The organism is Micromonospora sp. WMMD1155, from assembly GCF_029581275.1.
Lineage (GTDB): Bacteria > Actinomycetota > Actinomycetes > Mycobacteriales > Micromonosporaceae > Micromonospora.
This window is the reverse complement of the sequence record NZ_CP120742.1, coordinates 2,960,001-3,075,343: the sequence shown is the minus strand read 5'-3', so window position 1 is coordinate 3,075,343 and position 115,343 is coordinate 2,960,001. Positions and strand designations below refer to the sequence as shown.

Here is a 115,343-nt window from a genome sequence, read left to right as displayed (position 1 = left end):
GGGCCGCCGGCTACTCCTTCCCCTCGGGGCACGCGCTGAACGCCACCCTGGCGGCGGGGGTGCTGCTGCTGGTGCTCCTGCCGTACGCGCGGCGGGGGGCGGCGCGGGTCGCGCTCTGGGTCGCGGCGGTGCTGCTCACCGTGCTCACCGGGCTGAGCCGGGTGGCGCTCGGCGTGCACTTCACCAGCGACGTGCTGGGTGGCTGGCTGCTCGGCGTGGCGGTGGTGGCGGCGACCACCGCCGCGTTCACCAGTTGGCGGGCGCACCAGGGCCTCCAGCCGGTCCGGCCCACCCGCGACGGCGTGGCCCCCGAGGTCGAGCGGCACCCCGGAGCGGCCTGAGGCGTGCCGTCGACGTCGGCCGGGTACTGGCCGACCCATGTCCGACACCGTGGTCCTGATCGTCCGGCGGGTTCTGCTGCCGGTGTCCCTTCTCCTCGGCCTCATGGTGCTGCTCGGGGTGTTGGTCACCCGGGTGTTCGCCCGGACCTGGCCGTTCACCGTGGAGGACGCGGTGAACCGGGAGTTGGCAGCCGACCGTACCGACGGCTGGAACGACGTCTCGCTGGTGTTCAGCACGCTGGCCAGCACCCAGATGATCGTCGTGGTCACCGTGTTGGTGGCGCTGGTGCTACGGCTCTGGCTGAAGCGCTGGCGGGAGCCGCTGTTCCTGTGCGCGGCGGTGACCGCCCAGGCCCTGGTGTTCCTGCTGACCACGCTGGCGATCGACCGGCGGCGGCCGGCGGTGGAGCACATGGACGTCTCGCCACCCACGTCGAGCTTCCCGTCCGGGCACACCTCGGCGGCGGTGGCGCTCTACGTCGGTATCGCCGTGCTGATGGCGCTGCGGGCGCGCAGCACAGGGGCGAAGGTCGCCTGGTGGACGTTGCTGCTGATGGTGCCGCTCGGGGTGGCGCTGACCCGGATGTACCGGGGGATGCACCACCCGAGCGACGTCGTGGCGTCCTTCCTCAACGGCGGCACCTGTGTGGCGATCATGGCTCGTGCCGTGCTGGACCGAGGGCTGCGGTGGGGCCGGGCGACGCTGCCGACCGGGCGTCGACCGGCGGTGCCGGCCGGGCGTTGACCCGCGCGGCGCTCAGGTGCACTCGCCGGTGGCCACCTGCCGGTTGCGTTCGGCGCCGGCCAACGCCACCGGGCGCGCCTCGGCCGCGGTCACCGCGAAACCGGTGTTCGGGTCGTCGGCAGCAGCCGCGAAGATCACGCCGAGCACGAGGCCGTTGGCGGACAGCAACGGACCGCCGGAGTTGCCGCTGCGCACCAGCGCTCGGATGGTGTAGATCTCCCGCGTGACGTCGCCGGAGGAGTAGATGTCCGGCCCCTTGATCTTGTCGACGTCGCGGATCCGCGCTGACTGCGCGTTGTAGGGGCCGTCCAGCGGGAAACCCAGCACGATCGCGTCCGAGCCACTGCCGGCGTTGCCGGCGGCGAACCGCAGGGACGGGCCGGGCAGCCCGGGCACCAGCAGCACGGCCAGGTCCCGGTCCGGGTCGTAGACCACCACCTTGCCGTCGTACCGTTCACCGCCCAACTCCACGGCGACCGAGCGGGTGCCGGCCACGACGTGCGCGTTCGTCATCACCCGGTCGTCGGCGTACACGAAGCCGGAGCCCTCGATGCGACGCGAACAGCCGGGCGCGGAGCCGAGCACCTTCACGACCGACCGCTGACCGTTGACCACCACCTGCGAGCCGGCCAGCGCCGGGTCGGGCGGGTCGACCTGCCGGGCCCGGGTGGGCGCGAGGTCACCGAAGACGTCCGGGAAGCCGTCCGTGTCGACGGTGTCCTCCAGCGCGGTGGACAACCGGTGGGCCTGTTCCGGCACGATCCGGTTGACCACGGTGATCAACGCGCTGTTGCGTACCGACGCGGCGAGCCAGGGCACCGAGGACGAGCCGAGCGGCACCGCGACCAGCCAGGCGAGCAGCAGCACGGCGAGCAACGAGACCAGTGCCCCACCCACGTCGTCGATCCGCTTGCCCACGTCGCTGGTGATCGTCTTACGCAGGTGCGAGCCGAGCCATCCGGCGAGCGCCTGCCCGACCACGGCCAGCCCGAAGATCGCCACGAGCGAGATCAGCACACGGGTGCCGGCGTCCACGAACTGTCTGGCGAACAGCGGCCCGAGCTGGAGGCCCAGCAGCAGACCGAGGAAGAAGCCGGACAGCGAGGTGATGCCGATGACGAAACCCTGGCGGTATCCGCTGATCGCGAACACGAGCATGAGCAGCAGCAGGACGAGATCCACGACGGACACGGGTCAAGCGTACGGGCAGTGCGCCCGCCAGATGACCATCGCTTGCCGAAGGTGACCGCGCGGTCAACGTAGGGCTGTCTCGTCAGCCTGGTCGGTGCCCGCCGACGGCGCCGGGGTGGCCCCGCTGGGCGGCAGGTCGACCACCCGGTCCCGCGGCCACGGACGCGCCCAACCGCCCATCTCCAACAGGGTGGCCAGCACCCCGGCGGTGAAGCCCCAGACGAGCATCCCGCGTGCCGAGAACGCCGGGCCGATCCAGCCGCTCGGGTGGCGGACCCGCATCCGGTTGGCCGGGTCGACCAGCTCGCTGACCGGCAACCGGGCGACGTGAGCCACCTCGGCCGGCTCGCAGGGGTACACCGGGTGCGGGTCGTGCCACCAGGCCAGCACCGGGGTGACCACGAAGTCGCTGACCGGGATCCACAGTTTCGGCAGCTCGGCGAGCACCGTCACGCTGCTCGGGTCGAGGCCGACCTCCTCGTTCGCCTCACGCAGCGCGGTGGCGCGCACGTCGGCGTCCTCCGGGTCGGCCGCACCGCCCGGAAAGGCCGGCTGGCCGGCGTGGGTACGCAGGGTGGCGGCCCGTTGCAGGACCAGCACGTCGGGCCCGGTGTCGGGCTGCTCACCGAGCAGCACCAGCACGGCGCTCTCCCGGCCACCCTCGGCCGGGGTGGTCAACCGGGTGAAGTCCTCGGCGCGGGCGGTGCCCAGCCGGGTCAGCAGCGGGTCGATCCATTCCGGTGGTCGACGGGTCACGCCGGCACCGTCAGGCCGAGGTGCTGGCGGACCAGCTTGACGAGCTGGGCGTCGTCGAGCGCGCCGGTGGCGTCGACGTGCCGGATCCGGCCGTCGGCGTCGACGAAGAGGGTCAGCGGGATGGCGTTGCGCTGCAACTCCCGCTGCAGCGCCTCGCCCTGGTCCACCAGGATCGGGAACCGGACGCCGAAGTCCTCACCGATGGACTGCGCGCCGCTGCGGCTGTCCCGGCTGTTGACCCCGACGACCTGGAGCCGACCGGCGGCCCGCTCGCTGAGCCGCTGGAAGGCGGGTAGCTCCTTGCGGCACGGCGGACACCAGGACGCCCAGACGTTGATCACCGCCGGCCCGGCGACGGACCGCAGCGCGATCGGAGCCCCGCCGGTGAAGCAGGACAGCGTCAGCTCCGGCAGCGCCTGCGCCCCGGAGCCGGGGGCCGCCGTGCCGGAGCCGGACGTGCCAGGGGTCGCCGTGCCGGAACCGGGGCCCGCCGTGCCGGAGCCGGGGGTCGCGGCCGTGGGCGCCGTGCCCAGCGTGGCGCAGTCCCGAAACGGTGACGGTCGCTCGGCGGCGGCGGGTCGGGGGGCCGGCTGCTCGTCGGCGGGGCCGCTGGTGCAGCCCGCGGCGGCCAGCAGCAGCGGCACGACGAGCAGGGCGAGGCGGCGATTCACGGCACCTCCGCGGCGACCGCCTGGGCGGGCACCAGATTCGGGTCGACCCCGGCGGCCACCGCGAGGTCGCGTGCCCGGGGACCCTTGAGCAGCTTGGCGGCGGCGGCCGGCTCGGTCGGCCCGGTGCCGTACGAGGGGCAGAGCTTCGCGAGCGTGCACGCCCCACAGGCCGGCTTGCGGGCGTGGCAGACCCGTCGCCCGTGGAAGATGATCCGGTGCGACAGCATGGTCCAGTCGCGCTTGGGGTACAGCGCCCCGACCGCGTGCTCGATCTTCACCGGGTCGGTCTCGGTGGTCAGCCGCCACCTGTGCACCAGCCGCTGGAAGTGCGTGTCGACGGTGATGCCCGGGACGTCGAAGGCGTTGCCGAGGATGACGTTGGCGGTCTTGCGGCCGATGCCGGGCAACGTCACCAGGTCGACGAGCCGACCGGGGACCTGCCCGTCGTACCTGTCGACGAGGGCCTGACCGAGTTTGAGCAACGAGTCGGTCTTGTTGCGGTAGAAGCCGGTGGGCCGGATCAGCTCCTCCATCTCGCCCCGGTCCGCGCCGGCGTAGGCGGCGGCGCTCGGGTAGCGGGCGAAGAGCTTGGGGGTGACCTCGTTGACCTTCTTGTCCGTGCACTGCGCGGAGAGGATGGTGGCGACGGCCAACTCCAGGGGGCTGGAGTGGTCCAGCTCACAGTGTGCGTCGGGGTGTGTCTCGGTCAGCACCCGGCCGATCTTGCGGGCACGACGTGTGCGCCCGAGGTCGGTCTCGCTGGCGGCGGGAGGACTACTGGTCACGACGGTCAGCCTACGTCGCGCCCCGGACGTTCCCGACGGGGTCAACCGGCGGTCGGCGGTGAGATCTTGCCCTGCCCGTCGAACCGGGCGCCGCCCTTCGGGAAGTCCGTACGGCTCAACTCGGTGACCAGGCCCAGGCCCCGTCTGTTCGAGTCCATCGTCGGCTTGCCGGCGTCGTTCATGTACGTCGAGGTGAACGAGCCGCCGGCCCAACTGCCGTCCGGCTTCAGCGAGACCTTCAGCACCCCGCCCCAACCGAGGCGTCCGTCGTTGTTCAGGGAGTTCCCGCCGCCGGCGAAGTTGCCCAGGCTGTACGCGATCAGACGGCCCTGGTAGAACTCCATCCCGCGCAGCACGTGCGGCCCGTGCCCGACGATCAGGTCGGCGCCGGCGTCGATCATGGCGTGGGAGAACTTGACCGGGTCGCCCCGGTTCTCGCCCAGGAACATCTCGGTGCCCGGCTTCACCCGGGTCTTCTCCGCTCCCTCACCGCCCATGTGCACCTGCACCACGACCAGGTCAGCCATGGTGGCGGCCTTGGCGACGACCGTCTTCGCCTTGGCGATGTCGACCAGGCTGTTGGACCAGACGTACGACGAGAAGCCGGCGATCGCCACCTTCACGCCCTTGACGTCGACGACGGTGATCTGGTCCGGGGCGCCGGTGTGCTTCAGGTCGTACTTCTCCAACGCCTTCTGGGTGTTCTGGTAGCCCTTCGGCCCGTAGTCGTACCCGTGGTTGTTGGCCTGGTTGAGCACGTCGAATCCGGCGTCGCGGAGGTGCGCGGCGTACTCCGGCGGGGCGCGGAACTGGAAGCAACGGGTGGAGTCGGCCCCGCACTTGCCGGTGCCGGTGTCCACCGTCAACGGCTCCTCCAGGTTGCCCATCACCAGGTCGGCCTTGAGCGCCTCGGTGACCGAGGTGAAGAAGCCCTTCCCGCCGCCGGCAGGCAGTCGGCTCGGCGCGTTGCCCATGATGATGTCGCCGGTGGCGGAGAGCGAGATCGTGCCGCCCGCACCGGAGGGCGCGGACCCGGTGGCGCCCGGTTCGGCGGTGGCCACCGGAGCGCCGGTGCCACCGCCGCCGGCACCGGGCTGCCAGACCGGAGCCTCCCCACCCGTGTCGGAGCAGCCGGCGACCAGCAGGGCGGCCAGGAGCGCGGCGAGGCCGAGAGCGACGCGGCGACGCGGGCGGGAGGACGCGAGGGGAGCGGGAGCATACATCGCCCGCGACCCTACCGGGCCATGAACGCGCCGACGACAGCCGATCGGCCGAATCTTCAGTCGCTGAGCTGCTCTGACCAGGGCACTACCGCCCGAGAGCCTCCGGCGAGCACCGCCGCGTGCACCGCTCGGGCCAGCGGGGCACCCCAACTGGAGCGCGGCCCCCCGTACGCGGCCTCCGGGCCGTCCACCGGGCAGAGCACGGTGACCGCGTCGGTCGGGGTGCCGGTCCCGAGGAGTCCCAGCTCGCTGATCGCCTGGGTCTTCGCCTCGGTCGCGGTGGCCACCGCGTTGACGAGCGCCGAGTCGGCGAGCCGGGCCGGCACGTACACCACGATGTTGACCGTGCCGACCCGCTGGGCGAGCCCGGCCGGCGTGGGCGCGGCCGCGGGCACCGGCGTGCCGAGCCCGACCGTCGCCCAGGCCCGGACCCCGGTGTCGGTTCGCGCGACCACCTCGCCGACGTGCACCCCGGTGAGCAGGCCGACCCCGGGTCCGTCGAGGGCCAGGTCGGCGGCGAGCGCCGCCAGGTGCGCGGCGGGGTCACCACGGTCGTACGACATGGGTACGGTCGCGTTCAGCACCCAGCGCCGGACCCCGATGCCACCGCCCAGCGGACCGCTGCTGACGGTCCGCAGGGGTGCGGCGGCGCGCCAGAAGAGCAGTGGGATGTCCCGCCCGTCCTCGGCGCGGCTGGTCAGAGTCGGCTCGCTCAGCACGTCGGGCAGGTTACGCCCACCGATCAAGATTCCAGGGGCGACCTCTGATTCATGCTCATGTGCGCCTAGACTTGGCGGCGCGCGAGGGGATCAGCGGACGGCGACCCCGGGCCGACGGACGGCACGCGCAACCGGAGGTGCGCGATGGATGAGGTACTGGCCCGCAGCGGGATCTTCCAGGGTGTCGACCCGGAAGCTGCCGAGGCGCTCGCCAAGGAGATGGAGACGATCGAGGTCCGCAAGGGCGAGATCGTCTTCAATGAGGGCGAGCCCGGCGACAGTCTCTATATCCTGCTGTCCGGGAAGATCAAGGTCGGTCGCCGCGCGGCGGATGGCCGGCAGAACCTGATCGCGGTGATGGGGCCGTCGGACATGGTGGGTGAGCTGTCGCTCTTCGACCCTGGTCCGCGTACGGCGACCGCTACCGCGGTGACTGACACCCGCCTGGTGCGGCTGCGTAAGCAGGCACTGCGGCCGTGGCTGAACAACCGTCCGGAGATCGCCGAGCAGTTGCTCCGGGTGCTCGCCCGGAGGCTGCGTCGGACCAACGACTCGCTCGCCGACCTGATCTTCACGGACGTGCCGGGTCGGGTCGCCAAGAACCTGCTCCAGATGGCCGGCCGGTTCGGCACTCGCGACGGCGGCGTCCTGCGGGTGACCCACGACCTCACCCAGGAGGAGATCGCCCAGCTCGTCGGCGCCTCCCGGGAGACGGTCAACAAGGCGCTGGCCGACTTCGCCTCACGCGGGTGGCTTCGGCTGGACGGCAAGAGCATCATCATCCTGGACCCGGAGCGCCTGGCCCGTCGCGCCCGCGTCTGACCTGATACGTCCCGTCCCCGTCTCCCGTCACCGACGGTAGGCGGGGACGGTTCGTCTGCCGGGCGCAGAAAGACTGGTTCGGCGTGGCCGGAGCGGTCAGGGTGGGGGCCATGGTGAACAGGGTTGCGGTGCTCTCCGACATCCACGGCGTACTCCCCGCGCTGGAGGCCGTGCTCGCCGAACCGGACGTCGCCGCCGCCGATCTGATCGTGTTGACCGGCGACATCGCGGCCGGCCCGCAGCCGGTCGAGGTGCTGGACGTGCTCGCCGACCTGGGTGACCGCGCCTGCTGGGTGGGCGGCAACGCCGACCGCGAACTGGTCGAGGCACGAGCCGGGAAGCCCGCGTCGATCGAGGTGTCGAACTGGGCCGCCGGGCAACTCCGCGACGACCAGGTGGCTCGTCTCGCGACAGTGCCCGCGACGGCGACGTTCGCGGTCGACGGGCTCGGGCCGACGTTGTTCTGTCACGCCACCCCTCGGGACGACGAGGAGGTGGTGCTCGTCGACTCCCGGATGCCGCGCTGGGCCGAGGTGTTCGCCGACCTCCCGGCCGAGATCACGACTGTGGTCTGCGGCCACACGCACATGCCCTTCACCCGACTGGTGGACCGACGCCTGGTGGTCAACCCGGGAAGCATCGGCATGCCGTACGGGGGCGCGGGCGCGTGGTGGGCACTGCTCGGGCCGGGCGTCCAGCTGCGTCGCACCGCCTTCGACGTTGACGCGGCGTGCGCCCGGGTGGCGGCGGAGTCGACCTTCCCGGACGCGGCGGCCTGGGCCGACGAGTACCTGCGCTCCCAGCACAGCGACGCCGACGCGCTGGCCGTCTTCGGCCCCCGGGACGGTCGCTGACCCGCGGCTGCACTCGCGCCGGCTCTCCGCGCCCCGGCTCTCCGCGCCCCGACTATCCGCGCCCCGACTCTCCGCGCCCCGACTCTCCGCGCCCCGGCTCTCCGCGCCCCGGCTGTCCCCGATCCCCGCGACACCGACCTCAGCAGTGCTGGCGACCTGGGGCAGCGTGCCTTTGGAGCTGAATCGTTTACGACATCGGCGCAAGCGGCCAGCGGAGGAGACCGCAGGTAGCCATCAGCAGAAGCGATCGGCGCATGTGGCCGCCGGAAGCGATCGGCGCATGTGGCCGCCGGAAGCGATCGACCGGCCCCGGGCCATTAGCTTGCCGGCCAATCGACCGGCAGGTGACTCGTTTGTGTTATCAGCTCCAAAGCGAGCCGACACACCGTCGCCCACTCACTCACTCACTCACCCACCCTGACCGCCCACCGCCGACCGCCGACCGCCCACCGCCGACCGCCGACCGCCGACCGCCGACCGCCGACCGACCGCGAGTTTGACCCATCGACAGCTAGGGCTAGAAAAAGTCAGTCTTGACTGTTTGTTTCTTTGCCAGCAGGCTGTTCGCGTGTCTCCCACATCGACGCGAGTCCCTCAGCAGGAACGCAGCCGCGCCACCCAGGCCCGGTTGCTGGAGGCGACAGTCGACTGCCTGATCGAGCACGGTTGGTCCGGCACCACGACGACTGTCGTCGCCGCCCGGGCCGGTGTCTCGCGGGGTGCCCAGCTACACCACTACCCGACGAAGGCCGCGCTGGTGACGGCCGCCGTCGCGCATCTCGCCGAGCGGCGGGCCGCCGAGTTGCGCACCGAGGCCGAGGCGATGCCGGCCGGTCCACAGCGCCTCGACCGGGTGATCGACCTGCTCGGCGCGGCGTTCACCGGGCCGCTGTTCGTGGCCGCTCTCGAACTCTGGGTCGCCGCCCGCACCGACCGGGAACTCCGGGACGCCCTGGTGCCGCTGGAGGCGACGGTCGGCCGGGAGATGCACCGACTCACCGTCGCCCTGCTCGGCGTCGACGAACGTCGACCCGGCGTCCGCGAGGCCGTGCAGGCCACCCTCGACCTGCTGCGCGGGCTCGGAGTGGCGAACCTGCTCAACGACGACTCCGCCCGTCGTACCGCCCTGTTGGCGACCTGGAAGCGCCAGCTCGCCACCCTGCTCACGCCCTGACCGCCGGCCGCACCGGCCACCACCGACCGGAGGCACCATGGTCGACCTCACCGACCTGCTCGCGGATCTGGCCGCCGAGTCCGCCCAACTGGACGCCCTGGTGGCTCCGCTGCCGGTCGCCGACTGGGCCCGGCCCACCCCCGCGCCCGGCTGGAGCGTCGCCCACCAGATCGCCCACCTGGCCTGGACCGACAACGTGGCGCTGCTGGCCGCCACCGATGCCGAGGCGTTCTACGCGACGGTGACGACCGCTCCGGACGCGACGCGCCTCGTCGACGCGGGCGCCGAGGAATTCCTCGCCCCGCCGGTGGAACTGCTCGACCGCTGGCGCAAGGGTCGGGCGGCGCTGGCCGACGCACTGGTCGCCGTCCCGGCCGGTGAGAAGCTGCCCTGGTACGGCACCCGGATGTCGGCCACCTCGATGGCCACCGCGCGGATCATGGAGACCTGGGCACACGGTGCGGACGTGGCGGACGCACTCGGCGTCGTCCGCCCCGACAGCGACCGGCTCCGGCACGTCGCGCACCTCGGTGTGCGTACCCTCGGGCACGGCTTCGCCGCCCACGGCCGGACGGCACCGACGACGCCGGTCCGGGTCGAGTTGGTCGGGCCCGGCGGCGACACGTGGAGTTGGGGCCCGGCGGACGCCGCCGACCGGTTGGCCGGCCCGGCTCGGGATTTCTGCCTGCTGGTGACCCAGCGCCGACACCGCGCGGACCTCGCCCTGGTCGCCACCGGCCCGGTCGCCGACGAGTGGCTCGACGTGGCACAAGCGTTCGCCGGGCCGCCGGGCGTCGGCCGTGAGCCGGCCGGCGGAGACGGGGTACGAGCGTGATCCGCATCGGCAACGCCTCGGGCTTCTACGGCGATCGGTTCACCGCCTGGCAGGAGATGCTCGACGGCGGCGAACTGGACGTGCTGACCGGTGACTACCTGGCCGAGTTGACCATGCTGATTCTCGCCCGGGACCGGCTGCGCGACCCCGATCTGGGCTACGCGAAGACGTTCCTGCGCCAACTGGAGACCTGCCTCGGCACCGCCCTGGACCGTGGGGTGCGGATCGTGACCAATGCCGGCGGGTTGAACCCGGCCGGCCTGGCCGCCGCCGTCGACGCCCTCGCCACCCGGCTGGGCCTGCCCGCGAAGGTGGGGTACGTCGAGGGCGACACGATCCAACGACCGGACGCGTTGAGCGCCAACGCCTACCTCGGCGCGTTCGGCATCGCCGCCTGCCTCGACGGCGGCGCGGACGTGGTGGTCACCGGCCGGGTCACCGACGCGTCGCTGGTGGTCGGCCCGGCCATCGCCCGGTACGGGTGGAGCCGCGACGATCTCGACCGGTTGGCCGGGGCGACAGTCGCGGGGCACCTCCTCGAATGCGGCGCGCAGGTAACCGGAGGGAACTTCAGCTTCTTCACCGAACTGCCCGACGGCGGGCACCGGCCCGGGTTCCCGGTCGCCGAGGTGCACGCCGACGGCTCGACGGTGCTCACCAAGCATGCCGGCACCGGTGGCGCGGTCACCGTGGAGACGGTCACCGCGCAACTGCTCTACGAGATCGGCGGGCCCGCGTACCTGGGGCCGGACGTGGTCACCCGACTGGACACGGTGGCGCTGAGCCCGGACGGGCCGGATCGGGTCCGGGTCTCCGGCGTCCGGGGCACCCCGCCGCCGCCCACCCTGAAGGTGGGCGTGAACAACCTCGGCGGCTTCCGCAACTCGATGACGTTCGTCCTCTGCGGCCTCGACGTCGAGGCGAAGGCGGCGCTGGTACGCGGGCAGGTCGAGGAGGCGGTCGGCGCGGACGGTTTGGAGTTCACGCTGGCCCGGACCGACCATCCGGACGCCGCCGACACCGAGTCGGCCAGCGCTCTGCTGCACGTACACCTGCGCCACGGCGACAAGGCGCGAGCCGGGCGGGCCTTCTCGGCCGCCGCGGTGGAGCTGGCCCTGGCCTCGTACCCGGGCTGCACGCTGACCACACTGCCCGGCGACGCGACACCGTACGGCGTCTTCACCGCCGACGAGGTGCCACAGGAGGCGGTGGCTCACGTCGCGGTGCTGCCCGGCGGCGAGCGCATGTCGATCGCCCCGCCGAGCCGTACCGCTCCCACGACGGAGGACGAGACGACAGCGGGCGGGGACGTGACGGCCGACGGCCCGACCCGGCGGGGGGTCCTCGGCGAGCTGGTGGGCGCGCGCTCCGGGGACAAGGGCGGGGATGCCAACCTGGGCGTCTGGGCGCGCAACGACGCCGCGTACGCGTGGCTGCGCGGCTGGTTGACCGTGGCGCGCCTGGCCGAGCTGCTGCCGGAGACCGCGCCGCTGTCGGTGCGGCGCTACGAGTTGCCGAACCTGCGCGCGGTCAACTTCGTGATCGAGGGCCTGCTCGGTGCGGGAGTGGCCGCGTCCACCCGGTTCGATCCGCAGGCCAAGGCGCTGGGGGAGCTGCTGCGCGCCCGGATCGTCGACCTACCGGCCGACGTGCCGACCGGGCCGACCGCAGCGACCGCGACCACCGGGGTGGCCCGATGAGCATCGTGGACACGCCGGAGCGGCGGCAGCTGCGGGAGCTGACCCGGGCCTTCGTGACCCGCGAGGTGGTGCCGCACCTGGACGACTGGGAGCGGGCCGGTGAGGTGCCCCGGGCGCTGCACGCCACCGCCGCGAAGCTCGGACTGCTCGGCATCGGCTTCCCCGAGTCGGTCGGCGGCAGTGGCGGTGACCTGCTCGACTCGATCATCGTGACCGAGGAGCTGATCCGCTCGGGTGGCTCGTCCGGGCTGGTGGCGGCCCTGTTCACGCACGGCATCGCGTTGCCGCACATGGTCGCGGCGGCCGGCGCTCACACCGGAGGGTCGCTGGGCGGCCGGCTCGGCGGCACCACGTCCCCGGGTGACGACGGCCTGATCGAGCGGTACGTCCGGCCGACCCTGGCCGGCACGATGATCGGCGCGCTGGCGATCACCGAACCGGACGGCGGTTCCGACGTGGCCGGCATCCGCACCACGGCCCGCCGGGACGGCGACCACTACGTGGTGAACGGGTCGAAGACGTACATCACCAGCGGGCACCGGGCCGACTTCGTGACCACCGCGGTCTGCACCGACTTTCCCGGCAGCGGCGAGCTGACCCTGCTGGTCATCGACAAGGGGCTGCCCGGGTTCACCGTGGGACGCCGGTTGGAGAAGTTGGGCTGGCACTGCTCGGACACGGCCGAGCTGTCGTTCGTCGACGTCCGGGTGCCGGTGACGAACCGGATCGGGGCGGAGAACACCGGCTTCCTGGCGATCATGCAGCACTTCGCCGCGGAGCGGTTGTCGCTGGCCACCCAGGCGTACGCGACCGCGCAGCGCTGCGTCGAGCTGGCGGTGCGCTGGTGCCGGGACCGGGAGACCTTCGGGCGTCCACTGGCCAGCCGGCAGTTGATCCGACACCGGTTGGCCGAGATGCACACGCGGGCCGAGGCCGCCCGGTCGTACGTGCACGAGGTGGCCAACCGGGTCGCCGTCGGCGAGCCGGTGGTGACCGAGGTGGCGATGGCGAAGAACGTGGCGGTGGCGGCCTGCGACTACGTCGTCGACCAGGCGTTGCAACTGCACGGCGGCTTCGGTTACCTGCGCGACGCGGAGGTGGAGCGGCACTACCGCGACTCGCGGATCCTCGGCATCGGCGGCGGCACCACCGAGATCATGAACGAGATCATCGCGAAGGGCATGGGCCTATGAGCATCCTGGACAGCGCGATCGACCCGACGGCGCCCGGGTACGCGGCGAACCGGGCTGCCCTGTCGGAGCGGTTGGCCGAACTGGATGCCGCGCTGGACCAGGCTCGGGCGGGCGGCGGCGAGAAGTACGTGTCCCGGCACCACGCACGCGGCAAGTTGCTGCCCCGGGAACGCATCGAGTTGTTGGTGGACGCGGACAGCCCGTTCCTGGAGTTGTCGCCGGTCGCCGCGTTCGGCACGGACTTCCCGGTCGGGGCCAGCGTGGTCACCGGGATCGGGGTGGTCGAGGGGGTCGAGTGCCTGATCGTCGCGAACGACCCGACGGTACGCGGCGGCGCGGTCAACCCGTGGTCGCTCGCGAAGACCCGGCGGGCCGGTGAGATCGCGCTGGCCAACCGGCTACCGATGGTCAACCTGGTCGAGTCGGCCGGGGCGGACCTGCCCACCCAGGCGGAGATCTTCATCCCCGGTGGCCGGGTGTTCCGTGACCTGACCCGGCTCTCGGCGGCGGGTATTCCCACGGTCAGCGTGGTCTTCGGCAACGCCACGGCCGGTGGCGCGTACGTGCCGGGGATGTCCGATCACGTGATCATGATTCGGGACCGGTCGCAGGTCTACCTGGCCGGACCGCCGCTGGTGAGGATGGCGACCGGCGAGGTCACCGACGACGAGTCGTTGGGTGGCGCGGAGATGCACGCCGGCACGTCCGGGCTGGCCGACCATCTCGCCGAGGACGAGCGGGACGGCATCCGGCTGGCCCGGCAGTGCGTACGCCGACTGAACTGGCGCAAGCAGGGTCCGTCGCCGCGTACGGCGGTGCCGCAGCCGCCGAAGTACGACCCGGAGGAGCTGCTCGGCATCACCAGCGCCGATCTGAAGGTGCCGTTCGACCCGCGTGAGGTGCTGGCCCGGATCCTCGACGGCAGTGAGTTCGACGAGTTCAAACCGGCGTACGGGGGCGCGTTGGTCACCGGCTGGGGCGAGCTGCACGGCTACCCGGTGGGCGTGCTGGCCAACGCCCGAGGGGTGCTGTTCAGCGAGGAGGCGCAGAAGGCGGCCCAGTTCATCCAGCTCGCGAACGCCTCCGACACTCCGTTGATCTTCCTGCAGAACACCACCGGCTACATGGTCGGCACCGAGTACGAGCAGCGCGGCATCATCAAACACGGCGCGCTGATGATCAATGCGGTGTCCAACTCGACGGTGCCCCACCTGACGGTCAACCTGGGCGCCTCGTACGGGGCCGGCAACTACGGCATGTGTGGCCGCGCGTACGAGCCGAGGTTCCTGTTCACCTGGCCGAACGCGAAGTCGGCGGTGATGGGCCCGGCGCAGCTCGCCGGGGTGCTCTCCATCGTGGCCCGGCAGGCGGCCGCCGCCCGGGGGCGCGACTACGACGAGGAGTCCGACGCGGCGATGCGGATGATGGTCGAGCAGCAGATCGAGTCGCAGTCCGGCGCGTTGTTCCTGTCCGGCCGGCTCTACGACGACGGGGTGATCGACCCCAGGGACACCCGGACCGTCCTCGGGCTCTGCCTCTCGGCGATCCACAGCGGACCCGTCAAGGGTGCCGACGGCTACGGCATCTTCCGGATGTGAGGGGTCAATCGATGATCGAACGCTTGCTCGTCGCCAACCGGGGGGAGATCGCGCGTCGGGTCTTCGCCACCTGTCGGGCGCTGGGTGTGGAGACGGTCGCCGTGCACTCGGACGCGGACGCGTCGGCACCGTTCGTCGCCGAGGCCGATCTGGCGGTCCGGCTGCCCGGGCACACTCCGGCCGAGACGTACCTGCGGGTCGACCTGATCCTGGACGCGGCCCGGCGCGCCGGCGCGGACGCGGTCCACCCCGGTTACGGGTTCCTCGCCGAGAACGCCGAGTTCGCGGCGGCGGTGACCGATGCCGGGCTGACCTGGGTCGGTCCACCGGCCAAGGTGATCGCCGCGATGGGCGACAAGCTGGCCGCGAAGTCGCTGCTGGCCGACGCGGGCGTGCCGATGCTGCCGAGCTGGACCGACGTCGACGAGGTCACCGACTTCCCGGTGTTGGTGAAGGCGTCCGCCGGTGGCGGTGGGCGGGGCATGCGGATCGTCCGGGACGCCGAGGAGCTGGCCGAGGCCGTCGCGTCCGCGCGCCGCGAGGCGGCTGCGGCGTTCGGCGACGGCACGGTCTTCATCGAGCGGTACGTCGAACGCGGCCGACACGTCGAGGTGCAGATCTTCGGCGACACGCACGGAACGGTGAACGTGCTCGGCGCCCGGGAGTGTTCGATCCAACGCCGACACCAGAAGATCATCGAGGAGGCACCGGGGGACCTCCCACCGGGGCTGCATGACCGGCTGTACGAGACGGCCATGGCGGCCGGACTGGCGGTCGGCTACGTGGGGGCCGGCACCATCGAGTTCCTGCTGGCACCGAGCGGCGAGTTCTTCTTCCTCGAGATGAACACCCGGCTCCAGGTGGAGCACCCGGTCACCGAACTGGTCACCCCGGGCGGGCTGGACCTGGTCCGGATGCAGTTGCTGGTGGCCGAGGGCGAGCCGCTGCCCGCACACCACCACTACCCCGCCAACCGCGGCTACGCGATCGAGGTGCGGCTGTGCGCCGAGGAGCCGGCGCAGGGTTGGCGACCGGCCACCGGCACCCTGCACCGCTTCGACGTGCCCGGGGTGCTTCGCGAGTTCGGCTGGTTCCAACGGGCGGGCCTGCGGCTCGACTCCGGTGTGGCGGCCGGCTCGGTGGTGGGCGTGCACTACGACTCGCTGCTCGCCAAGGTGATCGCCGTGGCACCGACCCGGTCGGAGGCTGCCCGGGCGTTGGCGGGCGCGCTGGCCCGGGCCGAGCTGCACGGGGTGGCCACCAACCGCGATCTGCTGGTCCGGGTGCTGCGCAGCCCCGAGTTCGCGGCCGGCGAGATCGACACCGGCTTCCTCGACCGGCACCCGGAGGTCTTCGCGCCGCTGCTCCCCGCCGACCAGCTCCCGGTCACCGCCCTCGCGGCGGCGCTCGCCTCGGCCGCCGGCCGTCGCGCCGCGTCCGGGGTGCTCGGCGGGCTGCCGTCAGGGTGGCGCAACGTGCCGGCAGTCCCGCAGGTCATCCGGTTCGGCGGGCCGGACGGCGAGATCGAGGTCCGCTACCGGCTGGACCGGACGGGCGGCCTCGCCGAATGGTCCACCGACCCGTCGGCCGCCGACGCCACTGTGGCACTCGTCGAGGCGACAGCGGATCGGGTGGTGCTCGACGTCGACGGGGTTCGGCGCCCGTACCGCGTACACCTCGTGGGGTCGACGGTCTTCGTGGACGGCCCGGACGGGGCGGCGAGCCTGACCGAGCTGCCGCGCCTCCCACCGCCCACCGCGGAGGTGGCGGCCGGGTCGCTGCTCGCGCCGCTGCCCGGCGCGGTGACCCGGGTGCACGTCCAGGTCGGCCAGCGGGTCGCGGCCGGCGAACCACTGCTCACGCTGGAAGCGATGAAGCTGGAACATCCCGTGCTCGCCCCGACCGACGGTGTCGTCGCCGAGCTTCCGGTGCCCGTCGGCGGTCAGGTCCGGACGGGCGCCGTGCTGGCTGTGGTCACCACCGAGGAGGACCCCCGATGACCTTCGACCTCACCCCCGAGCAGGACCAGCTACGCGACGCCGTGCGGGCGTTGGGCCGCCGCTACGGCCACGGTTACTTCGTCGAGAAGGCGAAGGCCGGCGAGCACACCACCGAACTCTGGGCCGAGGCCGGCCGGCTCGGCTACCTGGGGGTCAACATCCCCACCGAGTACGGCGGTGGGGGCGGCGGCATCACCGAGCTGGCGATCGTCTGCGAGGAGCTGGCGGCGGCCGGCTGCCCGCTGCTGCTGCTGGTGGTCTCCCCCGCCATCGCGGCGACGGTGCTGACCCGGCACGGCACCGAGGAGCAGCGCAAACGGCACCTGCCCGGTCTCGCGGACGGCTCTCAGAAAATCGTGTTCGCGATCACCGAGCCGGAGGCCGGTTCCAACTTCCACCGGCTCGGCACTGTCGCCCGCCGCGACGGTGACGGTTGGCTGCTCAACGGCCGCAAGTGCTACATCTCCGGTGTCGACGAGGCCGGTCACGTGCTGGTGGTGGCCCGCGTCGCCGTCGGTGACGGCCCAGCCGGCTCAGGGGACACGTCTCAGCAGAGACTGAAGCCGGCGCTCTTCCTGGTGCCCACCGACGTGGCCGGGTTGACCAGGTCCAAGCTGGACATGGAGATCGTGTCCCCGGAGAACCAGTTCCTGCTCTACCTGGACGACGTGCGGGTGCCTGCCGACGCGCTGCTCGGTGAGTCGCTGGACGCCGGGCTGCCGGCGCTCTTCGCCGGGCTCAACCCGGAGCGGATCACGGTGGCGGCGATGGGTGCCGGCACCGGCCGGTACGCCATCGAACGGGCCGGCGAGTACACCGCCACCCGGAAGGTCTGGGGTGGCCGGAGCATCGGCTCCCACCAGGGCGTGTCACACCCGCTCGCCCATGCCGCGGTGCAGGTGGAGCTGGCCCGCCTCATGATCCAGAAGGCGGCCACCCTCTACGACGCGGGCCGCGACCTGGAGGCCGGGGTGTCCGGCAACATGGCCAAGTACGCGGCCGGGGAGGCCGCCGCGCTCGCCGTGGACACCGCAGTCCAGGTGCTCGGCGGGGCCGGCATGACCACCGAGTACGGGGTGGCGACACTGCTCGGCGCGGTACGGGCCGGTCGAATCGCCCCGGTCAGTCGGGAGATGATCCTCAACTTCGTGGCCCAGCACGTGCTGGGCCAGGAGAAGTCCTACTGAGCCGTCGACGTCGGTGTGGTCAGGGCGCGGTGCGGCAGGCGGCGTCGATGCGGTGGACCGGGCGGACCCGTCGGCCCATGCCCTCCAGCAGGGAGTCCTCGACGTGGAAGTCGTGGATGCGCAGCTGGTGCCGGGGCAGCTCCTCCTCGCTCGGGCAGAGCACCTGCGCGCGCACCAGGTCGACCGGAACGTACCGGACCCCGCCCCGCTCCTGAAGGATCACCATGTTGACGTCGTCGGTGGTGACCACGTGCCCGCGTACGTCCTCGGTCGGGCCGCTCTCCGGACCTACGGTGGTGACCGTCAACGGCAACACCGGCGTGCTGATCACCGGCACCGCGGCCCAGACCAGCGTGGCCAGCACCGCCACCTCGGTCACCGACGCCAGGGGCCGGATCACCACGCCCGGCAGGGGCCCGGCGATGATCAGGGCCAACAGCGGAGGCACCACGATGAGCGCCAGCACCAGCCACTCGTCGCCTTGACGCATCGCGTCGCGCAGCGTGGGCAGCATCAGCCAGCCGTACCCGGCGAGCAGCGCGACGATGATCAGCAGCCGGGGCAGCACCCGCTCGTGCAGGCGCGCGGGGCTGAGTTGGAACGCGGCCACGAACGCCGGCAACAGCAACGGAAGGTAGAGCAGCGGCCAGGTGATCAGGGCGAGCAGGAAGCTCGCCAGGACCACCCAGGCCGGGGTGATGTCGGCCCAGCGGGCGAAGAGCGGACGACGACGGGTGCCCGGTGGTAGCCGGTCGGCGCTGACGGCCAGCACCGCGCCGAGCGCGAACACGGCGACCAGTCCGGTCGAGAGCAGCCGGGCCGCCGTGGTCAGGAAACCGGCGAGCAGGTTGACCGGCCCGACGTTCGCGACCAGCAACAGCGTGGTCTGGAGTTCGCCGCCGGCCTCCACACCGAGGCGGAGCACCGAGAAGATCGCCGGTACGCCCACCACGGCCGTCCAGAACGACTGGCTGGCGCGGGCCCGCCGCTCGGCCGGGTCCCACCGGACCCGCCCGGGCTCGACCTCGGCGACGACCGGCTCGGCCGGTTCGGCGACCGGCACACCGGCCGGCCACCCGACGGGGGCCGCCCCACCAGCCGCGGGCACCGGACCGTCGGTGGTCGGCGCGGCGTCGTCGTCCGGAACGGATGTGCGGGGCGGTGGGACCTGGCCGTCGCCGGCGGCGGTGGTCGCCGCGCTCACTTCGCGGGCGCCTTGTCGTCGAAGTCGACGAGCTTCGGCACCTCCAACGGTTGCGGCTGGCGTTTCTCGGCCTTCAACCACGGGCCCAGGGTCCGGTTGTACGCGGTCTGCCAGGGACTGGCCTCGCCGTCGCGCCCCTGTTCGTAACTCTTCTGCAGGAAGAACGCGACAAGGTCCCGCAGCGCGGGATCCCCGATCGGCACGCCGATGCCCAGCAACTCGCTGGTGCCGAACGGCATGTCCACGATCTCGAATTCCTTCGGGTAGCTGGCCAGGAAACCGGCGAGGATCGACTCGTCGGAGCTGACCGCGTCGTAGCGGCCCTTGCGGATGCCGTCGACGCAGTCGCCGACGTCCTTCACCACGAACGTCTTGACCTGGTGTTTCTCCAGCTCGGCCTCGGTGGTGGAGCCACCGCTGGTGCAGACCTTGTAGGCCGGGTCGCGCAGATCCTCGATGGTGCGGATGCTGTCCTTGAGGCGTACCGGCACCATCACCTCCTGGGTGGTGACGAAGTACGGCCCGGCGAAGCTGACCAGCTTCTTCCGCTCCTCGGTCATGGAGAAGCTGGAGACCACGAGGTCGACGGTGCCCCCTTGGAGCGAGGGGATCCGGTCCTCGGTGGCCACCGACACGAACTCCAGCCGTTGGTCCCCCTCGTAGCCCAGGGAGGCGGCGATGTACTTGGCGATCTCGACGTCGAAGCCGACGTGCAGGCCGTTCCGTAGGTCGCCCATCAACGGTTCGTTCGTGGCGACACCGATGCGCAGCTTGGACTGGCCGTAGATGTGCGTCTCGCGCATCTTCTCCTGCACCGAGGGCAGGTCGGGCTCCTGCCGGCTGTCACAGCCGGCGGCGGCGGCCAGGACGAGGGTGAGGGCGACGGCCAGCGTCGACGCGACCGAGCGGAGCCGGGACTGCGACCTGCCTGAGTTCATGAGCGACCTCGCTGCTGGAAGAGCCTGCGGGACACCGAGAGTAGCGGCTCTTGTCCATTGCGTGTGGACGCCGAGCGGCCATGTCGGACCGACCGGCCGATCGATGTCGATCGGCGCGGCGGTCGGCTCTGCGGTTGACAGCCGGGCTCGTCACGACATGCTGGACGGGTGAGCCGATTGCCCAGACCCGATGCGCGGACGGTGGCGGTGCTCGCGGCGCTGGGAGCTCTCGCGCCGCTGGTCATGCTGGTCATCTGGCGCCGCCAGGATCTCCTCGGCGTGGCCCTGGCACTACTCTGCGTCCTGTTGATCATGGTGGCCGGGGTCGCCGTCTCCGCCGCCCGGCAGGGCGACGCTCCGGAGCCGGTGGATCGTTCGGCGGCCGTCGGACCGCCCGAGTTGATGCCCTACGGGATCGACGCCGACACTCTCGACGCCCTCGACAGCCGGGACGCGTTGCGTGCGGTGCGTGACCGGCGACGCGGAACGAACGGGCTCAGCGGCGGCCGGTGAGCGTGGGCGCGGCGAGCGCGTCCACGCCCCGACCGGCCAGACACCGGTACGACCGGTCGACGCTGCCGTCGACCGGCGGTAGCACCTCCAGGTGCCAGCCGCTCGGCTCGGCGATCCCGGTGGTCAACCGGAACGTCGCGGCACTGCACACCTGCTGCACCGGGGCGGCGGCGATCACCTCGTCGTAGTCGGCACCGACCAGCGACACCGGCAGGATGCCCTCGGCGTACGTCTCCCAGGTGTGCCGGCCGGCGCAGGGCAGCCGGGCCGCCTCCGCGCGGTTGCCGCGGATCCGTACCGGGCCGAAGCACTCCAGCTCGGGCAGGCAGCGGGCGCCCTCGGGCAGGGCCGTCGGCGCACCGGAGCCGGTGGCGCAGCCGGGCAGGGGGCCGGTCGCCGGTGCGGCGACCTGGGTGACCGACGGGCTCGGGGTGGGCACCGCCGCCCGGTCGGCGACCCAGGCCCCGGCGGTGGCCGAGGCGGCGAGCGCGAGCACGCCCGCGCCGCCGAGGAACCAACGCCGCCAGCGCCGACCGCTGGGCACCGCCTGCTGGGTGTCCTCGATCGCCGGGCGGGGCACCGGCCGAGTGACCGCGTACGAGCCGGAGAGGGCCGCGCCGCCACTGACCGGGGCACCGCTGACGGGTGCCGACGGCGGCCCGAGGGGCAGGTTCGCGAGGAGGTCGTGCAACTCCACGGCGGAGGGACGCTCGGCGGGGTCGTTGGCCATGCCGAGGCGCAGGACCTCGATCAGCTCGTCCGGCACCCCGGGCAGCGAGGGGAGCGGCTGGTTGAACATCTCCAGCACGGTCACCAGGCTCGGGTTGCGCTCGGACTGCCAGCGGGGCGGCCGGCCGTGCATCACCGCGTAGAGGGTGGCGCAGAGCGCGTACACGTCGACGGCCGGTGACGGCGGGCTGTGGCTGAACATCTCCGGTGGCGCGTACGCCGGGGTGAGCACCTCCAGCGTGACCGAGGCGTCGCGGTGCTCGGCGAGCACCGCCAGCCCGAAGTCCGCGAGCACCGCCGAGTTGAAGTGCGAGTAGAGGATGTTGGCCGGCTTGACGTCGCGGTGCAGCACCCCGGCCGCGTGCGAGTGCGCCAACGCGTCGGCGATCTTCATGCCGAGGTCACGGGCCTCCACCGGGCCCAGCGGTGAGGTACGCATCCGTTCGGCGTACGAGCCGTCGCAGAGTTCCATGATCAGGTAGGGGTGCTGGTCGACGGTGACCCCGACGTCGAAGAGGTCGACCACGTGGGGGTGCGACGACATCCGGCCGGCTGCCCGCGCCTCGCGCAGGAAGCGGGCCTGATCCCGCTCGCTGTCCAGCGTCCGGTTCTCCACCTTGACGGCGACCTCACGACCCACCGAGATCTGGGTGGCCTGGTAGACGGTCGCGTAACCACCACGGGCAAAAACCCGCAAATCGGTCAGGCCGGGCACGATCGGAACCGGCAAGCCGCCTCTCGGGGTGTCCGTCACCGCTCGAAAATACCCAACCCGACCGATGGCTCAGCGCACCGCGTCCGCCGGAGCGGCACCGGCCGGACCGGTACCCTCCTCGGCGACCGCGGCCGACCCGGCACCGTCGGACGTGCCGACACCGCCCGCCGACCCGCCCCGGCGAGCGTCCAGGCGCAGGCCGACGGCTGTGGCGACGGCACCCAGCCCCTCCCACGCCGCCACGCCGAAGAACCGGTCCGGAGCGATGTCGGCCAGCACCGCGATGGTGAAGACGGTGAACGTGACCAGCCGGAAGACCACCGTGAACCGGTAGAACACCCGCCACTCGGTGACGGTGGCCAGCAGGTAGTAGACGCCCATGTTGAACGCCGCCATCGAGGACGCCAGCAGGAAGGTGCCGGTGTGATCGCCGACGGCACGCGTCTCCGGCACCTCGAACCCGAGCATGCGTAGCTGCGCCTCCGGCCAGAGCAGCCCGACCGTTCCCATCACCAGCGCCAACACGCCGAAGACCGCGATGGTCCAGCCCGCGATGGAACGCGGCAGCTTCATGAAGGGCCTCCCCAGGCACGGCGACGTCACCACTGTGGACCAGCAGACGGTGGTGACACGCTAGCGGCTCACCCCGATGACCACATCCCCAAAACCGGCAGAAACCCAGCCGACCCATTCGGGTTGATCAAGAGGTTTCCGTCACCGCACGGCCGTTTCCTGACGCAAACCTCTTGATCACCGGAGTCAGGGGGAGAGGCGGGCGTGCAGGGCGTCGGCGGCGGGGCGTTCGCTGCGCTGCTCGGTCGCGTACGCCAGGCGGACCGCCTCCTCCGCGCAGGACAGCGCCTCCGTCGGCTGGCCGCAGGCAGCCAGCGCCTCGGCCAGCACACTCGCCGCGATCACCTGACTGCGCACGTCCTCGGCCGGGGCGGTGACCGCCCGTCGGGCCCAGTCCAACGCCTGCTCCCGCTGACCGTGGGCGAGCAGCGCCGCCGCGTACTGGGCCATCGTCTGGCGGCGGGAGAACAGCAGCGAGGGCGCGTTCGCGGCGGCCGTGGCCACCGGGGCGAGCAGCCCCACCGCGGTCGCCGAGTCACCGGCGGCCAGGCGTGCCGTCGCCAGCAGCACCCGAGGCGCCACCTGCGCCGGGGCCTGCGGGTTGTGCGGCTCCACTGTGGTCAGCACCGAACGGGCCATCTGCTCGGCGGTCTCACAGTCGCCCAGGTCCAACGCCACGAACCCGCGAAGCGTGCCGGCCATCCCGGTGAGCAGCGGGTGCGAGGTGCGCTCGGCGTACGCCAGGGCGTCGGTGAGCAGGTCCGCCGCGTGCTCCGGCTCGCCCAGCCCTCGCGCCACCACAGCGCGGACCACCAGCGCGAACCCCCGCCCCCAGTCGTCGGACGCGGCGGCGAACTCCCGGTACGCCCGCCGGGCCTCCCGGTCCGCCTCGGCCAGGTCACCCAGCTCGGCGGTGGCGAACGCGGCCACCGCGCGCAGCGTGCCCACCGCCCACGCCTCGCCGACCCGCTCCCCGAAGGGCAGGAACACCTGCGCCATCCGGCACGCCTCGCGCAACCGACCGGCGAGCAGTCGGGCGAACGCCGTGGTGCCACGCAGCCACGCCCGCCCGTACGGGTCCTTCAGCTCGGCGAAGAGCCGGGCGGCCCGACCGAGCACGGCGTCGGTGCCGGCGAAGTCACCCCGGGTGGTGGTGACCCATGCCAGGTTCTGCAGCGACCACGCCTGCCCACGCCGGTCCTGCGCGCCGAGGCTGACCTGGTACGCGGCAGCCAACCGGCTGCTCGCCTGGCTCAGCCGTCCGGCCACGAAGTCGGCCATCCCGAGTCGACGCATCGCGGTGGCGCGTTGGACGGGCAGGCCGCCCGCGGTGGCCACCTGCAACGCCTCCTGCCAGGCGGTCATCGCCCGACCCTGATCCCCCAGGGTCTCCTGGGCCTGCCCCGCGAGCAGCAGGGCACCCACCCGGGTGGCCTCGTCGCCCGCGTTCGCGGCGATCTTCTCGGCGTACGCCAACGCGTCGGCGACCCGGCCGACCTGGAGCAGCGCTCGGGCGTGCACCACCCGATCGGCCGCCGGCACCCCGTCGCGGGCCAGCTCGGTGGCGCGCTCGGCGTACTCGACGGCCAGCACCGGCTCACCGGCGGACAGCGACCGGCGGGCGGCCCGGCCGAGCGCGGCGACGCCGAGCGGCACCACCGCGCGGGCCGGCGCGTCCGGGCGCAGCTTCACCGCGTCGGCGAGCGTCGCGGCCCGCTCGACGTGCGTCGCCACGAAGTCGTCCCGGGCCTCGTCGGTGAACCCGCCCGGCCCGGCGGGGGCGGCCTCGTCCGTCGGCGCCGCCCAGCGGGCCAGTGCGGCGTGCCGCTCGGCCAGCTCCGCCTTGCTCACCCCGGCGTACGCCGCCTCCCGCATCAGCGGGGTCGCGAACGAGTAGCCGCTGCGGGAGCGGTGCAGCATCCGGCGTTGCAGCAACTCCTCGACGGCCCGGTCGAGTTCCACGGCGACCACGGCCGACGGTCGACCGTCGCGGCCGGCACGCTGCTCGCGCATCGCCTCCAACGCGCCGTTCGGCACCGTGTCCCCGATCACCGCGGCGTCACGCAGCACCGAACGGGCATCCGGTGGCAGGGCGTCGATCCGGGCGGCGAGGACGGCGGCGAGGTCCCGGGAGAGCAGACGGCTACCCAGCGAACCGGGCACCAGCCGCCAACTGGCCGACGCGCTCTGATCGCCGGTGCCGGGGCGTTCCCCCGACCCGCGGACGCCCCGCCCGGACTCCGTGGTGAGCGCCCCCCGCTCGATCAGCAGGGTGACCAACTCGGCCAGGTAGAAGGGGTTGCCCTGCGCGGTGGCGAGCAGCCGGTCCGTGTCGGCCTGGGGCAGCTTGCCACCGGACAGGTAGCTGGTGAGCAGCCGTGCCGCGTCGGCACCGCGCAGCGGCGGCAGGGAGTGCACCTCGGCGTCCGCGACCCGGGTCAGCGCCCCGGCGGTACGCACCAGCTCCGGCCGACCGAGCAGCAGCACCAGGACCGGGCCGGTGAGCCGGGACAGGGTCATCCCGAGGGCACTGATCGTCTCGGCGGTGGCGTCGTGCAGGTCGTCCACCACGATCACCAGCGGCGCCTCCGAGGCGAGGCCGCTGAGCAGGTCGGCGACCGCGTTCGGCACCGTCTCCGCGTCCGCGGCCGGGACGCCCGACCCACCCCACTCCCCGGTGTCGGTGCCGGGGTGGGCGGGCAGTTCGCCGTAGCCGAGCAGGGCGAGCAGTTGCTCGGCGGCGATCGGCGCGGTCTCGCCGCCGGAGCGGGCGAGTCGCTGCCCGAGCCGCCGCAGTCGCTCCTCCACGGCCGGTCGGGTCAGCGCGGTGGCCGCGTCACTGGGCAGGCCGACGGCGGCACGCACCAGGTCGGCCAGGGGCGCGAGCCGACGTCGCTCACCGAACGCGGCGCACCGCACCGAGAGCACCCGAGCGCCGGTGTGCGCCGCGTACCGGCCGGGGCCGACGTCGTACCCGGCGGCGAGGCGCTCGACCTCCGCGGCGAACCGGGACTTGCCGATGCCCGCCTCGGCGGTCATCAGCAGCACCCGCGGGTCCCCCTGGTCGATCACCTCGGCGAGCCGACCGGCGACCCGACCGATCTCCGTCTCCCGGCCGACGTACGGTGCCTCGTCGCCGAGCCCCGACCGGGTGCCCGGCGCGTCCAGGAGACCGAGCAGCTCGTACGCCTCGACCGGTTCCCGCTTGCCCTTGAGCCGCAGCGGGCGCAGCGCCCGCCAGGACGACACGTGCCGGGTCGCGGCGGCGGTGCGCCCTCCGGCGTACACCGCGCCGACGGCGGCGGCGTCGGCCAGCCGGGCGGCGGTGTTCACGGTGTCGCCGATGACCGTGTACTCGATGGCGGCCTGGATGCCCGCGATGACGTCACCGGTGTTCAAGCCGACGCGCAGTCCGAGCGGCGCGCCGCCGCCCCGTTCGTCGTCGAGCACCCGGCGGACGGCCCGCTGCATGGACAGGGCGGCCCGAACCGCGCGTTCGGCGTCGTCCTCGTGCGCCACCGGAGCGCCGAAGACCGCCATGATCCCGTCGCCGGTGAGCTTGTCGACATGCCCGCCGAACGTCTTCACCGCACCGGCCAGCGCGGCGAGCACCCGGTCGGTGACCGCGCCGACCCGTTCCGGGTCGAGGTCCTCGGACCAGGAGGTGAACTCGGAGAGGTCACCGAAGAGCACGGTGACCACCCGGCGCTCGGCCGCCGGCAACGTGGCGGCGGCCGGCAACGCGGCACCGCAGTTGTGGCAGAACCGCGCGCCGGGAACGGCGACGGTTCCACACACGGGGCAGGTCACATGTGCTCCAACCCACTGACCCCGGGCGCGGATTCCCCGGGGTCGACACCCAGATATTCGAGTTGGGCGCGGACCGACCACTCGGCCGCCCACCAGAGCGAGCGGTCCACGTCCGCGTAGACCGCCGCCACCACGTCGGCGGGCGTGCTTGCTCCGGCGGCGACCGCGGCCCGGACCTGGTCGAGCCGCGCCCGGCGGTGCGCGAGGTAGAAGTCGGCGGCGGCGGCGCAGTCGGCGAGCGCGGGACCGTGGCCCGGCAGGGCCGGGATCCGCCGGTACGCGGACAGCAGCTCCAGGCTCTTCAGGTAGTCGCCGAGGTGCCCGTCGGGGTGGGCGACCACGGTGGTGCCCCGACCGAGGATGGTGTCACCGGTGAGCACCACCCGCTCGTCGCCGTGCTCGACCAGGAAGCAGACCGAGTCGGCGGTGTGCCCGGGGGTGCCCAGCAGGCGGATCTCCAGGCCGAAGCCGCCGAGGTCTTCATCCGGCTCGGTCAGCGGCTCGCCGCCGATGGTGTGCGCCGGGTCGGCCGCGAGGACGTGCACGCCGCCGAGTAGTCCGCTCAACCGTGCGGCACCCTCGGTGTGGTCCGGGTGGCCGTGGGTGATCAGGATCAGCCCGATGGGCCCGTGTTCGGCGATGCGGGTCAGGTGCCCCTCGTCCGCCGGCCCGGGGTCGACCACGATGGCCTGCTCGCCGGCCGGGGCGCGCAGCACCCAGGTGTTGGTGCCGTCGAGGGTCATCGGCCCGGGGTTCGGCGCACGCAGCAACGTCACCCAGGTCGGCAGCTCGTCGGCGAGCGCCGCCGCCGGCGCCGTCACGTGCCCGCTCATGGCTGCGATCGTACGACCCCGCCCGCCACACCCCACGATCTTGCCCGGCGAACCGGAAGGAAGGGCCGCGAAAAGGGCCCTTCCTTCCGACGGATCGCGGATGACGCCGACGCGTCAGGCGACCTCGACGATCAACTCGATCTCCACCGGGGCGTCGAGGGGCAGTTCGGCCACACCGACGGCGCTGCGGGCGTGGCGACCGGCCTCGCCGAAGACGGTGCCGAAGAGGTCGGAGGCACCGTTGATCACCGCGGGCTGACCGGTGAAGCCGGGCGCGGAGGCCACGAAACCGGTCACCTTGACCACCTTGACCACGTTCTCCAGGCCGACGAGGGAGTCGACAGCGGCCAACGCGTTGAGCCCGCAGCGCTGCGCCAGATCCTTCGCCTGCTCGGCGGAGATCCCGGCGCCGACCTTGCCGGTCGCGAGCAGTTTGCCCTCGGCGATCGGCAACTGGCCGGAGACGTAGACGTGCTGCCCGGACTGCACGGCCGGCACGTAGCTGGCCACCGGCGGCACGACCTCGGGCAGTTCGAAGCCCAGCTCGGCGAGCTTCGCGTGCGGACCGTTGCTCACCGCGTCACCTCGGGAATCCGTTGCGCCGCGCTCACGCCTTGGGCCGCTTCAGGTAGGCGACCAGCTGGTCCGGGTTGGGCCCGGGGACCACGGCGACGAGCTCCCACCCGTCCTCGCCCCAGTTGTCGAGGATCTGCTTGGTCGCGTGGACCAGCAGCGGGACCGTGGAGTATTCCCACTTCTGCATCGCTGAAGCGCTCCCTCTCGGTGCGGAATTGTTCGAGGGACAGCCTACGGTCCGCCGGCCGGGCGGGACGCGGGACGCTGCTCCGGCGCGGCCGGCACCTCCCCACAGAGGCCCTCGTGCTCGTACCCCTGGGGGCAGCGGGACCGGTCGGGCAGCAGCAGGTCGCAGAAGACCCGGTGCCTGTTGTTCTGGTCGTCGGCGTTGGACACGGTGGTCTCGCCGGCGTCCAGCTCGGGCAGGAAGCCCAGGGACACCGCGACCCGGCCGGCCAGCACGGTCGCCGCCGCCAGACTCGGCACGCGGATCGGCAGGTGGATGACGTACCCCGGCTCGTCGTCGTCGCGGGCCCGCTCGGCGGGGCGGCTCGGCGTCCGGGCGGTCTCCGTCTGCTCCGACATCCGGCGGTACGACCGTTCGTTGACCGGCTGACCGCCGACCGGCCCCCCGCCGGTCTCGACCACGGATCCGGGCCGTCGCGGCCGATCGTTGGTCGGGAACTGGGTGCGAGGGCTGTTGTCCGCGTCGCGCATGCAGTGCCTCCGGTCGTACCTCTCGGATCATGCTTCCGGCCCGGGCCCATTCGTCCGTTCCGGCCCCCGCACCGGGACGAAGGTAGGTCGATGGCCCCGGTCCCGCCAACAGGACGCGCACAACCAGTCATTAACAGTCACATATGCGACAGATCGCCAATGGGGGCAGTCGATGTCGCTGTCGGCCCATCCGACCGGACGCCCGCTCGGTATGGCAGGGCGACGCCGAATCGGTAATCGACAGTTACCCTTCCGGTCGGACGGTCGCGCAGCGCCCGGCCGCCCGCTCGATCACGCTCGACGCCCTGGGTGGCGGCGGGCGTCGCACCCCCGAGGGAACGACGATGACCCAACCGCCCAGCGGCGACCAGGCCGGCCCGACCGCCCACCCTTCGGCCCACCCGGAGCCCGCCGGCCAGTCGGGCCCTCCGGCCATCCCCGGCCAGACAGCCCCCGCCGCACCGTCCGGGCGACTCGCCCTCCCCGCGGCCTCCGCCCAGCCGGCGCTCCCCGCCGCCCCCGCCCAGGCAGGTGACGTCGGGCAACCGGAACGCCCGGTCGGACCGACCCCGGCTGCGGCTCCGCCCGGGTCGGGCACCGCGGAGATCCCACCACCCCCGCCGGGATATCCGCCGTACCAGGGCACCGGCGCGCCGAAGAAGAAGAACGGCCTGCTGATCGCGGCGATCGCACTGGTCGTGATCATGGTGCTCTGCGTGGGCGGTGGTGTGGTGGCGTTCCTGACCCTGCGCGACGCCGAGACCGGCGAAGGCGCCAAGGAGCCGGCGGTCGCGGTCGACGAGTTCCTCACCGCGGTCTACAAGGACCGTGACGCCACCAAGGCGGCCAGCCGGGTCTGCGCGGCCTCCCGCGACGACGAGAAGATCGCCGCGAAGGTCGCCGAGGTGCAGAAGTACGCCTCCGCGCACCAGAACCCCCGCTTCCGGTGGACCACCCCGAAGGTGGACAACCAGACCGGCGACCGGGCCACGGTCTCCACCCGGGTCACCATGACCACCTCCGATGAGAAGGTGGCTGACCAGGACCTACGTTTCACAGTGGTGCAGAAGACGGGTTGGTGGGTCTGCGAGGTCGCGTGACCGCCGACCCTGGATAGGCTCGACGGGTGTGTGCAGCTGAGCGGCCGACCGAACCGGCCGGTACGGGATGGTCCGCCCGCCTTCACGTGGTGACCGGCAAGGGCGGCACCGGCAAGACCAGCGTCGCGGCGGCCCTGGCCCTCGCGCTCGCCGCCGGTGGTCGGCGCACCCTGCTGGTCGAGGTCGAGGGGCGGCAGGGCATCGCCCAACTGTTCGGCATCGACCCGCTGCCCTACGAGGAGCGGCACCTCGCCGACGCACCGGACGGCGGTGAGGTGCGCGCCCTCGCGGTGGACGCCGAGGAGGCGTTGCTCGAGTACCTCGACATGTTCTACAAGCTGGGCGCGGCCGGCCGGGCGCTGCGCAAGCTCGGCGCCATCGACTTCGCCACCACCATCGCGCCGGGCCTCCGGGACGTGCTGCTCACCGGCAAGGTGAAGGAGGCGACCACCCGCACCTCCGGGCAGCGCCGCGCGTACGACGCGGTGGTGTTGGACGCCCCGCCGACCGGACGGATCGGCCGTTTCCTCAACGTGACGGCGGAGACCGCCCGGCTGGCCAAGGTGGGCCCGATCAAGACCCAGAGCGAGGGCGTCTCAGCGCTGCTGCGCTCCCCGATGACCGCGGTGCACGTCGTCACGCTGCTGGAGGAGATGCCGGTACAGGAGACGGTGGACGCCATCGCGGACCTGACCTCGCTCGGCTTCGGCGTCGGGAAGGTGATCGTCAACGGCGCTCGGCCCCGACTGCCCGCCGGTCCGGCGCTCACCGCCGCCGAGCTGCGACGCGGGTTGGTCGCCGCCGGGTTGCCTGCCGACCGGGACATCGTGGCCGGTTTGCACGACGAGGCCCGGGACCAGCTCATCCGGCGCGAACTGGAGGATTCGCTCCGCGCCGACCTGGTGGAGTTGGGGCTGCCGATGATCGAGCTGCCGTTGCTGCCCGACGGGGTGGACCGGGCGGGCCTGATGACCCTGGCCCGAGCCCTCGTCAGCGCCGATTGACTCACACCTGAGCTCAGCACCGGCGCGTGGACCCACGCGGCCCGATACGCTCGATTGGTGCCTTCCGAAGACGCGGCGCCGCGGCTGGACGTCGACCAGATCCTCGCCGACCCCGGCGTACGGATCGTCGTGTGCTGCGGTGCCGGCGGGGTGGGGAAGACGACCACCGCCGCGGCGCTGGCACTGCGGGCTGCCGAGCAGCACGGCCGGCGCACCGTGGTGCTCACCATCGACCCGGCTCGCCGGCTGGCGCAGTCGCTGGGCCTGACCGAGTTGGACAACACCCCTCGTCAGGTCAAGGGCATCGACGTCGAGAGCAGCGGCGGCGAGTTGCACGCCATGATGCTGGACATGAAGCGCACCTTCGACGACGTGGTGCTGCAGCACACCGATCCGGCGAAGGCCGCGGAGATCTTCGCGAACCCGTTCTACCAGGCAATGAGCTCGACCTTCGCCGGCACGCAGGAGTACATGGCGATGGAGAAGTTGGGTCAGCTGCACGCCCGGGGCGAGTGGGACCTGATCGTCGTGGACACCCCACCGTCCCGCTCGGCACTGGATTTCCTGGACGCGCCGGCCCGACTCTCCCGCTTCCTCGACGGCCGGATGCTGCGACTGCTGCTGGCCCCGGCGCGCAGCGGCGGTCGGAGCATGTTCAGCCTGGTCACGGCCTCGTTCGGGATGTTCTCGAAGGTGGTGCAGAAGGTGCTCGGCGCACAACTGCTCACCGACCTGTCCGGCTTCGTGGCCGCCCTGGACTCGATGTTCGGCGGTTTCCGGCAGCGCGCGGAGCAGACGTACCGCATCCTTCAGGCGCGGGAGACGGCCTTCCTGCTGGTCGCGGCCCCGGAGCCGGACGCGGTCCGGGAGGCCGCCTACTTCGCGGGCCGTCTGCGTGACGAGCGGATGCCGCTCGCCGGCCTGGTGCTCAACCGGGTGCACCGACCGGCGGTGCCGGAGTTGGACGCCGAGCAGAGCCGGGTCGCCGCCGAGCGGCTGACCGAGCTGGGTGGGCACGAGGCCACCGCCGACCTGTTGCGGGCCCACGCGGCGCTGGCCCGCCAGGCGGTACGCGAGCAGCAGGTCGCCGCGCGCTTCACCGAGGCGTTCCCGGCGGTGCCGGCGGTGTCGGTGACGGCTCAGCCCGCCGACGTACACGACGTCGACGGGCTGCGGACGATCGGCGCGGCGATCAGCCGGCCGTGACCGGCTTCAGTTGGTCGCGCTGACCAGGATCTTGTCCTTGCCGGTCTTGTCCTTGCTGTTCTTCTTCATCGCGGCCTCGAACATCTTGCGCCAGCTCGTCACCTGCGGGTGACGACGCAGCAGCGCCCGCCGTTCGCGTTCGGTCATGCCACCCCACACACCGAACTCGATCCGGTTGTCCAGCGCGTCGGCCAGGCACTCGTACCGAACTGGGCAGCTCCGGCAGATCCGCTTCGCCACGTTCTGTTCGGCGCCCTGTACGAACAACGCGTCCGGGTCCCCGTTCTGACATGCCGCCAGCGACGGCCAGTCAGTGATCATGCCCATGTGTACACGTCCCCCCTTGCAGTACCTACCGACCTCGTCGATGCACGTCAGCCGGCAATTCCCCCCGGTCGCCCGGCCTACCTTCCCCAAGGCGGCGCGGACGACATGTGGCTCTGTCGCCGCCCCCATCATGCTCTGTAGTCGACCGATTACGCAACGTTGTCGGCGAAATCCATCATTCCGGACACTCCCGGCTTCCCGGGCCTTCGACCGCCGGTTACCCCGCACAGGTCAGCGATAACGCTGCGCCGCCTCCTCGATTCGGAGGAGACTCACGCCAGGTCACACGCAACCAAGCACCGGGGGTCGTGCGTTTAGCACAACGAGGGCAGCGCGCGCAGGAAATGGGGAAAGAACGCCCCAGCGCCCCTCGTTCCCTACTCGCGTACCCTGTCGAGGTGACCTGGATGCGGAAACGTGACCACAATGTGCTGACCAACGCCGCATCGCTACTCGTGTGTGGCCTGTTGGCCGGCGTGGTGGTCGCTGCGGCGGCCTTCCCCGCGGTGGCGATGTCCGGCTTGGCCGCGAAGGCCGGAGCCGAGACATTCGGCGCCCTGCCCACGGAGCTGACCGTGGCCCGCGCGCCACAGATCAGCTATCTGTTGGCCTCGGACGGCAAGACACCGCTCGCGACGATGTACGACGAGAACCGGCGCGACGTGAAGCTCGCCGACATCTCGCCGTACATGCAGAAGGCCATCATCGCGGCCGAGGACCACGACTTCTACAAGCACAACGGCGTCGACATCAACGGTGTCGCCCGCGCGTTCGTCAACAACCAGAACGAGGGTGCCGGCCGGCAGGGCGCCTCGACGCTGACGATGCAGTACGTCCGGCTGGCCATCGCCTACTCGGCCACCCACCCGGCCGACGTGGTGGCGGCGACCGAGGACACCAGCGCCCGCAAGCTCCGCGAGATGCGGCTGGCTCTGCAGGTCGACAAGGAGTTCTCCAAGGACGAGATCCTCACCCGCTACCTCAACCTCGCCTCGTTCGGCAACGGCGCGTACGGCATCTTCGCCGCCAGCCAGGTCTACTTCGGCAAGCCGCCGAGCAAGCTCAAGATCGAGGAAGCGGCGCTGCTGGCCGGCATGGTCAAGGCACCGACGACGAACGACCCGACCACCAAGGCCGGCTACCCGCTCGCCCTGGAGCGGCGCGACTACGTCATCGACAACATGGTCGAGATCAAGGCCATCACGCAGCAGGAGGCCGACGCCGCCAAGGCCGTCAAGCTCGAGGTGAAGGACAAGCGCACCCCGAACGGCTGTGTCTCCGCCAACGTCAACAGCTGGGGCTTCTTCTGTGACTACTTCTACCGCTGGTGGATGGATCAGGAGACGTTCGGCTCGACCACGTACGACCGCGAGCGTCGTCTGAAGAGCGGCGGCTACACCGTCGTCACCTCGATCGACGTCCAGGCGCAGAGGGCAGCGGACAAGGCGGTCCGCAAGGCCAAGAGCGAGAACAGCAAGGAAGCCGCCATGGTCGCGGTGGTCGAGCCCGGCACCGGCCGGGTCCGGGCGCTCGCGGTCAACAGGCAGTTCAAGCTGGACGACCCGAAGAACCCGAAGAACAAGATCTCCAGCGACCCGGCGAAGAGCAAGAGGAAGATCCGGGGCAACTACCCGGCGACGGTGAACCCGCTGCTCACCGGCGGCGACGGCATCACCGGCTACCAAGCCGGGTCGACGTTCAAGATGTTCACCATCGTGGCGGCGCTGGAGAAGGGCATCCCGCTCAGCTACAGCATCAACGCGCCGAAGCAGTTCAAGTCGGAATACATCATCCGGCCCGGCCCGGCGGCCTGCCCGGGGACCAGCTTCTACTGCCCCACCAACTCCACCGACAGCATGGCCGGCCCGCACAACATGTGGAGCGCGTTCGGCCGCTCGGTCAACACCTACTTCGTGCCACTGCAGCAGCAGGTCGGTGCGGAGAACGTGGTCAAGGCCGCGAAGCGGCTGGGCATCAACTTCCGGTCCCAGGAGGACCTGGACCTGGAGAAGGGTGCGCACCAGTGGGGCGCGTTCACCCTGGGCGTCTCGCAGACCACCCCGCTCGACCTGGCCAACGCCTACGCCACCCTCGCCGCGGACGGTAAGTACTGCGAACCGATCCCGGTGCAGGAGATCCGCGACCCGGAGGGCAACAAACTGGACATCGCCAACCCGCGTTGCGAGAAGCGGTTCAGCACCGACGTGGCCCGCGCCGCCGTGGACGCCGCCCGCTGCCCGGTCGGTGACAAGTCGTCGTCCTCGAAGTGCACGGGTGCCACCGCCCCCAACGTCCGCGGCGACGTCGGTTACCCGGTGGCCGGCAAGTCCGGCACCACCGACTCGGAGAAGACCGCCGCCCTGGTCGCGATGACCAAGCAGTACTCGGTTGCCGGCATCATGGCCGACCCGGACTGGCCGCAGACGAACGTCAAGATGAAGCACGCGGAGAAGGACGGCATCAACCCGCCGGTGTGGGAGACGCTGCGGGACGCCATGAAGGGCAAGCCGAAGATCAACTTCGAGCCGCCCGGCCAGAAGATCTCCGAGGGCGACCAGCGCAGCATCCCCGAAGTGAAGTGCATCTCGGTGGAGCAGGCGAAGTCCCGGCTCAAGGGCGCCGGCTTCGAACCGGTCGTCTCCAGCGCGAAGGTCCCCTCCTCGTGCAAGGCCGGCGAGGCCGCCGGCACCAGCCCGGACGGTCGCACGATCAAGGGCGGGCTGGTCAGCATCCAGGTCAGCAGCGGCAGCGGCGCGCCGGGCAACACCGACGGCACGCCGGGCAACCCGCCCGGCAACCAGCCCGGCCGACCCGGCAACGGCCGTCCCGGCGGCTGAGCCGACGAGTAGGACACGAACGGGCGGGCACCCTCCTCGGGTGCCCGCCCGTTCGTCTGTCCGGCCGGTCATGGCCGGCGCTGGTCCCGCTGGTGTCAGAGACCGAGCTGTCGGCGTACCTCCGCGGCCACCCGACCGCCCTCGGCCCGACCCGCCACCGCGGCCTGGGCCGCCTTCATCGCCGGGCCCATCTGGCTCTTACCGGTGAAGCCGCCCGCGGCGAGCGCCCCCGACACCAGCTCGGCCAGCTCGGCGTCCGGGAGCTGCTTGGGCAGGTAACGGTCCAGCACCTCACCCTCGGCGGTCTCCTTCGCGGCCTGCTCGGCGCGACCGGCGTCGGCGAACGCGGTGGCGGCCTCCCGGCGCTTCTTGGCCTCCTTGGTCAGCACCGCGAGCACCTCGTCGTCGGTGAGGTCGCGCTTGGCCTTGCCGGCGACCTCCGCATTGCCGACGGCGGCCAGGGCCATCCGCAGTGTGGAGGTGGTCAGCTCGTCGCGCGCCTTGAGCGCGGAACGCATGTCGGCGGTGAGGCGGTCCTTCAGCGTGCTCATGGACGGTCAAACTACCCTGAACGCCATGCGAAAGCGCACACTATTCCGGCTTGCCGCCGGAACCGCCACGGTCGGCGCGGCCACCCTCGCGTACGCGTCGCTCGTCGAGCGCAACATGTTCACCCTGCGGCGGTACGACGTGCCGGTGCTCCCGGCCGACGCGGAGCCGCTGCGTGTGCTGCACCTGTCCGACCTGCACATGATGCCCGACCAGGCACGCAAGCAGCGCTGGGTGGCGTCGCTGGCCGCCCTGGACCCCGACCTGGTGGTGGTCACCGGCGACAACATGGCCCACCCGGGCGCGGTGCCCGGGGTGCTGCGGGCCCTCCAGCCGCTGCTGGACTTCCCCGGAGCGTTCGTCTTCGGTTCCAACGACTACACCGGCCCGGTGTTGAAGAACCCGTTCACCTACTTCCTGCCCGACCGGGAGTACACCGAGGGTGTCGAGCTGCCCTACGAGGAACTGCGCCAGGTCTTCACCGGCGCCGGATGGGTCGACCTCAACAACGCCCGGACCATGCTGAAGGCCGGCGGTCGGCAGGTGGACCTGGTCGGGGTCGACGACCCCCACATCGACCGGGACGACTACCCGTCCGTAGCCGGCGCGGTCTCGTCCTCCACCGACCTGTCCATCGCCGTTACGCACTCCCCCGAGCCACGGGTGCTCGACCAGATGGCCGCCGACAGCTTCGGCCTGCTGCTGGCCGGGCACACCCACGGCGGTCAGGTCTGCGTACCGGGCTACGGGGCCCTGGTGACCAACTGCGGCCTGCCCCGCTCGATGGCGCGCGGCCTGCACCGGTGGCCGGGCTCGGACTCCTGGCTGCACGTCTCCGCCGGCCTCGGCACCCACCCCACCGCCCCGGTCCGCTTCGCCTGCCCCCCGGAGGCCAGCATCCTGACCCTCATCCCCCGCTGACCCGCGCTCGCCCGGGGCGCGCCGCGCTCGCCCGGGGCGCGCCGCGCTCGCCCGGGGCGCGCCGCGCTCGCCCGGGGCGCGCCGCGCTCGTCCGGGGCGCGCCGCGCTCGTCCGGGGCGCGCCGCGCTTGATCCGCGCAACATCGGGGATGTTGCTGCCTCAGGACGCGCCGAGGCAGCAACATCGGTGAAGTTGTGCGGATCTTGGTCGCTCCGGCGGGGTGTTCCGGGCGGCGGGGGTACCGAGTTTGACCATCGGACCGGGTGGGCTACTATTTGTCGGCACGCCTCGGGGTGTGGCGCAGCTTGGTAGCGCGCTTCGTTCGGGACGAAGAGGTCGTCGGTTCGAATCCGGCCACCCCGACCAGAGGCAAGAGGGCACATCCGATCCATGGATGTGCCCTCTCAGCATTTCAACGGAGCCCGGCCCGGCAGCCCGCGCCCGGCTGGCCGAGCCGCGCCTTTCGGGATGCGCACCGGCTCTACGCAGCCAATATAGGTGTTTCTACCGATCCCCGGAGGTGCTGCCACACCTAGCGTCGGTGGCACGACGAGCCGTCCGAGGGAGACCACCGATGACCACCACACTCGACTTCACCGCCGTCAAGGCACGCCAGCAGGTGACCTGGGCCAGTGGCGACTACGGGGCTGTCGCCGCCCTCATCCACCCGATCTCCGAGTTGCTGGTGACCGCGGCCGACGGCGCGTTCGACGCGGTGCTCTCCGTCGTCGGCGTGATGTTCGCTCCGCACCAGGAGCGGGCGGCGGCCGAGTTGGTCCGGGTCTGCCGGCCCGGAGGCACCGTGGCTCTGGCGTCGTGGACGCCGCAGGGTTTCATCGGCGAGCTGTTCCGCACGGTGGGGCGGCATGTGCCGCCACCGGCGGGGCTGCGCCCGCCGGTGCAGTGGGGCGACGAGGGCCGGGTCCGCGAGTTGCTCGGCGGGGCCGTGGGCGACATTCGGGCGGTACGCCGGGAGTTCGTCTTCCGCTTCGGTACGCCTGAGGAGTTCGCCCTCTTCTTCCGGGCCAACTACGGTCCGACCCTGAAGGCCTTCGAGGCGCTGCCCGAGGCACGCCGACCGGAGCTGCACGCGGACCTGGTGGAGCTGGCCCGCACCCACAACCGGTCCACCGACGGCACGGTCCGCATCCCGGCGGAATACCTGGAGGTCATGGCGCGGCGTATCGCCGACCCGGCCTGACCTGTTGGAACGGTGGCGGCCACACACCGGTCTGGCCGCCACCCCCGGTCAGTCCTGTCGTTCGGTGCGCTCGATCTCGGCGAACGCCGCCGCCAGGTAGCCGTTCAACGGCGCACCGGTCGCCGCCAGCAGGTCCGCCACCAACAGTGGAGCGTGCCGGGCCAGTGCGGACGCGTCCGGTGGCGACTCGTCGCCCTCGGGGTCGTACACGCCCAGGGCGCCGGCCAGCAGGACGAGCACCACGTGCGGGTCGACGTCCGAGCGCCACCGCGTCGCCCCCTGCACGCAGCGGGTCAACACCTGGCGTACGTCGTCGCCGGTCACCCCCTCCGGATGGCTCTCCTCCAGCAGCAGCCGGACCACCGCGCCGAGCACCAGGCCGGAGCGGTCGTCCGCGGCGAGCCCAGAGACAGCCTCGTCGTACGCCTGCCCGTCCCGTTCCTGGGCGGCGGCCACCGCTGCGGTGGCGGTCACCGCGATGCCGCGGGCGGTAGCGGGCAGATGTCGCCAGGTGCCGGTCATCGGGCCAGCATCGCAGACCCGCCGGACACCGTACGATTGATCACCCGTCGGCCGCGACGACAGCCTGGAACGACCTAAACGAGTCGCGTGCTGTCGCACCCGACGAACAGAATGCCGGTCATGCTGCGTCGTGCCCTGCCCCGCCGCCCGGAAGCCCGCCGGATCCTCGTCGGCACCCTGCTGTCGGCGATCGGGCGCGGCCTGACCCTACCGTTCCTGTTCATTTACCTGACCGACGTACGCGGGCTCACCGACGCTCGCGCCGGGCTCGTGATCGGGTGGTACGGCGCGGTCACCCTGGCCCTCTCGCCGTTGGGAGGGACGCTGATCGACCGGTTCGGCGCGCGTCGGGTGGTGGTGCCCTGCCTGCTGATCGAGGCGGTCGGCACCGGCTCGCTCGCGCTGGTCGACTCGACCGGGTCTGCCCTGCTGGTGATGACGGTGGTCGCCGTCGGCAGCTCGGCGATCTGGTCCGGGCAGAACACGATCCTCGCCTCGTTGACCGACGACGGTGAGCGGCAACGCGTCTTCGGGTTGAACTTCGCCCTGCTCAACCTCGGCATCGGCATCGGTGGCATGACCTCCGGCGCGATCGTCGACACCGCCCGACCCGGCACCTTCCAGACGATCTACCTGCTGGACGCGGTGACCTACCTGATGCCGGCGATCATCCTGCTCACCCTGCCCGGGGTCGGCCACCGCCTCGGCAGCCGCACCGGCGTCGACCAGCCGTCGCCCGGTGGCTACCTCACCGTGCTGCGCGACCGCCCGTTCCGCCGGCTGGTGATCTTCGGACTGATCCTCACCACCTGCGGGTACGCGCAGATCGAGGTGGGCTTCGCCGCGTACGCGGTGCGGGTGGCCGAGGTGGAGACCCGAGTGGTCGCGTGGGCGCTGGCCGCCAATACGGTCATGATCGTGCTCGCCCAACTACTGGTGATCCGGCGGATCGAGGGGCGTAGCCGCACCCGGGCGCTTGCGGTGGTGGGTGCGGTGTTCGCCACCGCCTGGCTGGTCCTCGGCGCGGCCGGCCTGGTCAGCGGTGAGAACGCGCTGCTGGCCGCACTCTGCGTGGTGGCCTGCTCGGCGATCTTCGGCTTCGGCGAGACGATGCTGTCACCGGTCATGCCCGCCCTGACCAACGCGCTGGCCACCGACGAGCTGCGCGGCCGGTACAACGCGATGAGTTCGATGATCTTCGGCATCAGCGGGGTGATCGGCCCGGTGACCGCCGGCCCGCTCATCGGTGCCGCCGACGGCAAGGTCTGGGTGGCGACAGTGGTCGGCGGCTGCCTGGTCGCCTCCCTGGTCGCCCTGTCGCTGCGCCGACTGCTCAGCGCGGATCAGGACGGCCGACTTACGCCGACCGTCACCTCCCCCGAACCGACCCCCACCCCCGCCTGACCCGCACCCCGCCTGTCCCGCGCTCCCACTCCACGCCCGCGCGCGCCACCCCGCACCCCACGCACCGCGCGCCCTCACCCCACGCGCCCTCACCCCACGCGCCCCCACCCCACGCGCCCCCACCCCGCACACCACGCACCCTCACCCCACGCGCCCCCACCATGACCCGCGCCCACGGCCCCTGCGCCCTGCGCCCTGCGCCCTGCGCCCAAGATCCGCACAAGTTCCCCGATGTTGCTGTCTCAGACGGGCTGGAGGCAGCAACATCCCCGATGTTGCGCGGATCTTGCTCGCGGATCCCGCCCGGCGCCGCAAGATCGCGCTCGATCATGGATCGAGTGGCATCCGCGCGCCCCGGAGGCCACCCCGTGCTCAAGCAGGCGACACAGCCTGGGCGAGCGGACGACGCATCCGGGCCGCGCAACGCGAACGGGCGAACGACGAGGGCGGAACGAGGCAGGTCAGGGCGAGTCCGGGACGGGCGGCCGACCCCAGCCGACCGACCAGGGTCAGGGCGAGTCCGGGACGGGCGGCCGACCCCAGCCGACCGACCAGGGTCAGGGCGAGTCCGGCACGGGCGGCCGACCCCAGCCGACCGACCAGGGTCAGGGCGAGTCCGGCACGGGCGGCCGACCCCAGCCGACCGACCAGGGTCAGGGCGAGTCCGGCACGGGCGGCCGACCCCAGCCGACCGACCAGGGTCAGGGCGAGTCCGGCACGGGCGGCCGACCCCAGCCGACCGACCAGGGTCAGGGCGGGGCGACGCGGGATACGGACTGGACAAGGCCGGGAAAGGGTCGGGCCCCGGAGCATTCGCTCCGGGGCCCGACGTCGCGGGGTCGACCGTCAGGCGGCGGGGACCTCGGCGGTGGTGCGGATCCGGTCCAGCGCCGGCGCGGACACCGGCGACTGGGCGGTCAGGTAGTCCACGAAGGCGTCCAGGTCGATCTGGCCGGTGACCTGGTTCGTTCCGCCGGTGAGGGCGCTGAAACCGTCACCGCCGCCGGCCAGGAAGTTGTTCACCGTGACGCGGTACGTGGCGGCGGTGTCGACGGTGGTGCCGCCGATGGTGAGGCTGCCCCGGACGACGCGGGTGCCGGCGCACGGGTCGGCCGTCGTGCCGGTGGTGCCGTTCGGGTCGACGACGTAGCCGACGGTGACCGACGGGTAGAGCGTACGGGCGGTGACGAACTGCTGCTCCAGCACGCAGTAGAGCTGCGCGCCGGTCAGGTCGAGTGTCACCAGGTTGTTGGCGAACGGCTGCACCGTGAACGCCTCCTCGTAGGTGACCGGGCCCGCGTCGAGGTCGGCCCGGACACCGCCCGGGTTCATGAACGCGGCGACCGCGCCCTCCTCGTCGTCGGTGGCGGCGAGTTGCGCGTCGGCGATCAGGTTGCCCAGCGGCGATTCGCCCAGACTCGTACCGAAGAGGGTTTCCTGACTCCGGGTGATCGCCTCGTTGGTGACGCCGACCTGGCGTCCGGCGACCGGGCCGAGCACCGTCTTGTAGCGGTTGATCAGCGCGGTCTGCTTCGGGTCCTTGGTGACGTCCCGGGTGACCACGACGTTGTTGGCGGAGGCGGACAGGACGTCGCCACTCCGACGGTCGATCTTGAGGTCGATGTCGGTGACGAGGCGCCCGAACGAGCTGGCGCTGGTGACCAGCTTGTCGTTGATGTTGCAGTTGTACGCCTGGTGGGTGTGCCCGCTGACCACCACGTCGATTGACGGGTCCATCCGGTTGGTGATGTCCACGATGGGCCCGGTCATGCCGACGCAGTCGTTGATGCCACCGGTCGCCGCCTGGGTGCCACCCTCGTGCAGCAGTACGACGATCGCCTCCACGCCCTTGCGGCGCAGCTCACGGGCGTACCGGTTGGCGGTGTCGGCCTCGTCGGCGAAGCTGAGGCCGGCGACGCCCTGCTGGCTGACGATCTGCGGGGTGCCCTCCAGGGTCATCCCGATGAAACCGACCTTGACGCCCTGAACCCGGTGGATCGCGTAGGGGGCCATCAGCGGCTTGCCGGTCGCGGTCTTGAAGGCGTTCGCGGAGAGGTACTTGAAGCCGGCGCCCCGGTACGGGGTGCCGTCGGCGCATCCGTCGACCGGGTGGCAGCCGCCGTTCTGGATGCGCAACAGCTCGGCCGCGCCCTCGTCGAACTCGTGGTTGCCGACACTGGCGTAGTCCAGACCGGCCATGCTCAGCGCCTCGATGGTCGGCTCGTCGTGGAACGCGGCGGAGAGCAGCGGGGACGCGCCGATCAGGTCACCGGCGGCAACCGTGATCGTGTTCTTCTTCTTGGCGGCGGCGCGCAGCTCGGCCAGGTGGGTGGCCAGGTATTCGACGCCACCCGCGGTCTGCCCGGCGATGGTGCCACTGGAGCCGCTCGGCGGTTCGAGGTTGCCGTGGAAGTCGTTGAGGGCCAGCAGGGTGACGTCGACCGGCTTCGGCCGCGCGTCGGCTTCCTCGGGGCTGGTGGCGACCGCGCCGAACGCGGCCACCGCGAGCGCGGTCAGACCGACAGCGGCCCGACGCGTCCTGGTTATGGACATGGATCTCCTCGTGAGAATCGGCCTGTGCGGTGCCCGGCCTCTGGGTCGACCAGGCCGCGGACCCGACGCCGTCGGAAGGGTCGCGGTTGGCGGCGGTGGGGGATGCCGCCCGCTCCGACAGCCTCTCATCCGGACGCCGACCGGGCGAGCCAGGCAGACCGTCGGAGCTGCGAGTCGGGCGGAATCGAGATCGATCGCCGTTCGGACGGCGGTGCACCGGATATTGGTGGGTGCCGGCGGCTCGCGTCGTTTGCGCCGGTCTGGCGGACAGCGTCAGACCGGGGGTCTAGAAAGGACGAGTGGCATCGACACGGACGGAGACGGCATCGTGAGCGGAACGACACCGACGGTGGAGCAGGTGCGATCGGCGGACGGCACGCCCATCGCGTTCGAACGGTCCGGGGCGGGCCCCGCGCTCGTCCTGGTCGGTGGCGCGTTCAACGACCGCAACACGACCCGCGCGCTCGGGGCGGCGCTGGCGCCGGACTTCACCGTGTTCGGCTACGACCGCCGGGGTCGTGGCCACAGCGGCGACACGGCTCCGTACGAGATCGGCCGGGAGATCGACGACCTGGCGGCGGTGATCGCGGCGGCGGGTGGTTCCGCGGCGGTCTACGGGATCTCGTCCGGCGCGGTCCTGGCCGCGCTCGCCACCGCACAGGGTCTTCCGGTGACCGGGTTGGTCCTGTTCGAGCCGCCGTTCCAGGTCGGCTCGCACATGGGCGTCCGGAAGGACATCACCGCACAGCTCATCGAGCTGATCGCCGCCGACGATCGGGACGGCGCGGTGGAGGCGTTCCTCACCACGTCGGTGGGGTTGCCGCCCCAGGCGGTCGCCGGGATGCGGACGCAACCGATCTGGGGTTCGTTGACCGCGATCGCGCACACCCTGCCGTACGACGCGGCGATCACGGCGGGCGGGCGACTGCCGGCCGACCGGCTGGCGGCGATCACGGCACCGACCCTCGCCGTGGACAGCACCGGCAGTCCACAGTGGCTCCGGGACGGGAGTCGGGCCGCGGCCGAGGCGGTCCCTGGCGGGCGTTCCGTCAGCCTCGACGGCGGCAACCACGAGGTGCCGCCGACGACGCTCGCCCCCACGCTGCGCGAGTTCCTCCTCGGCTGACGGCCGCCCGACCACCGCGAAGGAACAGCCACCGCCGAGGCTGACGCGAGGAAGCGGGCCACCTGCCGAGCCGACGCGAGGGAACGGGCCACCTGCCCAGTCGACGCGAGGAAGCAGGCCACCGCCGGACCGGCGCGAGGGAGCGGCCACCGCAGGACCGACGCGACGAAGCGGGCCACCGCCGGACCGGCGCGACGGCGGCGGTCAGGGGTCGGCCAGCACCTCGCTGACCAGGGTGGCGACGGCATCCGGTGACCAGGCGTGCGCCACCCCTGGGCGGCCTGCCAGATAGTCGGCGATTCGTTCGACCGGCCAGCCGTGTGATTCGCGCAGGCCGCGGGCGATCATGCCGAGGTAGGTCGGCGCGGGTGGCCGCCACTTCACACCGGATGCCCCCTCGGGTGCGGTGAAGGTGAGCATCGGGACGCCGCCGTGGCTGCCCGGGCAGACCAGCGTCTCGTACCGTCCGGGGCCGAGCGTGGCCCGCCCGCCGGCGATGGCGGCCTCGACAGCCGCGCCGGTGGCCGGGGTCAGGGCGGCGGGTTCGCCCGCTGGGCGGTACATCTCCTGCGCCGCGATGTCGGTGAACTGCTCCACTGTCACCAGGTAGGCGCGGGCGGCGGCCTCGCCCGGCAGGTGCGGGTCGTAGAAGGCCATCCCTCCGGTCCAGGCGCGGGACTCGCCGGCGAAGTAGATGCCGCCGGGCAGCGAGACCGGCACCGACCGGCTCGGCGGGCGTGGGTCTCGGCACCCCGGGTACGTCCGCATTCCGCCGGGCGGGCAGCCACCACCGATGTACCAGCCCAAGCGGGCGGCGTGCATGTTCGAGCCGTACGCGACGTACCAGACCCGCACCACGGGTGCTCTCAGAAGCCGCAGGTCTGGCCGGTGGAGTGGCTCACCTGCACGGTGTGCGTCACGCAGCCGCCCGCCTGCACGATGTGCAGCAGGAAGGCTGTCGGTTCGTCGACCCAACCGATCTGCTCGTCGGGGCTCATGGTGAGCGTGGACTGCTTCCAGGTGCTCGGTGCCACGGTGAGCACCGTGCCCGCGTACGCCGTGGTGACGGGGCGGTGCAGGTGGCCGGCGGCGACCCGGACGACGTGCCGGTGCCGGCCGACCACCTCGGCGAGCGCGTCACCGTCGGCGAGCCGGAGGATGTCGGCGGCGGGGATGCCGACCGCTACCGGCGGATGGTGCAGGAAGATCACCGCGGGCACCTCGGGCCGCCCGGCCAGCACCCCGTCGAGCCAGCCGAGCTGCTCCTCACCGAGCTGGCCGCTGCTGCTGCCGGGGACGAGCGAGTCGAGCACCACGATCGACGCCGCCTCGTGGTCGACGTGGTAGTAGGCGGAGAAGCCGCCTCCGAGCCAGGGTGTGCCCCCGAACGCGTCGAGCAGCGACTCCCGGTCGTCGTGGTTGCCGGGGACCAGGTGCACCGGCAACGGGAACCGGCGGATCAGCTCGCGCAGCGCCGCGTACTCGTCGGGTCGCCCGTTGTCGACCAGGTCACCGGTGATCACCACGCAGTCCGGGCGGGGACGCAGCGCGAGCACCCGGCCGAGCGCACGGTGCAGCCCCGCGGCCGGTGCGGCGGCGAGCAGGCCGGTGGTCAGGTGCGGGTCACTGAGCTGAGCGATGATCATGAATCGTCTCCTCGCCGCCGGGGTTCTCACGCTATCGCCGGGCGCTGGTTCGCGGTGCCCGCTGCCCGCTGCCCACTGCCCGTCGCCCACTGCCCGCCGCCCACTGGCTGCGTCCACAGGCTGCGTCCACAGCCTGTGGATAGCACGTGTGTACGAAACCGGCCGGTTTCGCACAGTCGTGAGTACGCTTTATCGCACGGCCCGGCGCCGACCGGGCTCCTCCCCTACCTGGAACGACGTGCGAGTGGATCATCAGCGAGTCATCCGTGACGTCACCGTCCGCCTGCCGATGGCGTCGAGCACGCCGGAGGCCTGTCGGTGGACGGTCACCGCGCTGTCCCGCCACACCCCGGCGACCATCTCCGTGCTGCTCGCGGCCCACGACCGCCTGCGCTGCGTCGCCGCGACCGGGGCCTGGCAGGTCTTCGCCACCGTGCCGGCGCACACCGGCATCGTCGGCCGGGTGTACGACACCGGCACCCCCGCCACCGTCCCGGACGTCACCGTCGATCCGGACTACCTTCCGGTACGCCCGGACGTGACAGCCGAGCTGTGCGTACCGGTGCTGGACCCGGCGGGTCGGGCGATCGGCGTCCTCGACCTGCAGTGGAGTGAGCCGGTCGACCTGGAGCCGTGGCGGGAGACCGCACAGCAGGTGGCCGACCGGCTCGGCGAGCGGATCACCGCCCTGGGGGGTCCGCCGGAGGAGAGCCGCAGCGAGAAGCTTCTCCGGCATGCGGCTGCCCTCTCCTCCGCACCCACCGAGGCGGAGGTGCTGGGCGTGGCCGCGTGCGCCGCCCGTGAGGTCTCCGCTCTCTCCACCGCGGTGCTGTTGATGGCGGGGCAGCTCGGCCCGCCGCCTTCGACACCGAGCGACCTGGAGATCAGGATTCGGGCCGAGTTGACCGAGTCGGGTCCGGCCGCGCTGGCCCGGATGGTCGACCGGGCACACCGGTACGGAGCCGGCTACACGCTGGGCGAGGCGGGGCATCCCCCGACCGAGGACTATCGACCGCTGACCCGGGCCGGGGTACGCACGCTGGTGGCCGTTCCGGTGGGGCCACCCGAGGTCGGCGGGGTGCTGCTGGTCGCCGACGAACGCGCGCTGCGCCCGGACCCGACCACGGTCAGCCTGATGGAGTTGCTCGCCGGGCAGGCGTGGACGAGCCTGGACCGGCTGCGCACGCTGGCCCGACTGCGGGAACAGGCCAGCTCCGACCCGCTGACCGGGTTGCGGCACACCGGTCCGTTCGGGCAGCGGATCGCGACGGCCACCCCGGGGCGTACGGCCCTGCTGGCGATCGACGTGGACGGCTTCAAGACCGTCAACGACACGTACGGCCACCAGGCCGGCGACCAGGTGCTGGTCGGGTTGGCCCGGGCGCTGGAGGAGGCGCTGCGCCACGGCGACGAGCTGTACCGGATCGGCGGGGACGAGTTCGTCGCGGTGATCGAGGTGAGCCGCCCCGAGGAGGCGGTCCGGATCGCCGAGCGGTTGACCGAGGCGGCCCGCCGCATCGGTCGCACGATCAGTGTGGGCGTCGCGCTGCCCCGCCCCGGCGAAACCCCCGACCGCACCCTGCGGAGGGCGGACCAGGCCCTCTACGCGGTGAAGCGCCAAGGCCGAGACGGCGTACGCCTGGCCGCGGCCTAGGCGGCCATCAACTCCTTGGCGAGGAGTTCGGCGATCTGGGCCGTGTTGAGGGCCGCACCCTTGCGGAGGTTGTCGCCGGTGACGAAGAAGTCGAGGGCGCGGGGGTCGTCCAGGGCGCGGCGGATCCGGCCGACCCAGGACGGGTCGGTGCCGACCGCGTCGATCGGCATCGGGAACTCTCCGGCGGCGGGATCGTCGACCAGGATGACGCCGGGCGCGTTGCGCAGCGCCTCGCGGGCACCCTCGGCGTCCACCTCGCTGGCGAAGACCGCGTGCACGGCCACCGAGTGCGCGGTGACCACCGGCACCCGTACGCAGGTGGCGGACACCTTGAGGTCGGGCAGGCCGAGGATCTTCCGCGACTCGTTGCGGATCTTCATTTCCTCGGACGACCAGCCACCGTCTGCCGGGGAACCGGCCCAGGGCACCACGTTGAGCGCCAGCGGCGCCGGGAACGGGCCCAGGTCGTCGCCGACCGCCTGCCGGACGTCACCGGTGCGGGAGCCGAGCGCCCGATCGCCGGCGACCTTGGTGAGCTGGTCGTGCAGGATCTCGACGCCGGCCTGCCCGGCGCCGGAGACCGCCTGGTAGGAGGCGAGCACCAGCTCCCGCAGGCCGTACTCGCGGTGCAGCGGCGCGACCGCGATGATCATCGCGAGGGTGGTGCAGTTGGCGTTGGCGATGATGCCCCGGGGCCGGTTGCGGACCTGCTCGGGGTTGATCTCCGGAACGACCAGCGGGACGTCGCGGTCCATCCGGAACGCGCCGGAGTTGTCGACAGCGATCGCGCCCCGCTCGACGGCGATCGGCGCCCACTCGGCCGACACCTCGTCGGGCACGTCGAACATCGCCACGTCGACCCCGTCGAACGCCTCGGGGGTCAACGCCTGGACGACCATCTCCTCGCCTCGGCAGCGCACCCGACGCCCGACCGAACGCTCGGAGGCGAGCAGCCGGATCTCACCCCAGACGTTGCGTCGTCCGGTGAGCAGCTCACACATGACGGTGCCGACGGCACCTGTCGCTCCGACCACGGCGAGGGTGGGCAGCGCCGTCATCGGCGCTACCTACCCGTCCCCGCGTAGACCACGGCTTCGGTGTCGCCGCCCAGCTCGAACGCGTCGTGGATGGCGCGGACGGCGGCGTCGAGGTCGGTGTCCCGGCAGACCACGGAGACCCGGATCTCGGAGGTGGAGATCATTTCGATGTTGACGCCGGCGGCGCCGAGCGCGGCGAAGAAGCCGGCGGCCACGCCGGGGTGCGAGCGCATGCCGGCACCGATCAGCGACACCTTGCCGACGTGGTCGTCGTAGAGCAGCCCCTTGAACTTGACCGGCTCCTGGATCTTGCTGAGCGCGGCCATCGCGGTCGGGCCGTCGGCCTTGGGAAGGGTGAACGAGATGTCCGTCCGACCGGTGCCCTCGGTGGAGACGTTCTGCACGATCATGTCGATGTTGATTTCGGCGCCGGCGACGGTGTCGAAGATCCGCGCGGCGGCACCCGGCTCGTCGGGCACCCCGACGATCGTGATCTTGGCTTCACTGCGGTCGTGCGCGACCCCGGTGATCAGTGCCTGCTCCACGGAAAGGTCCTCCATCGATCCGGTGACCATCGTGCCGGTGTTGGTCGAGTATGACGAACGGACGTGGATCGGCAACCCCGCCCGGCGGGCGTATTCCACGCTACGCAGGTGCAGAACCTTCGCGCCGCAGGCGGCCAGCTCCAGCGTCTCCTCGTAGGTGATGTTCTGGATGTGCCGGGCGTTGGGCACGATCCGGGGGTCGGCGGTGAAGATACCGTCCACGTCGGTGTAGATCTCGCAGACGTCCGCGTGCAGGGCGGCGGCCAGCGCCACGGCGGTGGTGTCCGACCCGCCCCGGCCCAGGGTGGTCACGTCCTTGGTGTCCTGCGAGACGCCCTGGAAGCCGGCCACGATGACCACCGACCCCTCGTCGAGCGCGCCCTTGAGCCGCCCGGGGGTGACATCGATGATCCGGGCGCGGCCGTGCACCGAGGTGGTGATCACGCCTGCCTGCGAGCCGGTGAACGAGCGAGCTTCGTACCCCAGGTTGTGGATCGCCATGGCGAGCAGCGCCATGGAGATCCGCTCGCCGGCGGTGAGCAGCATGTCCAGCTCGCGGCCCGGCGGCAGCGGGCTGACCTGGTTGGCCAGGTCGAGCAGCTCGTCGGTGGTGTCCCCCATCGCGGAGACCACCACCACCACGTCGTCGCCGGCCTTGCGGGCGGCGACGATGCGCTCGGCCACCCGCTTGATCCGCTCGGCGTTGGCGACGGACGACCCGCCGTACTTCTGCACAACGAGTGCCACGACGTGCACTCCCTCCCAGCGACCCTGAGCGTGCCGACGCCGCCGGAACCGGGGCCGGCGGCGCGTGTCAGACCCCTTGAGGGTATCCGGCGGGTAACGACGGCGGGTCAGGTGATCCCACCATCCGGCCCGCACGGGTGCCGCCGGGCCGCTCCGACCAGGTCCGATGGGGTACGCGGACACGAGCGCGTCCGACACGCCGGAGCGAGCCTGGTACCGGCCGACACCCACCGGCCCCTCGCAGCCACCAGAATGGGCCGGTGCCCGTCCTCATCCACTCGGCCGGCCGTGTGCTCGGGCCGCTCGTGATCACCCTGCCGGCGTTCCTGCTCGCCTGCACCAGTGCGCAACCGCCGACCCCGACGCCCAGCGACCCGGGGCCGGTCCAGGTCGATGCCGCACGGGACGAGTTGGCCGCCCTGGCCGCCGCCGCCCAGGACCGCCACATGGTGGCGCAGTACGTGTACAGCCGGGCGGGCCAGGCGGACCGCACGATCACGTTCACCAGCGCGAACGACGGCAGTTGGCGGGTCGACGTGCCGGGGGGCGCGTGGGGTGGCACCGCCGACGTCTCGATGGCCGCCACGACCGACGGGCTGTTCCAGTGCGCTCTGCCGTCGGCCGGCCGGCCGGAGCCGTCGACCTGCGTACGCCTCGGCGAGCGGGACGACACCGTCCCGCGCCGGTCGGATCCCCGCGTCCAGCATCCGCTCACCGACTGGTTGGACGTGCTCACCGACCGACGTGCGCCGTTGGCGGTGGCCCCGGCCAACGCTCCGGAGGGTCTGACCGGCACCTGCTACTCGGTGGACTCCACCTCGGCGTCGCTCAACGCCCCGCTGGACGTGGGCATCTACTGCTACGACCAGGACGGCACGCCGACCGGCGTCCGGACCGGGGCCGGAACGCTGCGGTTGGCCACTCCGCCCGGCCCGGCGCCGGCCACCGTGCAGTTGGCCGGCCCGGTGGTGGTCGACCGGGAGCCGCTGGACACGGCGGCGCCGCCGACCCCTGATCCGTCGAGCCCTGACCCGTCGGAGAGCCCGAGCGCGGGAACGCCCTGATCTTCATACCGTTACGGGTGCGTTTGCCCACATTTCGCCAACCCGAGCTGATTGGCGAATCACCCATACAGGACGATTACCATCATGGCTGACCTGACTCCGCTGCTCGCCTTCCGCTGGAGCCCACGGGCCTTCGACCCGAGCGCGGAACTGACCCCGGACGAGGCGACCTCGCTGCTCGAGGCCGCGCGCTGGGCGCCGTCGGCGGACAACGGGCAGCCCTGGCGGTTCGCCCTCGGCCACCGGGACGACGAGAACTGGAAGCGGATCATGATCAGCCTGCCGGGCGACGACCAGTGCTGGGCCCGGCACGCCGCGACACTGGTGGTCGGCGCACACACCGGCGACGACGCCGAGCGGGCCGCGTACGACCTGGGTCAGGCGATGGCCCACCTGACGTTGCAGGCCACAGCGCTCGGCCTGCACGTGCGCCAGCTCACCCGCTTCGACCAGGCCGGCCTCGTCACCGAACTCGATCTGCCCGGCGGCGTCCGCCCGCTGGTGGTCGCCGCCGTCGGCCGGCTCGGGGACCCGTTCGCCCTCCCGGCCGACCTGCGCGCCCGGGAGATCGGCCTGCGCCGCCGTCGCCCGCTCGCCGACCTCCTCCTCGCCTGATCACCCACCCTGGCTGGCCCGGAGCAGGATCCTCGCGGCGTCGGTGTTGCGGTAGAGGACGTGCCGACCCTGCCGGGTCCGGTTGACCAGGCCAGCGGCGTGCAGCGCGGCCAGGTGCTGGGAGACGTTCCCGGCGGACATTCCGGTGAGTCGGGCCAGATCGGTGGTGGTGGCCGCCGTGTCGAGCCGGTACAGCAACACGGCCCGACCGGGGCCGATCACCCGCGCCAGCGGGTCGCCCGGCGGCGGCGCGGTCGCCTCCCAGAGCGTCCCGAGGGCCCGGACCGGGTACGCGCCGGCCGGCAGCGAGTCCTCCAGCAGGTTCCACAGCACCCGCCGTTCGCTGAACACCGTCGGGTTCAGCGCCAACCCACGGTCCCGGAGGTCGAAGTCCCGCTCGAACGGGTCGTCGCTGATCACCCGGTCGCCGTGCCAGCGCAGGCTCGGGTGGAGCTGCTCGAAGAACCGACCGGCACCGTTCTCGGCTAGTTGGGCGGCCCGGTACGCCACGTCGGCGTCGAGAAGCGCCCGGATCCGTGGCCAGTCCGGGGCGATCGCCTCGTCGTACCAGACCCGCACCGCGTCGACGAGCTGCGGCAGCAGCCCACGCGGGTCGGCGAGCAGCGCCTGCCCGAACGGACTCAACGGCCGGCGCGGGGTGGTCGCCAGCAGATCCTGGACCACCACGTCCGGCGGCGTAGCCGCGATCTGGTCGAGCTGCTCCGCCATCTCCACGTTCGGTCGGGCCGCCGGGGTGAGGAAGTCGGGCAGCCAGCAATACGGCCGGGCCAGTTCCACAAGCGGTCGGACCCGGGCGGCCACCTCAGGACGACGCAACGTCACCCGGGCACGGTCGATCCAGGGCAGGTGCACCGCGTGGTAGACCGGGCTGGCCAGCGCCCACATGCTCATGACCGTCTCGTTGACCGGCGACACGGCGAGCCGCACGCCCGCCACGTCGGCCAGGCTGAAGCGCAACTCGGACACACGCACCCCCGGTAGCAGGATTCGGTTGAGCCTAAAAGACTCGACCGCCCGTCACGGGGCTTGGTTCACTCACCGCCCATGGGGACCAGAGACACCATCCGTACCGCTGTGGCAAACGTCGTACCGCCGGCCGGCCTGACCCGTGCGTTGGCCGTGCAGGCCATGGTCTACGCCGTCGGTAGTGGCCTGTTCCACGCCGGCAGCGCCGTCTTCTTCACCCGGGCGCTCGGGCTCAGCGCCGCCCAGGTCGGGCTGGGCCTGTCCATCTCGGCGGGAGTGTCGCTGCTGGGCACGGTGCCGCTGGGCGCGCTGACCGACCGGTACGGGGCACAGCGGGTCTGGACCGTCGGGCTCGTGCTGGACGCGGCGCTCTTCGCGTCGTACCCGTTCGTGGGCGGTTTCGTGGGCTTCCTGGCCGTGGTGGTGGCGCTGGCGGCGGTGTACGCGTCGACCGGCGTGGCGCGGCAGGTCTACTCGATCAATGCGCTCCCACCGGCCGAACGGGTCACGGCGATGGCGTACCAGCGGTCGTCGTTGAACGTGGGTTTCGGGCTGGGCGCGGTGATCAGCGGCCTGGTGTTGGCCGTGGACACGATCGCGGCGTACCACGCAATGGTCTGGTTCATCGCGACGATGATCCTGGTGACGGCCCTGTTCGTACGGCGACTGCCCCGGCTACCGCAGGTGAGCCGGCCGGCCGAGCCGATGGGCCGGCTCGCCGTGCTGCGCGACCGCCCGTTCATGACGGTGTCCCTGCTGTCCGGGCTGCTCACCGCGCACGGGGTGCTCTACCTGACGGTCATGCCGCTCTGGATCCTCACCCACACCGACGCCCCGAAGACCGTGATCGCCGCTCTGGTGCTTCTCAACACGGTCCTGATCGTGTTGCTCCAGGTACGCGTCAGCCGGGGCGCCGACACCGCCGCGGGCGCGGCCCGAGCCTCCCGTCGCGGGGGCCTGCTGATCGCCCTGTTCTGCCTGGTCCTGCCGATCTCCGGGCTCACCCGGGGCCTGCTCACGGTCGCGGTGCTGGTGGCCGCCGCGATATTGTTGATCCTGGCCGAGCTGATCCAGTCGGCGGGCGCCTGGGGGCTCACCGCCACCCTTCCGCCGGAAGACCAGCGCGGCGCGTACGTGGGGGCGTTCGAGCTCGGCAGACAGGTGCAGTACCTGATCGCTCCGGCCGGACTGACCGCGCTCGGCGTGACCACCGGCGGCTGGGGTTGGTTACCGACGGCAGCGATCTTCGTGCTGGTCGCAGCGGCGATCATGCCCGCCGTGGCCTGGGCCGAACGGACGCCACGGCTGGGTGCCCAGGCCCCGAAGCCGAGCATGACACCGGTCCCATAGTCCGGACCAGCCTTTGCACCCCTCGATCCATCACGTAGGGTGACGTGGTCATGTGGCGGGCGTTTCTCCTCCTTAGCCGCCGCGACGAGGCCTGACCGGCCGGCACCTCGTCGCGGAGTCGCATCGCGCCGTCCAGCACATCCGAACCTTCTCTCGGCACCGCCGCGCATCGTCGCCCGGCACTCGCCGACGCCTTCCGATCTGCTGACGCCACATGTTCCAGGGAGCACTCTGAAATGGCTCAACCTGTCACCGAAGCCGAATCCGATCCGTTCGCTCGGCAGCGCCCGAGCCGGATGCCGGTCCACCGCTACCAGCCCTACCGGGAGCAGTTCCGGGTGGAGCTGCCGGACCGCACCTGGCCCACCCGGCACGTCGACGCCGCCCCACGGTGGTGCGCGGTGGACCTCCGCGACGGCAACCAGGCCCTGATCGACCCGATGTCGCCGGAGCGCAAGCGCCGGATGTTCCAGCTGCTGGTCCAGATGGGCTACAAGGAGATCGAGGTCGGCTTCCCGTCGGCCAGTCAGACCGACTTCGACTTCGTCCGGCAGCTCATCGAACAGGACATGATCCCCGAGGACGTCACCATCCAGGTGCTCACCCAGTGCCGGGAGCACCTGATCGACCGGACGTTCGAGTCGCTGCGCGGCGCCAAGCGGGCCATCGTGCACTTCTACAACTCGACCTCCACCCTCCAGCGTCGGGTGGTCTTCGGCCTGGACAAGGACGGCATCGCCGACATCGCCACGACCGGTGCGCGGCTCTGCCAGAAGTACGCGGAGATCCACACCCCGGACACCGACATCTTCTACGAGTACTCCCCCGAGTCGTACACGGGCACCGAGCTGGAGTACGCGCTGGAGGTCTGCTCCCGCGTCATCGATGTGATCGACCCGACGCCCGACCGCCCGCTGATCATCAACCTGCCGGCCACCGTCGAGATGGCCACCCCCAACGTGTACGCCGACTCGATCGAGTGGATGCACCGGCACCTGCCGCGCCGCGACAGCGTGGTGCTGAGCCTGCACCCGCACAACGACCGGGGCACCGGGGTCGCCGCCGCCGAGCTGGGCCTGCTGGCCGGTGCCGACCGCATCGAGGGCTGCCTGTTCGGCAACGGCGAGCGCACCGGCAACGTGGACCTGGTGACACTGGGGCTCAACCTCTTCTCCCAGGGCATCGACCCGATGATCGACTTCTCGAACATCGACGAGATCCGGCGGGCGGTCGAATACTGCAACCAGCTCCCGGTGCACGAGCGCCACCCGTACGCGGGCGACCTGGTCTACACCGCCTTCTCCGGCTCCCACCAGGACGCGATCAAGAAGGGCTTCGACGCCCTGGCCGCCGACGCGAAGGCAGCCGGTGTACCGGTGGACGAGCACACCTGGGCGGTGCCGTACCTGCCGATCGACCCGAAGGACCTGGGCCGCACCTACGAGGCGGTCATCCGGGTCAACTCGCAGTCCGGCAAGGGCGGCGTCGCGTACATCATGAAGAGCGAGCACCAACTGGACCTGCCCCGGCGGCTCCAGATCGAGTTCTCCGGAGTGGTGCAGCAGGTCACCGACCACGACGGCGGCGAGGTCGACCCGGCCGCCATGTGGGAGATCTTCGCGACGCACTACCTGCTCGACCACCAGCCCGACCCGGCGATCCGGCTGGCCGGTTACACGATCAGCACCATCGACGGCAAGGTCGAGATCGAGGCCCAGGTCGGGGTGGGCGCCGAGCAGCGCTCACTCGCCGCCGTCGGTAACGGTCCGATCGACGCGTACGTCAACGCACTGCACACGGTCGGGGTGGGCGTGCGGGTGCTCGACTACCACGAGCACGCGCTCTCCTCCGGCGGGGACGCGCAGGCCGCCGCGTACGTGGAGTGCGAGGTCGACGGGCGGACGGTCTGGGGTGTCGGCACCGACGCCAACATCGTCACCGCCTCGATCAAGGCGGTCACCAGCGCCGTCAACCGCGCCCGCCGCTGACCCACGCGCCACGCCCCCGGAGTGCTCGGCTACTTCGGGGGTGTGGCGGCGGGCAGGGAGTGGCAGGGCTGCGACGGCGGGGCCGCCCGGGGCGGCCGGTGGACCAGCAGGAGGGCCAGCACCGCCCCGGCCACGAGCAGTCCGGCGCACCACTCCATCGCGCCACGGAACGCGTCGGTCAGCTCGCTCTTCTGCTCGTACCCGCCGCCGGACAGACCGACCAGCAGCGGCAGCGCCGCCACCGCGAGCAGGCCACCGGCTCGGGACGCGGCGTTGTTGAAGCCGCTGGCCACGCCGGAGAAGCGGTCCTCCACGGCGGCCAGCACCGACGCGGTCAGCGGTGCCACGACCAGGGTCAGCCCGATCCCGAAGAGCAGCACCCCGGGCAGCACGTCCGTCCAGTACGACGCGCCCGGTCCGACGCCGCGCAGCAGCAGCAGGCCGACCGCGGCCACCACCGGCCCGACGGTCAACTGCAAGCGGGGGCCGATCTTCGCCGACAACGCTCCCGAGCGGGCCGACCCGACCAACAGCAGCAGGGTCATCGGCAGCAGTGCGATGCCGGTGCGGAACGCCGACCACTCGACCACGTTCTGCAGGTAGACGGCGAAGAAGAAGGTGAAACCGCTCAGTGCCGCGTAGACGACGACGGTGAAGATGTTCAGCACCGAGAAGAGCCGGCTGGAGAACAGCCCGGTGGGGAGCATCGCCGCGTCGCCGCGCCGCCGTTCCAACAGGACGAAGACCACCGCCGACAGCACCCCGACCAGCGCCGCGACCAGCACCGGCGCCGAATCGTAGCCGCGCGCCGGAACGTCGATCAGGGCGTACGTGACACCGGCGAGCGCGAGTGCTCCGAGCAGGGCCCCGGCGACGTCGAACCGGCGGCGCGTCTGCTCGGGCCCCTCGGTGCGGGATGCGCTCTCGTCCCGGCTCTCCGGCACCCAGCGCGTCGCGGCCAGCACCACCAGCACGGCGATCGGCAGGTTGAGGAAGAAGATCCAGCGCCAGGAGAGCGCGTCGATCAGCCAGCCCCCGATGAACGGGCCGAGCGCGGTGGACACCCCGGACAGTCCGGCCCAGGCGCCGATCGCCCGCCCCCGGTCGTCCGGGTGGAAGCTCGCCTGGAGCACGGACAGCGACCCGGGGGTGAGCAGCGCGCCGCCGGCGCCCTGGAGGAACCGGGCCGCGATCAGCCAGCCGGTGCCCTGGGCCAGCCCGCAGAGCACGGAGGCGGCGGTGAACCAGACCACGCCGACCAGGAAGACGCGCCGTCGACCGAAGCGGTCGCCGAGGGCACCGCCGAGCAGCACGAACGCGGCCAGCATCAGCAGGTAGCCGTTGACGGTCCACTGGAGATCGGACACGTTGGCACCGAGGTCCTGCCCGAGCTTCGGCAGCGCCACGTTGACGACGGTCGTGTCGAGGAAGACCATGCCAGAGGCGAGTACGGCGGCGAGTAGCGTGCCCCGGCCGGCGGCGGTGCCCATCCGGAGGGCAGGCGCCGGTGCGGGTGTGGTCATCCCACCAATGTGCCCTGCACGATGTGGGAGACGCCACGAAATGCCAAAACCTTGCCCGGGTACTGTGCGCAATCGCCGGGAGACCGCAAGCTGGAGAGGTGTCGTCTGTGCGTACCACATCAGGACCGCGAGCGGCGGTGGCCGTGCTCGCCGCGGCGCTGGCGCTCGGCGTCGCCGGTTGCGTCCCGCCGGACGAGCCGGAGCCTCAGCCGTCGGGCGGCGGCGGCAACGCCGTACAGCAACTCGGTCAGCTCACCGTGGCCACTGCCGGCTCGATGAAGGGCTACAGCAGAGACCACTTCCCGCACTGGCGGGACACCGGCAAGAACTGTGACGTGCGGGACAGCATTCTCCAGCGCGACGGTAAGGACGTGAAACTCTCCGGCTGCAACGTGGTCGGCGGTCGTTGGGAGAGCGTGTACGACGGCCGTAGCGCCGCCGACCCCGCCGACGTGGACATCGACCACATGGTGCCGTTGGCCAACGCGTGGCGTTCGGGCGCCGACGAGTGGGACGACCAGAAGCGCGGCGATTTCGCCAACGACACCACACGTCCGCAGCTCATCGCGGTTTCCGCGTCCTCCAACCGGGCAAAGGGTGACCAGGACCCGTCCCAGTGGAAGCCGGCGAACCGCGAGTACTGGTGCACGTACGCCGAAAGCTGGGTGACGGTCAAGCACTACTGGCGGTTGACGGTGACCAGCGCCGAGAAGGCCGCCCTGACCGACATGCTGGAGGGCTGCACAGTGGGGAACGCGTCGTGACGGCCGCCGAGGAGAGCGGCCCGACCACCGAGGAGAAGGGTCCGGCCGCCGCCGGCATGACCGCGGACGGCACCGCCGAGACCTCCGCCGCGGTGCCGGGTGCCGGCATGGTGGCCGATTCCGGTGGCGCGGCCGGTCCGCAGAGCCGCACCTCGGACATCGTGCCCGGCCCCGGCGGCGTGATGACCGACGAGGTCGGTGTGGTCACCGGCGACCTGACCCTGCGTACCGAGTACGCCGACGGCAAGGTCACCCTTCGGGTGCAGTACAAGGACGCGGACGAGTGGTACGTGGTCACCGGCACGTCGGTGGCGTTGGCCGATCCGGCGGGGCTGGACGCGGTGCACGGTGTCGCCGTGGGCCTGCTGAACCGACCCGAGGGCTGAGCGGCCACGCTCGCCCCGACCATCGATCGGGGCGAGCGGGCTTCGTCAGACGTACGAGCCGGGCTCGGTGGGAGCGGAGACCGCGGCCGGCGCTTCCCCCTCGTCCTCGGGGCGGACGATCTGCGCGCTGACCTGGTGCGGGCGTAGCTCACCGCTGGCGATCTGCTCGGCCCAGTGGCAGGCCACCCGGCTGACGCCGATCTCCCGCAACACGGGTCGTTCGTCCGCGCAGCGGGTGGGCTGCGCCCACGGGCAGCGCGTGTGGAACCGGCAGCCGGACGGCGGGTTGGCCGGCGACGGCAGGTCACCGGCGAGCAGGATCCGCTCCCGGCGGTCCTCCACGTCCGGGTCCGGCACCGGCACCGCGGACATCAACGCCCGGGTGTACGGGTGCAGCGGCTCGGTGTAGAGCCGGTCGCTCGGTGCCTCCTCGACCAACGCGCCCAGGTACATGACGCCAACGGTGTCGGAGATGTGCCGGACCACGGCGAGGTCGTGCGCGATCACCAGGTAGGTCAGCCCGAGGCTGTCCTGGAGTTCGTCGAGCAGGTTGACCACCTGGGCCTGGATCGAGACGTCGAGCGCCGAGACCGGCTCGTCGGCGACGATCAGCTCCGGCCCGAGCACCAGCGCGCGGGCGATGCCGATGCGCTGCCGCTGGCCGCCGGAGAACTCGTGCGGGTAGCGGGACAGCGCCCACCGGGGCAGCCCCACCGCGTCCAGGGTCTCGCCGATGATCCGGCGACGGTCGGTGCGGTCGGTACCGATCCCGTGGGTCTGCATGCCCTCGGTCAGGATCGACTCGACGTTCTGCCGAGGGTCGAGGCTGGACATCGGGTCCTGGAAGATCATTTGCATCCGCCGACGCATGCCGCGCAGCTTCCCGGGCGGCAACGTGGTCAGCTCGACGCCGTCGAACGCCACCTCACCGGCGGTCGGCGGAGTGAGCTGGAGCAGCGCCCGCCCCAGCGTGGACTTGCCACAGCCGGACTCGCCGACCAGGCCGTACGTCTTGCCCCGAGGAATGCTGAGGTCCACCCCGTCGACGGCCTTCACGTGGCCGACCACCCGGTCGAACAGCACACCCCGCTTGATCGGGAAGTGCACCTTCAGATCGCGTACCTCGACGAGAGTGTCGTTGTCACTCACGCTTGTTCCTCCTCGCGCGGGGCGGGCACCGTGCCGGGCACCGGCTCCGGGTTGACGCACCGGTAGCTACGTCCGTCGTGTGCCTGCACCAACTCCGGCGGCTCACCCACGCACTCGTCGGTCCGTCGGGCGCAGCGCGGGGCGAAGGCACAACCCTCCGGCCAGGGCAGCAGGTCGCGGACCGAGCCGGGGATCGGGCTGAGCTTCTCGCCCCGCCCGGCGTCCAGGCGGGGCACCGAACCGAGCAGACCCACGGTGTACGGGTGCCGCGGCTGGCGGAACAGTGGACGGCGGCGGGCCGTCTCCACCACCCGGCCGCCGTAGAGCACGTTGACGGTGTCGCACATGCCGGCCACCACACCCAGATCGTGGGTGATCATCAGCAGCGCGGTGCCGGAGTCCCGGACCAGTTCCTTGAGCAGTTCCAGGATCTGGGCCTGGATGGTGACGTCCAACGCGGTGGTCGGCTCGTCGGCGATCAGCAGCCGAGGCCGGCAGGCCACCGCCATCGCGATGAGCGCACGCTGGCGCATCCCACCGGAGAGCTGGTGCGGGTACTCCTTCAGCCGCCGCTTCGGGTCGGGGATACCGACCCGGTCCAGCAGCTCCGCCGCCTCCTTCGCCGCGGCCGCACCCTTCATCCCCCGGTGCCGGGTCAGCACCTCGGTCACCTGCAACCCGATCGGGATCACCGGGTTCAGCGAGGACAGCGGGTCCTGGAAGATCATCGCGATGTCCCGACCACGGATGTCCCGCCGCGACCGGTCGTCGAGCTGGAGCAGGTCGGTGCCGTCGAAGACGGCCTTGCCGCCGACCCGCAGCCCGGGCTGCTTCGGCAGCAGACCCATGATCGCCAGCGAGGTGACGCTCTTGCCACAGCCGGACTCGCCGACCAGGCCGACCACCTCACCGGCGTCGACCGAGAAGGACACCCCGTCGACGGCGTGCACGGCCCGCTGGCCGCGCCGGGCGAACGTGACGGACAGATCATCAACTTCGAGCAGTGCCATCGCAGCCTACTTCCGCAGCTTCGGGTCGAGGGCCTCACGCATCGCCTCACCGAGCAGGGTGAAGCCGAGCGCGGTGATGATGATCGCGACGGCCGGGTAGATCGCCAGCGACGGCCGGATGCCGAGGTACTGCTGTGCGTCGGCGAGCATGACGCCCCACTCCGGTACGGCGGTGTCCGGGTTGCCCAGGCCGAGGAAGGACAGCGCCGCGGCTTCGATGATGGCGGTGGCCAGGGTCAGCGTGGCCTGCACGATCACCGGGGCGAGCGAGTTCGGCACCACGTGGGTCAGCGCGATCTTCGACTTCTTCACCCCGAGCGAGGTGGCCGCGAGCACGTAGTCGCTGTTGGCCTGGGAGATCATCGAGCCGCGCAGCAGCCGGGCGAACACCGGCACCGACACCACGCCGACCGCGATCATCACGGTGGTCAGGCTGGCCCCGAGCAGGGCGGCGATGCTCACCGCCAGCAGCAGGCTCGGCATCGCCAGCAGCATGTCGATGAAGCGCATCAGGGTGGTGTCGACCCAGCGCCCCCACCGACCACCGAGACCGGCAGCCGCACCCGAGATGCCACCGATCAGCGCGCCGATCGCCAGACCGATGAGGGTGGAGACCACACCGACCAGCAGGGTCTGCCGGGCTCCCACGATCATCCGGCTGAACTCGTCCCGGCCCTGGTGGTCGTACCCGAACCAGTGGTCACCGTCGGGGCCGGGGATCACACCCGGCTTGATCAGACCCTCCCGGATGCCGATCGTGTCCGTCGGCCCGTACGGCACGAGGAACGGCCCGACCACCGCGACCAGCAGGAAGAGCGCCAGGATGACCGCGCCGACGATCGCGGCCGGGTTGCTCCGGAGCCGGCGGAAGGCCTCCTGCCAGAGGCTGACGCCGCGCTCGTCGTCACGGGCGGCCAGCTCGGAGAGCCGGTCGATCTTTTCACGCTTCTTGCCCGGGCTGAGTGTCATCGCACCCTCACCCTCGGGTCGATGAAGCTGTAGGAGAGGTCGACCAGGAGGTTCACCAGCACGTACACCACCGCGATGATCAGGATGAAGCCCATCAGCACCGGATAGTCGCGCTGGCCGATGGCCTCGGCGACGAACGCTCCGATGCCACTGAAGGCGAAGACGGTCTCGGTCAGCACGGCGCCGGAGAGCAGGCCGCCCGCGAGCAGACCGATCGAGGTGGCCACCGGCAGCATCGCGTTGCGCAGCACGTGCCGGCGACGGACCGTCTGCTCGGTCAGGCCCTTCGCCTCGGCGGTGCGGACGAAGTCCTCGTTGAGGACCTCCAGCACGCTCGCCCGGGTGATCCGGACGATGATCGCCAGCGGGATGCTGGCCAGCGCGATGGCCGGCAGCACCAGATGCCAGAGGGCGTCGGCGGCGGCGTCCCACTCCCGGGTCATCAACCCGTCGAGGACGAAGAAGTTGGTGATCCGGGTCGCCCCGAGCGTCGGGTCCTGTCGGCCGCTGGACGGGAACCAGTGCAGGTTCTCCGAGAAGATCGCTTTGAGCACGTAGCCGAGGAAGAAGACCGGGATGCAGATGCCGATCAGCGAGCCGCCCACGGACGCGTGGTCCAGGAAGCGGCCGCGACGACGGGCGGCCAGGTAACCCAGCGGGATGCCGACGCCGATCGCGATCACCATCGCGGTGATGGTCAGCTCGACGGTGCCGGGGAAGCGCTCGATGAACTCCGTGGTGACCGCCCGCTTGGTGGAGGTCGAGGTGCCCAGGTCGAGTTTGATCATCCGGCGGACGAAACGGCCGTACTGCACCAGGATGGGCTCGTCGAGCCCCATGTTGCGACGGATGGCAGCACGCATCTCGGGCGTGCCGCGCTCGCCGAGGATGGCGGTCTCGGGGCCGCCGGGGAGCCGGCGGAGCCAGATGAAGAGCAGGAGGGAGAGCCCGAACAGCGTGGGTATCAGCTGAAGCAGGCGTCTGACGATGAACCGGAACACGGCGGCCTCGAAGGGGTGCGGAGGGTTACGGGCGGGCGCTGTGGACAGCGCCCGCCCGCGTTCCTTGCTGCGTCAGATCAGGACTTACTTGAACTCGGCGGTGGCGTACCGCTCGTCGGTGAGCGGGCTGGCCTTGACGCCGGTCACGTCCTTGCCGAACACGATCGCCGGCGGCGAGTGCGAGATCGGCACACCGGGCAGGAAGTCCATGACGGACTTGTTCAGGGCCTTGTACTTCTCGGTCCGGGCCGCGATGTCGGCGGTGGTGTCCGCGTCCTTGAACTGGTCGAACAGGGCCTTGTTGTTGAAGCCCCACTCGTCCTTCGGCCGGTCGAAGAAGGTACCGATGAAGTTGTAGGCGTCGCCGTAGTCACCGGTCCAGCCCAGGAAGTGGAGGTCGTGCTTGTTGCCCGAGGTGGTGGCGTTGAGGTAGTCCGGGCTCCACTTCAGCGGGATCGCCTCGACGGTGATGCCGACGGCCTTCAGGTCCGCCGAGAGCAGCTCGAAGATGTCCTTCGGGTTCGGCATGTACGGCCGGGTGACCTCGGTCGGGTAGTGGAACTTCAGCGTCAGGTTCGACGCGCCCGCCTCGGCCAGCAGCGCCTTCGCCTTGGCCGGGTCGTAGGTGTACTTCGTGACGTCGCCGTTCCAACCCTCGACGGTGTCCGGCATGAAGTTGTCGGCGACCTTGGCGCCCGGCGGCAGCTTGGAGGTGACCAGCTGCTGACGGTTCAGGGCGTACGCGATGGCCTGCCGGACCCGGATGTCGGCGAGCTTCGGGTTGCCCTTCTGGTTCATCGCCAGGTAGAGCACGTTGAACGCCGGACGGGTGAGCATGTTGAAGCCCTCGGACTTCAGCGGCTCGACGTCGGCCGGGCCGACCAGGTCGTAGCCCTGGATGTCACCGGAGCGGAGCGCCTGCTTGCGGGCGTTCTCGTCCGAGATCGTCTTGAAGATGAGGTTCTTCAGCTTGGCCTTGGGGCCCGCGTAGTCCTCGTTGCGCTCCAGGGTCAGCGTCTTGTTGGCGACGTCCCAGGTCTTGAACTTGAACGGGCCGGTGCCGGTCGGGTGCGCCGTGGCGTACGCCGGGTACTTGATGTCCTCGGCGGTGCCGCCCACGTTGCTGGCGTCGAACTCCTGCAGCGCCTTCGGGCTGTGGATGGAGAACGAGGGGAGCATCAGCGCGGCCGGGATCTTGCTGGAGACCCGCGTGAAGGACAGGTCCACAGTGGTGGCGTCCTTGGCGGCGCAGGACTTGAAGAGGCTCGGCGGCAGCTCGGCGTCCTCGTTCTTGGCGAAGCCGCCCATGATGTCCTGCCAGTACGCGGTCACGTCCGGGCTCTGCATGAGGCCCTTGGCGTTGTACCAGCGGTTGAAGTTGACGCAGACGGCCTCGGCGTTGAAGTCGGTGCCGTCGTGGAACTTCACGCCCGAGCGGAGCTTGAAGGTCCAGGTGGTGCCCGCGGCGTCCGGGGTCCAGGACTCGGCCAGACCGGGGGTGACCTTCGTGCCACCCTCCTCCGGCCGGACCAGGGTCTCGAAGACCTGACGCGCCACGCGCAGCGACTCACCGTCGCTGGCGAAGCTCGGGTCGAGCACCTTCGGGTCTCCGGCGACGCCGAAGACGAGGGTGTCCTTCTTGCTACCGCCGGATTTGTCGTCGCGGTTGCTTTCGGCGCAGCCTGCTACCGCGAGGGCCGCGACCGCGACGGCCGCGATCGCGACCTTCGGCCTGGGTGCACGCATGTGTGCTTCACCTCGTCCTTGGGGGTACGGACAACGTGGTGACAGGGGTCACCGATGGCGGTGACCATAGCTCTCGTTACGTCCACCCGGAAACTGCCAGGTGGACGGTTGGTATCGGATCGTGCCTCAAGCGCCGCTTGACTTTCGATTCGAAGGTAAACAGCCCCTCAGACCGTTCAATCCGCACCCGCGATGCCAAACTGTTACGTCGAACAGCCCCGATGAGGGATCAAGTGTCAGATCAATTCCGGGCAGTGACGAAGCGATGGACGACACCGTGAGGGTGCCGGCCATCGGTTGCACGTAAGGGGATCAGACCGCGCGTCGGCCCTCGAAGGCCCGGCCGAGGGTGATCTCGTCGGCGTACTCCAGGTCGCCGCCGACCGGCAGCCCACTGGCCAGCCGGGTCACCGAGATGCCCATCGGCTTCACCATCAACGCCAGGTAGGTGGCGGTCGCCTCGCCCTCGGTGTTCGGATCCGTGGCCAGGATCAACTCCCGCACCGTGCCGCCGCCGAGCCGGATCAGCAGCTCCCGGATGCGCAGATTGTCCGGCCCGATCCCCTCCAGCGGATTGATCGCGCCGCCCAGCACGTGGTAGCGACCGCGGAACTCACCGGTCCGCTCGATGGCCACCACGTCCTTGGGCTCCTCCACCACACACAGCACCTCGTCGGTGCGGCGCGGGTCGCGGCAGATCCGGCACTGCTCGGACTCGGCCACGTTGTAACAGGTGGTGCAGAACCGCACCAGCTCCTTGACCTTGCGCAGCGCGCCGGCCAGCCGGTTGACGTCGGCCGGATCCGCCGACAGGACGTGGAACGCGATCCGCTGGGCGCTCTTCGGGCCCACGCCCGGCAACCGACCCAGCTCGTCGATCAGGTCCTGGATGGCACCTTCGTACATCTGCCGGCTCAGAAACCGGGCAGGCCGAGGCCGCCCATGCCACCGGCGACCGGGCCCATCTTGCGCTCGGTCAACTCGCGGGCCGCCTCGGCGGCATTGTGCACGGCCGCGACGACCAGGTCCTCAAGGGTCTCCACGTCGTCCGCGTCGACGGCCTTCGGGTCGATCTTGATGGCCTTCAGCTCACCGGAGCCGGAGACGGTAGCCGTGACCAGCCCACCACCGGCGGTGCCGGTCAGCTCGGCCTCGGCCAGCTCAGCCTGGGCGGCGGCGATCTGCTGCTGCATCTTCTGCGCCTGCTTCAGCATCTGCTGCATGTTCGGCTGTCCACCTGGGCGCACGGATGGCTCCTTCTCGCACTCGTCTGCTCGGCCGCCGCCCAGCCTATCCGCTGGGACCGACCCTGCCCCGCCCGGTGCGTCCGCCCACGCCGGACCCTTCCGGGGGTACGGCTGGCACTACCCCGAACCGGCCACCTGGCGGTAGTGCGCCACGAACCACCCACCTGGTCTGCTCAAGGGCATGAATATCAGCCGCTCCGGCCGGATCGGCGCGCTGTGCTGGGTCGCGGCCACCCCGCTCTTCCTCGTCGCCAATCTGGTCACCGGTCTGCGGTGGCGCGACCCGACCTACAGTTGGGCCACCCACAACATCAGCGACCTCGGCAACGCACACTGCGGCATCTGGGACACCAGTCGTCCCCGTTACGTGTGCTCGCCCTGGCACCCGCTGATGAACGCCGCGACACTCACCACCGCCGTGTTGCTCGCCGTCGGAATCCTGCTGACCTGGCGGATCCTCGGTCGCGGGGGCGTGGTGCGCGCGGCCCAGACGCTCCTGCTGCTGGCCGCCGGCGGGTACGCCCTGGTCGCCCTCCACCCGGCCGACGTCGACGAGAACCGGCACGTCCTCGGCGCAGTCCTGATCATGGGCCTGGGCAACGTCGGTCTGCTCCTCGCCGGCTTCGCCCCGGCCACCACGACGCTCGGCCGGTGGCGACGGCTCACCCTCACGGCCGGGATCATCGCGCTGGTCGGGACGGCGCTGTTCTTCGCCCAGCAGGGGGTCGGGATCGGCGTGGGCGGCATGGAACGCGTCGCCGTCCTGCCCTTCCCTCTCTGGGCCTGCTGCCTAGGCGTCCTACTGGCCGAAACCCCAGCCCCCGCACCCGCTCGCGTCGATCATGGAGTAGTGGTGTCCGAATAGACCAGTAGGGGGCGGGTTGTCACCCACCACAACTCCATGATCGGCGGGGTCAGCGGGCGTCGACCTCGTCGATCTTCTCGGCGCCGAAGGTTTCCCGGAGCAGCCGTACCGCCTGCTCTTCACTGGACTCCCGGGCGGTCTTCTCGTCGATGACCTCGTCCAACGGCTCGTCGCCCGGGTCGAAGCCCTCATAGACCGGGGTCGCCGCCGGGGCCGCCCCACCCGGTCGACCACCGCGCGCCGCCGGTCCGTCGAAGTCCGGGTCGTAGGGCGGCTCGCCCGCCCATTCGGCGTCCGCGACGGGCCGGGACGCCGCGGCGGTACGCGTACCCCGCCCCGCCGCCGCCGCGCGAGCCGCGGCGATGGCGCTGCTCACCGGTGCGGCACCGGCTGACGCCGGCTGCCGGGCCGCCGGCGTCGGGTTACCCCGCCCGCCCGCCTGACCAGCACCGGCCGCTGCGCCCGAGCCGTTCGCTCCGATGCCATGAGCGCTACCGCTGCTCGGTGCGATGCTGGACGCAGCATCAAGCCCGGGGGTGTCTCCGGCCGACGCGCCGCCGGGGCGGGCGGCCTCCGGCCAGTCCTCGTCATCCTTCGCCTCGGCGACGGGGGCACCGCCGCCGGGGAGCGCCGCCTCCGGCCAGTCGTCCTCGTCGTCGACCGCCGTGGGTTGCGGGCCACCCTGCTGGCCCGCGCCGTGGCCACCGCCGCCGCGCACAGCCGCGCCTCCGGGCTGACCACCGGAGTGCGGGCCGGTAGCGCCGAACGAACTCGTTGCGGCGGGCGGCGCGCTGGTCGGGCCGGTGGCAACCGGTGACGTCGGCGCACTCGCCGGTCGGGCAGGGGCCGCACGGTTCGGCGCGGCGTTCGGGTTCGCCGTCGCACTCGCGTTCGGCGCGGCGCTCGGGCTCGGCGCGGCGCTCGGGCTCGGCGCGGCGCTCGCGTTCGGCGCGGCCGCACGGTTCGGCGCGGCACTCGGGTCGGATGCCGCGGGCGGTGCGCTCGCCGGGCTGGCGGCGGGCGTGTTCGGCGCGGCGGGACGGACCGGAGCGGCGGGCTGCGAGCGCTGCGGGCCGGACAGCGACACTCCGCCACGCTCACCGGCCACCTCGCACCGGATCTGCCAGCGCCCGCCCAACTCCTCGTAGAGCGCGTCGGTCAGCACGGCCGAGTGGTCGGCCATCATCTTGGCCAGCACTGTCGACTTCACGGTCAGTACCAGCATGTCGCCGTCGAGCTCGCGGACCACCGCGTCGCGCATCAGGGCGGCGATCCGCTTGTTGGTCCGGTTGACCTTGCCGACCACGTCGGGCCACACCCGGCGGACCGCGACCGCGTCCAGCGCGGCGGCCGGCGCATCCGGTCGGGGCGGCACGGGGGTGGCCGGGTCGGGAAGCACCGCCGACGGCGGCACCGCACGGCGCGGCACCGACGGGCCACCGGAGCCGGTGCCACCCGAACCGGGGCCGGCGAAGCCGCCGGCCGAACCGGCAGCAGCCGAACCGCCGGTCGCGCCGGAGGCGGATGCCATCCCGACGGTGGTCGCCGACGCACCGGGCGACGCCGGGATCGGCGAATCGGCGGTCGGGACGCCCGCCGCCGGAGCACCCGAGATCGGAGCACCCGAGGCCGGACCGCCCGACATCGAAGCACCCTGGGCGGCGGCGCTGCGGGCCGGGGACGTGGCCGGGTCGACATCCCACGGCGGTGCGGAGGTCGGGGCGTCGGCGGGTGCGGGGTCGGCGGCAGCCGGAACCGGGGTGGCGGGCTGTGGGCGTACCCCTGGGGTGTTGGTCGTTGCCTCGGTGCCGACCAGGGTGAGCCGACGTTCCATCCGCTCCAGGCGCTGGAGCAGGCCGCCGGTGGAGTCGTCCACGCCGGGAAGCAGCATTCGGGCGCAGATCAGCTCCAGCAGCAGGCGGGGCGCTGTGGTGCCGCGCATCTCCACCAGGCCGTCGTGCACGATGTCGGCGCAGCGAGAGAGCGTGGCCGTACCGAGTTGCGAGGCCTGGGCGGCCATCCGCTCGATCTGGTCGGCCGGGCCGTCGATGAGGCCCTTCGCGGCGGCGTCCGGCACCTGCTGGATGACGATCAGGTCGCGGAGCCGCTCCAGCAGGTCGGAGGCGAACCGGCGCATGTCGTGCCCGGCCTCGGCGACCCGGTCGACGGTGGCGTACGCGGCCGCGCCGTCACCGGCGGCCAGCGCGTCACACATCTCGTCGATCAACGCGGAGTCGGTGACCCCGAGCAGCGAGACGGCCCGGGCGTAGCTGACCCCTTCCGCGCCCGCGCCGGCGATGAGCTGGTCGAGCACGGAGAGGCTGTCCCGCATGCTGCCGCCACCGGCGCGCACCACGAGCGGAAAGACCGCCGGCTCGACGGCGACGCCCTCGGCCTGGGTGAGCTGCTCCAGGTACGGGCGGACCACCTTCGGCGGGAAGAGCCGGAACGGGTAGTGGTGGGTCCGCGACCGGATCGTGCCGAGGACCTTCTCCGGCTCGGTGGTGGCGAAGATGAACTTGACGTACTCCGGAGGCTCCTCGACCAGCTTGAGCAGGGCGTTGAAGCCCTGGGTCGAGACCATGTGCGCCTCGTCGATGATGTAGATCTTGAAGCGGCTGTTGGCCGGTGCGAAGAAGGCACGCTCGCGCAGCTCGCGGGCGTCGTCGACACCGCCGTGGCTGGCCGCGTCGATCTCGATCACGTCGATCGAGCCGGCACCGTCGGCGGCCAGCGAGCGGCAGGACGCACACTTGCCGCACGGTTCGGGGGTGGGGCCCTCCTCGCAGTTGAGTGAGCGGGCCATGATCCGGGCGCTGGTGGTCTTGCCGCAGCCACGCGGCCCGGAGAAGAGGTAGGCGTGGTTGAGCCGCCCACTGCGCAGCGCCTGCGACAGCGGCTCGGTCACGTGCTCCTGACCGATGACCTCGGCGAAGGTCCGCGGCCGGTACTTGCGGTAGAGCGCCAGCGTCACTCGTCCCGCCTCCTCTCGACCGAGCCATTCTGCGCCGGTCGGGCGCGGACGACCACCCACCCCGCCGAATGGCCGAGGCTGCCGCGCCCCGCCGGGCGCCCGGGTTGCCGTGGGTCGCCGTGCCTTGCGGCGCGTGGCCGTGCCTTGCCGCGCGTTGATCGACTCCACATCGCCGACCTGGCGGTGTCGACTGCCCGGGACAGCCCCACCTCGCCGACCTGGTGTGGATCAAGGCCCCGGAGCAGGGCCCCGGAGACGAAAAGGCCTCCCGTGCACCCGGCAGAGCTCGCTTATCCTTGCTGCCTTCCGGCCCTGGGGAGGTTCACGAGATACCGCCGCACGGGAGGTGCCGCCAAGCCTACCCGACCGCCCGTCGATCTTCAGGGGGTGGTGGGGTGGCCCGCCCGACGGGGGCCTGTATCCTGGCTCGCGGAGGATTCGCCTAGAGGCCTAGGGCGCACGCTTGGAAAGCGTGTTGGGTTAACACCCTCACGAGTTCGAATCTCGTATCCTCCGCTCGTCTGAGCAGCACCAGCGACAGGGCCGGCCCCACGGGACCGGCCCTGAGTCGTCTGCGACGGCGTCCTCAGCCCACCACCTGGACGTCCTCCGCGCCCTGCCCGGAGAACCACGCCGCAAGCTCGACACCGCCGAGTGACCGCGTCGCCCCCTCGTCGACGAGGACCGGGCCGACGACGGCACCCTTCGCGCCGTCGAGTTGGCAGCCGAACATCCGCGCGCCGCTCAGCACCGTCGGCATGCTCGTATTGCCCAGCGTGCACCAGCGCATGCTGGCCAACTCCAGATCGGCATCGCGCAGGTCGGTCTCGTAGAGGGTGGCGGAGTTGAGGACCGAGCGGCGGAGATCCGCCCCGGCCAGCACGGCGTGGTCGAGTTGCGCCGAGAACAGGCGGGCCGAGAGGAACCGCGCCCGACCGGCCGAGCAGCCGACGAGTGTCGCCTTGGCCAGGTCGGCGCAGGCGAAGTCCGCGCCCTCCACCTCGGCGTCGGCCAGGTCGGCGTCGGCGAGGTTGGTCGCCTCGAACCGGACGTCGACCAGGCGCGAGTTGGCGAGATAGGCGCCGACCAGGTCGAGACGGCTGAGGTCCGCCCCGCGAAAATCGAGAAAATCACCAGAGAGGTACGCGGTCTCGGCCGACGCCGCGAACCACTCCTCCAGTGCCGCCCGCGCGTCCGGGCTGTCCGGCCAGCGGATCACGTCGTCGCTGGTCCGTCGGTATCTGCTCACCGCCCGTGCTGGTCGTCCGGCCCGTCCACGGCGGGGTCGGCCGCGCGCAGTTGCTGCCCGACGCGTTCGGCTATCGCCCGCGCGGCGGGTGAGTCGGTCCCCAGGGTGTCGCCGATGATCTCCTGCGCCCGGTCGGCCAACTGCCGTTTGGCCACACCGATCGTGTTCATGATCGTCCTGGCGACCACGTCGGGCGCGACCCGCTGGATCCGCTGACCCAGTTGCAGGTCGACCAACGCGCCCACCGAGTCGACGGTGACCTCCACCAGCCCGTTGCCGTCGGCAGCCGTCACCCGTAGCGCCTGGATGCGGTCACTCATCGCGTCGGTGGCGATCGCCAACTGGTCGAGGCGACCCTTCCACTCCGCGAGCCGGTCCATCGCGCCGTCCGGGTCCAGCAGCCCCGCCGTGTTGGGAACCTCGGCCATCACGTGTCCCCTCGGTCGCTCAAGGTGATCATGCTCAGCGGAGGGAGGTTAACACGGGCAGCCCTCACGACAGTCCAGGTGAGACACGCGGGCTGACCCGAAAACTTCGGCGCCTGGAGCGGTACCGACCCACTCCCGGCGGGCGACACCCGGACTGACGCCGACCGCCGGACTCCTCGCCTTCGCCGATCTCCCCAGAGACCCGCACCAAGTCACACCCTGCGGAAATGGCACCCATGGCGGCCGGTCAGGGCCTTTCGATGCTGCGAGGCCGACGGACCAGGGGCAGCCACCCGAGAAAGCGGGCGTGAAGGGCCGGCAGGTCGGGGTGGGCACCGAGGGCATACAGGTCTTCGATCGCGTCTTGCAGGTTCGACGCCAGGTAGAACGCCAGGGCGATCGAATGGCCGTAGAACTCGGTCACAAGGTGAAGCTGCGCTGGCCCGCACGGCCACGCGGCAGCGCAGTTGCGGCACAGCCAAGCGGGACGCATCGGGATGTGGGGGCGGGCGGCCTGCGACGTCCAGCGGCGCGCGGGTACGCGGGTGACCGGCCGGGGCAGGCCGACGGCCCCCGGCGGCCAGGGCACGCCCGGTGAAGACGGCGGCGGGGCGGGCTTCGGTTCGGGGTTCCGTTCGGGCGGCTCGTTCGTCACAGGTTGCCCCCTCGATCTTCGCTGCGGGAGGGCCGCCAACGAGTGTTCGAAAACGGGGCGGCCCGTTGCGAACGCGGCCGAGTTCGAGTTCCCTGCCAGTCGCACCGTCTACACAGCACCTTGCCCTTTGGAACTGGACGGCTACACCACGTAGCTATACGTTATGTAGACGTTGAAGACGTCCGCTCGGAGGTGGGTATGAACCAAGCCCTACGAGCGGCCTTAGCCGACGCGGGTGAGACCGTTGAAAGTCTTGCCGAGCAGGTGGGTGTAGACCCGAAGACGGTTGCGCGCTGGGTCAACCCCGGCCGGATCCCGCATCCGCGTCACCGCGCAGCCGCAGCCGCTGCGCTCGGCCGTGAAGTCGAGGACATTTGGCCGGACGTTTTGAAACGGCGTGAGCCGGCATGGTTACGCCCGTGGGTGGAGGTTGAACTTCAGGCATCCGCGCTGCGCGCCTTCCAAGTGGCGGTCGTCCCCGGCTTACTGCAGACCCCCGACTACGCCTCGGCGGTGCTGGCCAGTGGGGTGCTCGACCCAGATGAGGTAGCGGACTACGTAGCGACCCGGTTGCGGAGACAGACGGCGGTGCTGGACCGACGCAAGCCTCCGCTCTTCGTCGCGCTGATTGACGAGTTCGCTCTTCGTCGCGGCGACCCCGAGATCATGAACCCGCAGCTGGACCATCTGGTAAAGATGGCTCAACGGCCGCATGTGCTCCTTCACGTGTTGCCGCTGGACGCCGGCCTCCACGCCGGGCAGGCAGGGCCCTTCGTCATCGCCACGACTCAAGACGGCGATGTCGCCTACCTCGATGATCAGGCTGCCGGGCGGCTCACCAATGACACCGCCGCCCTCTGGGCCACCTGGGATACGCTCCGTTCGATGGCCTTATCGCGCCGTCAAACCATCGACTTTCTAGAGGCAAGATCATGGCTGACCTGACCGGCGCCCTCTGGCGCACGAGCACCCGTAGCAGCTCAAACGGCGGCGACTGCGTCGAGGTCGCCGACAACCTGCCCGGCATCGTCGCGGTGCGCGACTCGAAGAACCAGTCGGGTCCGGCGCTGACCTTTCCTCCGGCCGCGTGGGCTGCGTTCGTTCGCCAGGTCATCACCCGGTCGTAATCAACGCCAGACGTACGGGAGCGTGGAGTCATGGAGTTGAACGGGTTGAGCGGCGCCCGATGGCGCAAGAGCAGCCGCAGCAGCGGCAACGGCGGCAACTGCGTCGAGGTCGCCGACAACCTGCCCGGCGTCGTGGGCGTACGCGATTCCAAGGACCCGGCCGGTCCGGCACTCACCTTCACGTCGACGGCCTGGCGCGCGTTCGTCACCGGGCTGGCTTCGCAGGTCTGACCAGGAGCCACCGTCGCTGGAACGCAGTGCAGTAGGGAGAGCCTTGCGCCTGCTATTCGAGCATCGTGACACCGAGACACACGCGAGCCTCGTCGATCGCGTGTGGCGCACCCGCAGCGAGGCGGAAGACACGATGACATCGGCGGCGCGCACGTGCTGCCAACTGATCTTCACGCGGATGCAGGGGCAGCTACATGTCAGTCTGCGCGGACCGGAGACCAGAGCGACTTCTGCGCCGGTCCCGCCGGACGCCGAGTTCTTCGGCATCCGGCTCACGCTCGGCACCGTCCTCCGGCCGCATCCGACAGCCGCGATCGTCGACAGCCACGTGTCCTTTCCGGTGACGGACTCGGGCCGGATAGTCATCGGCGGCGAGGCCTGGGAAGCGCCGACGTACGAGAACGTCGAGCAGTTCGTCCGGCGGCTGCGGGACGCGGGCCTGCTGGTGCGATCACGCCTGGAGCGCTTCGCCGGGCACCCCGGGGACCACCCGTCCAGTCGAACGCTTCAGCGGCAGTACCGCGCGGTCACCGGCCTCTCGCGCACCGCCGTGACGCAGATCGACCGCGTGAACGCGGCGGCCACGATGCTGCGCGACGGGCTCGACTGGAGCACTGTCGTCGAGGCACTGGGGTACTTCGACCAAGCTCACCTGGCCCATGCGCTGCGGCGCTACGTCGGGCGTACCGCGCGAGGGCTGCGAACGGACGACGACGCGTCGATGTCGTTCCTGTACAAGACCGGCCCGTCACCAGGAAGCTAACGTCCGTCCTCCGGCCGCCCCGGCGGCTGCCCCGAACCGGCATCCGGAGGAGAACCGTGCTGCTCAGCGTCAACGTCTTCGTCAGCCTCGACGGGATCATGCAGGGACCGGGCAACCCCGACGAGGACCGCTCGGGCGGCTTCGACCGGGGCGGGTGGCTCGTCCCGCACGCATCCGCGCACACCAACGAGGTGGTCGAGGGCTGGTTCCGGGAGGCGGAAGCCTTCCTCTTCGGCCGCACGAGCTACGGCCTGCTCGGCGGGTACTGGCCCAAGGTCACCGCGCCCGACAACCTGATCGCCGCCAAGCTGAACACGCTGCCGAAGTACGTCGTCAGCAGGACGCTGACCGACGAGGAGGCCGAGTGGAGCCCGACCACGGTCCTCCGCACCGGCATCGTCGACGACGTGCGCCGGCTCAAGGGGCTCCCCGGCCGGGAACTCCAGGTCCACGGCAGTTGGGAACTCGTGCAGGAGCTGCACCGGGCCGGGCTCATCGACCTCTACCGGCTACTTCAGTACCCCGTCGTGGTCGGCACCGGAAAACGACTGTTTCCGGAGGGAACGACGCCCGCGACGTTCGACACCTCAGGAGACGCGCGGGTGCTGCCCGGTGGCGTCGTCTCGCTGACGCTGACGCCCACGAGCCGTGGGGTGATCCCCGCGGGCGCGTACTCCGTGGAGAGCGGTCACTCGACGCCGGTCCTCGACTGACGCCGACGCCCCGGCCGTCGTACACATGTTCTATCCACAGGTTGTGGACGGCGGCTCGGACCGCACAACGGGTCCCGGCGGGAATTCTGCCGCCGCCGGGCGGGTACGGTCCGGGGATCGACGCCGGTCCGGCCGGAACCCGTCGTACACATGTTCTATCCACAGGCTGTGGACGGCGGAGGGTTCGATGGCGTACCAGCTCAGCGCGGTGGTCGCGGACGTGGAGCTGCTCCGCGAGCAGACCGCCGGGCTGGATCACGCGGTTCTCGGCGAGCTGCGCCAGGATTTCGGGCTGCTGCCGGTCACCCCGCAGTTGGTGGTGGAGTTGACCGGGTCGCTGCCGGACTTCGCGACGGACGACCGCAGCGCTGAGCACCCGTTCGGCCTGGTGTTGTCGCCGACGCTCGTGGAGTCGCTGGCCCGCTGGTCACAGGCGGGGCCGGTGGCGTATCTGGAGGCGGAGTTCGGTGGTGGCGCCGGCTACCAGTCGGCGGCGGTGTGGCTGGGTGGGGCGCTGACCTGGGGGCCACACTTCGACGACGAGTTGGACACGTCGCGCGAACAGTGGCCGATCAACGGGGCGCTGGCCCGCCTCGGTAGCGAGCCCGGCGATTGGATCGACCCGTTCGCCGAGTTGGGGTTGCACCTGGAGCGCAACACCGAGGGTTGGCTGGCGCACGGGCGACGTCGACTCAGCGCCGACTACTGGGACGAACTGGTCGAACAGTGGGAAAACCAGTAATCCGACTGCCGCCAGCAACCTGAACGCCCCCGTTCCGTTGGGGACTGGGGGATTCCATGAAATTGCGACAATTTGCTTTTATTGCCACGCTGATGACGGCTGCCTCGATCGCAGGCAGTGGCGTACCGCCGACCGGGTCGATCCCGGACGGACGGCCCGCCGGCAGCGTGGAGATCATCGACCTGAACGGCCTGCGCAACATCGAGTTCGGCGACACCGAGGACGAGCTGACCCGGCGCGGCATCCTGCGTACCGACCTGGACGCCTGCGGGCCGATGCTCGTCGGCCACGACACGGTCAGCCCGGTCTTCATCGAGGACAGACTGGTGCTGCTCTGGGTCGGCGACCCGATGCGGACACCCGAGGGCATCACCGCGGGCTCACCCGTCGGCCAGGTCTGGGCGCGTTACCCGCTGGTGACCCGGCTCGCCGCTCCACAGGGGACACACCGCCTCGACGGGCTGCTCGCCCGCAGCGGCGACCGCGCGTACCTGTTCCTGCACGACGGCCGCACGGTCCGAAAAACCATCGCCGGGTACGCGGACTGGGCCCGCCGCCTCTTCGACGAGGGCACCGGCCCGTGCTGAGTCGCCGTCACGGGCGACCCGACAAGCCGATTGTTGGGAATCAACCTTCGTGAAACCATCTCCCCGCTCGCGCAGATCGCGCGACTCATACGGGGGAGCCAATCGTGCGACCAACCAACCACGGTCCACTGTGGAGACAAGTACTCAGGTGGACGGCTGTGGCCGCCATCAGCGCCGCCGGGTCGGGCCTACTCACCGGTCCTGCCGCCGCCGCCCCGACCGACGAGCCGTCGGCCCGACCCGCCGTCACGACGACCGAGCGACCGCAACCGCCAGCCGCGTCGGCAGGAGCACCGGTCACCCCCTCGGCTCCCGCTTCGGCCCAGGTCGCCAAGACCCCGGCGACGGTCGACAGCGCGTCCGCCACCTGCGGCGGGCAGCTTCCGCTGGGCAAGGTCAAGAACTGCGCCTCTATCGCGGGCACCGCGAAGCAGACCTGGAAGATCGTTTCAACGGTCGACCAGGACACCCTGTTCGTCCGGCTCCGACAGGTCTCGGGGGACAGCGTCGGGGCCGAGGTGAAGAACTCCGACGGCGACCACGTCTGCTACGTCAGTTCCTATCTGACCGACTGCAAGCTCGACGCCGCGGGCACCTACAAGGTGACGGTGGCGCTCAGCTACAACACCGGCAACGCCGCCTACTCGCTGTCGGCTGAGTCGATGCGCGCACCCTCCACCTGCGCCGAGTTGCCCAAGAGCTTCTTCTCCTTCGCCTCTACCGGACGCAGCGGCACCCTGCCCGCCGGCCTGGCCGCCCGCTGCTTCACCTTCACGCAGCCCGCCGAGACGGTCCTGCACCTCGCCGACCCGGGCGGGGCCGAGGACATCCAGGGCCCCATCCTGAACGGGCAGTTCGAGCCGGTCTGCACGGTGCGCTACCCCACGGAGTGCACGCTCCGGGGCGCCGGACCGTACCGGCTCTTCCTCCAGGAGACCTATGGCAACACGGCCGCCTACACCCTCAAGATGCCCCGGCTCTCGCAGTCCGTCGGCTGCCCGGCCCTGTCCCTGACCGCCTTCGGGGACCCGGGCGCGGCAGTCGGGACCGGCACCGTGCCACCGAACCAGGGGATCAGCTGTCAGGCTCTGCGGGTCACCACCCCCGGCCGCCTGGTCGTCCGCTTCGATCAGTACGCGGACCAGTCCCTCTACTGGTATCTGTACGACGACGCCGGCCGGGTGGTGTGTTCGGAGTACGACTCCTGGCGATCCTGCGCCGCACCGACGGCTGGCTCCTACACGCTCGTGGCGCAGAACTCGAACTGGGAACCGACCACCTACCAGGTGGCGGTGGCCCGGCTCGACCAGACCGAAGGCTGCGCCGCACCCGCCGGGCTCGCCTGGGACCAGCCGACCCTGACCGTGCACCAGACCTCGGCCGTGCAGACCAACTGCCAGCCGTTCCACGGCGAGGCCGGTGAGCGAGTCATGGTCTACCGGGCTCCGGACCGGTACAACGACGTCTTCTCCTGGATCGTCGACGAGCAGGGTGCCGTGCTGTGCACGGAGTGGACGGAGGAGGACGGCTGCGAACTTCCGTCCACCGGCACCTTCCGGGTCATCTCCTACCTCTCCCGCTGGGACTCGGAGAGCACCAATCTGACCTACCGGTTGCAGGTACGCGCCCTCTCGGACTCGACCGGCTGCCCGACCGTCACGCCCGGGGCGTACAACGCCGCTCCGGCCGGCGCGCTCGGTGGCATCCGCTGCCGCGTCCTGGACCTGCCCGAGGGCACCTTCCGGGTCAAGGCGGTCGGCGAGGACACCTACCGGCAGTACGCGACCGTCTACGACGGCGCCGGACACAAGGTGTGCACTGACGTGTGGTGCAAGGTCCCCGTTGCCGGGCGGTACACCCTGGTGCTCAGCGGAGGCGCACCGACCTCGGTGATCGACAACAGCCTGCGGTACCACCTCGCCGTGTTGCCGTGGCTTCCGTCCGACTGCCGACCGGTGTCCGACGTCGGCTGGCAGGACGCCCCGGTGCGGGGGCAGTTGGCCACGCCGGCGCAGTTCGACTGCCTCGAACTGAGCAGCCCCGCCGGCGCCCTCATCACGGAACTGCTCCCGGGTGACGCCACCGGACCCGGATCGCCCAGCGTGACGGTGATCGACTCCACCGGGGCGTTCATCTGCGACTCGTCCTGGGGGCTGCGCCAGTACCACTGCGAGCTGACCGGCCAGGCACCGTTCCTCGCCGTGCTCAGCTCGGACGACGGCGATGCGGACGGGCCGTACTCCCTCGCCTTCGCCCGCACCGACGGCCCGCCCGCCTGCCCGGAACTTCCGGCTGGCGCGACGGGTGCCACGGTGGCGACCGGCGCGGACCGGTTCGGGGTCTGCCTCTCGATCCCGGCCGATGCGCGGGCTGCCACGGAGTCGATCACCTGGAAGCGGACCGGCGGGACCGGTGACGCACGCCTGTCGGTCTTCGACTCGGCCGGGCGTCGCTACTGCGGTCCGACCGGCTACGCCGTCGAGCGGACGATCACCTGCTCGCTACCCGCTGGCCCGGTCACGGTGATCCTGGAGGCGGACGGCGTCGACGCCACCTACCAGCTCACCCACCGGGATGCGAGCCTGCCCGCGAGCTGACCTACCGGCCGAATGACGAAACGCCCGGTCGATCCTCACGGATCGACTGGGCGTTTCGCACTTCAGAGCGGTGGCGGAGGGATTTGAACCCTCGGAGGGCGTTAACCCTCACACGCTTTCGAGGTCTGCGATCATGCGTCCGGACCGGTCCGACAGCGCACATGACCAGCAGTTGACCTGTCCGTCGAACCGCCATGGACGGCCGGCGAACTCGTCGAGATCTTCCAGCGGCTCACCCCGGTACAGTCCACAGCAATCATGAGCGATCCGGCTCGGGCCAAGGCCGTACGCCACGAACTTGCCGACGTTCTCGCCTACCTGCTCCGCCTGGCGGACGAACTCCTGGTCGACCTTGCCACGGCCGTGCAGGCGAAGATGGGTCTCAACGCTAGGCGCTACCCAGCCGACCAGTCACGCAGTCGCAGTGACAAGTACGACACGTACGAGAACCAGCCATAGGCTGGTGCCACGTGGCACTGCTCGACACACGTTCCGCGTTTGCACCTTGCGGCCAGCTCGATTCGCAGGGCATGTTTCCTACGTGGCGCAAATCCCTTCATACCCTACCGAAATCCGTTGTGCGCGGGCGAACATTACGGAATACGATTTAGTGGATCAAAGCAATGGACAAGGTACTAACTGCTGAGCCCCGTCAGCCAGCCCAAACCGCCCCAGGGTTTGTGCGCCCGGCGTCAGCGTGTTCGGCTCCCCCTGCCTGATGCGGGCGGATTGGGGTCTCGCCAGCCTGTCTCGCAACGCATAGGATCGTTCATCCCCTATCCATTGCGGATGGGGGGAAGCCGCAGCCGGCGAGAGAGGGCCACCATCATGGCAAAGAAGCTTGAGAGCGACATGATGCCGCTTACCAAGCTATTCTCGCAAGATTTCTTCTTCCGCATCCCCGATTACCAGCGACCTTTTTTGTGGGACGATGAAGATTTCACCAACCTGATCGATGATTTGGGGAGCGCACAACGAGATGAACCATACTTCTTGGGCACGCTCGTACTACACAAGATTAAACAGGGAGAGTATGACGTTGTAGACGGACAGCAACGACTCACAGCCCTCTGCATCCTCATGGCTTGCATGCGAGACTCTCTCGACACCACCGATGACAAGACGCTGACGACGGAGATCCACGAGAAAATCTTTCAAGCAGCCAAAAAACTGGACTCAATCCCGGCGCGCAATAGGCTCCAGGTCAAAGATCAGGCCGTCTTCAACTCCATGATTGGCACTCAGGGCGGTGCAGCGCAACCCCTTCCTAGCTCCGACCTCAAGAGTGCGATCAATCGTCGCTACGAGGCGGCCCGGAAGATTTTCTGGAACAAGTTGCGGCTGATGCGGGAGCATGATCGCGAAAGCTTGGCGATCTTCGTGACACAGAATTGCACCTTTATTTACGTAGCTACGGACACTTTCGAGGACGCGTTCCGCCTCTTCACTGTAGTCAACGACCGAGGCAAGCAGCTCCGCAGGATCGACGTACTCAAGGCCTACAACCTCGACCCTGCATACGTCACGACAGCCGATTCCAGGACCAAGTATGCCCGCCAGTGGGAGGAGATGGAGGGCCGCCTAGGCGAGGCAGAGTTCGAGAACATTTTCAGCTTGCTGCGCCTGCTCTACATAAAAGAGAAGACGCAGTTCGATCTGCACAAGGAATTCGAGAGGAAGATCCTCGGGCAGCCCAATATGCCCAAGCCTGGGCCCGAATTCATGGATCAACTGGAGAAGTACGTCGACCTCTACGACGCGCTCTTCGTTGATCGAGACATATTGGATCCCGCCGGCGACCAGCCTCATGTGGCATATAGAACGCTCATCGACGCGATGGTAACGTACTTCTCGGCTTCGGAATGGAAGGCATGCCTGCTTGCCTTTGCGGCGAAGTTCGACAAGGAGCGCCTGTACGATTTCTTGTTGACCATCGAGAAAGTCTACTTGGACCACTGGATCACTGGCACGCGCAAGGATGAGCGCTACGGCGTTTACACGACGATTCTCAAGGAGATTGACAGGGCGACATCAGCAGACCAAGTGATCTTCACTGTGGCAGTGTCGACCGAGAACATAGAGGCCGGTTGCCGTGCGAAGAATTTCTATGGCGCGAGCCATGCTAAATACTTGCTTGTTCGGGCGGAGATCGTCGCGGACGAACTGGATCATGTCCGCCACTTCCAAGTCCGCTCCATCGAGCATGTCCTACCCCAGAATCCCAAAGAGGGGGGGAATTGGGATATGACGTTCAGTGATTCCGAGCATCAGGAGCTGATCGATTCGGCGGGCAACCTCGTCCTCTTAAGTAAAAGCAAAAACTCTAGAGCCGGCAATCGGGAGTTTGAGGAGAAGAAGTCAACGTACTTGAAGGACCGCGTGACTTCCTTCCCTAGGAGCGTTCAGGTTCTCGGATATTCGGATTGGACTCCAGACGTTATCCGAGCACGAACCGAGGACTTTGCCAAGACAGTTCTAAAGGATCCACAGACCAGACCCTAATTGCTTTTGTCGCGCGGCCGCCTGCCATCTCTGAACATCCTCGTAAAAGTTCACCAGATGAATCCTGAACGTCGGCTTCAACCGGTGTCCGTGTCGCACTAATGGTCAATAGGCGTCTCGCGTGTGATCTGTGGTTCGAATCGGGATGGCACGGCGGAAGACTGGCTGCTCGTTACACCGAGCGGCAGCCTGGCCAGCACGCACGCACGGATCACAGCGACGTCCTCGTAAACACCGCCGCCGGCCGCCTGATCGTTGAGTACGACGGCGCCTACTGGCACCGACCGGATGCAAAAGTACTTGTCGATGCCTCCAAGAGCCGCCACCTGCTCACCGCCGGCTATTACGTAGCCCGCCTCCGAGAAGACGAATTACCAACACTAGGGATTGACCACCCCCGCTACCGGGAGTTCCGCGTGTACGCGACATTTCCCGCCCACGGGAGGCGATGGAGGCTATACGGGTGGTTGTCGACCGCGCCCGGCAATTGACCCTAAAGTCCTTGTCCACAGCAATGACGGAAACCCCGGGAAGGTTATTTCACTCGCACACAATGCCGAACTCACAGAAGTTCCAGTCATTCATTTTGTGGCGGAGTAACTAATCGTTGCAGCATCGCAGATTCCATCGTCGGCCGTTAACCTGCCTTGCTTGGCGGGCGTTCACCATCCATTCGTAAGGTCGGCGGAGGCAGCAAGCGTGCGGGGTCGAGCGCCGATGGACCCAACTCAGAAACTGAGACCAGAAGCGGAACGCCCGGCCGGTCCTCACGGACCGGCCGGGCGTTCTCGCTGTTGCGAGCGGTGGCGGAGGGATTTGAACCCTCGGAGGGCGTTAACCCTCACACGCTTTCGAGGCGTGCTCCTTAGGCCGCTCGGACACGCCACCGCCGACGAGGGTACAGGACCGCTGGTTCGGACGCCGAACCGGTATCGCCCCGGCCGGCCTGGCAGGATCTTTGCCATGAGTACGCACATCGGCGCGAAGCCGGGCGAGATCGCCGAGCGGGTCCTGATGCCGGGTGACCCCCTGCGGGCCAAGTGGATCGCGGAGACCTACCTCGAGGGCGCCACCTGCTACTCGACGGTTCGGGGCATGCTGGGTTTCACCGGCCGCTGGAACGGCGTCGAGGTTTCCGTCCAGGGTTCCGGCATGGGCATGCCGTCGGCCTCCATCTACGCCCACGAGCTGATCAACGAGTACGGCGTGAAGACGCTGATCCGGGTCGGCTCGTGCGGGGCCCTCAGCACCGACCTGCAGCTGCGGGACGTGGTGGCGGCGATCGGGTCGTCCACCGACTCGAACATGAACCGGATGCGCTTCGACGGGCTGATCGACTACGCCCCGGTGGCCGACTTCGGGTTGCTGCGTACCTCGGTCGAGGTGGCCGAGCGGCGCGGCATCAGCATGCACGTCGGGCCGATCCTGGCGGCGGACGCCTTCTACACCGACCGACCGGACCTCTACGACACCCTCGCCGACTACGGCGTGCTGGCGGTGGAGATGGAGTCGGCGGCGCTCTACACGATCGCCGCCCGCTTCAAGGCCCGCGCGTTGACCGTGCTGACCGTCAGCGACCACATCAAGACCGGCGAGAAGACCACCTCGGAGGAGCGCGAGCAGACCTTCAGCCAGATGGTCGAGATCGCCCTCGACACGATCATCGCCTGATCCGTTCCGGCGAAGGGCGGCTCACTGCCGAGAGCGGTATGACTCAGAGGTATAAATATGCCTCAGAGTCATACCGCTCTTTCGCACCAGGCTCGCCCGCCCAGGCAGAGGCAGCAGCCCGGTCAGACCGCGGCCAGCGCCTCGGTCGGCGCGAGGCGGGCGGCGCGCACCGCCGGGTAGAGGCCCGCGAAGCCGCCGATGACCAGTGTCGCGCCGACGCCGCCGAGCATCGCCCAGGCCGGAACCACTGTCGGCCAACCCTGGGACAGGGCGTACCCCGAGGTGACCAGGATCCCCAGCAACACCCCACCGAGCCCGCCGAGCGCGGAGAGCAGCAGCGACTCGGCGAGGAACTGGGACCGCACCTGACCCCGGGTGGCTCCGAGTGACCGGCGCAGGCCGATCTCGGCCCGTCGTTCCAGCACCGAGATCACCATGGTGTTGGCCACACCGACCCCGCCGACCAGCAGTGCGACAGCGCCCAGGCCCAGCAACAGGCCGGTGAACGCGTCGTCGGTCGCCTGGGCGGCGGCCAGCGCGTCCGAGGGCCGGGAGACCTCCACCTCGTTCGGCGCCTCCGGGTTGGTGGTCGCGCCGAGCACCGACCGGACCGCCTCGACCTGGGACTCCTGTGCCCGGGTGTAGACGGTGGTCGGGTGGCCGTCGAAGCCCAGGTACTCGGCCGCCGCCGCCCAGCCGATCAACGCCGAGGTGTCCAGTTCCGGGGCGAGTGGCGCGGCGGCGAGGGTGCCGACGACTGTGAACGGCCGCCCACCGAGCCACACCTGCACCCGCGGGTCCGCTGCGGTGATCCCGAGCCGCTGCGCCGCGGTGGCACCGAGCACGACCGCCGGATAACGGGCCGTGGCCTCGTTGAGCCAGGTGCCGGTGGCCAGTTCGGCTCCGACGGTGGTGAGCAGGTCCAGCCGGGCCGCCTGGGTGGCGAGGCCACCGGTCTCCGCCGCCGGGATCCGGTCCGAGCGGTAGACCTTGGCGTCGGCGACCTGCCCGGTCGCTGACACGTCGGTCACCGGGCCGATCCGCCCGATCATCGCGATCGACTCCTCGGGCAGTTGCGCGTCCGCGCCGAACAGGGTGTTGCCCGGCTCGACGGTGAGCAGGTTGGTGCCGAGCGCGTCGAGCGCCCGGTCCAGCTCGGCCCGGGACGACGAGGAGATGCCGACGACCGCGATCATCGCGGCGATGCCGATCGCGATGCCCAGCGCGGAGAGGAACGCCCGCAGCGGACGGGTCCGCAGCCCCACCCCGCCGACGCGCAGGATGTCCGCCGGTCCCATCCGGGCCGGGTTCAGCGTCGCCATCAGCCGACCCCGCCCGGCGCGTAGGCCGAGTCGTGTCGCACCGCGCCGTCACGCATCCGTACCTGCCGGGGCAGACTCTCCGCGATCTCCCGGTCGTGGGTGATCACGAGGACGGTGGTACCGGCCCGGTGCAGGTCGTGCAGCAACTCCAGCACCCCCGCGCCGGAGCTGGAGTCGAGGTTGCCGGTCGGCTCGTCGGCGAGCAGCACCGCCGGCTCGCCGACCACCGCGCGGGCCACCGCCACCCGCTGCCGCTCACCCCCGGACAGCTCGTGCGGCCGGTGCCCCAACCGGTGGCCCAGGCCGACCCGGACCAGCGCGGCCTCCGCGCGCTCGCGCCGCCTCCTGCGGGGTACGCCGGAGTAGAGCAACCCGTCGGCCACGTTGTCCACGACCGGGACACCGGGAGCCAGATGGAACTGCTGGAACACGAAGCCGATCCGGGTGGCCCGCAACGCGGACAGCTCCCGGTCGCTCAGCTTGGCCGCGTCGTACCCGTCGACGTGCACGCTGCCCGACGACGGCCGGTCCAGGGTGCCGATCAGGTGCAGCATCGTCGACTTGCCCGATCCGGAGGGGCCGACGATCGCCACCAACTCGCCGTAGCCGACCCGCAGCGACACGTCGTCCAGGGCGACGACATCTCCGGCGTACCTCTTGCTGACCCGGTCGAGGACGACCACCTCGCTGGTCACGTCGGCACCACCACCGCCATGCCCTCGGTGAGGTCCGCGCCGTCGACCTCCACCCGACCGTCGGCGAACAGCCCGGTCGTGACCGCGAGGATCCGGGTCGCGTCGCCCTCGGCGACCTGGACCCCGTAGCCGCCCTCGGCGAGCGCCAACAGCGCCGCCACCGGCACGGTGAGCACGTCACGGCGCTCCGAGACGGTGAACGTGACGTCGGCGCTGGCCTGGTCGAAGCCCGTGAGGGCCTTCGGGTCGGTCACCGCGACCGTCACCTCGATCTTCGTCTCGACATCGCCGGACTGCCCGTTCGCACCGGCCGCGCCGGGCTGGACGACCGTCTCGACGGTCCTGACGGTGCCGTCCACCGCGCGGCCGTCCGGCAGCTTCACGGCGACCTTCGCGTCGCGCTTGGCCAACCGCTGGTCGTCCACGTCCAACTCGACGGTGACGACACGGTCGGTGCCGGTGTAGGTGAGCACCGTCTGGCCGGGCTGCGTGAGATCACCGGCGGCGGCCTGGTGGCTCTCCACCCGGACCTCCCGGTCGGCGTAGACGACCCGCCCCGGCTCGACCCGGCCGGTCTCGGCCAGACCGAGGTCCTCCTGCCAGTCCCGGACGGCGTCGGCGGTACTGCCGGTGTACTCGTCGTCGACGGTGAAACCGGTGTAGCCCAACGCCTGGAGGTTCCGCTCGAACTGCGCGACGTCGGCACCCTCCATCCCGGGGGCGAGAGTCCGGTACGCGGGCAGCCCGCCGTAGAGGAGCACCACCTCCTCGTTGTCGACCTGGTAGAGCGCCTTGCCCCGGCGCACCGTCGACCCGGTAGCCGCCAGCGCGGTGACGGTGCCGCTGAGCTTCGCCGTGGCGGTGCGTGTCGTGCCGTACCCCAGCTCGCCGTCGGCGGTCTCCGAGTCGGCGAGGGTCTGCCGGGTGACGGTGGCGGTGGCCGGTGCCGTGGTACCGGCCTGGGCGCGGTCTTCGCCGCCGCCGCCGAAGCCCATCGCGGCGACCACGCCGACGGCGGCGAACAGGAGAACGACGCCCCCGATGGCAGCGGCCCGCAGCCGCGTGCGTCGGACGGTCACCGGCCACCCCCGAACTGCGGTGCGTGCTGCCGGCACTTCTCCAGCGCGGCCTTCATGGCCGGGTCGCCGATGTTGATCGCGTTGTCCCCGGTCCCGATCCGAACCCGCCCGTCGGCGTCCGGATCCGGGAAGTCCGGCACCCCGTTCTCCCGCATGCACTTGGCCATGGCGCGCATCTGTTCGGCCTGCTCAGGGTTGAGCTGCGGCCCCTGCCCGCCGTTGGGGAGCTTGTCCCGGCACTTCTCCATGGCGGCCTGGACCTTCTGCTGGTCCACGTCGGCGCCGAACCGGAAGGCCGGACGGCCCCCCGCCTCCGGGTCGGGCATGTCCACCCCGTTCTCGCGCATGCAGCGGGCGAAGGCGAGTTGCCGGTCCGAGTCGCCGGTCGGCGTGCCGCTCGCCGTGACGCCGGCCTTCGCCCCTCCGGCGGTCGCGACCCCGCCGCCGTCGTCGCCGCGCGGGCCGCATCCGGGCAGCGCCAGGGCGAGCAGGACGGGGATCGCGAGCATCTGTCGTCGCATGGTGTCCACTTCCGCTCAGGTCCGGCGCGGTTGGCCGGACGTGTCACAAGTGCACGGCAGGTGTCGTATCTCCGGCGTAACCGTGAGCGGTTACGCCGCCGTTATCGCAGCCCGAGGACCATGGAGGGGTGAGAGTGCTGGTGGTCGAGGACGAGACCGTGCTGGCGGACGCCATCGCCGAGTGGCTGCGTCGGGAGTCGTTCGCCGTCGACGTGGCGTACGACGGGGACGCCGCGTTGGAACGGCTGGGTGTCAACGAGTACGCCGTGGTGGTCCTGGACCGGGATCTGCCGGTGGTGCACGGCGACGACGTGTGCCGGGCGATCGTCGACGCGGGTGGGGAGACCCGGGTGCTGATGCTGACCGCCGCGGCGGCGGTCCGGGAGCGGGTGGCGGGGTTGGCGCTCGGCGCCGACGACTACCTGACGAAACCGTTCGCCCTGGTGGAGCTGTCGGCACGGGTGCACGCGCTGACCCGCCGGGCCCGCCCGGCGACGCCGCCGACACTGCGTCGCGCCGGCATCCAGCTCGACCCGGCCCGCCACGAGGTACGCCGGGACGACCGGCACGTCGCGCTGTCCCGCAAGGAGTTCGCGGTGCTGGCCGAGCTGCTGCGCGCCGACGGGGCGGTGGTCTCCGCCGAGGATCTGCTGGAACGCGCCTGGGACGAGCACATCGACCCGTTCACGAACGTCGTCCGGGTGACCGTGATGAAGCTGCGCCGCAAGCTCGGCGACCCGCCGGTGATCGAGACGGTGCCCGGAGCGGGGTACCAGATCCGATGAAACGGTTGACCATCCGCGCCCGGCTCACCCTCATCTACGGAGGGCTATTCCTGCTGGCCGGCATCGTGCTGCTCGCCGTCACGTACGTGCTCGTCGATCAGCGGATGCCGCAGCCGTTCGGGGTGAAACTGCGCGACCTGCCGGTGCCCGCGACGACACCCGGGTCGGGTGGCGGGCAGAACATCGAGATGCTGCGTTCCCTGGTGGAGCAGGCGCAGGACGAGGCGAAGCGCAACGCCCTGGAGTCGCTGCTCACCCAGGGCGGCGTCGCGTTGGTGGTGGTGTCGGCGGTGGCGATCGCGTTCGGCTGGTTGCTCGCCGGTCGGGCGTTGCAGCCGCTGCAGCAGGTCACCGACACCGCCCGGCGGATCGCCGGTGCGGACACCGCCGGTCGTGGCCTGCACGAACGGATCGCGCTCACCGGCCCCCGCGACGAGGTCCGGGAGCTGGCCGACACGTTCGACGAGATGCTGGAACGGTTGGACCGCTCGTTCGACGGGCAGCGCCGGTTCGTGGCGAACGCCTCCCACGAGCTGCGTACGCCGCTGGCGCTCAACCGCGCGCTCGTGGAGTTGGCGGTCACCCGACCGGACGCGTCGGAGGAGACCCGGCGGCTGGGCGAGTCGCTCCTGGCGGTCAACGAGCGGCACGAGCGGCTGATAGACGGCCTGCTGACCCTGGCCGACTCGGAGAACGAGCTGACCGAGCGTACCCCCGTCGACCTGGCGGAGGTCTGCGCGCACCTGATCGACCAGGCCGGGCAGCGGTCACCCGCCGTGGCGGTACGGCGGACTCTGGAGCCCGCGCCGACCAGCGGTGACCCGGTGCTGTTGGAGCGACTCACCGTCAATCTGGTGGAGAACGCGTTGCGCCACAACCTGCCCGCCGACGGGTGGGTGGAGGTGCGTACCGGGCTGGTCGACGGGCGGCCCACCCTCACGGTGACCAACACCGGCCCGGTCGTTCCCGGCTACGACGTCGAGACGATGTTCCAACCGTTCCGTCGGCTGTCCCGGGAACGGGTCGCCGGTACGCGTGGCTTCGGGTTGGGGCTGTCCATCGTCCGCGCGGTGGCCCGGGCCCACGGCGGCACCGCCGAGGCGCAGCCCCGACCGGCCGGCGGCCTGATCGTCACGGTCACCCTTCCACCGGGCTGACCAGGGCCGGTTCAGCGGAAGAAGGCGCGCAGCACGGCGGAGGTCTCGGCCTCCAACACCCCGCCGTAGACCTCGGGGCGGTGGTTGAGTCGACGGTCGCGCAGGACGTCCCAGAGTGACCCGGCCGCACCGGTCTTCGGCTCCCACGCGCCGAAGACGACTGTGGCGACCCGGGCGAGCACCAGCGCACCGGCGCACATGGTGCACGGTTCGAGGGTGACCACCAGGGTGCAGCCGTCCAGCCGCCACCGGCCGCTGCGCTCGGCGGCCCGGCGCAGGGCCAGCACCTCGGCGTGGGCGGTGGGGTCGCCGGTCAGCTCCCGTTCGTTGCGTCCGACGGCCAGCTCGGTGCCGTCCGGCCCGTAGAGGACCGCTCCGACCGGCACGTCGTCCACGTCGGTCGGGCCGTCGGCGGAGTCGGCCGGGCTGGTGACGGCGATCTCCAACGCGCGCCGCATCCACAGCTCGTGCCGTTGCCGTCGCCCGATCTCACCCAGGTCGGCGAGGCCCTCGTGGGCGCCGGGCCCGGCCCGCCCCACCGCACCGGGGGTGGGCTGCCCCGGCCGGATCGACTCCAGCGAAGGATCGGTGGCGTCGGCCGGCTCAGACCTCACGCAGCTCCTCGACCTCGTCCGCGCAGCCGAGGACCTGGCAGATCTCGGCGGTGACGTCCGCCGGCATCATCCCCTCGTGCGCGCACAGGGTCAGCAGCTTCTGCGCGGAGATGCCGAGGTTGGCCAGCAGGTCGGCGTCACCGACCGGGTCGGCCTCCGGGTCGACGACGGGCTGTTCGCTCTCGTCGTCACCGGTGGCCGCCGGGCGTGGCTCCTCGTCGCCGTCGAGCCCGGTGACCGAGGTCTTCAGGTCACCGACCAGCAGTGCACCGAGCTGGGACTCCTCGGCGTACGCGGAATCCGAACCGAACACCCGCAGGTCCTCGCCCTCGTCGAGGCGAAGGACCACCAGGTACGCGTCATCCGCCTCGACGAAGAGCAGCGACACGTCGGCCTCCTGGTCGACGTCCCGCAGCCGGTCGGCGACCTCGTCGATGTCGGTGGCGCCACGCAGGCTGACCTCGGCGGCGGTCCAGCCACTGTCGTCGCGCACCACGGCCGCAGCGAAGTACGACACGGTCCCCCCAATAGCCCCTCGGCACAGCGCCGACTCGTTACGCGTGCACGTTAGCCGGTCAGGTCGGCAGGCGACCGGTCAACGCCCCGAAGGGCCGGTCATTCCTGTCAAAGTCGGATCAGCCGGCTACCCGTCGGCGGGTGGCGATGAGCTGGCGTAGACGCTCGGTGCGCTGCCGCTGGGGTCGGCTGCGCTGACGGACCGCACGGGCGCCCGCCAACTCGGCCAACAACTGAAGGCGACGGCGGCTGCGATCGGGGTCCTGTCGCGGGGTGGTCCAGGCCATAGTGCCGAGCGTGCCGAGTCTCGGCGGCCACGTCAAGACGGCGTTCGCTACGCAGCCAACCGGGCACACCGCGCAGTCGTCGACGCTGTTACGGAGCCGTTTCGGGGTGCTTACGGGAACTGCCGGAGCCGGTCACCACAGCGGCCAGTCACCGCTGCCGGCCCAACGGACCGCCAGCACGGCGGCGGCGATGCTCCAACCCCCGGCGGTGACGATGGCGACCCCGGTGGCGACCCCCCGGTCTCCGTGGCGGACCAGCACCAGGGCGCTCGACCAGGCCAACAGCCCGGCCACCACGGTCCACCACGCGTAGCTGGCCACGTCGGTGCCGAGCAGACCGAACAGCAGCAACCAGGCCGCCGCCGCGCCGCCGCCGGCGGCGACACCACCACCGGTGACCGGGTGCGGTTCGCGGTAGGTGGGGCGGTGCGGGGGCCCGGCCGGGAAGAGACCCGAGGGGGTACGCGCCACCGGACGGACGACGGCACCGGGATCCGGGCCGGGGTCGTATCGGGCGAAGGTCACCGTCGCTGCCCTCCCCTCACGCGCGTCGCTCGTGCCCACGGTACCGGCTCTGCCAGGATGACCGGATGCCGTCGCCGACGATCGACCGCCGCGCTCGTTCGGCGTACCCGATCCTGCTGCTGCTCGCCCCGGTGCTGGCCGCCGGCTGCGCGACCACCCGGCCGGGGGTGCCCGCCGACGGCGCCGCGCCGACGCCACCGGTGGTCTGGGCGACAGCCGATCAGCCGGCGGCGCCGTCACCGACGGCCGACCGTCCGGCACCCACCCCGACGCCGTCGTCGGCCGGGCCGTCGACGGGGGCACCGCGCGCCGGGCTGCGGCATGTCTTCCCGGTACGCGCCGACGACGTCGACTACCACCCGACGCACGGGGCGTACCCGGCCACCGACCTCTTCGCCGACTGCGGTGAGCCGTTCGTCGCGGTGACCGACGGGACGGTGCTGGAGGTGAGCCGGGTCGACCGGTACACCAAGCGCGGGCCGCAGGGCCCGGAGAACGGCGGCCTGTCGGTGTCCCTGCTCGGCGACGACGGGGTGCGCTACTACGGCTCGCACCTGAGTGTCGTTTCCAGCGGCATCGATGCCGGGGTGCGCGTGCGGGCCGGGCAGCAGCTCGGCAAGGTGGGGCGCACCGGCAACGCCAACAACGTGTGCCATGTGCACTTCGGCATCTCGCCGCCGTGCACCGGCAAGGACGGCTGGTGGATCCGGCGCGGGGTGCTCTGGCCGGCGCGTTACCTGGATTCCTGGCGGCGCGGTGGCAATCGGGAACCGGCCACCGAGGTCACCTTGTGGCAACGCGAACACGGCTGCCCGAAGGCACCCTGACATGGCCGGCGCGAGAGATCCCATCGCCGACCTGCGTCGGATCGCGTTCCTGTTGGAGCGGGCGAACGAGGCCACCTACCGGGTCCGCGCGTTCCGGTCGGCGGCGAAGGCGTTGGCCGGTCTGCCCGCAGCCGAGGTCCAGACCCGGGCGGCCAACGGCACGCTCACCGAGTTGGCCGGGGTCGGCGACGTGACTGCCCGGTGTGTGGCGGAGTCCGTGGCCGGTGAGGAGCCGGTCTACCTGCGCCGGTTGGTGGCGACCGAGGGCAGCGACCTGGACGCCGAGGCGACGGCGCTCCGCGCCGCCCTGCGGGGCGACTGTCACACCCACTCGGACTGGTCCGACGGCGGTTCTCCGATCGAGGAGATGGCGTTGGCCGCTGTGGAGTTGGGCCACGAGTACCTGGTGTTGACCGACCACTCGCCCCGACTGACGGTGGCCCGGGGGTTGACCGCCGACCGGCTGCGTCGGCAGCTCGACTACGTGGCGACGGTCAACGCGGCGCTGCCCGAGGGGTTCCGGATCCTCACCGGTATCGAGGTGGACATCCTCGCCGACGGCTCACTGGACCAGGACGAGGATCTGCTGGCCCGCCTGGATGTGGTGGTCGGGTCGGTGCACAGCGGCCTGAAGGACGAACGGTCGAAGATGACCAGGCGCATGGTGAGGGCTGTCGCCAACCCGCACCTGGACATCCTCGGTCACGTCACCGGCCGGATGGTGTCGTCCCGCCCGACGGGCGTCACCGGGCCCGGTGACCGTGGGCACCGCGCCCGGACGCGGGCGGAGAGCGACTTCGACGCGGACGCCGTCTTCGCCGCCTGCACGGAACACGACACCGCCGTCGAAATCAACTCCCGGCCGGAACGGCAGGACCCGCCGAAGCGGCTGATCCGCCGCGCGCTGGAGGCCGGTTGCCGGTTCGCCATCAACACCGACGCGCACGCACCCGGCCAGCTCGACTGGCAGCGGTTCGGCTGCGAGCGGGCCGCTCTCTGCGGCGTGCCCGCCGACCGGGTCGTCAACACCTGGTCGGCCGAGCAACTGGTCGAGTGGACCCACAGCCGCGCCTGACCTGGACGCCCCGCTCGCCTCCTTCCGGCCCGCCATCCGCCGGCTCCGTGATGCGGCGGGTCTCAGTGACGGACCGGCTCAGCGGCGGGCGCGGCGGGAGCGCCGACGCCTACCACCGGGCTGGTCCGGCGGCGGCCGATGACGCCCTGCGAGACCGCGACACCGAGCAACACGATGAGCGCGCCGACCGGCTGGTGCCAGTTGAGTCGTTCGCCGAGCGCCACCGCGCCGATCAGCACGGCGAAGATCGGGATCAGGTAGGTGACGGTGGAGGCGGTGCTCGCGCCGGCCACCCGGATGTTGCGCATGTTGATCACGAAGGCGAGCCCGGTGCCGAGCGCGCCGAGGGTCAGCACGCTGGCCACCACGCCCAGCGACAACTCGGTCGGGAGCGGCGGCAGGCCCGCGACGAACGGGGTGACGATGGCCAGTTGCCCGGCGGCGAGCAGCAGTTGCGCGGCGGAGAGCGAGAGGCCGGAGTGGGTGCTACCGGCGACGAACCGCTTCTGGTACGGAATCGCGACTCCGTAACAGGCAGCCGCGCCGAAGCACATCAACTGCCCGGTGAAGTGCGCGCCGCCGATGCCCTCCCAGACCCCGAGGACCACCAGCACGCCGACGAAGCCCAGCCCGAGCCCGACGGCACGGCGCACGGTCAGCCGCTCGGTGCGGAAGACCAGCACCGCCAGCGGCAGCACGATCAGTGGGGTGGTGGCGTTCCAGATGCCGGCCAGCATCGACTCGACCCGCTGCTCACCGTAGCCGAACAGGGTGAACGGCACGGCCACACCGAACGCCGCGACGACAGCCAGGTGCGCCCAGACCCGGGGCTCGCGGGGAAGCCGGTCACGCAGCACGGCGAGGACGACCAGCAGGGTCAACGCCCCGGCGCCGACCCGGTAGAGGGTGAGTTGGACCGGGTGCAGCTCGGCCACCCCGATCTTGATGAAGAGGAAGCTGGAGCCCCAGATGGCGGCGAGGGCGAGGAAGCCCGGCAGCCAGGCGCTCAGCGGCGCCTTGTCAGGAGTGGAATCGGTTGTCACCCCTGACACTTTGCCCTACCCGTACGACAGAATCGCACCCCTTTCCGGATGTCCCACCGCGCGAAACCCCAGCCTGGACACGGCAAACGTCATCGACACGAGAGTGGGGTGGTCACGTAGGGTCGCAGCGTGGGACGAATCGATGAAATCGCCAACCGATACGTAGCCGAATGGGCGCCCTTGAGCCCTACCGGCGCGACCTTCGTCGGCATCGCCGGCCATGACGACAAGCTCGACGACCTATCGCCCGAGGGCTACCGAGCGCGCGCGGACCTCACCCGCCGGACGCTCGCCGAGTTGGAGGTGACCGAGCCGGCGACCGAGTTGGAACGCACCGCCAAGGAGTCTATGCAGGAACGGCTCGGCCTCGACCTGGCGCGCTACGACGCCGGTGAGGCGACCAGCGAGGTGAGCGTCATCACCAGCGGGCTGCACGAGATCCGCATGGTGTTCGACCTGATGCCGAGCGCGACCAGCGACGAGCAGGCCAACGTCGCCGCCCGGCTCAACGGCTTCGCGGGCGCGTTGGAGGGCTACAAGACCACGCTGCGCGAGGCGCTCGCCGCCGGCGAGGTCAGCTCGAAGGTGCAGTTGGTCGAGGTGGCCAAGCAGTGCGACATCTGGGTAGACCCGGCCCGGGACAACTTCTTTCACGGGCTGGTCGAGCGGCTGGGCGCGGACGGCGCGCTCGGCGCGGACCTGCGTCGCGGCGCGGCGGCGGCGACCGCGGCGACGGCCGAGTTCGGCCAGTTCCTGCGTAACGAGATGGCCCCGCACGGGCGGGACAAGCAGGCCGCGGGGCGGGAGCGCTACGAGCTGGCCTCGCAGTACTTCCTCGGCGCCAAGGTCGACCTGGACGAGACGTACGCCTGGGGGTTCGCGGAGCTGGCCCGCCTGGAGGCGGAGATGCGGGTCGTCGCCGGGCGCATCGCCGGTTCGGGTGCCGGCGTCGACGAGGCCGTGGCCAAACTGGACGCCGACCCGGAGCGGACCATCCGCGGCAAGGAGGCGTTCCGGGACTGGATGCAGGAGCTGGCCGACAGTGCCATCGCCGAGCTGCACGGCACGCACTTCGACATTCCGGAGCAGGTCCGCCGCATCGAGTGCTGTCTCGCCCCGACCAGCGACGGCGCCATCTACTACACCGGCCCGAGTGAGGACTTCTCCCGCCCGGGTCGGATGTGGTGGGCGGTGCCGCAGGGCATCAGTGACTTCTCCACCTGGCGGGAGGTGACCACGGTCTACCACGAGGGCGCGCCGGGTCACCACCTCCAGGTGGCGCAGACCGCCGTCCGGGCCGACCTGCTCAACCGCTGGCAGCGGTTGCTCTGCTGGGTCTCCGGGCACGGCGAGGGCTGGGCGCTCTACTCGGAGCGGCTGATGGACGAGCTGGGTTACCTGGAGGACCCGGGCGACAAGCTGGGCATGCTCGACGGTCAGGCGATGCGGGCGGCCCGGGTGATCGTGGACATCGGCATGCACCTGGAGCTGGCGATCCCGAAGGACAACCCGTTCGATTTCCACCCGGGTGAGCGGTGGACGCCGGAGCTGGGTTGGGAGTTCATGCGGGCGCACTGCCGGGTACCGGACGAGAACCTGCGCTTCGAACTGAACCGCTACCTGGGCTGGCCGGGGCAGGCGCCCTCGTACAAGGTGGGTGAGCGGATCTGGCTTCAGGCCCGTGAGGACGCCAAGGCCCGCAAGGGCGCGGACTTCGACCTGCGGGAGTTCCACCGGCAGGCGCTGGACCTGGGTGCGCTGGGTCTCGACCCGCTGCGTCGGGCGCTGGCCCGGCTCTGATCGGGCGACGGCTGCGCGCGGCGGGACGAATCCGCCGCCGCGCGCAGTCGGGTTCCTCAGCCCAGGGTCAACGCCAACGCGGGCCTGGCGGTGAGCGTGTCACTGGTGACGTACGCCAGGTCGATGACCGGGTCGGTGAACGTGATCGGGATGGGCGAGGTGACCGGCAGGCCCTCCGGGAGCGGCAGGTCCGGCGTCAGCGTGATCTTGATACCGAGCAACCGGCCGACGAACCGGGTGGCGTAGAAGGCGACGTTCCCGCTGACGGTCAGCCGGTCGGTCGCGTACCGCTGGTTTCGCCCGGCCGGGCCGTCGGCGCGGAGCAGGAAGTCGTCGGTCACCGCCTCCCGCATGCTGAACTTGAGCACCGTGAGGTCGCCCTTCACCGTGTGCAGGTCGGTGATCCCGTCGAACCGCAACCCGGTCATCCGGACCGACGACCCGGTGAGCTTGGACGGTGTCTGCGCCACAGTCGGCAGGCCCGGGTCGGGGGCGATGCGCGGCAGCGGCTGTCCCGGCCGTACCGGGCCCGGCTTGTCGGGTACCGCCGGACCGCCCGGCCTGCCGGCGGGCGACGACGGGCAGGCGGCCGGTCCGGGAGCCGCCGTCGGCGTGCCGCTCGGTGACACGGTCGGGCTCGCCGACGGCGTCGGTGTCTCCCTACGGCGTCCACCGGGGAGCAGGTCACCGATTCCGTCCAGGATGTCGGTGATCAGGTTGCCACGCCGGGTCGGGCTCGGCGTCGGCGTCGCGGTGGTGCGGGTGGGCGACGGCGTGACGGTCCGGGACGGTGTCGGGCAGGTGGTCGTGCTGGGTCGGTTCGGCGCGGCCTGCACCGCTCCGGGCGGGGCGGCCAGGCCGGCAGCGGCGAGGCCGAGCACCACGACTGCGACACCGAAGGCCCTCGGGTCGGGCTGCCTGACGGACGGCTGTTCCTGGCTGGACGCGTCGGCCAGGCCGGTCGGAGCCGGGTGGTTCGGCGCGTCGGCGTCGGGCACGGGCGAGGCCGGGTGGTTCGGCGCGTCGGGCACGGGCGGGGCCGGGCGGGTCGGAGCGTCTTCCGCGTCCGACGCGAGTGGTGCGGGATGGTTCGACACGTCGCCCGCGAGCGGTGCGGGGTGGTCCGACACGTCTCCCGCGTCGGGCGTAGTCGGTTGGATCGGCGTCCACGCGAAGGCGAGCGCGCTGCCGACGATGCCGAGCAAAAGACCGACGAAGAAGCCGCCGAGGTTGAGCCCGATCAGCGAGTAGACAGCGGTCACCGCGGCGACGACGGAGTAGAACAGCCGCTGCGCCGGGGTGAACCAGAGCAGCAGGCCGCAGGTCACCAGGATGACCGGGATCAACAGCGCGAGCAGACCGCTGGCTCCGCTGTGGAAGCTCAGACCGTTGACCGTCATCCGGGTGGAGGCGAACATCTCCAGCCCGGCCAGGGCGGTGAGCAGGCCACCCCAGAACGGTCGGCTGCGCTGCCAGCGGCGGAAGAGCCGCCACGCCTGAGCCGGACCGCCGGGCCGGGCGTGGGACGGATTCGCGGTTGTCACGTACTCCTCCTGGCCGAGCGGGGACGGGGACACGGGCCGGGCCCGCGGTGCTGAGCGCCGCGGGCCACGACTCAGCTCAGAAGCACTCCTTGCCCTTGGCGTCGTCGCCCGCGTTGACCTTCAGTCGGAGGCCGACCAGGTTGAACGTGGCCGCCGTGGTGTAGCGGGACACCTGTTGCAGGTTGGTGATGGTGACGTGGTCGGAGTTCTGGCCGAACGAGCCGGCCTGCGCCGTCGGGTTCAGGTCGGTGGCATCGCGACCAATCTTGATGTTGGTGAAGGTCGCGTTGCCGTCCAGCGAGTCCATCGCGATCAGCAGGTCCTTGGCGCGGGCGGGCTCCTTGCCCTCACCGGCGTTGATGGTGAGCACCACCGGCAGGCCCGGCAGGTCGGCGCGGACCGACTGGCAGAGGCTGTACAACTCGGCGCTGCTGATCTCGGACAGGGCGACCGGGTGGGCCTGGCCGGCCTTGCCGGCCTTGCCCTTCTCCCGGACGATGCCGCCGTACTGCTTGAATCCGTCGCCTTCGAGGCGATCGGCACCGATCTTGAACGTCTGCCCGGAGACGGTGATGTCGGACGCGATCGCGCCGGTCGACATTCCGAACAGGATGGCGCCGGCGGCGGCCGTGGCGGGGACCATCATGGCGGTGAACCGCCACCACCGGGTACGCCCCTGACTTCTCGAACGATCCTGCACGGGTTCCTCCTCGGGCTGGATGCGTGCGGGTGGCCGGTCCGGAAGTGGCGGCCCACCGGGCCGCCATCTGTTACCGGCTGGTAACCATCGCGCTTGATGGTGCACCCGGTGCGGCGCAGCTCACAACCCCCCGATTACCGATCAGTAACAGGGCGGCGACCTAGCGACAGCGCGGGATCGCAGCGAGTGGGGACCGTCGTCCACGAAGGCGGACAATCCATCGCGATTCAGCCTGAGAACAGAGGTTGTCGAGACGGAGCGTGACCATATATTGACGAATTACAATAAGATAACGAATGTAAAGCGCTCGCCCGTCGCGAGGAGGGCCGGCGGTGGGTGATTACTGACGGGTGCTGGATTCTGGGCTGCGGCGCGGGGGCGTCGGCGGTGAACCCGACCGGGCCGGCCGACCCGGTCGGGTCGGCCGGCCCGGTCAGGTCGGCGGTGAGGTGGGGTGTGTGGCTTACGGTTCGGTGCGCTCCGCGGCGTGGCGTCCGCCGGCCGGTGCCGTGGGCTCCTCGACCGGCTCCGGGGACCGCTGCGACGGCAGGTCGGCCGTCGGCTGGTCGTCGGCCGCCACCGGTGCCGCGTCAGGCTTGCGGCGAGCCGCACGGACGACGAGGTACACGCCGATCAGCACCAGAACGAGGCCGAGGAGACCGAGGACGACAGGCACCACAGTGGTCAGCAGGTTGATCTGAGCACGCGCGTCCTTGGCAGCCTTGGCCTGCTGCTTCTGGGTGTCCTCGGTGAAGGCGAGGTCCGCGTCGATGATCTTGATCTTGTCCGCACCGGTCGCGTCCCGGAGCGTCTGCAACTGCTTCTCCTGACCCTTGACGATCACGCCGCTGTCAGGCTCCACCCACAAGGTGCGGGTGTTGGCGTAGTAGCGGCCGGCGTTGACGACCTGCTCGGTCGAACCCAGCAGGCTGCCCGGGACCTTGATCTCGCTGATCTGGATCGGTTCGACAGTCATCTCGAACTTGTAGACGGTCAACCCCTGCAGCTTCTCCGTGCTCACGTACTTGGCGGGGTACGCCTTGCGAGCGGTGTTGTCGAAGTACTGGTAGGTCTTCTTCTCCGTCCCGAACGGGAACGTGTACGTCAGGCCCTCGTGCTTGAAGGGCGCACCGTTGATGTCCTCGGCACAGCAGGCGACGGCCATCGCCGTACGCCGATCGAGGGCCACCCGGTCCGTACTGACCGTGACCTGCTGCTTCTCCCGGTCGGGCTCGGCGTCGTTGATCACCCGGACGCCGACGTTGAAGACCGCCCGATCGTCGTTGCCGGCGGCGACATCACCCCGGACAGCCCGGTGGGCCGTCAGGTTGATCCCGGTCTTCTCCGACAGCGTGCCGAAATCGAGCACTGTCGCGTTCTGGGCCTTCGAGACCGTCACCGAACTCTGGTTCAAGGGCACCTTGACGAGAGCGGGCGCGACGACCAGCGGCGTCGCCACGGCCCCGACGATCAGGAACGTGCCCGCCGCCACCAAGATGGCACCCGGCGTGGGTCGCATGTAACTCCTCCCCTTGTATTGGTGGACTAGTCGGCTGACAGTACATGACGAGACCGATTTCAGATATGGTCCGACGCGGCCTTCCGAGCCGTGCGGAACATGGCCGGATGCGGCCGTACGGCTGTCATAACAAATGGGATGTCGAGGACCTGTGAGCCGACCAGCAAAAGCAGCCCCGAACAGCGGGGCGAGCCGTCCGACCGAGCCGAATAGTGGTCGTACGGATGACTTCCTGCCCGCCCTGGAAGGCCTTCGGGCCATAGCGGTGCTCGCGGTTCTCCTTCACCACGTGTCGTTCCTCAGCGGACTCACCTACTCGTCCGAACTCGCTGGTGGAGTGCTGGCCAGGATGGACGTGGGAGTGGCGATCTTCTTTGCCCTGTCGGGCTTCCTCCTCTACCGGCCATTCGCGCGCGCAGCAATTCAGGCGCAGCCGAAACCGCCAGTACGCAGATACCTCTGGCATCGCGCACTGCGCATTCTGCCCGGCTACTGGGCAGTGACGGTTGTCGCACTGACCTGGCTCAACATCGAATACCTCAGGTCACTCTGGGACTGGGCAATACCCCTCCTACTCGTACACATATATGAACCGTTGCGGCTGCCGGTCGGAGTGGAGCAGACCTGGAGCCTCGCCACCGAGGCGGTCTTCTACCTGGCGCTGCCGTTGATCGCGGCGCTCGGCCGACGGATGGGCGGCCGAACCCCGCTGGCGCGCGCCCGACGCCAGCTGACGCTCGGCATCGCACTCGTCCTGGCCGGTCTCGTGTGGAACGTGTTCGCGCACGGGCCCGACTCGCCGCTACCTCAGATGTCGTGGCTCTGGCTGCCCGCCTTCCTGGACTGGTTCGGGATCGGGATCATGTTGGCCGTTCTCGCCTCCTGGCCTCCCAGCACCACTTCCTCTCCGTTCCTCCCGCACCTGGGGTCGGACGGGTCCGACCGCGGCGAGAAGGATCTGTGGTTCGGCACGCCGCGCGGGCTGCGCGTCCTCACGTTCGCTCCCGGGACGTCGTGGGTGATCGCCGGCGTGCTGCTCTGGATCGCCAGCACGCCGATCGCCGGGCCGCGTGGCCTGGAATCCGCCACTCCGGTCGAGTCGATCACTGAGCACCTGCTGTTCCTGCTCATCACGTGGTGCGTGATCGCGCCGCTCGTCGGGCGGGGGTCCGGCGGGGTGCCCCGCGCTGTCCTGCTTCAGCCGCTGGTCAGATTCCTCGGCCGAATCTCCTACGGCATCTTCCTCTGGCACATCCTCGCCCTCGAGGCGTGCTTCCGACTGCTCGGTTTCACCCGGACGCAAAGCTCGTTCTGGGTGCTTCTGATGGTGACCCTGGCCCTGACCATCCCGGTCGCGGCCGCCAGTTACTACCTCATCGAGCGGCCGACGCAGCAGCTGCGCAGACTCCTGGAGAGGCGGGCCCACGACCGCCGGGCCGGAGCTTCGTCCGTCGTCCCCGTGGAAACGCCGGCGTCGCAGGCTGTCACGTCGGGCCCAGCCGAACAGCCGGCTCTCGCGACGCGACTCGTACTTTCCACGAACCCGCCGGGACCGCAGCACGAGGGCGGCGACAGCCAGGAGGAGCAGGGCCGTCGGGAGCACGCCGAGTAGCTCCGCCACCGGTTCCGCGCCGACGCGCCACAACCACCACCGCTCGGAACCGTAGATCGCGAGACCCACCGCGGCCGGCACCCAGATCCACTTCGGCGTGGGCATCCGACGGCGGTGCCGCAGCACGACCAGGAGCGCACAGCCGAAGCCGAGCAGACCGCCGAGCAGCGCCGGTACGCCGATTGCGAGCAGCGGTGCGGTCGCCAGGGTGGTCGGCACCACCGGGTAGGACGGTCGGTGGCGGCGCGCGGGCAGCAGGGCCGCGACGACCAACAGCAGCAGGAGACCGCCGGCGACCCGCAGGATGGTGTCGTACTGCCGACCCGGTGTGAAGACGAGGTCGACCCGGCCGGCGGCACCGGCCGGCACGAGCCAGGCCTGTTTCCACCCGTCGACGCGGGTCGGTTCGAGCCGGACGCCGTCGAGCGTGGCACGCCAGCCGGGATTGGCATTCTCCGGTACGACCAGGTAGCTGCTGCCACCGGGACCGACCTCGACCGACCGGTGCTCGTCGGTCCAGGAGAGCACTGTCACCGTCTGGCGGGCCGGTTCGTCGGCCATTCGCGCCGCTGTCGTACCGCTGAGGATCACGCTGTCGACGACGAACCGGTCCGCCGGGGCGGAGATCTCGTTCTGACCGGTCCGCAGCGCGACCTGGTCGGCGTCCACCTTCGGCTTCGCCTTGGCCTTGGCCGCCGGCTCGACAGTGCACGCGCGGTACCGCAGTGGCCGCAGGTCGCGGATGTCGCGCAGGGTGCCGGACAGGACCGTCGGCACCGACGTGCCGTTGACGACGACCGTCGGCCCGGTGCCACAGGGCAACGTCACGGCACGGTCGATGCCTCGGGGTTGGTTGGCCTCGGCCACCCCCTCCACGTCGATGCCGCTCAGACCCACCGGAAGGGCCTCCAGCTCGAAGAACGCAGCCGATCGACTGTTGCGCGGCACCGTCGAGGTCACCGTGATGAAGAGCTTGCTCGTGCGCAGGGCCGGGAAGCGCGCCACTCCGTCCGGGTCGATGGCCACCTCCCGGATGCCGTCGTCGCCGGTGATCCGCAGTGTCCTCGGCGGTGCCGCGACCAGGCTCGCCCCGAACCGCAACCGCACCCAACTGACCTTCCGGGCCTTCGCCCAGCGCAGTGTCACCGTCGGCTGGGCGTCGTCCGGATCCGCCAACCAACTCGTACCGTCGTCGCCGTCGCCCAACGCCCGCGACGAGGCGACCGGGTCGGCGAACCGGGCGCTGGACGTCGTGAAGGTCTCACCGCCCACCATCTCGTCGTACACGGCGAGAGCGGTGGCCGGCGTCGGACGGGCCAGGCCGGTGAGGCTGGCGGAGGACGCGCTCGGCAGATCGAAGCGACGGGGTGCCAAGCCGGTCTCCTCGCTCTGCCGGATCAGGTCGGGCGCGCAGAGGTAGTGGTCGTCAGCGGCGGTGCAGGCCGGTCGGTCGACTGCTCTCCGGGCCAGCGCGACGACCTCCGCCGCGCCGCTGGTCTCGGGCAGTGCCGGCAGCCGCAGGTGACGCTCAGGGTTCACCCCCGGCACCCGAAGGTCCCGGATGCCCGCGCGCCGGCCCGGCACGTCCATGCCGGAGACGCCGTCGATGACGACGCGGATCCAGCTGGTACGCCCCGCCGGAATCGCCAACCGCTGCGGGTTTCGACCGGCGTCGGTCATCTGGTGCACGGAGGTACCGCTGGCCGTGCTGATCTCGACTCGCGTGACCGGCGCGGCGACCATCTCGTCGTCGATCACCTTCAGGTCCACGAAACCGACCTGGACCGCCCCCTGGAACCGGACCTCCAGCCACTGGCCCACCGGTTTGCGGGCGCCGTCGGTCAACCAGGCCGTACCGCTGTCGCCGTCCAGGGCCGCGAACGGCCCGGCGGACGGGTCACGCAGCCCGGTCGGACCGGCGACGTCGGCCGCGCTGGAGGAGGCCCGCACATCGGTGATCCCGGTGTATCCGGCCGAGGTGAACGACGCGTCCCAGGCGGGGTCGACGACGTCGTGAACCGCGCGCACCTGCCGTGGCCGGTCGTCGGAGGTGAACGTCCGCGAGGTGTTGCCACGGACAAGGCCGAAGTCGACCTCCCGTCGGCGAAGGCTGTCGGCGAGCACCGTGCCCGCACCCGGGGCAGCCGGACCGTCGCCGTTGAGGATCACCGGCCGGTTGCCGAGGACACCGGCGTCGCTGAGGTCGAGCAGGGTCTCCGGCGCACCGACCAGGTCGAGCGGCTGCGCCGCATCAGCCACGGTGACCCGAGGGGTCGGCCGGTCCACCTGGTAGATCTCCACCGCGGGGTACGTCTTGCGCAGCCCGTGGTCCCAGGCCCCGAAGAAATCCGGTGGCAGTCCCACACCCGGCCCGAATTCGGCGACCCTGGACAACCCGGGCGCGCTGTCGAGGGCGCGGTGCACCAGGAGCGGCCAGGCGACGCCACCGACGGGTTGGCGCAGGTCGTTGCGGACGAGCAGGTAGCGCACGCCCAGTCGGGCCAGGACGTCGGCCAGGCCCGGGGAGACCGCACCCGAGGCGAGTCGCTCGTCGATGGCGGAGAGCAGCCGCGCGTTCCCCGCGGAGCCGCCCGGCACCAGTGAACGTACCGCCCACGGCGAGTCCAACAGGGGCTGGACCGGCTCGTCCAACGGGCGACCCCAGTCGTACTCGGCGAAGTTCGACCCGGGCACGAGCAGCGTCGTGCCCGGACCGGCGTTGCGGTCGAGCCAACCGGTCGCCTGCCGCCAGTGCTCGGGCAGGGCCGGGAAGCCGCCGCCCGCCGTCAGGCCCGCGCTGCCCGCACCGGCGGCCACCGCGACGAGGGCGGCGGCGGTGACTCCCAGCGCCACCCGCCGGGGCGCCATCCCGGTGGGTCGGGAGAACCGGCGGATGACGGCGATCAGACCGACGGTGTCCAGCATGTGCGCGGTGGCCAGGGCCAACGGCAGACGGATCACGACGTCGAACTTGTGCAGGTTGCGCAGCGCGGCCAGCGGGCCGTCGAGGGCCTCCCGCACCGACGCGGCGAACGGTGCTCCACCGTTGGACAGGTTCCCCGCGGTCAGCGTCAGCAGCCCGACCAGCGCCGCGACGAGGAGGAACCGCCGCTCGGGCAGGTCCCGGCGGGCCAGGCCGGCCAGCCCGATGCAGGCGACCAGACCGGTGAGCAGGGCCATCCAGGGCACGGTGGCGAGGGCCCATCCGGAGGGCCACCAGGGCACACCGTCGACGGCCAGGTGACCCACCCAGTGCGTGGCACCGCGGACGGCTTCCGGAAGGGAGGTCACGCCGGTGGTCACCGCGGCGCTCTCGGTGAACGGCAGGAACGGGAAGCCGTACCGCTGGAGAAGCAGCAACGGCGCGAGCCACCAGAAGGTGGCCGCCACCATCGCCACCGTCCAGCACGCCAGCAGGCGGAATCGCCGCTTCCCGGGAGCACGCGTCACGATGAAGAGGAAGGCCGGGAGGACGGCACAGGCGACGGCCGCGCCGTTCACCCCGCCCATGCAGACCACCGCCAGGCCGCTGAGCGCTGCCGCCCGCCGCAGCGAACCGCCCGCGGCTCCCTTGACCAACGGCAGCAACACCCACGGTGCGACGCAGTACGGCAGCAGTTCTACCGAGACGGTGCCGACCAGGGTCAACGCCCGCGGCGAGAGGGCGAACACCGCGCCGGCCACCAGGCGGGACGCTGGGCCACCGAGGTCCAGGGCACGGGCCAGGCGGACGACGCCGGTGAGGGCGACGCAGAGCAGTGTCGCCATCCAGAGCCGCTGGACAAGCCAGGCCGGGAGACCGACCGCCTCACCGAGGAGGAAGAACGGGCCCATCGGGAAGAAGTAGCCGACGGCCTGGTTCTGCAGGGTTCCGAACTGCCAGTCGGCGACCCACAGGTGGGTGGCGCGGGCGAGGAACCCGGCCGGGTCCAGGGCCATGTCCAGTTTCGTGTCGGGCACGATGAGACCCGGGCTCTGGGTGACGCACAGGCCGATCAGAGCGAGACAGACCAGCAGCTCACGCAGGCGCCACACTGCCCGGGACACCGTCGCGGACGGCACCCCGGGAGCACGACGAGCGGTCGACCACGCGGTCAGCACTGCCGTACCGGAACTCCGGTGAGGAGTTCGTCTCGACTCGCCCTCGACTCGGTCACGGCGTCCTCGGGTACGCCGACGTCGCGGAGCACCTGCCGGATCGCCGCCGGGTCGGCACCCGGCACCAGGATCCACAGACTCCGCTGGTCGAGCGCGACGTGCCGGGTGTGGGGCAGCAGTGGTGCCACCCGGGTGAAAAGGTCGTTCGGGTCAGGCGTCCGGACCAGGAGACAGGCGTCCCCGGACGCCCACGGCACCGCTCGCGGGGCGAGCAGGTCCCCGAGGACCGCGCGGACCCGCCGGCCGGTGTCCGCCCAGCGGAACGCGTCACTCCACTGTCGACATTCGTTCGCCATCCGGTCCGCCTCGGCGGGGGTGGCGACGGCGTTCAGCGCGCGGTCCAGCCCAGCGGCGAGATCACTGGCCGGGTGTTCGCCCTCACTCACCAGCCACCCGGTCCGACCGGGCCGTACGGCGTCGCGCAGACCGTCCACGTCGAAGGCGACGGTGGGCAGTCCGGCGGCGGCGGCCTCCACCACCACGAGGCCCCAACCCTCGCCCCACGAGCCGGAGACGTGCAACCAGGCGGCGGCCAGGAGGGCATCCCGCGCGGCGGAGGGCAGGTGGCCGTGGACCGTCACCACGTCGTTCAGCCCACGCTCGTCGACCTGCCTGCGGATCGTCTCCACGTCCGGTCCGCCACCGACGATGTCGAGACGCAGGTCGGGCCGCTCGGACCGCAGCTGGTCGACGGCGTCGAGCACCAGGTCGACCCGTTTGTGCCGGGTCACCCGGCCGACGCAGACGAGTCGGGGGTGCTCGTCCCGAGACCCGCGTGGGGGATGGTCGGCGTCCGCTCCGTTCGGCACCACTAGCACCGGGCCGGTCCAGCCGAGCCGGTCGCGTACGGCAGTAGCCGTGGAGGGCGAGACCGCGAGGGTCACGCAACGGCGGTAGACCCGGCGGGCGACAGGCCCCTCCAGCCACGCCCCGAAGCGACCGACCAGCGGCCCGAAGTACAGCCGGAACTGCCGGTCGTGCACGTGGTGGATCACGCATATCACCGGCACGCTCGCCGGCAGGACCGCCGGGCTGAAGAACGGAATGCCGTTCTGGCAGTCCAGCACGGCGTCGAACTGACGTCGGCGGCGCGACAACCAACCCAGCGCCCGGGGGTAGATGCTCCACCGGCCACCGACCCGGACGATCCTGATGCCGTCCCGGACCTCGTCGCCTCGCTGGCCTCTGGGCCGGGCGGTCAGGAAGGTGACCTGCGCGCCGGCGGTAACCAGATCACGAGCGACCTGCCAGGCGTAGACCTCGGCACCCCCGGCATCGGGATGCCAGGGGTCCTTCCAGTTGAGCACTGCGATCCGGCGGCCCACCACCGGGACGTCGGTGGTGGGAGCCGCAGCGACCGGGGAAGATCCGACACTCACGGCCGCAATCCAACAGTGGCGGCACCAGTGGTCACGTCGGGGGCCACCGGGATGGCGACGACCGGCAGCGGCGTGGTGGAGACGGCATTGGCGTGCCGCAGCCGCCAGCGGATCTTCGCGACGTCCACGAAGCTCTGCCAGCCGTGGCGGACCGGGGAGAAGCGGGAGCCGGGCACGTCCACCCAGTTGACCGGGATCTCCTCCAGCCGGGCACCGGCACGCTCGACGCGCCCCAGCACCTCCACGTCGAAGGCGAACCCGCCGCAGCGCAGTGGCGCGAACGCTCGCCGTGCGACGTCGCCGCGGAAGAACTTGAACCCGCACTGTGTCTCGCCCACGCCACGGACCACCTGCCGGACCGCGCCCCGGAACGCCACCGCACCCCACCGGCGGAGCAGGCTGTGCCGCTCCTCGACCACCGACTCGGGGTGCGCCCGCGAACCGACCACCACGTCGACGCCGTCGGTCAGGAGGCCGAGCACCTGCCCGAGGTTGTCCGGCGCGGTGGCCAGGTCGGCGTCACAGAAGCCGACGTAGCGCGCGTCGCTGGCGAGCACACCGGTCCGCACCGCGAACCCCTTTCCTCGCTCGCCGCACCACAACAGACGGACGGGGACCGTGCCGGGCAGCGCGGACGACACCACCTCGGCGGTTGCGTCGGTGCTGGCGTTGTCGACCACTGTCACCCGGCAGGACACACCGAGACCGGCCAGCGCCGCCCGCAGCAGGAGCAGGGTGTCCGGCAGTCGGTCCGCCTCGTTGAAGGCCGGCACCACGACGTCGAGTACGACCGCATCTGACGACACGTCAGGAGGTAGGCCCTCCATGGAGGGCCGTCAGCGCTCGCCGTACACGATGATGGGCTGCTCCACGTTGGCAGGCCTGGTGTTGCTGTTGGTGATGGTGGACCCGATTGAGACGGCCAGAATTCCCAGCACGGCCCCCACCGCGGCGGCGACGACCGCGGTCAGGAGGGGATTGAAGGATGCCTTCATTGACGATCCCTTCGACGAGAGGTACCGGACAGTAACATGCACCGCCGCCGTGCTGCGGGGTACGAAAGGGTGATCAACAGGGTGACCCCGAGTACCGAATACCCCAGCGCCGGAACAATGCCGACAGTCCCCGTCGAGCGGGAAGAATCGTCACCAGACAGACGGATCAACGTCAATGTCGGGCCGCGCCGGACCAGGTCGGCGTCCGCGAAACGGTTCTCGACTCCGACAGCGCCGGGTTGGTCAGTTTGAATGAGTACGTATCGCACACCGAGCCGACGGAGGACCGGGCCGGGATCATTAGGTGCCGCCAACACCGCCGCCACCCGATCGGCTTCGCGGCTCTCACCCCTGATCCGGTCCCGGCCGACCAGCACGTCCTGGTCACCGATCACCGGCCGGCGAAAAGCCCGTGCCGCCGGGTCGAGCACTGGCACGTTGCCTCCCCAGCGGTAGGCACGAAACGACGACCAGGGCAGCGAGACCAGGCTTCCGTCGACCGGGTCCTGGTTCACCACCGCACGCACGTCCGCCCACTCGCCGGGAAACCGCACCGTGTCGAGTTGACCGCTGAGACCCCAGGCCAGACCGGGTACGAGCAACACCGGGGCGAACGCCACCAGCGGGGTCAACGCGCGAGCGCCCGTCCTGAGCAGCGACTCCACCAGCATCCCGAGACCCACCGCCTGGAGCAGCGCGAGCGGCGCGAGCAGGCGGGTGCCATCCCGGACAGCCCCGGCCAGCGGAACATGCTCGACCAGCGCCGTCATCCACGCCGTGCCCGCCGGCAGGGCCGGAACGGCGGCGATCACGGTGCCCAGCACGGCACCGACGAGCAGGCCCCACCAGGCCGCCGACGGCCACCGACGAAGCGTCAACGCGAACCCCCACACCGCAGCCCCGGCGAGCACCAATGCGAGCAGGGCGACCGGCCACTGGTCACGGCCGGCCGGCACGGCGTGCCGGCTCCAGACACCGCCGAGCGTGACGACACTTCCGAGCACGCCGAGTGGCGTGTCCGCACGGGCAGCGAACGCGGCGACCCCCCTCTCGTCGAGATCGATCCCGCCTCCGCGCTCGCCAAGCGCCAGCAGCCATGGGGCGGTGAGGCCGGCCAGCGTCGCGGCGCCCCCGACGACCGCCCGCCACTGGCGGGCCAGGGCCAACGCCGGCGCGCAGGTCAGCACCGCCGCCAACACCATCGCGGGACCGCCCAACACCACCGCCAGGCCACCGGCCACCGCCGAGCGCCGGCGCGGGCCCGCACCGTCCGCCGGGTCGGTGCCGTCCGACCACCGTCGCAGCACCCCCAGCACCCAGGCGTACGCCCAGGGCAACGCGGCGTACCCGGCGGTCACCGCCCACTGCCCGAGGTGCAGCCTCCCGTACACCCAGGGGTTCCAGACGTACCCGAGCCCGGCCGCGACCCGCGCCAATGGGTGACCGACGGGAGCCAACCGGGCGGCACCCACCGCGGCCAGCGCGAGACAGCCGGCCAGCAGCGCCTTCTCCGCCAGGTCGGCGGTGAGCAACCGGGACAGGCCCACCGCGAGCAGTTCGCTGGGCACCGCACGCGGCAGCTCCGAGCCGCTGCCCCAGACCGTCGCGCCGAACGGCGGGTCCGGCACGAACACCAGGTCGTACCGGAGGAGGTAACCCCGGCGGAGCACCGGGCCGAGGATCGCGAGGACCACGCCGAGACCGAGCACGATCTCCGGCCACCAGCTACGGAGTACGACGACAGCCCGGCGCAGCGGCGTGCCGAACTCCGGTATCGGAAGGCGCACACGGACCCCCACAGACCTGGACGGGAAGCGCTCCCGACGTCGCACTCCGGGGCTCCGGACAGCACTCTAGGGCCTGTCTCGGGAGGGCGGGTCCCGCTGTTGGCCGAGCAGTCCTCGCTGACACATGCCCTAGGCACAGGCGAGAACGGGCGGTACCTTGCCTGACGACGTCGACGCGCTGACCGCGTCGAGGTCGCGAGGCTCAGGGCACAGCCGATCCCCTCGGCGAACCGACATGAGGCGCGATGACAGAGACGACGGCCGGGTCCGATCCGGGCCGGCTGGGCGCGGCCGGCGCGGCGGTGGCGGTCGCCGCGATGGTGACGAACGGCCTGGCCTACCTGCTTCCCATGGTCGGTGCCCGGCACCTGGCGGCCGAGGAACTGAGCGTGCTGGCCACCGTGCTGGCTCTCGTCGCGATCGCCGCTGTGGCGGGCGTGGGGCTGCAGATGGCGGTCGCCGTCCATCGTGCCCGCCAGCCCGGCGCGCCGACCGTGCGCGTCACAGTCGTCACGGCCGCGGTCGCCGCCGGCGCCGTCGTCGTGGCAACGCCGCTGATGGTGACCGCCCTCCGGCTGTCGGTGACGGTCGTGGCACTGGTGGCCGCCACGACCTTCGCGGTCGTCCTGGCCGGCCGGTGGCTCGGTGAGCTACAGGGCGGGCAGCGCTTCCTGCGCCTCGCCTGGGCCATGAGCGCGTTCGCCGTCGGCCGGTACGCCGGCATGATCGCCACTCTCGCCCTCGGTTTCGACGTCGTGGACACGCTCCTCGCCGGCCTGGTGACCGCGTACCTCGTCCTGCCGGTCCTGGCCTGGATCGCCCGCCCCGCCTCGGCGGACCCGATCGACACGGTGAGCGCCGGGACCGCCCTGCGAGTCCGGCGGGTGCTCAGCGCCGGCACCGCCGCGCTGGCAATGCTCGTGGTGTCGTACGCCGACCTGATCTTCGCCCGCCAACTGCTGTCGCCTGCGGACTCCGGGGCGTACTCCGTCGGCACCGTGCTCACCAAGGGCGCGCTCTGGGCACCTCAGGTGATCACGGTGCTGGCCCTGCCCCGCCTCGCCGTCGGTGACCGCCGCCTCCGCACCACCATGCTCGCCGTCATCGGCGCCTGTGGCGCCGTCCTGGTCGTCGCCTCGGCCCTGGCCGGCGGCTTCGCGTTCCGCCTGGCCGGCGGTGAGGACTACGCGCAACTGGGCGAGTACGCCCCGTTCTTCGCCGCCACCGGAGCGCTCTATGCGCTGGTCTTCGCGGTGGTCAACGCCAAGATCGCGGCTGGTGCGCGGTGGCCCTCCGCCCCACTCTGGGTGGCCGCCGGTGTGCTGGCCGTCCTGACGATGTTCGTCGCACCGCGGACGCTCCAGGGGATCATGTGGTGCGCACTCGCCGTCGCCGCGGTGACCGCGCTGGTGATGGTCTGCACGCCGGCACGGCGGGACGTGCCGCACCGGCCCTCGTCGACGAGCCCCGTCGAACACCAGACTGTCGGTTGACCGCCCGGGGTCACCTGCCTTCGCGCTTGAACAACACCGAGTTGACGTAGCGCGGCCGTGGCAGCACGACACGTCGGGCCAGGCTCTGGGTGACCCGCGCAATCGCGCCCCGCTGGTTGGCCCGGATGTCGAAGTCGGCGAGCGGCACCCATTCGCGCTCCGGCAGCACGTAGCCCCGGTAGCCCCACTCGCTCAGGAGATCGAAGATCGGGGCGATCGGCTGGATCCTCTCCTCGACCTCGATCAACAGCACCGGTCCGTCCCGGTCGATGGTCCCGGCCGCACCGCGCAGCGCCGACAGCTCGTGACCCTCCACATCGATCTTCATGAACCGCACGTCGTGAAGGCCGAGACCGTCGATCGTGATCCGTGGGACGGTGACCGACGTCGAGCTGCCGTCAGCCAGTTCGAGGGACGACGTGCCGACAGCCGGACCGTCCTTCGGCAGGAACAGCTCCGCGCTGCCCTCGTGGTCCGACGCCACCGCACGAACGACCCGCACGTCGGGGAACGCACCCGAAATGCTGCGCGCGAGTGTCTCGTTCGGCTCGATGGCGACGACCTGGTCGGCCCGCTTGCGCATCCGCTGGGTCCACGGCCCGTACCAGGCGCCCACGTCGAGGGCGGTGCCACCGGCAGGCATGAACTCCGCGAGGCACGCGAGTTCCGGCTCCACCCGGGGATAGACAGCCCGGATCGCTCCCGCCACGACCTGGTCAGGTAGGAGCGACGCCACACGCGAACTCACTGCGGTCACCAGACCGGTCGAAGACGACATGAGCGCAAAGGGTACGGGTCAGCGACACACCTGAAAAGGTGTACTTACTACCGAGTAGAACCAACCCGATCGGTCAGGAATCCCCTGCCAACCAGTCCTCCAGCAGGCGGTGGTCGATCGCGTCCAGCCGACCGAGCGAACGGCCGCCGGCCACCCGCTCCCGCAGCTCCACCCGGGTGAACCAACGCGCCTCCAGCAACTCCTCGCCGTCCACGCGTACCTCGTCGGACGTCGCGGTCGCCCGGAACCCCACCATCAGACCGGCCGGGAACGGCCACGCCTGCGACCCCTGGTAGGTCACGTCGGTGACGCTCACGCCCGCCTCCTCGGCCATCTCCCGGCGGACCGCGTCCTCCAGGCTCTCGCCGACCTCGACGAAGCCGGCCAGCGTCGAGAACGCGTCCTCGGCAGCGCCCGCGTGCCGGGCCAACAAACACCGCCCCGGCGAACCCGGCGCCTCGACCAACACGATGATCGCCGGTTCGATCCGGGGAAACAGCAGCCGCCCGCAATCCCCGCCGGTGCAGGTCCGCAGGTGCCCGCCGCCCCCGGCGACGGCCGGCGCACCGCACGTCCCGCAGAACCGCTGCTGCCGGTGCCAGTGCAACAACCCCCTGGCGTACGCCTGGGCGGCCGCCTCACCCGGATCGAGCCGCCCGACCAGCGCCCGTACGTCGACGGCACGTACCGCACCGGCCATCTCGACGGCGGACCGCTCGGGGAGTGCGGACAGATCCACGGCGAACACGGCCACGTCCCCGTCCAGCCCCAGGAACACCGTCTCACCGGCGGCGGACCGGACCAGCGACGCGCGATCCGCGGTGAGCCGCACCGGGCCGTCCCCGTCGACGAGACAGCGGTCCCGCCACATCGCCAGCACCACTGTCGTCGGCTCGGCGAGCAGCGCGTTCATCCGGCTCGGATCGGTGCGCAGCGGACCCGCCCGGTCCAGCCGACCACCGCCGTACGCCAAAGCCCGCTCCGCCGTGTCCACGAGGCCACCGTGCCACGTCCGCGGTCCCCCGCCGGCAGCGACCCCGGGCTCGTGCGACACGCCGGGAGACACGCCGTACCTGGGCCTGGCGGGCGTAGCCGCGAAGGACCGCCGGGCATTCGTTACCGTAGGTGGCTCCGGGAGTGGGAAACTCCCGCGGCACCCTGGCGATCGAGGTTCCAGTGACGCTGTACGGCGACAAGACTCCACCCGCCGACGACCGGCCCACCGTGCAGGTCACCGCGGTCAGCTGGCCCGACGACGGGTCGACCGACGCGCCGGTGCCCGGCCCCGGGGAGCCGGAGGCCGGGCCGCGCCGCCCGCGCCGGATGCGGATGTTGCTCGCCGCCGGTGTCACCGGTGGTGTGGTCGCCGCGGTGGCAGGTGCGGGCGCCTGGGCGTACGCCGGAGATGTTCCGCGCGGCACCAGCGTGCTCGGCGCCGAACTGGGCGGCCGGAGCCGCGCGGACGCCGACCGCGAGTTGCGGGCCGAGCTGGCCCGGCGGGCGGCGGACCACGCCAAGCCGTTGACCGTCAGCGTCGACGGGCGTACCGCCGAGATCAACCCGGCCGACGTCGGGCTGGAGGTCGACGTGCCGGCGACCGTCGCCGCGGCGGCTGCCGCCGACGCGCACCCGGTCAGCCGACTGGTCGGCTCCCGCACCGTCGACCCGGTGGTCACCGTCGACGTGGCCCGGTTGGACGACGCCCTCCGTAAGGTCCTCGGCGACCAGGCCCAGGGCATGACCATGCCGGCGATCACCTATCAGGGCACCAAGCCGAAGGTGGTGCAGCCCAAGCCCGGGCTGGCCCTGAACGCGGAGCGGTCCGCCGAGGTGGTCCGCGCCGGTTGGCTGGCCGGCACACCGATCACGGTGCCGCTGGTGGAGACCCACCCGACGACCACCCCGGAGGAACTGGACCGGCTCGTCAACGAGCTGGCGAAGCCGGCGGTCGCCGCGCCCGTCACCCTCCGCACGACCAAGGGTTCGGTCAAGGTCCCGCCCGCCGCCATCGCGAAGAGCCTGCGGTTCACCGCCGACAAGACCGGCAAGCTGACCCCATCGGTGGACGTCAAGCGGCTGCGGGCAGCACTCGGCGACGACCTCGACACCATCGAGGTGCCGGCGAAGGACGCCACCATGACCATCACCGGTGGCCGCCCCACCGTCGTCGACGGGCGACCCGGCCAGCAACTGGACGCGGCGACCCTGGGTCAGGACCTGCTGGCCGTCCTACCCAAGTCGGACGGCCGCGAGGTGTCCGGCGAGCTGAAGCCGACGCAACCCGAACTGACGGCGGAGAAACTGTCCGGCCTGGGCATCAAGGAGAAGGTGTCCACCTTCACCACCCGCTTCACCGGCGGCCTGGCCTCCGCGCGCAGCCAGAACATCACCACCATCGCCAAGGACGTCGACGGCACCGTCGTCCTGCCCGGAAAGACGTTCTCCCTGAACGGCCACACCGGCGAACGCGGCTACGCACAGGGCTACCGTGACGCCCCGGTCATCCTCAACGGCAAACTGGTGCCGGGCGTCGGCGGTGGCACCTCACAGTTCACCACCACGCTGTTCAACGCGACCTACTACGCCGGGTTGGAGGACGTCGAGCACAAGCCGCACTCGTACTGGTTCGACCGGTACCCGGCGGTCATCGAGTCCACGATCTTCTGGCCGGACCTGGACTTCAAGTTCCGCAACAACACCGAGTACGGCGTCCTCATCGACACGTCGTACACCTCCAACTCGATCACCGTGTCGATCTGGAGCACCAAGATCTACGACAGCGTGAAGACGGAGTACGGTCCCCGCCGCAACATCACCACACCGAAGCTGATCCACCTGGAGCCCGGTCCGTCGTGCATCGCGACCAACGGGATCAACGGTTTCACCCAGGACGCCTTCCGGGTCATCAAGAAGGGTGGGGCAGTGGTCAAGCGGGAGAAGTTCACCTGGCGCTACGACGCAGAGCCCCGCTACGTCTGCGGTCCGAAGCCCTGACGAACGCCTGATCGACTCGGGTTCGCTGAAACCGGGGCATCCACCCGTGCGGGATACACCGACATCACCGAAACCGAGTCGATCGTGAGCCACCAGGCACCACGGGGCGGCACCACCGGGCGGCCCGAGCGCATGCCCCGGGCGGCCCGAGCGCATGCCCCGGGCGGCCCGAGCGCATGCCCCGGGCGGCCCGAGCGCATGCCCCGGGCAGCCCCGAGGGCATGATGCGTCCGGGTGGAGCTGCTGCGCGACGAGGCGCCCGAAGCGGATGCCCCCTGACGTGGTTGTCGGCTACGGTGCGGGGCTCGGGCGTAGCTATGTCGACAGTCGGCTCAGCCCCGCTGGCTGTAGATCTTGGACGGTTTCCGTTCTCGCGTTCTCGCGTAACGGAAACTGTCCAAGATCTCGTCCGAGGGCGTGGCCATCGGTGCCGGCGCTCCCCGTCGCGGTGGTGATCGGGTGGGGCCGCGGGCGCGGGTCCTGCAGCGGCTCTGGCGGTCCCGGCGGCTTCAGGTCGCCGATGTGGCGGTATTCGATGTTGGGGATGCGCCCACATCGGCGATCTGGAGTGGATCACCTCGCGGTGGATCGGTTGCAGCGGCTGCGGGAGCCGACACTGGTGCAGCCCTCGGCGGAGAAATGGGCTGGTGTAGCGGTTGCGGGGCCGGCTGAGCGCAGCCCCAGCAGCATCCGGCCGTGAAACGGCCGGCGGGACGGCCCCGTGGAGTAGCCCGAGAGGACGGCGCGATGAGACGGACCGATGAAAACGATCTAACAGATCGTCCCGGTGGAGTAACCCGGGAGGACGGTGTAGCGGAACGGCCGGTGGGACGGCCCCGGTTGGGACAGCCCCGATTATCGGCCCGCTGCGATGACGTATGCGGGAACGAATGCCGGATATGCAGAACGGGCCACCCCGCGAAGGGGTGGCCCGTTCTGGAAGATTGTCCGGCGGCGTCCTACTCTCCCACACCCTCACGAGTGCAGTACCATCGGCGCTGGAGGGCTTAGCTTCCGGGTTCGGAATGTAACCGGGCGTTTCCCCTCCGCCATGACCGCCGTAACTCTATGAACATATCAAACAACCCCGGCAAACAGTTCACGGGTGTTCGCTTGTTCAGAGTTGCACAGTGGACGCGTAGCAGCTTAGTAGTCAAGTCCTCGGCCTATTAGTACCGGTCAACTGAACCCGTTACCGGGCTTACATTTCCGGCCTATCAACCCAGTCGTCTAGCTGGGGGCCTTACCCCACCAAAGGTGGGTGGGATACCTCATCTTGAAGCAGGCTTCCCGCTTAGATGCTTTCAGCGGTTATCCCTTCCGAACGTAGCTAACCAGCCGTGCCCTTGGCAGGACAACTGGCACACCAGAGGTTCGTCCGTCCCGGTCCTCTCGTACTAGGGACAGCCCTTCTCAAGTATCCTACGCGCACGGCGGATAGGGACCGAACTGTCTCACGACGTTCTAAACCCAGCTCGCGTACCGCTTTAATGGGCGAACAGCCCAACCCTTGGGACCTGCTACAGCCCCAGGATGCGACGAGCCGACATCGAGGTGCCAAACCATCCCGTCGATATGGACTCTTGGGGAAGATCAGCCTGTTATCCCCGGGGTACCTTTTATCCGTTGAGCGACACCGCTTCCACTCGCAAGTGCCGGATCACTAGTCCCGACTTTCGTCCCTGCTCGACCTGTCAGTCTCACAGTCAAGCTCCCTTGTGTACTTGCACTCAACACCTGATTGCCAACCAGGCTGAGGGAACCTTTGGGCGCCTCCGTTACCCTTTAGGAGGCAACCGCCCCAGTTAAACTACCCACCAGACACTGTCCCTGAACCGGATAACGGTCCGAAGTTAGATACCCAAATCAACCAGAGTGGTATTTCAAGATTGCCTCCACCCATACTGGCGTATGGACTTCACCGGCTCCCACCTATCCTACACAAGCTAATTCGAGTACCAATGTCAAGCTATAGTAAAGGTCCCGGGGTCTTTCCGTCCTGCCGCGCGTAACGAGCATCTTTACTCGTACTGCAATTTCGCCGGGCCTGTGGTTGAGACAGTGGGGAAGTCGTTACGCCATTCGTGCAGGTCGGAACTTACCCGACAAGGAATTTCGCTACCTTAGGATGGTTATAGTTACCACCGCCGTTTACTGGCGCTTAAGTTCTCCGCTTCGCCCCGAAGAGCTAACAGGTCCCCTTAACGTTCCAGCACCGGGCAGGCGTCAGTCCATATACATCGAATTACTTCTTCGCATGGACCTGTGTTTTTAGTAAACAGTCGCTTCCCCCTGCTCTCTGCGGCCATACAACGCTCCACCCGCGCGGGGCTTCACGTCTCCGGCCCCCCTTCTCCCTAAGTTACGGGGGCAATTTGCCGAGTTCCTTAACCACAGTTCGCCCGATCGCCTCGGTATTCTCTACCTGACCACCTGTGTCGGTTTGGGGTACGG

101 protein-coding genes, 3 tRNA genes, 2 rRNA genes, 1 other RNA gene and 1 pseudogene (2 of these 108 cut by a window edge) are annotated in these 115,343 nt (G+C 70.9%); 48 read left to right on the top strand and 60 right to left on the bottom strand.

Going from position 1 to position 115,343, the window contains the following annotated elements:
• Together O7617_RS13990 and O7617_RS13985 are read left to right on the top strand one after the other, a co-directional pair.
• On the top strand, positions 1 to 341 hold the final stretch of the coding sequence (locus O7617_RS13990; RefSeq protein ID WP_282264005.1) for a phosphatase PAP2 family protein. Its footprint begins 451 nt before the window's first position; the window shows 341 of its 792 coding nt (coding positions 452–792); the start codon falls outside the window, past its left edge; the stop codon is at positions 339 to 341.
• Positions 342 to 378: 37 nt separating this feature from the next.
• Positions 379 to 1,086, top strand: a complete 708-nt coding sequence (locus tag O7617_RS13985; protein ID WP_282264003.1) for a phosphatase PAP2 family protein — start codon at positions 379 to 381, stop codon at positions 1,084 to 1,086.
• A 12-nt stretch (positions 1,087 to 1,098) separates the two neighbouring features.
• Here the strand turns inward: O7617_RS13985 and O7617_RS13980 are convergent, their stop codons facing one another.
• The 6 genes from O7617_RS13980 to O7617_RS13955 all read right to left on the bottom strand — a co-directional run bounded on the left by O7617_RS13980 (position 1,099) and on the right by O7617_RS13955 (position 6,431).
• A complete protein-coding gene (locus O7617_RS13980; protein ID WP_282264001.1) occupies positions 1,099 to 2,277 on the bottom strand; it encodes a MarP family serine protease in 1,179 nt (392 codons plus the stop codon).
• A 63-nt stretch (positions 2,278 to 2,340) separates the two neighbouring features.
• Complete coding sequence (locus O7617_RS13975) at positions 2,341 to 3,033, bottom strand: CoA pyrophosphatase (RefSeq protein ID WP_282264000.1); 693 nt, start codon at positions 3,031 to 3,033, stop codon at positions 2,341 to 2,343.
• Positions 3,030 to 3,704, bottom strand: coding sequence for a TlpA disulfide reductase family protein (locus O7617_RS13970; protein ID WP_282263999.1), 675 nt, complete (start codon positions 3,702 to 3,704; stop codon positions 3,030 to 3,032). Before O7617_RS13970 ends, O7617_RS13975 begins: the two co-directional genes overlap by 4 nt.
• The gene (nth, locus tag O7617_RS13965; protein ID WP_348774177.1) at positions 3,701 to 4,489 is read right to left on the bottom strand and encodes an endonuclease III; all 789 of its coding nucleotides are present in this window, start codon (positions 4,487 to 4,489) and stop codon (positions 3,701 to 3,703) included. Before nth ends, O7617_RS13970 begins: the two co-directional genes overlap by 4 nt.
• A gap of 41 nt (positions 4,490 to 4,530) precedes the next feature.
• Positions 4,531 to 5,712, bottom strand: a complete 1,182-nt coding sequence (locus O7617_RS13960; RefSeq protein ID WP_282263997.1) for a CapA family protein — start codon at positions 5,710 to 5,712, stop codon at positions 4,531 to 4,533.
• A 56-nt stretch (positions 5,713 to 5,768) separates the two neighbouring features.
• Entirely contained in the window at positions 5,769 to 6,431 is a 663-nt protein-coding gene (locus tag O7617_RS13955; RefSeq protein WP_282263995.1) for an adenosylcobinamide amidohydrolase, read from the bottom strand.
• Between the two features lie 144 nt (positions 6,432 to 6,575).
• Between O7617_RS13955 and O7617_RS13950 the strand changes: the two genes are divergently transcribed.
• The 9 genes from O7617_RS13950 to O7617_RS13910 all read left to right on the top strand — a co-directional run bounded on the left by O7617_RS13950 (position 6,576) and on the right by O7617_RS13910 (position 17,794).
• Complete coding sequence (locus O7617_RS13950; protein WP_007466162.1) at positions 6,576 to 7,253, top strand: Crp/Fnr family transcriptional regulator; 678 nt, start codon at positions 6,576 to 6,578, stop codon at positions 7,251 to 7,253.
• Positions 7,254 to 7,363: 110 nt separating this feature from the next.
• Positions 7,364 to 8,107, top strand: coding sequence for a metallophosphoesterase family protein (locus O7617_RS13945; protein WP_282263993.1), 744 nt, complete (start codon positions 7,364 to 7,366; stop codon positions 8,105 to 8,107).
• 568 nt (positions 8,108 to 8,675) lie between these two features.
• Positions 8,676 to 9,281: a TetR/AcrR family transcriptional regulator gene (locus tag O7617_RS13940; protein ID WP_282263992.1), complete on the top strand. Its 606-nt coding sequence runs from the start codon at positions 8,676 to 8,678 to the stop codon at positions 9,279 to 9,281.
• A gap of 37 nt (positions 9,282 to 9,318) precedes the next feature.
• Entirely contained in the window at positions 9,319 to 10,116 is a 798-nt protein-coding gene (locus O7617_RS13935) for a TIGR03084 family metal-binding protein (RefSeq protein WP_282263990.1), read from the top strand.
• Positions 10,113 to 11,816 (top strand): acyclic terpene utilization AtuA family protein, encoded by a 1,704-nt coding sequence (locus tag O7617_RS13930; RefSeq protein WP_282263989.1) that lies wholly within the window; start codon positions 10,113 to 10,115, stop codon positions 11,814 to 11,816. The genes O7617_RS13935 and O7617_RS13930 overlap by 4 nt, the downstream gene beginning before the upstream one ends.
• Complete coding sequence (locus O7617_RS13925) at positions 11,813 to 13,009, top strand: acyl-CoA dehydrogenase family protein (protein ID WP_282263988.1); 1,197 nt, start codon at positions 11,813 to 11,815, stop codon at positions 13,007 to 13,009. Before O7617_RS13930 ends, O7617_RS13925 begins: the two co-directional genes overlap by 4 nt.
• The gene (locus tag O7617_RS13920) at positions 13,006 to 14,607 is read left to right on the top strand and encodes a carboxyl transferase domain-containing protein (RefSeq protein WP_282263987.1); all 1,602 of its coding nucleotides are present in this window, start codon (positions 13,006 to 13,008) and stop codon (positions 14,605 to 14,607) included. The genes O7617_RS13925 and O7617_RS13920 overlap by 4 nt, the downstream gene beginning before the upstream one ends.
• An 11-nt stretch (positions 14,608 to 14,618) precedes the next feature.
• Entirely contained in the window at positions 14,619 to 16,607 is a 1,989-nt protein-coding gene (locus O7617_RS13915; RefSeq protein ID WP_282263986.1) for a biotin carboxylase N-terminal domain-containing protein, read from the top strand.
• Positions 16,604 to 17,794, top strand: a complete 1,191-nt coding sequence (locus O7617_RS13910; protein WP_282263985.1) for an acyl-CoA dehydrogenase — start codon at positions 16,604 to 16,606, stop codon at positions 17,792 to 17,794. The genes O7617_RS13915 and O7617_RS13910 overlap by 4 nt, the downstream gene beginning before the upstream one ends.
• A 19-nt stretch (positions 17,795 to 17,813) precedes the next feature.
• Here O7617_RS13910 and O7617_RS13905 read toward each other — a convergent pair whose 3' ends face one another.
• Complete coding sequence (locus O7617_RS13905; RefSeq protein WP_282263983.1) at positions 17,814 to 18,998, bottom strand: hypothetical protein; 1,185 nt, start codon at positions 18,996 to 18,998, stop codon at positions 17,814 to 17,816.
• Complete coding sequence (locus O7617_RS13900) at positions 18,995 to 19,936, bottom strand: transporter substrate-binding domain-containing protein (protein WP_282263981.1); 942 nt, start codon at positions 19,934 to 19,936, stop codon at positions 18,995 to 18,997. The genes O7617_RS13905 and O7617_RS13900 overlap by 4 nt, the downstream gene beginning before the upstream one ends.
• Positions 19,937 to 20,113: 177 nt before the next feature.
• On the opposite strand from O7617_RS13900, the gene O7617_RS13895 reads away from it, so the two are divergent.
• A complete protein-coding gene (locus O7617_RS13895; RefSeq protein WP_282263980.1) occupies positions 20,114 to 20,449 on the top strand; it encodes a hypothetical protein in 336 nt (111 codons plus the stop codon).
• On the opposite strand, the gene O7617_RS13890 is transcribed toward O7617_RS13895, so the two are convergent.
• From O7617_RS13890 to O7617_RS13860, 7 genes are all read right to left on the bottom strand, one after another.
• Entirely contained in the window at positions 20,433 to 21,932 is a 1,500-nt protein-coding gene (locus O7617_RS13890) for a serine/threonine-protein kinase (RefSeq protein WP_282263979.1), read from the bottom strand. The two genes, O7617_RS13895 and O7617_RS13890, sit on opposite strands and share 17 nt — an antisense overlap.
• A 30-nt stretch (positions 21,933 to 21,962) precedes the next feature.
• A complete protein-coding gene (locus O7617_RS13885; protein WP_282263977.1) occupies positions 21,963 to 22,466 on the bottom strand; it encodes a hypothetical protein in 504 nt (167 codons plus the stop codon).
• 186 nt (positions 22,467 to 22,652) lie between these two features.
• Positions 22,653 to 26,276 (bottom strand): adenylate/guanylate cyclase domain-containing protein, encoded by a 3,624-nt coding sequence (locus O7617_RS13880; protein WP_282263975.1) that lies wholly within the window; start codon positions 26,274 to 26,276, stop codon positions 22,653 to 22,655.
• Positions 26,273 to 27,109: an MBL fold metallo-hydrolase gene (locus O7617_RS13875; RefSeq protein WP_282263974.1), complete on the bottom strand. Its 837-nt coding sequence runs from the start codon at positions 27,107 to 27,109 to the stop codon at positions 26,273 to 26,275. Before O7617_RS13875 ends, O7617_RS13880 begins: the two co-directional genes overlap by 4 nt.
• A 114-nt stretch (positions 27,110 to 27,223) precedes the next feature.
• A complete protein-coding gene (locus O7617_RS13870; RefSeq protein WP_282263973.1) occupies positions 27,224 to 27,685 on the bottom strand; it encodes a RidA family protein in 462 nt (153 codons plus the stop codon).
• A 31-nt stretch (positions 27,686 to 27,716) separates the two neighbouring features.
• Positions 27,717 to 27,872 (bottom strand): DUF4177 domain-containing protein, encoded by a 156-nt coding sequence (locus tag O7617_RS13865; protein WP_007466198.1) that lies wholly within the window; start codon positions 27,870 to 27,872, stop codon positions 27,717 to 27,719.
• A 44-nt stretch (positions 27,873 to 27,916) separates the two neighbouring features.
• On the bottom strand, positions 27,917 to 28,402 hold the full coding sequence (locus O7617_RS13860; RefSeq protein ID WP_282263972.1) for a hypothetical protein: 486 nt from the start codon (positions 28,400 to 28,402) through the stop codon (positions 27,917 to 27,919).
• Between the two features lie 434 nt (positions 28,403 to 28,836).
• On the opposite strand from O7617_RS13860, the gene O7617_RS13855 reads away from it, so the two are divergent.
• Genes O7617_RS13855 through O7617_RS13845 form a run of 3 tightly spaced genes read left to right on the top strand, consistent with a single transcriptional unit; the run spans position 28,837 to position 31,712 of the window.
• On the top strand, positions 28,837 to 29,502 hold the full coding sequence (locus O7617_RS13855) for a hypothetical protein (protein WP_282264732.1): 666 nt from the start codon (positions 28,837 to 28,839) through the stop codon (positions 29,500 to 29,502).
• Between the two features lie 26 nt (positions 29,503 to 29,528).
• Entirely contained in the window at positions 29,529 to 30,506 is a 978-nt protein-coding gene (locus tag O7617_RS13850; RefSeq protein WP_282263971.1) for an ArsA-related P-loop ATPase, read from the top strand.
• 54 nt (positions 30,507 to 30,560) lie between these two features.
• Entirely contained in the window at positions 30,561 to 31,712 is a 1,152-nt protein-coding gene (locus tag O7617_RS13845) for an ArsA-related P-loop ATPase (protein WP_282263969.1), read from the top strand.
• 6 nt (positions 31,713 to 31,718) lie between these two features.
• Here the strand turns inward: O7617_RS13845 and O7617_RS13840 are convergent, their stop codons facing one another.
• Positions 31,719 to 32,039, bottom strand: coding sequence for a WhiB family transcriptional regulator (locus O7617_RS13840; RefSeq protein WP_145778553.1), 321 nt, complete (start codon positions 32,037 to 32,039; stop codon positions 31,719 to 31,721).
• A 407-nt stretch (positions 32,040 to 32,446) separates the two neighbouring features.
• Here O7617_RS13840 and O7617_RS13835 point away from each other — a divergent pair, with 407 nt between their 5' ends.
• The gene (locus O7617_RS13835; protein WP_282263966.1) at positions 32,447 to 34,876 is read left to right on the top strand and encodes a transglycosylase domain-containing protein; all 2,430 of its coding nucleotides are present in this window, start codon (positions 32,447 to 32,449) and stop codon (positions 34,874 to 34,876) included.
• A 95-nt stretch (positions 34,877 to 34,971) separates the two neighbouring features.
• Here the strand turns inward: O7617_RS13835 and O7617_RS13830 are convergent, their stop codons facing one another.
• Entirely contained in the window at positions 34,972 to 35,427 is a 456-nt protein-coding gene (locus O7617_RS13830) for a GatB/YqeY domain-containing protein (protein ID WP_282263965.1), read from the bottom strand.
• A 25-nt stretch (positions 35,428 to 35,452) separates the two neighbouring features.
• Between O7617_RS13830 and O7617_RS13825 the strand changes: the two genes are divergently transcribed.
• From O7617_RS13825 to O7617_RS13815, 3 genes are all read left to right on the top strand, one after another.
• On the top strand, positions 35,453 to 36,346 hold the full coding sequence (locus O7617_RS13825) for a metallophosphoesterase (RefSeq protein WP_282263963.1): 894 nt from the start codon (positions 35,453 to 35,455) through the stop codon (positions 36,344 to 36,346).
• Positions 36,347 to 36,635: 289 nt separating this feature from the next.
• Positions 36,636 to 36,712, top strand: a tRNA-Pro gene (locus O7617_RS13820).
• A gap of 208 nt (positions 36,713 to 36,920) precedes the next feature.
• Positions 36,921 to 37,547 (top strand): methyltransferase domain-containing protein, encoded by a 627-nt coding sequence (locus O7617_RS13815; protein ID WP_282263961.1) that lies wholly within the window; start codon positions 36,921 to 36,923, stop codon positions 37,545 to 37,547.
• Positions 37,548 to 37,595: 48 nt separating this feature from the next.
• On the opposite strand, the gene O7617_RS13810 is transcribed toward O7617_RS13815, so the two are convergent.
• Positions 37,596 to 38,069 carry a hypothetical protein gene (locus O7617_RS13810; protein ID WP_282263960.1) on the bottom strand — a complete coding sequence of 158 codons (474 nt, stop codon included), beginning with the start codon at positions 38,067 to 38,069 and terminating at the stop codon, positions 37,596 to 37,598.
• Between the two features lie 120 nt (positions 38,070 to 38,189).
• Between O7617_RS13810 and O7617_RS13805 the strand changes: the two genes are divergently transcribed.
• On the top strand, positions 38,190 to 39,473 hold the full coding sequence (locus O7617_RS13805; RefSeq protein WP_282263959.1) for an MFS transporter: 1,284 nt from the start codon (positions 38,190 to 38,192) through the stop codon (positions 39,471 to 39,473).
• 372 nt (positions 39,474 to 39,845) lie between these two features.
• On the opposite strand, the gene O7617_RS13800 is transcribed toward O7617_RS13805, so the two are convergent.
• Both O7617_RS13800 and O7617_RS13795 read right to left on the bottom strand, forming a co-directional pair.
• Positions 39,846 to 40,286 carry a hypothetical protein gene (locus tag O7617_RS13800; protein WP_282263958.1) on the bottom strand — a complete coding sequence of 147 codons (441 nt, stop codon included), beginning with the start codon at positions 40,284 to 40,286 and terminating at the stop codon, positions 39,846 to 39,848.
• A gap of 33 nt (positions 40,287 to 40,319) precedes the next feature.
• Complete coding sequence (locus O7617_RS13795; RefSeq protein WP_282263957.1) at positions 40,320 to 42,026, bottom strand: bifunctional metallophosphatase/5'-nucleotidase; 1,707 nt, start codon at positions 42,024 to 42,026, stop codon at positions 40,320 to 40,322.
• A gap of 328 nt (positions 42,027 to 42,354) precedes the next feature.
• On the opposite strand from O7617_RS13795, the gene O7617_RS13790 reads away from it, so the two are divergent.
• Entirely contained in the window at positions 42,355 to 43,152 is a 798-nt protein-coding gene (locus O7617_RS13790; protein ID WP_282263956.1) for an alpha/beta fold hydrolase, read from the top strand.
• A gap of 204 nt (positions 43,153 to 43,356) precedes the next feature.
• On the opposite strand, the gene O7617_RS13785 is transcribed toward O7617_RS13790, so the two are convergent.
• A complete protein-coding gene (locus tag O7617_RS13785; protein WP_282263955.1) occupies positions 43,357 to 44,010 on the bottom strand; it encodes a histone deacetylase in 654 nt (217 codons plus the stop codon).
• 8 nt (positions 44,011 to 44,018) lie between these two features.
• Positions 44,019 to 44,798, bottom strand: coding sequence for a phosphodiesterase (locus O7617_RS13780; RefSeq protein WP_282263954.1), 780 nt, complete (start codon positions 44,796 to 44,798; stop codon positions 44,019 to 44,021).
• Between the two features lie 244 nt (positions 44,799 to 45,042).
• On the opposite strand from O7617_RS13780, the gene O7617_RS13775 reads away from it, so the two are divergent.
• Positions 45,043 to 46,452 carry a sensor domain-containing diguanylate cyclase gene (locus O7617_RS13775; protein ID WP_282263953.1) on the top strand — a complete coding sequence of 470 codons (1,410 nt, stop codon included), beginning with the start codon at positions 45,043 to 45,045 and terminating at the stop codon, positions 46,450 to 46,452.
• Here O7617_RS13775 and O7617_RS13770 read toward each other — a convergent pair.
• Positions 46,449 to 47,510: an aspartate-semialdehyde dehydrogenase gene (locus tag O7617_RS13770; protein WP_282263952.1), complete on the bottom strand. Its 1,062-nt coding sequence runs from the start codon at positions 47,508 to 47,510 to the stop codon at positions 46,449 to 46,451. The two genes, O7617_RS13775 and O7617_RS13770, sit on opposite strands and share 4 nt — an antisense overlap.
• A 5-nt stretch (positions 47,511 to 47,515) precedes the next feature.
• Positions 47,516 to 48,781, bottom strand: a complete 1,266-nt coding sequence (locus O7617_RS13765) for an aspartate kinase (protein WP_282263951.1) — start codon at positions 48,779 to 48,781, stop codon at positions 47,516 to 47,518.
• A 260-nt stretch (positions 48,782 to 49,041) separates the two neighbouring features.
• Between O7617_RS13765 and O7617_RS13760 the strand changes: the two genes are divergently transcribed.
• Positions 49,042 to 49,845, top strand: coding sequence for a hypothetical protein (locus O7617_RS13760; protein ID WP_282263949.1), 804 nt, complete (start codon positions 49,042 to 49,044; stop codon positions 49,843 to 49,845).
• Positions 49,846 to 49,929: 84 nt separating this feature from the next.
• Entirely contained in the window at positions 49,930 to 50,460 is a 531-nt protein-coding gene (locus O7617_RS13755; RefSeq protein ID WP_282263947.1) for a nitroreductase family protein, read from the top strand.
• Here O7617_RS13755 and O7617_RS13750 read toward each other — a convergent pair whose 3' ends face one another.
• Positions 50,461 to 51,453 carry an ArsR family transcriptional regulator gene (locus O7617_RS13750; protein WP_282263945.1) on the bottom strand — a complete coding sequence of 331 codons (993 nt, stop codon included), beginning with the start codon at positions 51,451 to 51,453 and terminating at the stop codon, positions 50,461 to 50,463. It lies immediately after the preceding gene.
• A 72-nt stretch (positions 51,454 to 51,525) separates the two neighbouring features.
• On the opposite strand from O7617_RS13750, the gene O7617_RS13745 reads away from it, so the two are divergent.
• Both O7617_RS13745 and leuA read left to right on the top strand, forming a co-directional pair.
• Positions 51,526 to 52,797, top strand: coding sequence for an MFS transporter (locus O7617_RS13745; protein WP_282263944.1), 1,272 nt, complete (start codon positions 51,526 to 51,528; stop codon positions 52,795 to 52,797).
• A 236-nt stretch (positions 52,798 to 53,033) separates the two neighbouring features.
• Positions 53,034 to 54,785 (top strand): 2-isopropylmalate synthase, encoded by a 1,752-nt coding sequence (gene leuA / locus O7617_RS13740; RefSeq protein WP_282263943.1) that lies wholly within the window; start codon positions 53,034 to 53,036, stop codon positions 54,783 to 54,785.
• Positions 54,786 to 54,814: 29 nt separating this feature from the next.
• Here the strand turns inward: leuA and O7617_RS13735 are convergent, their stop codons facing one another.
• Entirely contained in the window at positions 54,815 to 56,308 is a 1,494-nt protein-coding gene (locus O7617_RS13735) for an MFS transporter (RefSeq protein ID WP_282263941.1), read from the bottom strand.
• A 107-nt stretch (positions 56,309 to 56,415) separates the two neighbouring features.
• On the opposite strand from O7617_RS13735, the gene O7617_RS13730 reads away from it, so the two are divergent.
• Both O7617_RS13730 and O7617_RS13725 read left to right on the top strand, forming a co-directional pair.
• Positions 56,416 to 57,072, top strand: coding sequence for an HNH endonuclease family protein (locus O7617_RS13730; RefSeq protein ID WP_282263939.1), 657 nt, complete (start codon positions 56,416 to 56,418; stop codon positions 57,070 to 57,072).
• A complete protein-coding gene (locus O7617_RS13725) occupies positions 57,069 to 57,458 on the top strand; it encodes a hypothetical protein (protein ID WP_282263937.1) in 390 nt (129 codons plus the stop codon). The genes O7617_RS13730 and O7617_RS13725 overlap by 4 nt, the downstream gene beginning before the upstream one ends.
• Before the next feature lie 45 nt (positions 57,459 to 57,503).
• On the opposite strand, the gene O7617_RS13720 is transcribed toward O7617_RS13725, so the two are convergent.
• The 7 genes from O7617_RS13720 to O7617_RS13690 form a co-directional block, all read right to left on the bottom strand.
• Positions 57,504 to 58,607: an oligopeptide/dipeptide ABC transporter ATP-binding protein gene (locus O7617_RS13720; protein WP_282263936.1), complete on the bottom strand. Its 1,104-nt coding sequence runs from the start codon at positions 58,605 to 58,607 to the stop codon at positions 57,504 to 57,506.
• Entirely contained in the window at positions 58,604 to 59,617 is a 1,014-nt protein-coding gene (locus tag O7617_RS13715) for an ABC transporter ATP-binding protein (RefSeq protein ID WP_282263934.1), read from the bottom strand. The genes O7617_RS13720 and O7617_RS13715 overlap by 4 nt, the downstream gene beginning before the upstream one ends.
• A 6-nt stretch (positions 59,618 to 59,623) precedes the next feature.
• Positions 59,624 to 60,586, bottom strand: a complete 963-nt coding sequence (locus tag O7617_RS13710) for an ABC transporter permease (protein WP_282263932.1) — start codon at positions 60,584 to 60,586, stop codon at positions 59,624 to 59,626.
• Positions 60,583 to 61,587 carry an ABC transporter permease gene (locus tag O7617_RS13705; protein ID WP_282263930.1) on the bottom strand — a complete coding sequence of 335 codons (1,005 nt, stop codon included), beginning with the start codon at positions 61,585 to 61,587 and terminating at the stop codon, positions 60,583 to 60,585. The genes O7617_RS13710 and O7617_RS13705 overlap by 4 nt, the downstream gene beginning before the upstream one ends.
• Positions 61,588 to 61,671: 84 nt before the next feature.
• The gene (locus O7617_RS13700; RefSeq protein ID WP_282263929.1) at positions 61,672 to 63,333 is read right to left on the bottom strand and encodes an ABC transporter substrate-binding protein; all 1,662 of its coding nucleotides are present in this window, start codon (positions 63,331 to 63,333) and stop codon (positions 61,672 to 61,674) included.
• A gap of 312 nt (positions 63,334 to 63,645) precedes the next feature.
• Positions 63,646 to 64,239, bottom strand: a complete 594-nt coding sequence (gene recR / locus O7617_RS13695) for a recombination mediator RecR (RefSeq protein WP_282263927.1) — start codon at positions 64,237 to 64,239, stop codon at positions 63,646 to 63,648.
• 8 nt (positions 64,240 to 64,247) lie between these two features.
• The gene (locus O7617_RS13690; protein ID WP_030489880.1) at positions 64,248 to 64,556 is read right to left on the bottom strand and encodes a YbaB/EbfC family nucleoid-associated protein; all 309 of its coding nucleotides are present in this window, start codon (positions 64,554 to 64,556) and stop codon (positions 64,248 to 64,250) included.
• Positions 64,557 to 64,761: 205 nt separating this feature from the next.
• Here O7617_RS13690 and O7617_RS13685 point away from each other — a divergent pair, with 205 nt between their 5' ends.
• Entirely contained in the window at positions 64,762 to 65,445 is a 684-nt protein-coding gene (locus O7617_RS13685; RefSeq protein WP_282263926.1) for a DUF998 domain-containing protein, read from the top strand.
• 49 nt (positions 65,446 to 65,494) lie between these two features.
• Here the strand turns inward: O7617_RS13685 and O7617_RS13680 are convergent, their stop codons facing one another.
• Entirely contained in the window at positions 65,495 to 68,419 is a 2,925-nt protein-coding gene (locus O7617_RS13680; RefSeq protein ID WP_282263925.1) for a DNA polymerase III subunit gamma and tau, read from the bottom strand.
• Between the two features lie 259 nt (positions 68,420 to 68,678).
• Positions 68,679 to 68,768: signal recognition particle sRNA small type (gene ffs / locus O7617_RS13675), an RNA gene on the bottom strand.
• A gap of 82 nt (positions 68,769 to 68,850) precedes the next feature.
• Between ffs and O7617_RS13670 the strand changes: the two genes are divergently transcribed.
• A tRNA-Ser gene (locus O7617_RS13670) sits at positions 68,851 to 68,935 on the top strand.
• A gap of 70 nt (positions 68,936 to 69,005) precedes the next feature.
• Here the strand turns inward: O7617_RS13670 and O7617_RS13665 are convergent.
• The 3 genes from O7617_RS13665 to O7617_RS13655 form a co-directional block, all read right to left on the bottom strand.
• Positions 69,006 to 69,668: a pentapeptide repeat-containing protein gene (locus tag O7617_RS13665; protein WP_282263923.1), complete on the bottom strand. Its 663-nt coding sequence runs from the start codon at positions 69,666 to 69,668 to the stop codon at positions 69,006 to 69,008.
• Positions 69,665 to 70,096, bottom strand: a complete 432-nt coding sequence (locus O7617_RS13660; protein ID WP_282263921.1) for a YbaB/EbfC family nucleoid-associated protein — start codon at positions 70,094 to 70,096, stop codon at positions 69,665 to 69,667. The genes O7617_RS13665 and O7617_RS13660 overlap by 4 nt, the downstream gene beginning before the upstream one ends.
• Before the next feature lie 247 nt (positions 70,097 to 70,343).
• Positions 70,344 to 70,520: a hypothetical protein gene (locus tag O7617_RS13655; protein WP_282263920.1), complete on the bottom strand. Its 177-nt coding sequence runs from the start codon at positions 70,518 to 70,520 to the stop codon at positions 70,344 to 70,346.
• Between the two features lie 429 nt (positions 70,521 to 70,949).
• On the opposite strand from O7617_RS13655, the gene O7617_RS13650 reads away from it, so the two are divergent.
• From O7617_RS13650 to O7617_RS13605, 10 genes are all read left to right on the top strand, one after another.
• Positions 70,950 to 71,696, top strand: a complete 747-nt coding sequence (locus tag O7617_RS13650) for a DUF5753 domain-containing protein (RefSeq protein ID WP_282263919.1) — start codon at positions 70,950 to 70,952, stop codon at positions 71,694 to 71,696.
• On the top strand, positions 71,684 to 71,878 hold the full coding sequence (locus tag O7617_RS13645) for a DUF397 domain-containing protein (protein ID WP_282263918.1): 195 nt from the start codon (positions 71,684 to 71,686) through the stop codon (positions 71,876 to 71,878). Before O7617_RS13650 ends, O7617_RS13645 begins: the two co-directional genes overlap by 13 nt.
• Positions 71,879 to 71,908: 30 nt before the next feature.
• Positions 71,909 to 72,109: a DUF397 domain-containing protein gene (locus O7617_RS13640; RefSeq protein ID WP_282263917.1), complete on the top strand. Its 201-nt coding sequence runs from the start codon at positions 71,909 to 71,911 to the stop codon at positions 72,107 to 72,109.
• A gap of 178 nt (positions 72,110 to 72,287) precedes the next feature.
• Positions 72,288 to 72,872, top strand: a complete 585-nt coding sequence (locus tag O7617_RS13635; protein ID WP_282263914.1) for an AraC family transcriptional regulator — start codon at positions 72,288 to 72,290, stop codon at positions 72,870 to 72,872.
• Between the two features lie 56 nt (positions 72,873 to 72,928).
• Entirely contained in the window at positions 72,929 to 73,585 is a 657-nt protein-coding gene (locus O7617_RS13630) for a dihydrofolate reductase family protein (protein ID WP_282263912.1), read from the top strand.
• Positions 73,586 to 73,772: 187 nt separating this feature from the next.
• Positions 73,773 to 74,327, top strand: a complete 555-nt coding sequence (locus O7617_RS13625) for a hypothetical protein (protein WP_282263910.1) — start codon at positions 73,773 to 73,775, stop codon at positions 74,325 to 74,327.
• A gap of 92 nt (positions 74,328 to 74,419) precedes the next feature.
• A complete protein-coding gene (locus O7617_RS13620; RefSeq protein ID WP_282263908.1) occupies positions 74,420 to 74,914 on the top strand; it encodes a hypothetical protein in 495 nt (164 codons plus the stop codon).
• 158 nt (positions 74,915 to 75,072) lie between these two features.
• Positions 75,073 to 77,511 (top strand): hypothetical protein, encoded by a 2,439-nt coding sequence (locus tag O7617_RS13615; RefSeq protein ID WP_282263907.1) that lies wholly within the window; start codon positions 75,073 to 75,075, stop codon positions 77,509 to 77,511.
• Positions 77,512 to 77,688: 177 nt separating this feature from the next.
• Positions 77,689 to 77,970, top strand: a complete 282-nt coding sequence (locus tag O7617_RS13610; protein WP_282264731.1) for a MazG-like family protein — start codon at positions 77,689 to 77,691, stop codon at positions 77,968 to 77,970.
• Positions 77,971 to 78,339: 369 nt separating this feature from the next.
• Positions 78,340 to 80,013 (top strand): DUF262 domain-containing HNH endonuclease family protein, encoded by a 1,674-nt coding sequence (locus tag O7617_RS13605; RefSeq protein ID WP_282263906.1) that lies wholly within the window; start codon positions 78,340 to 78,342, stop codon positions 80,011 to 80,013.
• Positions 80,014 to 80,814: 801 nt separating this feature from the next.
• On the opposite strand, the gene O7617_RS13600 is transcribed toward O7617_RS13605, so the two are convergent.
• A tRNA-Ser gene (locus O7617_RS13600) sits at positions 80,815 to 80,901 on the bottom strand.
• Between the two features lie 75 nt (positions 80,902 to 80,976).
• Between O7617_RS13600 and deoD the strand changes: the two genes are divergently transcribed.
• Positions 80,977 to 81,684 (top strand): purine-nucleoside phosphorylase, encoded by a 708-nt coding sequence (gene deoD / locus O7617_RS13595; RefSeq protein WP_030328147.1) that lies wholly within the window; start codon positions 80,977 to 80,979, stop codon positions 81,682 to 81,684.
• 122 nt (positions 81,685 to 81,806) lie between these two features.
• On the opposite strand, the gene O7617_RS13590 is transcribed toward deoD, so the two are convergent.
• From O7617_RS13590 to O7617_RS13575, 4 genes are read right to left on the bottom strand one after another with little or no spacing between them, the layout of a single operon-like run.
• On the bottom strand, positions 81,807 to 83,006 hold the full coding sequence (locus O7617_RS13590) for an ABC transporter permease (RefSeq protein WP_282263905.1): 1,200 nt from the start codon (positions 83,004 to 83,006) through the stop codon (positions 81,807 to 81,809).
• On the bottom strand, positions 83,006 to 83,689 hold the full coding sequence (locus O7617_RS13585; protein ID WP_282264730.1) for an ABC transporter ATP-binding protein: 684 nt from the start codon (positions 83,687 to 83,689) through the stop codon (positions 83,006 to 83,008). Before O7617_RS13585 ends, O7617_RS13590 begins: the two co-directional genes overlap by 1 nt.
• Positions 83,690 to 83,697: 8 nt before the next feature.
• The gene (locus O7617_RS13580) at positions 83,698 to 84,780 is read right to left on the bottom strand and encodes a peptidoglycan-binding domain-containing protein (protein WP_282263904.1); all 1,083 of its coding nucleotides are present in this window, start codon (positions 84,778 to 84,780) and stop codon (positions 83,698 to 83,700) included.
• Positions 84,777 to 85,301, bottom strand: a complete 525-nt coding sequence (locus O7617_RS13575; protein WP_282263903.1) for a hypothetical protein — start codon at positions 85,299 to 85,301, stop codon at positions 84,777 to 84,779. Before O7617_RS13575 ends, O7617_RS13580 begins: the two co-directional genes overlap by 4 nt.
• A gap of 128 nt (positions 85,302 to 85,429) precedes the next feature.
• Between O7617_RS13575 and O7617_RS13570 the strand changes: the two genes are divergently transcribed.
• Both O7617_RS13570 and O7617_RS13565 read left to right on the top strand, forming a co-directional pair.
• Positions 85,430 to 86,086 carry a response regulator transcription factor gene (locus O7617_RS13570; protein ID WP_282263902.1) on the top strand — a complete coding sequence of 219 codons (657 nt, stop codon included), beginning with the start codon at positions 85,430 to 85,432 and terminating at the stop codon, positions 86,084 to 86,086.
• The gene (locus O7617_RS13565; protein WP_282263901.1) at positions 86,083 to 87,243 is read left to right on the top strand and encodes a HAMP domain-containing sensor histidine kinase; all 1,161 of its coding nucleotides are present in this window, start codon (positions 86,083 to 86,085) and stop codon (positions 87,241 to 87,243) included. The genes O7617_RS13570 and O7617_RS13565 overlap by 4 nt, the downstream gene beginning before the upstream one ends.
• Before the next feature lie 11 nt (positions 87,244 to 87,254).
• On the opposite strand, the gene O7617_RS13560 is transcribed toward O7617_RS13565, so the two are convergent.
• The 4 genes from O7617_RS13560 to O7617_RS13545 form a co-directional block, all read right to left on the bottom strand.
• Positions 87,255 to 87,701 (bottom strand): nucleoside deaminase, encoded by a 447-nt coding sequence (locus tag O7617_RS13560; RefSeq protein WP_282264729.1) that lies wholly within the window; start codon positions 87,699 to 87,701, stop codon positions 87,255 to 87,257.
• Positions 87,702 to 87,846: 145 nt separating this feature from the next.
• On the bottom strand, positions 87,847 to 88,374 hold the full coding sequence (locus O7617_RS13555; RefSeq protein ID WP_282263900.1) for a tRNA adenosine deaminase-associated protein: 528 nt from the start codon (positions 88,372 to 88,374) through the stop codon (positions 87,847 to 87,849).
• Between the two features lie 118 nt (positions 88,375 to 88,492).
• The gene (locus O7617_RS13550) at positions 88,493 to 88,660 is read right to left on the bottom strand and encodes a hypothetical protein (protein WP_167454701.1); all 168 of its coding nucleotides are present in this window, start codon (positions 88,658 to 88,660) and stop codon (positions 88,493 to 88,495) included.
• A gap of 132 nt (positions 88,661 to 88,792) precedes the next feature.
• Entirely contained in the window at positions 88,793 to 89,131 is a 339-nt protein-coding gene (locus O7617_RS13545; RefSeq protein ID WP_282264728.1) for a hypothetical protein, read from the bottom strand.
• A 119-nt stretch (positions 89,132 to 89,250) separates the two neighbouring features.
• On the opposite strand from O7617_RS13545, the gene O7617_RS13540 reads away from it, so the two are divergent.
• Both O7617_RS13540 and O7617_RS13535 read left to right on the top strand, forming a co-directional pair.
• Positions 89,251 to 90,012 carry a peptidoglycan DD-metalloendopeptidase family protein gene (locus O7617_RS13540; RefSeq protein WP_282263898.1) on the top strand — a complete coding sequence of 254 codons (762 nt, stop codon included), beginning with the start codon at positions 89,251 to 89,253 and terminating at the stop codon, positions 90,010 to 90,012.
• A 1-nt stretch (position 90,013) separates the two neighbouring features.
• A complete protein-coding gene (locus tag O7617_RS13535; protein WP_282263897.1) occupies positions 90,014 to 91,087 on the top strand; it encodes a PHP domain-containing protein in 1,074 nt (357 codons plus the stop codon).
• On the opposite strand, the pseudogene O7617_RS13530 reads toward O7617_RS13535, so the two are convergent.
• Positions 90,970 to 92,130: pseudogene (locus O7617_RS13530) on the bottom strand (DMT family transporter); the annotation flags it as partial. The gene O7617_RS13535 and the pseudogene O7617_RS13530 overlap by 118 nt on opposite strands.
• A 129-nt stretch (positions 92,131 to 92,259) precedes the next feature.
• Here O7617_RS13530 and O7617_RS13525 point away from each other — a divergent pair.
• Positions 92,260 to 93,930, top strand: coding sequence for a DUF885 domain-containing protein (locus O7617_RS13525; protein ID WP_282263896.1), 1,671 nt, complete (start codon positions 92,260 to 92,262; stop codon positions 93,928 to 93,930).
• A gap of 56 nt (positions 93,931 to 93,986) precedes the next feature.
• Here O7617_RS13525 and O7617_RS13520 read toward each other — a convergent pair whose 3' ends face one another.
• The 8 genes from O7617_RS13520 to O7617_RS13485 all read right to left on the bottom strand — a co-directional run bounded on the left by O7617_RS13520 (position 93,987) and on the right by O7617_RS13485 (position 107,624).
• On the bottom strand, positions 93,987 to 95,474 hold the full coding sequence (locus O7617_RS13520) for a DUF6114 domain-containing protein (RefSeq protein WP_282263895.1): 1,488 nt from the start codon (positions 95,472 to 95,474) through the stop codon (positions 93,987 to 93,989).
• Between the two features lie 76 nt (positions 95,475 to 95,550).
• Positions 95,551 to 96,174: a DUF6230 family protein gene (locus tag O7617_RS13515; RefSeq protein WP_282263893.1), complete on the bottom strand. Its 624-nt coding sequence runs from the start codon at positions 96,172 to 96,174 to the stop codon at positions 95,551 to 95,553.
• A 463-nt stretch (positions 96,175 to 96,637) separates the two neighbouring features.
• Positions 96,638 to 97,693, bottom strand: coding sequence for a DUF3068 domain-containing protein (locus tag O7617_RS13510; RefSeq protein WP_282263891.1), 1,056 nt, complete (start codon positions 97,691 to 97,693; stop codon positions 96,638 to 96,640).
• An 802-nt stretch (positions 97,694 to 98,495) separates the two neighbouring features.
• Positions 98,496 to 103,352: an alpha-(1->3)-arabinofuranosyltransferase family protein gene (locus tag O7617_RS13505; protein WP_282263890.1), complete on the bottom strand. Its 4,857-nt coding sequence runs from the start codon at positions 103,350 to 103,352 to the stop codon at positions 98,496 to 98,498.
• Between the two features lie 47 nt (positions 103,353 to 103,399).
• A complete protein-coding gene (locus O7617_RS13500) occupies positions 103,400 to 104,842 on the bottom strand; it encodes a glycosyltransferase family 4 protein (RefSeq protein WP_282263888.1) in 1,443 nt (480 codons plus the stop codon).
• Positions 104,839 to 105,648, bottom strand: coding sequence for a glycosyltransferase (locus O7617_RS13495; protein ID WP_282263887.1), 810 nt, complete (start codon positions 105,646 to 105,648; stop codon positions 104,839 to 104,841). The genes O7617_RS13500 and O7617_RS13495 overlap by 4 nt, the downstream gene beginning before the upstream one ends.
• 30 nt (positions 105,649 to 105,678) lie before the next feature.
• Positions 105,679 to 105,837 (bottom strand): hypothetical protein, encoded by a 159-nt coding sequence (locus O7617_RS13490; protein WP_282263886.1) that lies wholly within the window; start codon positions 105,835 to 105,837, stop codon positions 105,679 to 105,681.
• Positions 105,834 to 107,624: a hypothetical protein gene (locus O7617_RS13485; protein ID WP_282263885.1), complete on the bottom strand. Its 1,791-nt coding sequence runs from the start codon at positions 107,622 to 107,624 to the stop codon at positions 105,834 to 105,836. Before O7617_RS13485 ends, O7617_RS13490 begins: the two co-directional genes overlap by 4 nt.
• Before the next feature lie 245 nt (positions 107,625 to 107,869).
• Between O7617_RS13485 and O7617_RS13480 the strand changes: the two genes are divergently transcribed.
• On the top strand, positions 107,870 to 109,117 hold the full coding sequence (locus tag O7617_RS13480; RefSeq protein ID WP_282263884.1) for a polysaccharide biosynthesis protein: 1,248 nt from the start codon (positions 107,870 to 107,872) through the stop codon (positions 109,115 to 109,117).
• Positions 109,118 to 109,127: 10 nt separating this feature from the next.
• Here O7617_RS13480 and O7617_RS13475 read toward each other — a convergent pair whose 3' ends face one another.
• Positions 109,128 to 109,895, bottom strand: coding sequence for an FkbM family methyltransferase (locus O7617_RS13475; protein ID WP_282263883.1), 768 nt, complete (start codon positions 109,893 to 109,895; stop codon positions 109,128 to 109,130).
• A gap of 73 nt (positions 109,896 to 109,968) precedes the next feature.
• The gene (nudC, locus tag O7617_RS13470; protein ID WP_282263882.1) at positions 109,969 to 110,889 is read right to left on the bottom strand and encodes an NAD(+) diphosphatase; all 921 of its coding nucleotides are present in this window, start codon (positions 110,887 to 110,889) and stop codon (positions 109,969 to 109,971) included.
• Between the two features lie 182 nt (positions 110,890 to 111,071).
• Between nudC and O7617_RS13465 the strand changes: the two genes are divergently transcribed.
• The gene (locus O7617_RS13465) at positions 111,072 to 112,889 is read left to right on the top strand and encodes a VanW family protein (RefSeq protein ID WP_282264727.1); all 1,818 of its coding nucleotides are present in this window, start codon (positions 111,072 to 111,074) and stop codon (positions 112,887 to 112,889) included.
• 946 nt (positions 112,890 to 113,835) lie between these two features.
• Here the strand turns inward: O7617_RS13465 and rrf are convergent.
• Together rrf and O7617_RS13455 are read right to left on the bottom strand one after the other, a co-directional pair.
• Positions 113,836 to 113,952, bottom strand: a 5S ribosomal RNA gene (gene rrf, locus O7617_RS13460).
• Positions 113,953 to 114,038: 86 nt separating this feature from the next.
• Positions 114,039 to 115,343, bottom strand: a 23S ribosomal RNA gene (locus O7617_RS13455); it runs 1,806 nt beyond the window's last position.

Excerpts from the sequence above, each read along its gene's own strand:
- O7617_RS13810 (WP_282263960.1), bottom strand. The coding sequence starts at position 38,069 with ATGACCGGCACCTGGCGACATCTGCCCGCTACCGCCCGCGGCATCGCG.
- O7617_RS13685 (WP_282263926.1), top strand. The coding sequence starts at position 64,762 with ATGAATATCAGCCGCTCCGGCCGGATCGGCGCGCTGTGCTGGGTCGCG.
- O7617_RS13780 (WP_282263954.1), bottom strand. The coding sequence starts at position 44,798 with ATGATCATCGCTCAGCTCAGTGACCCGCACCTGACCACCGGCCTGCTC.
- O7617_RS13735 (WP_282263941.1), bottom strand. The coding sequence starts at position 56,308 with ATGACCACACCCGCACCGGCGCCTGCCCTCCGGATGGGCACCGCCGCC.
- O7617_RS13560 (WP_282264729.1), bottom strand. The coding sequence starts at position 87,701 with ATGCGGCGCGCGTTGGAGATCGCCGTCACCAGCCCGGCCGACTCCGCC.
- O7617_RS13830 (WP_282263965.1), bottom strand. The coding sequence starts at position 35,427 with ATGAGCACGCTGAAGGACCGCCTCACCGCCGACATGCGTTCCGCGCTC.
- O7617_RS13690 (WP_030489880.1), bottom strand. The coding sequence starts at position 64,556 with ATGCAGCAGATGCTGAAGCAGGCGCAGAAGATGCAGCAGCAGATCGCC.
- O7617_RS13535 (WP_282263897.1), top strand. The coding sequence starts at position 90,014 with ATGGCCGGCGCGAGAGATCCCATCGCCGACCTGCGTCGGATCGCGTTC.
- O7617_RS13755 (WP_282263947.1), top strand. The coding sequence starts at position 49,930 with ATGGCTGACCTGACTCCGCTGCTCGCCTTCCGCTGGAGCCCACGGGCC.
- O7617_RS13475 (WP_282263883.1), bottom strand. The coding sequence starts at position 109,895 with ATGTCGTCTTCGACCGGTCTGGTGACCGCAGTGAGTTCGCGTGTGGCG.
- O7617_RS13920 (WP_282263987.1), top strand. The coding sequence starts at position 13,006 with ATGAGCATCCTGGACAGCGCGATCGACCCGACGGCGCCCGGGTACGCG.
- O7617_RS13800 (WP_282263958.1), bottom strand. The coding sequence starts at position 40,286 with ATGCTCCGGGGCCCGACCCTTTCCCGGCCTTGTCCAGTCCGTATCCCG.
- O7617_RS13490 (WP_282263886.1), bottom strand. The coding sequence starts at position 105,837 with ATGAAGGCATCCTTCAATCCCCTCCTGACCGCGGTCGTCGCCGCCGCG.
- O7617_RS13825 (WP_282263963.1), top strand. The coding sequence starts at position 35,453 with ATGCGAAAGCGCACACTATTCCGGCTTGCCGCCGGAACCGCCACGGTC.
- O7617_RS13960 (WP_282263997.1), bottom strand. The coding sequence starts at position 5,712 with ATGTATGCTCCCGCTCCCCTCGCGTCCTCCCGCCCGCGTCGCCGCGTC.
- O7617_RS13480 (WP_282263884.1), top strand. The coding sequence starts at position 107,870 with ATGACAGAGACGACGGCCGGGTCCGATCCGGGCCGGCTGGGCGCGGCC.
- O7617_RS13745 (WP_282263944.1), top strand. The coding sequence starts at position 51,526 with ATGGGGACCAGAGACACCATCCGTACCGCTGTGGCAAACGTCGTACCG.
- O7617_RS13640 (WP_282263917.1), top strand. The coding sequence starts at position 71,909 with ATGGAGTTGAACGGGTTGAGCGGCGCCCGATGGCGCAAGAGCAGCCGC.
- O7617_RS13710 (WP_282263932.1), bottom strand. The coding sequence starts at position 60,586 with ATGACACTCAGCCCGGGCAAGAAGCGTGAAAAGATCGACCGGCTCTCC.
- O7617_RS13985 (WP_282264003.1), top strand. The coding sequence starts at position 379 with ATGTCCGACACCGTGGTCCTGATCGTCCGGCGGGTTCTGCTGCCGGTG.
- O7617_RS13620 (WP_282263908.1), top strand. The coding sequence starts at position 74,420 with ATGACGGCTGCCTCGATCGCAGGCAGTGGCGTACCGCCGACCGGGTCG.
- O7617_RS13510 (WP_282263891.1), bottom strand. The coding sequence starts at position 97,693 with ATGCGACCCACGCCGGGTGCCATCTTGGTGGCGGCGGGCACGTTCCTG.
- O7617_RS13550 (WP_167454701.1), bottom strand. The coding sequence starts at position 88,660 with ATGGCCTGGACCACCCCGCGACAGGACCCCGATCGCAGCCGCCGTCGC.
- O7617_RS13635 (WP_282263914.1), top strand. The coding sequence starts at position 72,288 with ATGCAGGGGCAGCTACATGTCAGTCTGCGCGGACCGGAGACCAGAGCG.
- O7617_RS13645 (WP_282263918.1), top strand. The coding sequence starts at position 71,684 with ATGGCTGACCTGACCGGCGCCCTCTGGCGCACGAGCACCCGTAGCAGC.
- O7617_RS13865 (WP_007466198.1), bottom strand. The coding sequence starts at position 27,872 with ATGCAGAAGTGGGAATACTCCACGGTCCCGCTGCTGGTCCACGCGACC.
- O7617_RS13540 (WP_282263898.1), top strand. The coding sequence starts at position 89,251 with ATGCCGTCGCCGACGATCGACCGCCGCGCTCGTTCGGCGTACCCGATC.
- O7617_RS13795 (WP_282263957.1), bottom strand. The coding sequence starts at position 42,026 with ATGTCCATAACCAGGACGCGTCGGGCCGCTGTCGGTCTGACCGCGCTC.
- O7617_RS13715 (WP_282263934.1), bottom strand. The coding sequence starts at position 59,617 with ATGGCACTGCTCGAAGTTGATGATCTGTCCGTCACGTTCGCCCGGCGC.
- leuA (WP_282263943.1), top strand. The coding sequence starts at position 53,034 with ATGGCTCAACCTGTCACCGAAGCCGAATCCGATCCGTTCGCTCGGCAG.
- O7617_RS13815 (WP_282263961.1), top strand. The coding sequence starts at position 36,921 with ATGACCACCACACTCGACTTCACCGCCGTCAAGGCACGCCAGCAGGTG.
- O7617_RS13840 (WP_145778553.1), bottom strand. The coding sequence starts at position 32,039 with ATGGGCATGATCACTGACTGGCCGTCGCTGGCGGCATGTCAGAACGGG.
- O7617_RS13565 (WP_282263901.1), top strand. The coding sequence starts at position 86,083 with ATGAAACGGTTGACCATCCGCGCCCGGCTCACCCTCATCTACGGAGGG.
- O7617_RS13860 (WP_282263972.1), bottom strand. The coding sequence starts at position 28,402 with ATGCGCGACGCGGACAACAGCCCTCGCACCCAGTTCCCGACCAACGAT.
- O7617_RS13660 (WP_282263921.1), bottom strand. The coding sequence starts at position 70,096 with ATGGCCGAGGTTCCCAACACGGCGGGGCTGCTGGACCCGGACGGCGCG.
- O7617_RS13625 (WP_282263910.1), top strand. The coding sequence starts at position 73,773 with ATGGCGTACCAGCTCAGCGCGGTGGTCGCGGACGTGGAGCTGCTCCGC.
- O7617_RS13915 (WP_282263986.1), top strand. The coding sequence starts at position 14,619 with ATGATCGAACGCTTGCTCGTCGCCAACCGGGGGGAGATCGCGCGTCGG.
- O7617_RS13835 (WP_282263966.1), top strand. The coding sequence starts at position 32,447 with ATGCGGAAACGTGACCACAATGTGCTGACCAACGCCGCATCGCTACTC.
- O7617_RS13875 (WP_282263974.1), bottom strand. The coding sequence starts at position 27,109 with ATGAGCGGGCACGTGACGGCGCCGGCGGCGGCGCTCGCCGACGAGCTG.
- O7617_RS13770 (WP_282263952.1), bottom strand. The coding sequence starts at position 47,510 with ATGACGGCGCTGCCCACCCTCGCCGTGGTCGGAGCGACAGGTGCCGTC.
- O7617_RS13590 (WP_282263905.1), bottom strand. The coding sequence starts at position 83,006 with ATGGCGACGCTGAACCCGGCCCGGATGGGACCGGCGGACATCCTGCGC.
- O7617_RS13935 (WP_282263990.1), top strand. The coding sequence starts at position 9,319 with ATGGTCGACCTCACCGACCTGCTCGCGGATCTGGCCGCCGAGTCCGCC.
- recR (WP_282263927.1), bottom strand. The coding sequence starts at position 64,239 with ATGTACGAAGGTGCCATCCAGGACCTGATCGACGAGCTGGGTCGGTTG.
- O7617_RS13950 (WP_007466162.1), top strand. The coding sequence starts at position 6,576 with ATGGATGAGGTACTGGCCCGCAGCGGGATCTTCCAGGGTGTCGACCCG.
- O7617_RS13605 (WP_282263906.1), top strand. The coding sequence starts at position 78,340 with ATGGCAAAGAAGCTTGAGAGCGACATGATGCCGCTTACCAAGCTATTC.
- O7617_RS13650 (WP_282263919.1), top strand. The coding sequence starts at position 70,950 with ATGAACCAAGCCCTACGAGCGGCCTTAGCCGACGCGGGTGAGACCGTT.
- O7617_RS13900 (WP_282263981.1), bottom strand. The coding sequence starts at position 19,936 with ATGAACTCAGGCAGGTCGCAGTCCCGGCTCCGCTCGGTCGCGTCGACG.
- deoD (WP_030328147.1), top strand. The coding sequence starts at position 80,977 with ATGAGTACGCACATCGGCGCGAAGCCGGGCGAGATCGCCGAGCGGGTC.
- O7617_RS13945 (WP_282263993.1), top strand. The coding sequence starts at position 7,364 with ATGGTGAACAGGGTTGCGGTGCTCTCCGACATCCACGGCGTACTCCCC.
- O7617_RS13575 (WP_282263903.1), bottom strand. The coding sequence starts at position 85,301 with ATGCGACGACAGATGCTCGCGATCCCCGTCCTGCTCGCCCTGGCGCTG.
- O7617_RS13885 (WP_282263977.1), bottom strand. The coding sequence starts at position 22,466 with ATGAAGCTGCCGCGTTCCATCGCGGGCTGGACCATCGCGGTCTTCGGC.
- O7617_RS13925 (WP_282263988.1), top strand. The coding sequence starts at position 11,813 with ATGAGCATCGTGGACACGCCGGAGCGGCGGCAGCTGCGGGAGCTGACC.
- O7617_RS13805 (WP_282263959.1), top strand. The coding sequence starts at position 38,190 with ATGCTGCGTCGTGCCCTGCCCCGCCGCCCGGAAGCCCGCCGGATCCTC.
- O7617_RS13910 (WP_282263985.1), top strand. The coding sequence starts at position 16,604 with ATGACCTTCGACCTCACCCCCGAGCAGGACCAGCTACGCGACGCCGTG.
- O7617_RS13700 (WP_282263929.1), bottom strand. The coding sequence starts at position 63,333 with ATGCGTGCACCCAGGCCGAAGGTCGCGATCGCGGCCGTCGCGGTCGCG.